The organism is Paenibacillus canaveralius, assembly GCF_047238265.1.
Taxonomy (GTDB): Bacteria; Bacillota; Bacilli; order Paenibacillales; family NBRC-103111; genus Paenibacillus_F.
This window is the reverse complement of record NZ_JBDFMM010000001.1, coordinates 5,596,637-5,711,979: the sequence shown is the minus strand read 5'-3', so window position 1 is coordinate 5,711,979 and position 115,343 is coordinate 5,596,637. Positions and strand designations below refer to the sequence as shown.

The window sequence follows — 115,343 nt, the reverse complement described above, 5'->3', positions numbered from 1 at the left end:
TACCGCGGGAGCTTGTTTTTCGGGCATGGACAACTCCCGAACTGTTAGCCCGGTGGTGGGGACCGAAGGGCTTCACGAATACGTTTCACGAGTGTGACATCAAGCCGGGCGGCACGTGGACGCTCACCATGCACGGACCGGACGGCACGGATTACCCCAACCGCAGCGTCTTTGTCGAGATCGTGGCGCCGGAGCGGGTTGTGCTGGATCATTTATCCGGCCACGAATTCCGGTTAACGGGAACCTTCGAGGATCTGCATGGACGCACCAAGGTTACGTTCCGCCAGCGTTTCCAAGTAAAAGAGGAGTTCGAAGAGGCCAAGCCTTATTGTGCGGAAGCCAATGAACAGAACCTTGACAGGCTGGGTGAGGTGCTGGCGGAATTGGCCGGGTAGTTGTTGTAAAGGCAGTCGGCCTGTATCAAATTACGGAATGGAAACCTATGTGATGAGTTAAAAGTTATCGCCGTTCACGCTCCTGTCGGGCCGTGGCGGCGGTTTTTTTGTATTTACCAGGAGCCGGAGGTGGACGCGATTATAAGAGCACTCAAACCTTAAAAGAGTAAGCTTCGTAGGAACTTTAGGGGGTTTCCGTTTGCCGGTCTGTCCGTTTGGTTTATATAAAAGAGAGACTATGCACTTGGCTGGAGCCTCTCGGCGGGTTCCATTCGTATACCGACAAACACTTGAAGGGGATGTTAGAATGAGCACTTATGAAAAGAATCAGGAAGCTGTCGAGAAGGTCCGGGATCTAATCAAAGACATCGACGTCGCCATGCTCACGACCATAAGCAGCGACGGGCTCGTTTCCCGGCCGATGAGCACTCAGGAAGTGGAGTTCGACGGGGACCTGTGGTTTATGACGATGAAAGATAAGAGCGTCTACCGGGAGCTTCTTGAGAATAAGAGCGTTAACGTCGCTTATGTGGACAAATCGTATGTATCCGTCCGCGGCGAGGCGGAACTGATAGAAGACCGGGCCAAGCTGGAAGAGCTTTGGAGCCCCATTTACGAGAAGTTTTTCGGGGTTTCGAGCGATGATCCGAATCTTGTCCTGATTAAAATCAAAGCGGAAACCGCCGAGTACTGGGAAGCCGGCAACAGAATGAAGCTGGTGAAGAATATGTTCAAGAAACTGACGGGGAAAGAGAATGACGAGTCGGATCTAAATAAAACGGTCGAATTGAATTAGGATAGGCGGCAGATGATTTGTAACGATTATGTTAAATAAAAAAAGGAATATCCTCCATTCAACGCGCGTTTCCCGTATTGGGACACGCGCTTTTTTGTGGTTTAATGGAGGTGACGACCAGGCATTTGCAGAAAAAGGGAGGGATTTTCCCGGATGAATAAAATCATGATCGTCGAAGACGATCCCAAAATAGCGGAATTGTTGAAGTCGCACATTCAAAAGTACGGGGATGAAGCCATCGTGGCGGATGATTTCCAGCGCGTGATGGAATTATTTCAAAGCCAGGTGCCGCAAGTCGTGCTGCTGGACGTCAACCTGCCGAGCTACGACGGCTACTACTGGTGCCGCCAAATCCGGACGGTCTCCACATGTCCGATTATTTTCATTTCCGCCCGCAGCGGGGAAATGGATCAGGTGCTGGCCCTGGAGAGCGGGGCGGACGATTATATCACGAAGCCGTTCCATTACGAGATCGTGATGGCCAAGATCCGCAGCCAAATCAGGCGCGTCTACGGCGATTATGCGACGAAGGAGCGCATCGTGGAGCGGGACGGGCTGCTGCTGTATCCCGAGCGGATGGAGCTGCGGCTGAAGGAGCGGTCCGCGCTTTTGACGCGCAAAGAATCGCTGCTGATGGAGACGCTGATGCATCACAGTCCCCGGATCGCCAGCCGGGAGGCCATTCTCGACAAGCTGTGGGACGATTACAGCTATGTCGATGATAACGCGCTGAGCGTTAACGTTACGCGGCTGCGCAAGAAGCTGGCGGAGCTCGGCATCGACGATGCCATCGAAACGCTGCGCGGCGTCGGGTACCGGCTGCACCTCACATGGAAGGACGAAACCGGACGATGAGGTTGTTTGTACGGGACCATGTGCCGCTTGTCGGGTTCAGCCTGGTACAGATGCTGGTCATCCTGCTGATCTGCTGGCTGGACGGGTACAATCATCTGGGGACCGCTTTGTACGCGCTGTTTCTCGGCCTGTGCGTGCTGTGCGGTTATTTGGTTTACCGCTATGTCCGGCTGCGGGCGTTTTACCGGTACGTCTCCGGCCCGAGCGACGTCCTGCCGCGGGAACTCAAGGTAAACCGTGCGCCTCTTGCAGCGTCTTTAACGAAGATTCTGGATGCCCAGTACCGCAGGAGCAGACAGCGGGAGCATGTGTGGGAGGAAAGACAGCGGCAGCACCTGACATTCATGAATCAATGGGTGCATCAGATGAAAACCCCGCTATCGGTTATCCAGCTCATCACGCAGAACGGGGACGACGAACGGTTTGCCAGTATCGCGGAGGAGTCCGACCGGCTGCGTCACGGGCTCGAAATGGTGCTTTATATGGCACGGCGGGAAACGTTCGCCCAGGACTTCCATATTTACCGGGTGCAGCTGAGAGAGCTGGTCAACGAAGTGATTCAAGATAACCGGCGGTCGTTTATCCGGCATTATGTGCATCCGGAGCTTCTTATCGGCGAGAACGTCACGGTCGAGAGCGACGCCAAATGGCTCCGGTTCATCGTCCAGCAGCTGATTTCGAACGCCATTACTTATTCGGCTGGCAGCCGGACGAAGGTTGTCTTCCAAGCGCATGCGGAGGATAAAGCCGTTATTCTGAGCGTAACGGATTGCGGCGTGGGGATTCCGCCATCCGATTTGAAGCGGGTTTTCGATCCCTTTTTTACCGGCGAAAACGGGCGGAAATTTAAAGAATCGACAGGCATGGGTCTGTATTTGGTGAAGGAAGTGACGGACCGCCTGAATCACCGGGTGGAGATCGAATCGGAGATCGGCCAAGGGACGACCGTCCGCATCATTTTTCCGTACGCGACCGAACGGGGCGAATAGTGAGCGATCACTCTTCGCCTTTTTACATAGACCGGTATGAAAGTTTTCCCGGAGTCTTACAACCCTGTAAGATTGGCGTAATGCAGCGGTATAGGAGCGGCGGATTGCCTGGGGTATGCTAGAAGCAAGAAGGGACGTGACGGGCTTGGACATTTTGAAAGTGACAAACTTGTGCAAGATTTATAACGAAAAAATGCCGTTCGAGGCGTTGTCGGATATTAACCTGACGATTGAGAAGGGAGAATTCGTCGGGATCATGGGTCCTTCGGGAAGCGGCAAAACGACGCTGCTCAATCTGGTATCGACCATCGACGAACCGACGTCGGGCGAAGTTTGCGTGGACGGCAATCATCCGCACCGGATGAACGCGGACGAGCTGGCGCTTTTTCGCAGACGCAGGCTGGGCTTTATTTTTCAATCGTTTAATTTGCTGCCTACGCTGACCGTGAAGGAAAATATTTTACTCCCGCTTACACTCGACGGGGTCGCGCTGGATCAGATGAAAAGCCTGCTGGAGCCGATTGCGGAGCAGCTGGGCATTACGACGGTCCTGGACAAGCGGACCTATGAGATTTCCGGCGGGCAGGCTCAGCGTACGGCTATCGCGCGTGCGTTGATCCATTCGCCGAAGCTGGTGCTCGCCGACGAGCCGACAGGCAATCTCGATTCGAAGTCCGCACGCGACGTCATGGAGCTGCTGACGACGATGAACAAACGCCAGGAAGCGACGATGATGCTCGTCACGCACGATGCGATGGCGGCGAGCTACTGCGACCGTGTGGTGTTTATTAAAGACGGCAAATTTCATAACGAGATCACGCAGGGAGGGAACCGTGAGGTCTTTTACCAGAAAATTATCCATGCCCTCTCGCTGCTAGGAGGCTACAGACATGACTTTCCGGCAGTTCGCGTTTAATAACGTCGTTCGGAACAAACGGATTTACCTGGCGCATTTCTTAAGCAGCTCGTTTTCCGTCCTTGTTTTTTTCGTCTATGCCCTGCTGCTGTTTCATCCCGATCTGCAGGGAGAGCTGAGAACGACGAGCAGAACGATCAGTGCATTGGCAACGAGCGGCATGCGTGTTTCGCAAGTGATTCTCTTCATTTTTTCGTTTTTCTTCTGCCTGTACTCGGCCGGCACTTTCTTGCAAACCCGCAAGCGGGAATTCGGCATTCTGATGATGCACGGCATGTCCCCGCGGCAGCTGCGCCGTCTCGTTTTCATGGAGAACTTGCTTATCGGGGGAGCGTCGATTGCAGCGGGCATCATTGTGGGGCTTGTTTTCACGAAGATGATTCTGCTCGGCATTGCCAAGCTGCTCGTCATCAAGGCAGGCTTGACCTTCTACGTGCCGGTGCTGGCCATTGTCGTAACCGCGGCCGCCTTTGTTCTGCTGTTTGGCCTTGTCGCGCTGTTCACTTCCCGGATAGTGAAGGCCGGCCGCCTGGCGGATTTATTCCGGTCGGATGAAAAACCGAAGCCCGAGCCTAAGCCCTCGCGGCTGCTGTCGGTGCTGGCAATCGTCCTGATCCTGGCCGGATATGCCACGGTGATGATTTACGTGAACGGGTACTTTCACTCGTTCTGGCTGCTTTTCGCCGGTGTGGGCCTCGTCGTCGCCGGCACGTACTTCCTGTTCACGCAGCTCAGCGTGTACGCGCTCCGGAGCTTAAAACGGAAGGACCGTGTGTTCTTCAAAGGAACGAATCTGCTCGTTTTGTCACAGCTGGCGTATCGGATGAAGGATAATGCGACGATGTTTTTCATGATCACGATCGTGTCGGCGATTGCCTTTACCGGAATCGGCACGGTGCTGGCGACGAATCACCCCGGGCTGAAAGAGATGGAGAATCCCTATGCCTTTACTTACAAAACGGATCAAAGCGTTCAAAACGAAGAGGAAGTTATTTCAGAGATTCAAAAGCAACTGGGTGACCACGGTTTCGCTTATGATTTGAACGCGGTCCATGCCAAGCGGCTGTGGGGACGCCTGGTCCTCGTCAAGCAAAGCGAATTTAACGCCCTGGCCAAAACTTTGGGGCTGCGCGATACGGAGGAACTGGCGGACGGGGAAAGCCTGCTTCTGCCGGGGAGCCTCTTTCTGGCTACTCAGATCAAAGAGAAGAAGGAAACCGTGCCTGACTCCGTTGACCTCGCAATAAGTGAAACCTGGCAAAAGAACGTAACGGTAAAGCAGTACGTGCCGACGGTCATTCTGCCGGACGGCCACTATACCGTTGTCGTGTCCGACCGAATGTTTGAAACCGTGCCCGAAATTGAAGGCACGCAGCTCCATTTTAATTTTTTCTATGTGGCCGATTGGGAGAATACCCGGAATGTCGCAAGCGTGTTGGCAGACAAGATCGGCAAGGACGATCGCGACCGCTTCGAATTCAATGCGCTGGTGCTGGATTGGCTGGCCGATAAGCAGACCAACGGACTCTTATTCATTATTAGCGCGATGGTAGGCGTCGTATTTTTCACCTTCGCCGCCAGCCTCCTGTACTTCCGGTTGTATGCCGACATGGAGCGGGATCGGGAACAGTACCGGATGATCGCGAAAATGGGCCTGTTGAACAAGGAGCTGCGGAGGATCGTAACGAGACAGCTGCTGCTCATGTTCTTTCTGCCGATCGTGCTTGCGCTCGTGCACAGCGGTGTAGCGTTCATCGCTCTGCAGCAGCTCGTGGATTTCTCCGTCTGGATGAATTCCGTGCTCATTTTCTTATCCTTCATCGGAATTCAGATCAGTTATTTTTTCCTTATCCGTTGGCGTTATTTGCAGCACATGTATCCGAAGAACGGATGAGAATCAGACGGCTCCGCGTTATGCGGGGCTTTTTTTTGCAGGAAAAAATCCCTCTGAGGATATCGAAAGGGAGAACAGACACCTTTCTCTCCGCTGAATGTATAGACTTTTCCGGCTGCCTGTCCCGAATCTCCCGGACACTCTGCTCAAATTTAGAACCTTTTCAAAGGTAGTTTCATAGAGTAGCACTATCTTAGAGGGAAAGGTGGTGCTGAACATGTTCATGGAAGTCACGCAAATTCTCGGTGTTGACCTTTCGATCGCCACTCAAATCATTGAAGCTCTGATCTCCTCGGGTACTCTTCCTCCGCAGCTGGAACCGGTGCGTCAGCTTCTTCTCACGCTGATCAACCTGGGTCTGATCGACACGGCTATCGCTCTGTAAGTCACCGAAAAAGTGTATCTGCGTGGCAGATACACTTTTTCCCTTAACCGTCAGCCATGCAAGGACATCACGAGGATTGGGGAGATTAAGGGTGAAATCCAAGTTGATCCGGGTTTGGAAACAAGAGAAGAAACGGCTTCTCCTTTCGGGGACGCTTTTATTTGTCGGGCTTATTCTTGGTCTTTCGCTGGGCAGCCAGGTAAACGTTGATCCCGCCACGTACTACCGTCCCGCCGGGGATACCGTGTGGTACGCGCTTGCGGCCAATAATATAGGAACGGCTTTTATCGTTGCGGCCAGCGGAATTCTGCTGTCTATCCCGACGGTTCTGCTGCTCCTGTTCAACGGTCTTATGATCGGCTTTGTCATCGTCTTGTCCACCGCCGTGCATTCTTGGCCGGTTATCTTGGCCGGTCTGCTTCCGCACGCGATTCTGGAGATTCCCGCTCTGCTGCTTGCAGGGGCTATCGGATTGAGACCTTTGGGCCTGTTTGCCCGGGCGGTTCAACTCAAGCTGACGATAAGCTGGAAGAAAGAAGCTTTGGAGAGCGCCAAACTTTTTGCCGTCGCAGCGGTGCTGTTGATTGCGGCCAGCCTGGTTGAAGCGAACGTAACGCCGGCCCTTATGAACTGGATCCGATGAACCTGCGGAACAGCAAGGCAGCCAAACAGAGCTTATGGCTTGGTTTATCAGAGTCATTAAGCTCTCTCTGTCTAAAAAAAATTTGAAATTTTGTTCGGGATAAGAGAATAATGAGGAAAGCCCCTAACGAGCGAACGAGCGAAAGGCGGGTTCAGGGGTACGACACGGATCCGCGTTCATCCCCGTCAGGCATAGAGGTTTACATAGAAGGCTCATTTTCACTGATAGGCGGCTTCGAGTGATTCGTATATGGGAAGGGTAATATAGGTTTATAAAATTTAACGATAACAGAAGGAGACAAGATGACGGATAAAATAGCAGGACCGGAAACCGGTTGGAACTTCGACAATAGTTATGCCCGTCTGCCGGACATCTTTTTCACCAAAACGAATCCGGCACCGGTGGCATCACCGGATATAGTCGTTTTCAACGATGCGCTGGCGTCAGCTTTGGGATTGAACGGCCGCGCGCTGCAAAGCAAGGAGGGGACGGAGGTATTCGCCGGCAACCGGATTCCCGAAGGCGCTGAGCCGCTGGCTCAAGCATACGCCGGGCATCAGTTCGGGCATTTTACGATGCTGGGCGACGGCCGTGCCGTACTGCTCGGAGAGCAGCTCACTCCCGCGGGCGGGCGGCTGGACATCCAGCTCAAGGGGCCGGGCCGGACCCCGTATTCCCGCCGGGGCGACGGCCGGGCGGCTTTAGGGCCGATGCTGCGCGAGTACATCATCAGTGAGGCCATGCACGGGCTCGGCATTCCCACAACGCGCAGCCTGGCCGTAGTGACCACGGGCGAGCCCGTGTACCGCGAAACGGAGCTGCCCGGCGCCGTTCTGACCCGCGTGGCGGCGAGCCATCTGCGCGTCGGAACCTTCCAGTTCGCCGCCAAGTGGGGCTCTGCCGGGGACCTGCAGGCGCTGGCCGACTACACCCTGCAGAGGCACTACCCCGAAGCAGCCGCCGCCGCTGGCGGAAACCGTTATCTCTCGCTGCTTCAGGAAGTGATCAAGCGCCAGGCCACGCTTATTGCCAAGTGGCAGCTTGTCGGTTTTATCCACGGCGTGATGAACACGGACAACATGACCCTCAGCGGAGAGACCATCGACTACGGGCCCTGCGCCTTCATGGACGCTTACGACCCCGAGACGGTGTTCAGCTCCATCGACACGTACGGACGCTACGCCTACGGCAACCAGCCGCACATCGGAGCCTGGAACCTTGCCCGGCTGGCCGAAACCCTTCTGCCGCTGATTCATGCCGATCAGGAGCAGGCCATCAAACTGGCCGAGGAGGAGATCGCGAATTTCGGCGTGTTGTTTAACCGGAGCTACCTGGCCGGCATGAGAGCAAAGCTCGGCCTCTTTAACGAGGAGGAGGGAGACGAGTCCCTCATAGAAGACCTCCTCGGTTTGATGCGGAAGCAGGGGGCTGACTATACCAACACGTTCCTTGCCCTAACTTTCGGCAAACCGGAGGATACGGCCTTGTCCCGGGCTGAGGAGTTTACCCGGTGGCGTGAGCTGTGGCAGGCCAGACGGGGCAGGCAGCCGGAATCCGAAGCCTCCTCGCATGAGCTGATGCGGAGCAGCAATCCTGCCGTAATCCCCCGCAACCACCGGGTGGAAGAGGCGCTGGAAGCCGCGGTGGAAGAGGGAGATTACAGCGTGATGGAAAGGCTGCTCGCTGTTCTGGCGCACCCCTTCGCGCACACTCCCGAACAGGCCGCTTACTCCACGCTGCCGGAGGCTTGCGGCAGTCCGTACCGGACGTTCTGCGGGACGTGACCACAGAAGGGATGGGGTTTATTCCCTTCATCCTTTGCCGAACAATCCGCCCTATGGGGCCGCAAAAAGCACCGTTCATCCGAACGGTGCTTTTTGTATGCCGCCTCACCGGCAGAGGATCGCCGCGTCCCTTAAGACCCGTGCCTGAATCGTCGTAAGCCTAAGAATCTGACTCCGGGGGCTCACGAATTCCCGCGGGACGGGGAATGTAAAGCACCTATCAAAAAGACGCCGGGCCGCCGGCGTCTTTTTCCGGATTCATATTCTCCCAATTTTTATCTGCCGCACTCAATGTGCTTTCTCGGAAGCTTGCTTGGCTTTGCTCTGATCAATCGTGAACTGCGCTTTCCAGCTGCCTTTGGTGGCGCCGATGCGGTCGATATTCACGTCCAGGCGGATAGACTCAGGCAGTTTGGCGTTTGTGACGAAAGCAAGCACGCCCTCCGGCTGATCTTTTTCGGCGATGCCCGTGTTGATTTCTTTTCCGGCCGCGTCCGTCAAGATGAACGGAAGCCGGTCCTTTTTGCCTGAGCCGATAAAGCTGAGGACTGAAAAACCTTCCAATCCTTTCTCCTGATAGGTCGGATTCTCGACCTGCTTGCCGTTCTTCTTACCGTCAGAAAGAACGTTCAGGCCGCGGGTATCGAATTCGTAAGGCACGAGCTTCCCGTCTTTCCCGGTAATCTTATAGTGGACGAGCACTTTGCTATCCTCTACGTATACTTCGGAGAATTGGACGGTAATGCCCTGGTCGGTAATTTTCTCGTTCATCGGAACCGACAAGCCTTCGGAAAGGGCGCGTTTGGTGCCTTCGTTGACCACCTGGTTGATGTTGGCCGAGTCTTTAAAGAAGTAAGATGTTCCGCCCAGGGAAGCGAATACACTCGTAGGAACAAGGATAGCGGCGGCGATACTGAAGGCGACAAGTCTTTTTTTCATGGGTTTGGACTCCTTTTTTTTATGAAATTCGAGGAAGGATTGGCGGACACGCCGGTCCACTTCCTGCGGAATTTCAACGTTTTCGATTTGATCTTTCAGTGTTTCTTTAATGTTTTCCGGAATAGACATTTGGATAAGCCTCCTCGTCCAATTGAGTGTCGAATTTGGTTCGCAGCTGCTTCAAAGCCAGATGAACTCTGGATTTTACCGTGCCGGACGGAATCGCCAGCAATTCGGCAATTTCGTCGTACGTATACTCGTAGAAGTAGCGGTATATAATGACCACCCTGAGTTTATAGGGCAGCCGATTAATGGCATCCCGCACATCCTGCCGGAGTTCGTTGCCGGCCAGAGCTTCATCCGGCGTTTCCACATGCGGCTCTTCGCTCAGACGAGAAGTTTTGTCGGTCAGACGGAATCGCCTCCAGATCTGCCGGCGCCAAGTGCTCACCTGCCGGATGACAATTCCGTTCAGCCAGAAATGGAAAGGACGGCTGCGGTCGTAGCCGGGCAATGAGCGCCACAGCTGGTAATAAATTTCACTCACGATATCGTTGACGTCTTCTTTATTGGTAACGAGCACGGCGACGGTTCCGTAAACTTTGCGCCGGGTCATGCGATAAATTTCTTCCATCGCTTCCTGATCCCCGGCCGCCAGCTGGTCGAGCCAATGTTCGAGCTGTTCATCATTCATTCGAGGGCCCCCTGAACTTGTATACATGAGAGATTGGCTCTCCGGACCGAAAAGGTTCACTGTTTTTCAAAAAAATTTTGCGAAAGGGGTAAAAAAGTCAGGCGGATACGCCTCGCGGCGATTTGCTTCCACGGATAGTAGGACGAACGGGGGCGGAAAAGGTTAGGGGGTAACAAGGGAAGGAAAGAAGCGGCGGCTGCGGTGTATGCCGGGATACGCCAAGGAACGATTGTTTATCTATGCCGGCTCACCGCTTTTTTGCATAGGAGGAGAAACATATGGGATAAATGTGCGAATAAACAATAGATAATTTCATGCGGAGGAGGATAAACCATGAAACAATGGCTTTTGGCAGGCCTTCTGCTGGGTTCGCTTGCCGCTTGTTCCGAAAAGACGATAGAGGACAAAGTTACGGAGGAGTCCATTGCAGAAGTATCTGAGGGAAGCGGCACAATCGTGAACCCGCTGAGTGACGCGATGGACCGCGGTCAGCATGAGCTGGAGAAGAATGTGGCGGTAGATACCGCCTATTATAAAAACCGGGCCGTGGCAAGAGGGGACATCGTATACTATGGAGATCGCAGCGTATCCAGGGTGGTCGCGCTTCCGAATGAGAAAATAAAGATAAAGAACGGACAAATATATATTAACGGGGCCAAGCTTGCTGCATTTTACGGGGCGGCTCATGTCCGGGGCCATGATGATAAAGCGTTTCAAACCAGTGACATGGAAGAGCCGGCCAAACAAAATCTGACCGATGAAATTTTTAAGAAGCAGGTCAACGAGATTACGGTGGGCGGTGACGAAGTGTTCATCATCGGCGATGATTGGTCCAGAAGCGGAGCCTCCACCTTTCGCAGCTTGTCTTTGCAAGATATAAAGGGCAAGGTAATCGGAGTCTGCACCGCATGCGGCAATCCTTGACTGCCGGCCCGTCCGGTATCCTTTTTTGGGTTCCTCGCCGTACATGATGTATTCCCCTGCGCTTTCCAGCCCCGTTCCACCCCATCCCGCACTACCCATGACGCCCGCGGAAAGTTATAATTGCTTTATTGGGGAAAGGCAGGGTGGAAAGGCATGAACATTAAACTGAAGGTGTGGCTGGGAACCGCCGTTTCGATCCTTGTTATAGGCGGCTTAACCGCGATGGCCTGCGTATTTTTAGACGGAGTGTTTTTGACTCTTGCTTTGATTTTAGGAGTATTCGGCCTGACTGCGGGCATTTATCTAATTGTAGGCGTTCACCGGGGAATCGACAAAGGCATGCACCGGGTCTCGCAGATCGTCGGGGACATGGCTCAGGGTACGGTAGATCCTTCGGACCGTTCCGCCGAAGCGGGGGACGAGTTCGGACAACTGGCGCAGTCTTTCCGCTCTCTCGCGGTGGATTTGTACAACAAAACCGAAGAAGAGCGCATCCTGCGCCTCGAAGCGGAGGAGCAGGCGTGGATCAACGTCCATGTCACGGAGATGGCGATCCTGCTGCAAGGGTCCGTTCAAATCGATACGGCTTCGCGGATATTCATCGGCAAGCTGGCTTCGTGCGTACAAGCGGCCTACGGGGCGCTCTATGTACAAAAAGACGGCCTGCTGCATTTCGCGGCCGGCTACGCTTACGATGATACGGCGGCGGAGAGGCGGCAGCCGATCGCTTTGGGCAGCGGCCTTGTCGGCCAGTGCGCCTTGGATAAACAGACGATTGTACTGCAGGACCTTCCGGACGGTTATGTAAAAATTCATTCGGCGCTGGGCGATACGAAGCCTGCGGCGTTAATAATCGTTCCCGTCTGCTATGAAGATGAAGTCGTTGCCGTTATCGAACTGGCTTCTCTGCGCGATTTTACGTCCAAGGAACGCCAGTTGATCGATCAGACCGGCGCGAACATGGGGATTCTGCTTAATACGCTGGCGGATGTGGTACGGATCGGCGAGCTTCTGAAAGAAACCCAGCTGCAGAAGGAAGAGCTGGAGGCTCAAACCGAGGAACTTCAAGCCCAGACGGAAGAACTGCAGGCACAGACCGAAGAATTGCAGATGCAGGCGGAGGAGCTCGAAAGCCAGACGGAAGAGCTGCAGGCGCAGACCGAAGAACTCCAAATGCAGGCGGACAACCTGCACACGTCCAACGAGCGGCTCCAGGAAGAGATGAAACTTACGGAGCTTCAGAAAGAGGAAATCCGTCAGCAGGCGGATGAACTGAGAACACAGGCAGAGGAATTGTTTGAGTCCAACAAACAGCTCCAGGAGCAGATGGAACTGACCGAACTGCAGAAGACCGAGATCGCCGAGCAGGCCGACGAGCTTAAAGAACAGGCGGAAGAGCTGCTTGCCTCCAATGAGAATCTGAAGCAGCAGGTCGAGCTGACCGAACGGCAGAAAGTCGAAATCAAAGAGCAGGCCGATGAAATTTTCATGGCGGCTCAGTATAAATCGGAATTCCTTGCGAACGTTTCGCACGAACTGCGGACACCTCTTAACAGTCTGCTGATTCTCTCTCAAATCCTAGCGGAAAACAAGGAAGGAAATCTCCACTCCAGGCAGCTTGAATACATTCATACCATTTTCTCGGCAGGGAAGGACTTGCTTACGCTGATTGACGAGATTCTGGATCTGGCGAAGCTTGAAGTGGGCAAAATGACGGCGGTCGTCGAACCGACCTACCTGAAAGATGTCAGCAGCCATTTATACCGACATTTCGAACAGCAGGCACGGGAGAAAAATATCCATTTCGACATACACAGCGACAGACGGCTTCCCGAAAGCATCCTGACGGACGGCCACAGACTGCAGCAAATCTTGAACAACCTGCTGTCCAATGCGCTGAAATTTACGGAAAAAGGGGCCGTCACGCTTTCCATTCAAACGGCCACCGCTCCATCCGGCGGCGCGGACGGATCCGCCGCCGAGGAAGTCGTCTTCTCCGTCACCGATACGGGAATCGGCATTCCCGCCTCGAAGCTGGAAAGCATCTTCGAGGCGTTCCAGCAGGCGGACGGCACGACCAGCCGCAAATACGGCGGCACGGGTCTCGGCCTGACGATCTGCCGGGAGCTGGCAGGGCTGCTGGGCGGCCGGATCGAGGTCCGCTCGGAGGAAGGGGAAGGGAGTACCTTCTCCCTTCATCTGCCGGCTTCTCAGCCGGAGACGGCCGGTTCCCAGGCCGCGGCGGCGGCCGACACTACGTCCGCCGCGTCCGAGCAGGCTAAGCGCGGGAGAAGCAGCTTCCAGGAGTCCTTCGTCCCGGATATCTCCATCTCGAATCCGAAGCTGCTCCAGCTCGCGGAGCTGGAAGACGACCGCGACAACTTGCAGCCGGGCGATACGCTGCTGCTGATTATCGAGGAGGACGCGGAATTTGCGTCCACGTTGTTGAACCTGGCGCGGCAGCGAAACTTCAAGGCCATCGTCGCTTCCCAGGGAGACCAGGGGCTGGCCTTGGCTCACGCGTACAAGCCGGATGCGATTCTGCTCGACATCCAGCTTCCCGTGCTGGACGGCTGGTCCATTATCAGCCGCTTGAAAGGACGCCCGGAGCTCAGACATATTCCGATTCATGTCATTTCGACGGCCGAAGAGAATCAGCAGGGACTGGCCATGGGGGCGCTCGCCTTCTGGAAGAAGCCGAACGATGTCCACGAGCTGGAGGCAGCCTTCCTGCAGATCGAATCCTATATCCGCAGGCGTACCAAGAGTCTGCTCATTGTAGAAGACAATCCGGTTCTGCGCAGCAGCTTGGTCGCTTTTATCGCTCATCCGGACGTGAATGTCGTCGCGGTCGCAACGGGCCGGGAGGCGCTAGAGCAGCTGGCCTCCCATCATTTTGACTGCATGGTGCTCGATCTGGGCCTGTCCGATATTTCCGGCTTCGATCTGCTTGAACAAGTCAAGACTAACCGTAAGCTTCAGACGCTGCCGGTTATCATTTATACGGGTAAGGAATTGAGCAAGCAGGACGAACAGCGCCTCCACCATTACGCGGAAAGCATTGTAATCAAGAACGTAAGGTCCATGGAAAGGCTGTATGATGAAACGGCTCTGTACCTCCACCGTAAACATGCCGATCTGCCTGCGGACAAGCAGCAGCTTATTGAGAAGCTTCATAACCCGGAGGCGGCGTTCCAGGACAAGAACATTTTGCTGGTTGATGACGATATGCGAAATATTTTTGCTTTGTCCAGTGTGCTAGAAGGGTATAACATGAATATAAAGTTTGCCCAGAACGGCAAAGAGGCTTTGAGCATTCTCGGGGATCATCCCGAAGTCGATCTGGTTTTCATGGATATCATGATGCCTGAGATGGACGGTTACGAGACCATGAGAGAGATTCGCAAAATGCCGGAGTTCGAGAAGCTCGTTATCATCGCGCTGACCGCAAGGGCTATGGACGAGGACCGGGTCAAATGCCTGCAGGCGGGCGCCTCCGATTATATCTCGAAACCGATAAATACCACACAGTTAGTCAGTATGCTCAAGACCTGGTTGATCACCTAGATCACTTACCGGATCCGTGCGAGCTTGTTACGGGGGATTAGAATGGAGTATCCGATTCGCATTTTATTGGTCGATGACCGGCCGGAAGATTTTCTCACCATACAAGCGCTGCTGGTTGATACGCCTTATCAGTTAATCCGGGCATCCTCCGGGATGGAGGCTTTGAAGTTTCTGCTGGAAAGCGAATATGCCCTCATCATTATGGACGTCCTGATGCCGGACATGAACGGGTTCGAAACGGCGGAACGTATCAAGAGACGCAAAAAGTCGGAGGATATTCCGATTATTTTCCTGACTGCTCTTACCCCGGAAGTCGAAGATTATATGAAAGCTTATACGGCGGGCGGAATCGATTATTTGACGAAGCCTTTCCATTCCGACGTGTTAAGAAGCAAGATCGAAGGTTTTGTACGTTTGTACAAAGCGCGCAAAGAGCTTCAGATCAAAACAAACGAGCTTCAGCGGCAAACCCTGGAGCTGGAAGAAGCCAACCGCGTGCTGACCCAGCTTAAGGAAACGGCCGAGGTCGCCTCGAGGATCAAATCCGGTTTTCTGGCCATGATGAGCCACGAAATCCGCACCCCGCTGAACGGCATCCTTGCCTTATCGGATATATTAAGGGCATCGGATTTAAAGCAGGACGATGCGGAAATGGCCGAGATAATCCATACGAGCGGGCACGCTCTGTTATCCGTCATCAACCATATCCTCGATTTCACCAAGATCGAATCGGGCAAGATGGAGCTGGACTATGAGCCGTTCGATCTGACGATCTGCCTGAAAGAAACGATGGACCTGTTCCGTGCTCTTGCCCGCGAGCGCAACCTCCGTCTGGAGGCGCACATAGAGCCGGGAATTCCCAAGATCCTTATCGGTGATTCCAACCGGCTGAGACAAGTGCTGAACAATCTGATCGGAAATGCGGTCAAGTTTACGGAGACCGGCAGTGTTAAGGTAATGGTGAGTCAAAAAAGGGTCGATGATAATCTGATCACCCTTGAGTTTATCGTGGAGGATACCGGAATAGGCATTCCCGCAGATAAAATGAATCACTTGTTCCAGCCCTTTACGCAGATTGACGCCACCATCAGCCGGAAATTCGGCGGCACGGGCCTCGGCTTGTCGATCTGCAAAACACTGGTCAATTTGATGGGCGGAACCATCTATGCCCGGTCGAACGTGGCAAAAGGAGCGGTCTTCGTATTCACCATCCAGGCCGGCATCCCTGCGGACACGCTAAGCAATCCATCCCGTTGAAAAAGCACCCCTTACATGTTCACGGTTGTCCCGGAGAGGGAACGGTCGTGATCGGGTAAGGGGTGCTTTCTTTTTGCCGGAGTAAGCCGGGTTGATTTAGGGTCGTCCCGCGAAGAGTTACTCCTGCGGAACACATGGGATCGGTATGCAGCGAAAGTTTATTTTATTTAATTCAAATAAATAAGGGTAATTGAATTTAAAATAAACTCTAAATACAGCTAATTTTTATCTACACGCCTAATTTTACAATTTGGTATACTAATTTTAACCAATTTGTGACTATAAAAATTTTAAAGGGACGATGAAACGATGAATTTTCAGGTTAATTTACAAGGTGTCATTGACTTGCTGTCGAATCACCTTTACTCCGATCCGGGGGTCTTTATCAGGGAATTGCTTCAGAACGGCGTAGACGCCGTGACGGCAAGAAAACGACTCGGACAGGAGTTTAAAGGAGAAGTAAAAGTAGAGGTATTTTCTTCAAATACGATTTCTTTCTCCGACAATGGCTGCGGCTTAACGGAAAAGGAGATCGAGCAATTTCTCGCTAAGATCGGGAGCTCCACCAAACGGGTGGATCAGGATCTTGCAGACGACTATATCGGACAATTCGGCGTCGGTCTTCTGTCCTGTTTTGTAGTCAGCGAAGAGATCGTACTGATTACCCGTTCGTCAAATGGCGAGGGGGACTCTTTGGAATGGCGGGGCAAGCCGGACGGCACCTATTCGATCAAAAAATTAGAGCGCCAAGTTCCCGTAGGGACTACGGTATATTTGAAAGCGAAAACGGATTACGAAGAGTATTTCGAGTTTTACCGGTTGAGAGAGTTATTGGAGAAATACGGAGAATTTCTGCCGACACCGATTATATTGTCCGAAGACAGCTACGAAGTGAGCATCAACACGTCCAGCCCGCCGTGGGATATGGACAAACAAGAAGCAATGGATTTTGTAGAGGAAACGGCCTATTCCAGACCCATGGATGTAATTTCGCTCCGTTCAGTCATCGGGGGTGTCAAGGGGATCGCTTCGATCCTGCCTTATGCGGTAAGCCTGCAGGATGAGAAAAAACATCGTGTTTATTTGAAAGGCATGCTTTTGTCCGATAAAATGAGCAATGTTTTGCCGCCTTGGGCTTTTTTTGTGAACGGGATTATTAACACGGAAAATTTACGGCCCACGGCTTCACGGGAGTCTTTCCAGGAAACCGAGCTGTTTTTTAGCGTAAGAGATGAACTTGGAGAGTGCATCAAGAACTACTTGATCGAATTATCCCAGGAGAATCAAGAGCTGTTTAAACGCATCGTACTGGTACACTATGCTTCTATCAAAACGATGGCTGTTGAAGATGAAGAGCTTTACGAGCTTTTTATCCGGCACTTGAGTTTTGAAACTTCGTTCGGCGATCTTAAAATGGCGGAAATTCTTGAAAGACATACCCATCTGTTAGTGGCGCCCACTCTGGATGAATTCCGGCAGGTAGCGCGGGTGGCTAAGGCGCAGGACTTGATGGTTATCAATGGCGGGTTTGTTCATGACTTGGATCTCGTACTGAATCTGCGCAGCGTTGTGGACGATATTTCCGTGGATGTTCTGGATATTTTGGAATTCGCAAACCGGTTTAAAGAGCTGAGCGTCATGGAGAAACAAGAAACCCGGCCTTTTCTTGATTATTCCAATGAAATACTCCGGAATTTCCAGTGCCGTTCCGTAGTCAGATGGTTTGAGCCTGCCGATATTCCGGTTCTCTACAATACGAATCAGGAAGTCAATTTCTTTAAGCTGGCGGAAGAGAGCGAGAAGGAAGCGAACCCTCTATTCGCCGAAGCCGTGCGCGTTGTCAAAAACGAGCTGTATGATCAACCCTTTGCGCGGCTTTGTTATAACTACAACAATCCCATCGTCCGGAAGGCCATGGAGTCTAGCGACTTGGAAGCCCAGAAAGCTTGTATCGAACTGCTTTATACCCAAGCCCTGCTGCTGGGGAACCATCCTTTAAGCCCGGCGGAGCTTTCCATGATGAACCAATCGTTGTTTCATTTCATGAATATGGGTTTGGACCGGATGCCTGAGGTCGGACAATGAAGAACCGTTTCGATGAATTAAGACGCGGAAGCTGGAGCATGCCGGACGGGAAACAAAAGCTGGCGGTTATGGAGGAAATGATTCGTATAGCCGATCTGTACATGACGGAAGAAGACTCTTACCACGTCCGGATGAATTACACGTCGGCTGCCATGGATGCGGGCTTTTCGGAAAAAATGTTAATCTCGTTTGCCTGGTGTGTAGCCAAATTCGATAAAAATCCGGGGAGATATTCGCATTTTGATTTACTCTGGCATTATAAATGGATTCTGGACAGCGTATGGAGAATACCCGAAATTACGTTTGAGCAGATGGAGCGGATGTTCGAGGATTTTAAAGAAAGATGTGTCCGGTACGGGTATAATTTGCGAGCCTACCACCAGAAGAGGGTAAACTTGTTTATCTCGCTTGGGATGCTGCAGGAGGCGGCCGAGTCCTACAAGCTGTGGAGATCGACGCCGAGGGACTCACTGGCGGACTGCCAAGCCTGCGAACAGAACTTATTCGGAGAATTTTCATTTAAAATGAATCATTTAAAAAGAGGCATGCAGGCCGTGAAGCCCATTCTGGAAGGCAGGATGAGGTGCGGATCGGTTCCGCAGAATACGTACAGCCTGATTATTATGCCTTTGCTGAAATTAAAAGAGTATGACAGAGCCGTCTCAATTGCGAAAAAGGCCGTCCGTGAACTCGAAGGCCCGCAATATTTGGAGGAGTACGGGGTTTTCCTGGAGTTCTTCACGATAACGGATATGGCTAGGGCGACAAAACTTTATGAGCAGACGATAAGATACGGCCTCGAGAGCAAAATAGGCTGGTCCCGGCTGCAATATTTTTACTCGGTCCGCTTGTTCCTTAAAGAGTGGGGAAAGACGAAGCGAAGGAAAAGGCTGGCCGAATCAGACCGCGTTACGTTGCCCTGGATCGACCATGAAATCGCAAAGCTGACCGAAGCGTTCAACCGCAGAAACGGAAGCCCTTACGTGAATGAATTTCTTGTGGAAAAGCAAAAACATACCGAGAGGCTCGTTGCGGCTTACCGGAACAACAGCCAGTAAGAAATTCGGGATTCGCATAAAGAAGGTTCAAGCGTCGGGGCCGTCCGGGTCCCCGGCGCTTTTTTGCGCGCGTACATAGCCCGCAACCAACTCTTCAACTGCTTCTCCAAGCTCGTCTTCATGCCCGGGAACGAGCCAATGTCCGGGAACGATCAGGTAGCTGCGGGCGTTTCCCTGCAGAAAGCTGTAAAGGATTTGTGCTTCGTCAATATCGTGCCGGCTGATTTTGGGGCGGGGAGACGGCGGTTCTTCCGGGCGGAAGACAGTCAGAATCGCAGAACGTATCCCCGCGTGGAGTCCGTGCGGCGCTGCCTGTCCGGTCTGGTCCCCGCAGGGAGCCGCGACTTTGGTATCCCGCACAATGCGGTTCCCTTTAACGAGGATAAGCTTAGCCTCCCGTTCGTTAACGGGTTCAAGGATGACGATGTTCCGATCTTCTTCGGCAAACCCGATCACCTTCTCCCCCCGGATCAGGGAACCGACGGTTTTTATCACGTCCCGGTATTTGGCGGCGGCTTCGAAGTTGTGATTTTCGGCCGCTTCCATCATCCGCCGTTCCAGATCCTGCAGAACAACCGGAGAGTTCCCGGCGAGGGAAGAAATGATTTTATCTAGGATGGCGTTATAAGTTCTTACGGCGTCCTCCCTGCCCGTGCACATTCCTATGCATAAGCCGAGAGAGTGATTGAGACAGGGCGAGTGCTTGGCGTAAGGACTGCTGCAGAGTATCCGGTAGCTTTCCCGGAGTCCTTGGACGGCTTTTTCCACCGTACTTCTGCTCGTGTAGGGCCCGAAAAAAAGATCGGTCTCCTGCCCGGCAGGGTCGTTCGTAATGTCGATACGGCGGAGACCCTCCCGGCTGCTCCGGATGACCAGATACGTATAGGCGAGAGGATTTTTCATTTTTTTATTGTATAAAGGCTTCAGTTGTTTGATTAACCGGCACTCCAGCATGAAGGCCTCGAATTCCGTATCCGTCAGACGGATCTCGAAATCGCGGATGTTGCTTATGAGCCGTTTGACTTTGGGAGTATGGGCTTTGGAATGCTGAAAATAGGTTTGGACCCTTTTCTTGAGAGATTTGGCTTTGCCCACATAAATGATATGGCCCAGGCGGTCTTTCATTAAGTAAACGCCGGGTGTTAAGGGGAGGTTTTTTACCTTTTCCGCGAGATTCATAGAAATCCCTCCATTGCTCTTGCTCAGCCCTGTCATTATATCAAATGCCTGATCGGACAGAAAGCGCGGCGGACACGGGAGACCGGGATCCAAGGAAGATAGGGAAATTAATCTGCCCCAAATAAAATGTTAATATTTACCAAACACTTCTTTGCTAGGATGAAGTGATTTCATTCTTGGTTGAAGGGGTGTGTATGATGTACAAATTCAGCAGCAAGTCCAAGTGGCTCGCCGTGCCCATGGCTGTTTTCATGGCGGCGGCCGTCGTTTTACCGGGAGCGGGCGCGGGGGTTCTGGGAAGCTCCGCGGCGGCCGCGGCAGGCACCAAGACTCCGGCGGCTTTGGCGCTGACGTTCAACGGGGATGCCAAAACCTCGCAGGGCTTCGCCTGGTATACCGATCCCGCCGTCACCGGCACGAAGCTGCAGGTGGTGGAATCGTCTCTCGTTACCGGCGGCGTATGGCCGGGTAGCGGCGTCCTCTCCTTCGAGGGAAGCACGGCGCCGATCCAGGTTTATCAGTCGAGCTCGGACAAGAGTGCGGGCAAGAAGACCGCTTACGCCGATCATAAGGTGACGGCTACGGGTTTAAAGCCGGGCACCCAGTACACGTACCGCGCGGGAGACGGTCAGGAGGGCAACTGGAGCGAGACCGGCACGTTCAAGACCGAGGAACAGGGCGGAGGAGCGTTCACGTTCCTCTACACGACGGACCCGCAGGGTACGACCGAGCGGGAATACGCGACCTGGAACCACACGCTGGAGGAAGCGGTCAAGAAGTTTCCCGCGGCCCGTTTTATTACGGTCACGGGGGATCTGGTCGACAACGGGGACATCGAGAATCAATGGTTCTGGCTGCTGGGCAAGCCTCAGGCCATTCTGAAGAAGACACCTCTCGTGCCCGCGCTCGGCAACCATGAGGGCAAATCCAACAACAACTTCTGGTACCACTTTAACCTGCCGAACACCTCTAATACGGGAGCGAAACCGGAAGGATCGGTATACGCCTTCGATTACGGCTCCGCCCGTTTCCTGGTCATCAATACCGAGTACAATGAGGCGAAAGGAACCGACACTGTGTACCGGAAACAGGAAGAGTGGCTGAGAGCGGAAGCGGCCAAGACGGATAAGAAATGGAAGATCGTCTTGTTTCACAAGTCTCCTTATTCCGTGGCGAACCATACCTCTGACAGCGATGTGCTGTTCTTCCGCAAGAAGCTTACGGCTTTATTCGATGAAATCGGAGTCGACGTCGTGCTGAGCGGTCACGATCATACGTATACGCGCACCTATCCGATGTACAATAACGTGCCGCAGAAGGACACGGCGGTGGACAAAGACGGGAACCTGATTAAACCGAAGGGAACCCTCTATCTGGTCAGCAACGCCGCCGGAGACAAAAGGTACACGCCGAAGTCGGGGCCGTTCCCTTTTGCGTTTAAATACGGCCAGCCGGGCAAGGAAATGTTCACGGGCATTACCGTGGCAAACGACAAAATTTCGTTCCAGGTGTATACGACGACGGAAACGGGCGCGACTGCTCTGTACGACCAGTTCGGCATCGTCAAATAAGACTCGAATCCGGTCCGCAAGCCAAGCTTGGCGCAGTACTGCAGCGGAGGCGGTTAGCCCGGCAGGCGCCTGACAACGGCCCGGCCGTAACGCTTTTGGGGAGTTACAGGGTCACGGGAAGTTCCGCCGAATGGGATTCGGGGCGGGGCTTCTTTTTTATCGGGACTTGCCCGCTGATGCTTGCTGTTTGGGTTACGGCTGCCGTTATCCCGGTTCTATTCAGGGAATATGACTGCATGTTATAGGGGAAAGTAAGGAACAGGAAATCTGCTGGGATTACCGTTATTTTGTTTTTCTTCAAAAAGTAGTGAAGACCCGGCTCCGGACGAATCGCTTAAGGCGGGCGAACCGCGGAATGTTTGTCAGGACGAGGAGAGTATGGCAGAATATAAGGATAGAAGGTACTGACCAGCGAATGGAGAACAGAACTTATGTCCAATCTGCCAAACTGTCCGGCATGCAATTCCGAATATACATATGAGGACGGGAACCTTCTGGTTTGTCCGGAATGTGCCCATGAATGGAATTCCGAATCCGAATCCGGGAACGGGGAAGAAGAAAAGGTCGTTAAAGACGCCAACGGCAATGTTTTAAAGGACGGCGATTCCGTCTCCGTCATCAAAGACTTGAAAGTTAAAGGAAGCTCGTCCGTTCTGAAAATAGGCACCAAGGTAAAAAACATCCGTCTCGTGGACGGAGACCATGATATCGATTGTAAAATCGACGGCTTCGGAGCCATGAAATTAAAGTCGGAGTTCGTTAAAAAAATTTAATGCGCAAATAGAGCGCACAAACAAGCCTGTAGCAGGAAGCCCTCTGACTTGGAGGGCTTTATTTTTGCATCACCGCAACCGGGCGGTCCATCGGGACGGACGGACGGGCGTAGTACCTTCAAAAAAATCTTAACTTTAAGATACATGAGACAGCGAAAGGAAGAAGACTTATGAACAGGGAATCGTTTGACGAAGTATTTGAATTAATGGAGGCTTCTTTTCCCGATACGGAAATAAGAACTTATGAAGGGCAGCGGAGGCTGCTTGATCATCCCGCTTACCGGCTTAACGTAAGCCGGAACGAGAACGGCGATATTCTCGCTATTATGGGAGTCTGGGAATTCGAAGCGTTTCGTTTCGTGGAACATATTGCGGTCAACCCGAACATGAGGGGAGGAGGCATAGGCGGAAAAATGATGACAGCCTATACGAGCGGCTCCGAGACCCCCGTTGTACTTGAAGTAGAACCGGCGAACGACACCGATTCCAAACGGAGAATTGAGTTTTACGAGCGCCTCGGCTTTCATTTGAACGCTTTCGATTATTTTCAGCCCCCCCTCAGGGAAGGGCAGCCGGAGCTTGCTCTGCAAATCATGAGTTATCCCGGTCCGTTGAGCGAAGAACAATTTCAGCCGTACAAAAAGGTGCTGATGGCCGAGGTCTACAAACAGCCCGCATCCAGCCGGTAAGCCGACATCGTGGTCGGTCCGGCAGTCGATTTGAGCCTGCACGCTCTCAAAGCTGCGGAAGACGATATCTAAAATCAGGAGGACTGCACAATGGAGATAGGGATAAGCACGTTTGTGGAAACGACGCCGGACGTTCATACCGGCGAGGTAATCAGCCACGCGCAGAGGCTGCGTGAGGTTGTGGAAGAGATCGTACTCGCCGACCGGGTGGGACTGGACGTGTACGGAGTGGGGGAGCATCACCGCAAGGATTATGCGGCTTCTTCCCCTGCCCTCGTACTGGCCGCAGCCGCGCCGCAGACAAAACGGATCCGGCTGACCAGCGCGGTCACGGTGCTCTCTTCGGCGGACCCCGTACGCGTGTTCCAGGATTTCGCCACGCTGGACGGCATATCGGGCGGCCGCGCGGAAATCATGGCGGGCCGGGGCTCTTTCATCGAGTCGTTCCCGCTGTTCGGTTACGATCTGGACCATTATAACGAGCTGTTCGACGAGAAGCTGGAGCTTCTTCTGAAGATCCGGGCATCCGAGAAAGTGACCTGGCAGGGCGGCCACCGGCCCGCGATCGACAATCTGGGCGTATATCCTCGTCCGGTTCAGGACCCTTTGCCGGTATGGATCGGCAGCGGAGGTAACCAGGAGTCCGTAGTCCGCGCCGGACTGCTCGGTCTGCCCCTTGTGCTGGCCATCATCGGAGGCAGCCCCGTGCAGTTTGCGCCCCTCGTGCAGCTCTACAAGAAAGCGGCCGCTCATGCGGGCCACGACGCCTCGAAGCTGCCGGTCGCCTCGCATTCGCACGGCTTTATCGCCGAGACGACGGAGCTGGCGGCCGACAAGTTTTTCCCGTCCACGCAGGCCGTCATGAACGTGCTGGGCCGGGAGCGGGGCTGGGGACCTTACGACCGGTCCAGCTTCGATTCCGCGCGGAGCTTTAACGGAGCGCTGTACGTGGGGGACCCGGAAACTGTCGCACGAAAGATCGTTCATCTCCGCAAGAACGTCGGCATTACCCGGTTCCTGCTGCACGTGCCGGTCGGCACCATGCCTCACGACGAAGTCATGAGAGCCATCGAGCTGCTGGGAACCGAGGTGGCGCCGCGGGTACGCGAGGAAGTTGCCGCGTGGGAAGCGGAAGGCGGCGAGAAAGTCTAGCCGCGGCCGGCAAGAGGCCGTTGAGTGCGGCTAGTCCGGTGTGCGGCGGAGATACCGTATCGCGAAGAAAAGCCCGTTTAGCTTGTTTGTTGAGCTAAACGGGCTTTTTTAGAGGATGGAGAGGTTTTGGGATCATCCTGCGGCTAGGTCGCACACTGTATCGGTTGGTGTCCTGGCGATGGCGTTCTCTGCGGCTAACACGCTCTCGCCAGACTGCCAACTGCCAGGATCCGGCTCCCTCCGCCGAGCGTACGGCCGGTTCCGGTCAGCTATCGTTTCCGTCCCCAACCATGCGGACCTTCGCTGGCCTATCCGTCTCTTCCATGCACGGTTACTCCGGTCTCAGGTGCGCGTCTGCGTTTTCGGCTGCACTCCGGGTGCCGGCTCCGGCTGAATCCGGCGCCGTCTTTCCAGGTAAAAGCTGAGGCCGAGCAGGGCTATGGCGCCCGCGCATAGCCACACGTTGATTTCGAACACCGAACTCAATGCGCCAAGAAGCCTGTCCGGTTCCGAAGAAGCGGACTGAGCCGCCCCTTGCACGACCCCGAGCCCCAAAGCGGCTCCGACGACCATGCCCAGGTTGCGGGTCAACGCGATCATGCCGCCGATAGAGCCAACATGCTCTTTCGGCGCATGATGAAGGATGGTGCTGTTGTTCGGCGAGGTAATCAGGCCCATGCCCAGGCCGACCAGCGCCAGTAGGGCGGTCAATCCCGCCATAGGCAGCCCCCCGAGGCCGAGTGAGAAAACAGCCGCTCCGCCGCCCATGGCAAGCAGTCCGAGAAGGACGAGCAGGCCCGAGCCGAAGCGGTCCGATAAATGACCCGCGAACGGACCGGTGACGGCGAGCAGAATCGGATAAGCCGTCATGACCGCTCCGGCGGCTGACGGGGACATCCCCGATACTCCGGACAAGTAGAACGGGAGGGTGACCAGGAAGCTGTTGGCGAGCACGAATGCCACGCAGCTGATGATCAGCCCGGCGGACAGCGCGGGTATCCGGAAAGCCCGTACGGGAACAAACGGATTCGCCTGCCTCCGCTCCCAGATCAGGAAAACGGCCAGCAGGAGTGCCGCGAAAGCCAGCATGGACACCGATACCGGTGACAGCCATCCCCTGGATGAACTGCCGGATATCGTCCAAATGACGGAGCTGATGATCGCCACGAACATTAAACCACCCGCGGCATCGAAAGGAGCGGACGGGCGCTTTTCCTTGGCGGGAGCGGACGGAATATAGCGGAAAGCCAGCACGGTTGCGATAACCGCGACAGGCACGTGAATGAGGAACAGCCAGTGCCAGTTCAGCCACTCCGCAACCATTCCGCCGGCGATAGGCCCGCTCATGGCGCCGAGAGCGACGGCGGTATTGACCGTGCCAAGCGCGCGTCCCCGGTTTTCTTTGGGGAGATGCAGGGTAATCAGCGCCATATTGGTCGCCTGAAACATGGCCGCACCGACCGCCTGCACGATTCTGAAACCGAGCAGCGCCCCTATACCCGGCGAGAAAGCCACCAGTACGGAGCTGACGCCGAACAGGACGTACCCGAGGTTGTGGATGAGACGGAAGCCCCAGCGGTCTCCCAGCTTACCCATGACAGGCAGCAGGGCAGCGATAACGAGCAGGTATCCGGTCGTAATCCACTGGGCCGTGCCGAGCGTAGTCCCGAAGATGGCGGCAAACTGGGGCAGAGAGACATTCACGATCCCGGCCGTAAAATGCGAAATAAAGGCGCCCAGGCAAATAGCCGTTACCATGAGCGAAGGGCGGAGTTCCTTTGTCCTTATTGCTGCGGATTGCACAATCCGTCACCTCCGATAGTTGGTATAGATACTAAACTAATTAGCCAAAAAAATAATGCTCTGTCGTTCAGGCCCTATGAAGTCTTTATTTTTTTAAAAAAGCGATCAATTTGTCGATACAGGTATCGAACACGTCGATTTCCTGCTCGGTCAACTGCTCCCGGAGCTGTTCGTAGAAAGCACGATGCACTTCTTCGTGGGCCGCATGGGCTTCCTTTCCCTTGACGGTAAGCGACAGGAGCGTTCCCCGGGAATCTTCGGGATGCGGTGAACGCACGACCAGCCCCTTGGACTCCAGGCGCACAATAAGCTGAGTCACCGCTCCCTTGGTGATCTCCAGCCTTCCGGCCAGCTCGCTCATAAGAATGCCGCCCTCGGTTCCGATCGCCTCGATCGTGTGGATTTCGCTGGGAGTGAGCGGTCCCGCGCTTCCGAAAGTCTGGGGCCGCCGTTCAAGCCGGCGGAGCTGCAGGATCAGACGGCCGAGACTGCGGCCGCTGCCGGTATCATCCGTTCTGTTGTCAGTCTGAGAAGTTCTATTCTTTTCCATGTAATTAGTATAGGTTCTAAACTATCTGCTGTCAAAGAAAATCTCCCGGATTAAGCACCTCTATGAAACCGGAAACAGCGGCCGCCTTCCCCATCTCCCGGTCGAAATATCAAGACTTCTTGATTATCTGCTATAATCGAAAGAGAAGAAGCCGGCGCTTCTTCCATTCAACCGGCGAGGAGAACTGCGGACCATGATCATCCAATTCATTCGATATCGTTAATGAAAGGTACAGCTAAGCCAAACTCTTCCGTTTTTTTACGAAATGGATCAGGGTTTGTTTACCTGTGCCTTTTTCATTCAACTATTTCGAATGAACGGGGTGTTTTTGGCATGTCTTTGGGAAAAAACGGGGCCGTCCGGCTTTTGGCGGCCCATGAAACGATATTCGAATGTCCCGTCTGCGGCGGGCACATGACCGTGATAGAGGCAAAAAGCTTGCGCTGCGGCGGAGGTCACAATTTCGATCTCGCTAGAGAAGGATATCTGAATCTGCTGACGCAAGCCGTTAAGAGCAAGTACGGCAAAAACCTTTTCGCCGCGCGCAAAACCATAAACGAAAACGGGCTTTTCGATCCGATACGCGACGAGATCGCCGAACGGATTGCGGGAGGCGTTCCACCGGATAAACGGCGCTCCCGCCTTCGACTACTCGATGCCGGCTGCGGAGAAGGCTCTCTTTTATCGGGTATCAAGAGACAAGTGAGCGGCCGGACCAAAGGGGATTTGCTGGCGGTCGGCATGGACCTCGCGAAGGAAGGGGTCCGGCTGGCGTCCAAAACAGATTCGGAAGCGCTGTGGTGTGCGGCAGACCTTGCGAAAGCGCCTTTCCGGGCAGCCTCGTTCGACGTGATTCTGAACATCCTGTCCCCCTCCAATTACGCGGAATTCGGCAGGCTGTTAAGCGGGGACGGGCTGCTGATCAAGGTTGTCCCCGAGCAAAATTACCTGCGTGAGATCCGCCGCAGGCTGTATGCGGGCACACAGCGGGAAGCATACTCAAGCCGCCAGGCCGTGGAGCGGTTCCGGGAACGCTTCGTGCTCTTGGACAGCCGGCGGCTGAAGTATACCTGGCAGCTCCGGCCGGGTCTGCTGGAGCCTCTGCTGGACATGACGCCTTTAGCCTGGGGGGCCGGAAAAGACCGGCTGCGGGAGGCTTTGGCCATGGAAGCGGATGAAATCACGGTAGACGTTACCGTTCTTTGCGGCAGACCCATACAGCCGTCTTCTGAAGGATTTCGCGGGCCTTTGATTTAAAGAGGCAAAAAGCCAGCGCTGTTGCGGGGGCCACAATTTCGATCCCGCGGGAGAAGGATGTCTTAATCTGAATCCGCTGCCGCAAGCCGTTAAGATCAACTAGGGCAAAAATCTTTTCGTCGCGTACTGCAGCGGGAGCGTTAGCTCCATACAGCTTCGCCCGATTCTTTTAACCAAGCGGCTCTGCCATCCGGCGGGGCTGCTTTTTTTTGCGGAGAAGGGAATAATACGGTCACCCGCTTATATTTCGGCTACCGGAGGTTTTATGAAGATGAGAAAAATGGTGTTGACCTGGCTGCTGTTTACGCTTTTTCTGGCCGCCGAATCCGGGGAACGGGCAAAGAACGCCGGCTTGCCCGGGCAGGACGCCGATAAACCGGATATCCGCTGGAGCAAACAACGCCTTTGTACCCAGTCTCCCCGTCAAGGCAGCGGCTAATTTCCAAAATCTGAAACAGGCACTAAGATCCTACCTCAACCGGCGAAAACTTGATATACTTAAAAGGTTTTTTATCATACTGTGCAAAAAAATAACCGACAAGCGAGGTACTCCATGATTGATTTTTTACAAAGTATGATTAATCTGCTGAACGACCTTCTATGGTCTAAACTGTTGATTGTCCTGTTGATCGCCATCGGTCTTTATTTTACGTACCGGTCGAAATTCATGCAGTTCCGCATGATCCGGGAAATGCTGCGGGTACTGTTCGAGTCCAAGAGCGGCGCCGGCGACAATATCTCGCCTTTCCAGGCATTCTGTATCAGTATGGCGGCCCGTGTGGGAACCGGGAATATTACCGGGGTGGCTATCGCCGTCGCTTTGGGGGGACCCGGCGCCGTATTCTGGATGTGGATTATCGCGCTTATCGGTTCGGCTTCCAGTTTCGTCGAGAGCACGCTGGCGCAGGTTTATAAAATCAAGGATAAGAACGGCTTCCGCGGAGGACCGGCTTATTATATGCAAACGGGTTTGAAGAAACGCTGGATGGGAGCGTTGTTCGCCGTCCTGATTACGATTTCGTTCGGTCTGGTGTTTAATGCGGTACAGTCCAATACGATTACGGTCGCGTTCGAAAATTCATTCGGTACGGATCGTCTGACGGTCGGCATCATCATGACGCTTGTTTTCGGAGCGATTATTTTCGGCGGGGTCAAGCGGATTGCGAAAATGTCCGAGTACATCGTTGTTGTGCTGGCGGTATTGTATATCGGGATCGCCGTGTTCATCGTTCTGATGAACATCACGAAAATGCCCGAGGTCCTGGCTCTGATCGTCAAAAACGCCTTCGGAATCGAGCAGATTGCAGGCGGTTCGCTGGGAGCGGCGCTGCTCCAGGGAGTGAAGCGCGGCCTGTTCTCCAACGAAGCGGGAATGGGGAGCGCGCCGAACGCCGCGGCGACGGCCACGACGTCCCATCCGGCGAAGCAGGGGCTGATCCAGGCTTTCGGCGTGTTGACCGATACGCTGGTCATTTGTACGAGCACGGCCTTTATCGTGCTGCTCTCCGGCGCGTACACCGATCCGAGCCTTAACGGCATCGAGCTTACGCAGGCTGCCTTGAGCGTTCATATCGGGTCGTGGGCGTCCGGTTTCCTCGCGATTATGGTGTTTCTTTTCGCGTTCAGTACGCTGCTGGGCAACTACTACTATGGGGAAACGAACATCGAATTCCTCCATTCCAATAAAGCTTGGGTCCGGCTTTACCGGGTGGCGGTGCTGGCCATGGTTATTTTCGGCTCCGTCGCCAAGGTCCAGGTCGTCTGGGATCTGGCCGACTTGTTTATGGGCTTGATGGTAGTGGTCAACCTGATTGCGATCACCTGGTTATCCAAAATCGCTTTTGCGGTATTGAACGACTATATGAAACAGAAAAAAGCGGGCAAGGACCCCGTTTTCACGAGAAACAGTGTACCGGGACTGCAAGACCTTGAGTGCTGGGAGGACCCGGCTGCGGACGGAACGGATAAATCCCGTACGTAAACCTGCCCGGAAGACCTCAATCCTTTAACCGAAAGATTTTGATCACCCCAGTAAGGCGTCCGGCATTTATGCCGGACGTCTTTTTTTGCGTCATTATGGTTTGCCGCCCCGTGTAGGTTTGGTTTGCCCGTCCCTTTAACGTGATACTATTTACTATTAAATTATTAGATGTTAAAATATATGCAAGGGAGATGAATATTATCATGTCTGAAAAATTACAAGGCAAAGTCGCCATAATAACAGGCGGAGCTTCCGGTATCGGCAAAGGCATGGCTATGGCCTTCGTCAAAGAAGGGGCGACCGTCGTCATCATCGATTTGAACGAGGAGGTCGGCAGACAGTCGGTTCAGGAGCTGCAGCAGTACCGGCCCGATTCCATGTTTATTCAGGCCGATCTGGCCGAGCATGACAAGCTGGAAGGGCTCGTGAAGCAGGTTGCCGAGAAGTACGGCCGGCTGGATATTCTGGTCAATAATGCCCATGCGTCCAAGAACATGCCGTTCGAGCAGATTACGCAAGAAGTGCTCGACTTGTCCTTCGACACAGGCTTTTATCCGACCTTTTATCTGATGCAGGCGGCACTGCCTTATTTAAAAGAATCCCAAGGTAAAATCATTAACTTCGCTTCCGGAGCGGGCATTAACGGTGACGTTAACCAAGCCTCTTACGCGGCTGCGAAAGAAGCGATCCGGGCTATTTCCCGTGTGGCCGCCAATGAATTCGGACCGTTCGGCATCAATGTCAATATCATTTCGCCGATCGCGAACTCTCCGGGCATACAGAAATGGGCTAAAGAGCAGCCGGAATATTATGAGGCGATGCTGTCCAAAATTCCGCTGAGAAGACTCGGTGAGCTTGAAAGCGACATCGGCCGTGTAGCCGTATTCCTGGCGAGCGAGGATTCCGATTACATTACGGGACAAACCATTATGGTTGACGGTGGAGCGACGAAGCTGAGATAATCGGCGAAAGCTGCCTAACCTGATCCGATCAAGCAGCCCTACTTGTATGACTTTTCTGTCAAGGAGGCTACTTTGGAAAAAACCGATGTTTTCAAACTGATCCATGCCGTAGAACTGTTCACGAACGAAGCGATTATCCGCTGGACGAAATCTTTTCAGCCTAATATAGGGATTTCTCCGATTATCGCTCTGGCCGAACTCAACCAGCACGGTCCTCAGAAGCAGAGCGTGCTGGCCGCCAAACTCGGCTACACGCCGGGGGCTATGACGAATATAGCGGGCAGGCTGACGAAGCTGGGGCTTGCGGAGCGCAGATATAACGAGAGCGATCGCCGGAACGTGTTTCTGGCGATTACGGATAAGGGAATTACCGTCCTGCGTGAAGCCCAGAAGAAAGGCCAGGAACTGCGCATTGAGATGTTCCAGGTGCTGAACGAGGAAGAGATCCAACAATTTCTGTCCATTTACGAGAAGCTGCTTAAAAACTTCAAGGATAAGGATTAAGCAAGCATACAGGGGGTTATTATGATGGGAAGAGTACAAGGTAAAGTAGCTTTAGTAACAGGCGGGGCGTCCGGCATCGGGTTGTCCGCGGCAGCACTGCTTGCGAAAGAAGGGGCTAAAGTCGTAATCGGCGATTTTAACGTCGAAGGCGCGAAAGAAGCGGCTGAAAGAATCAAGAGCGCAGGCGGAGAAGCGACAGCCACCTTCCTGGATGCTTCTAATGAACAATCGATCCGCGAGGCCGTTGATTTTACCGTGGAACAATACGGCACTTTGAACGTTCTCTTTAACAATGTGGGTCTGACCAATTTGAAGAAAGACGTCGACGTCGTGAACATGGATCTCGAAGAATGGGACCGTCTCATGAACGTCAATCTGAAAAGCGTGCTGCTCGGCAGCCGGTTCGCGATTCCGCATATGATCAAAGCCGGAGGCGGCTCGATCATCAATACGGCATCGATGGCCGGTTTCGCCTCGGATGCGACACGCTCCGCGTATGGTGCGTCCAAGGCGGCCGTCGTGAACCTGACCCGGTATATCGCGACTCAGTACGGCAAGGACAACATCCGCTGCAACGGTGTCGCACCGGGTCTGATCCTGACCCCTGCGGCGAAGAACAACATGCCGCAGCCGGTGCTGGATATTTTCGCGAAGTATAACGCTCTGCCATATCACGGCGAAGCGGACGATATCGGCTACACCGTGCTGTTCCTGGCATCGGACGAATCGAAGTTTATTACCGGCCAGACGATTCAGGTCGAAGGCGGGCACTACTTGGCTAATCCGACCGTTCCGGATTTTAAAGCGTTCATGGCCCAGGCTCAAGGGACACAGGGCTAAGCCAAGCGTCTTCGGGAGGCATCGTGCCGGGGCCATGCGGCCGGTGCTGACATGAGGGGCTTGGCCCGATCCCGCGCGGCTGTCAGCCGTGCAGGCGGGGACTAAAACAAACAAACAAGCTGACACTGCTGGATGAGCGGTGTCAGCTTGTTTGTTGTGGGGAGCCGGACATGCGGCGGGGAAACGGCGGTGAGTTCGGGAGGTTAAGCCAGGACGCCGAGATGCTGCTTCGCGTCGTACTCCTCCAGCGCTTCACCGTTCTTCAAACGGTGAATAAAGTCCGGATTCGGAATAAGCGGACGGCCGAAAGCGGCCAGATCAATCGTTCCCTCGGCTAAAGCCTGCTCCGCGGTTTGGGGGTCCAGCGTTCCGACGCCGACGATAACGCCGTCCCAGTATTTGCGCACGAGCTCATGCATCGTTTTTCCGTCGGCAAGCACCCGGGTGAACTGCATGGTGGAAGGATGGATCATGGTCGCGCCCGCTTCCCGGAACGCCTCCGTGAAGGTACGGATGGCGCTGTCCGGATCCGCCCACATATAAGCCGGGTCATCGACTTTGTGGGCGGAGAAACGGATCAGCGTTCTCTCCGGCCCGATCGCATCGATAACCGCCTTCAGCACTTCTTTCGTCAGCGTTAACCGCTGCGCAAGGTCGCCGCCGTATCGATCTGTCCGACGGTTGCTTGCCTCCGAATTGAACTGGTCGATCAGATAGCCGTGCGCCCCGTGGATTTCGACGCCGTCGAAGCCGGCTTCAATCGCGTTGCGGGCCGCCTGGGCGAATTGGCCGACCAGCTCCTGAATGTCCGTGAGGGTCATCTCTTCGGGAGTGTCATAAGGCTTGCGCAACCGCGCCACATTCCCTTCCGCCCGGATGGCCGATGGGGCTTGCGGCGGCAAACCGCCGGCAATCTCATGGTGAGACAAGCGGCCCACATGCCAGATCTGCGCGATAATCGTGCCGCCCTCCGCATGTACGCCTTCGGTTACCTTTTTCCACCCGTCGATCTGCTCCCGGGTGTAGAGGCCGGGAACCCCCGGATTCCCTTTGCCGCGGGGACTGACCACAATGCCTTCGGAAATGATCAGGCCGATTCCGTCCGCGGCCCGCTTCCGGTAATATTCGGCTACGTCATCACCGACGACGCCTGTCTTGTCATCCGCGAAACAGCGGGTCATCGGGGCCATGGCCGTACGGGTTTGAAGGCTCCAGGCTCCGATTTTCACCGGTTCGAACAGCTTGCTTTCCGGCCCGTCCTGCAATTTCCCCCAAGTGCTTATGCCGGTTGCTTCAAAGACTCCTTTGTCCTCAGCCATCGTAACTCTCCTCCGTTATTTGTTAATTTTATATTTCTGCAAATACCGAAATAACAAGTGTGCGGGTTACTCTCCAAGCAGATAAGGCGCGTATTGTTCCAGAACATGCCGTTGTATGCGGTAGTAACGGAACGTTCCTTCCTTACGGACGGCAATCACTCCGCATTCGAGAAGCGGCTTCAAGTGATGCGTCAAAGTGGAGGCGGCCGTGTTATTCAACAATCCGGCCATCTCCAGGCAGGCCAGTTCCCGCCGTTTGACCAGCATCCGGACGATCTGCAAACGCGTGCTTTCGCCGAGAGCTTTGTAGACTTTAACCGCGCAATCATCGGTCACTGCGAAAACCCGCTTTCAAGAATTGCTGGTATTTTTGTGTTTCTGGAAATATCGTAATTCAACAGGGAATTATTGTCAATGGTTCTAAAGGTATGCTAGTGAGCAGGAGAATGCTTTGCAAAGAGGATAGGCGGCCCGGAGAACGGCAGCAGAAAAGGGGCGTATTCCGCGTCTCTCTAAGTTCCGGAAGCTAAAAAACCTCCGGTTTGCACCGGAGGTTCGCCGTAAACATTTTATTTTACACCCTTCATGTAGCCCTGAATTTTCGGAGACAGCACGTAGAGCACCAGGCTGAGCACGATGGCGGCTCCGCCAATAACGCCGAAATAAACCATCTCCGTCTCAGGCGTGTAGAACTTGACGATCTGCGCGTTGATCGCCTGCGCCGCCGCGTTGGACAAGAACCACAGGCTCATCGTCTGGGCCGTGAAGGCCGCGGGCGCAAGCTTCGTCGTAGCGGATAGGCCGACGGGCGACAAGCACAATTCGCCGACTACGACGATAAAGTAGCTGAGCACCAGCCACAGCGGATTCACCAGGGCGTCTCCGCCGAAGTAGGCCGGCAGCAGGATGACGAGGAAGGACAAGCCGGCGAACAGCAGGCCGAGCGAGAACTTCTTCGGAATCGTCGGCTGGCGGTCGCCGAGCCGCATCCACAGCCACGCGAAGACGGGCGCGAAAACGATAATGAACAGCGGATTGAGCGACTGGAACCAGGCGGGCGAAATGTTCAGGCCCATGAAGTCCAGCTGGGTCCGTTTATCCGCGTAGTTGGCCAGAATCGTGGAGCCCTGCTCCTGAATGGCCCAGAACATGATCGACGCGATAAACAGCGGGATATAAGCCACGAGGCGCGAGCGTTCTACCGCCGTGGTTTTGGGGCTTCTGTACATAACGATGAAGTAAATCGTCGGAATCAGAAGACCGAGCACCCCGATGAGCTTGATAAACGTGGAGAAGGTCAGCAGGCCCGCCGGGATGGCGATGGCAACCAGGACGGCCACTACGACAATCCCTATTCCCATAATCGTGAAAACTTTCTTCTTCTCGGCAGGGGACATGGGGTTAGCGACGACAGTTCCGGCAAGCCCGAGGTTCTTCTTCTTGGTCAGAACGAACAGAACCAGTCCGAGGAACATCCCGATAGCCGCAAGGCCGAAGCCGAGGTGAAAGTTTTTCATTCCCACCGTTCCCACGATAAGCGGAGAGAGGAAACCGCCCAGGTTAATTCCCATATAGAAAATACTGAAGCCGGAATCGCGGCGGGTATCCTGTTCGCTGTAAATTTCACCTACGATACTGGATACGTTGGGCTTAAGCAGCCCGGTACCGAGCACGATCAGCACCATCGAGACGAAGAAGAGAGCGACATTCCCCGGCACGGCGAGCACGAGATGCCCGAACATGATCAGAATTCCGCCGTAGAACACGGCTCGTGAAGTACCGAGCAGCCGGTCGGCGAGCCAACCTCCGATGATCCCCGACATATACACGAGGGAACCGTAAATGGACACAATGGCCAATGCGGTTCCTTCCGGGAAGCCGAGACCGCCGCGGGTCACTTCGTAATACATGTAAAAAACAAGGATAGCTTTCATTCCGTAATAGGAAAATCGCTCCCAAAACTCTGTAAAAAATAAGGTGAACAGCCCCTTGGGATGTCCGAAAAACCCCTTTTGGGGTACACTTTCTACGATTTTCTGTTTGTCGATAGCCGGCATAAACCAATCTCCCCTGTTTAAACGATTCTATTTCTGGGCGGAGCCAAGTAAGTTTTTCCCATAAGATATAATACCCAGGTGTCATAAGTTACAATCTCGCAGGGCAAAGAATGCTTATAATGACGTGAGGGGTGCAAGAAGCCACTTTATCAGATTACTAGAAAAATGCTATTAAAGTCAAAAATGTAAATTATGGAAGTCAAAATAAGACCCATACAAGTAAAAAAGTTGCACGTTGAAGACGATATAATCCCGTATGATGGAAAAGATAGCGCTTTCATAGTACTCTTAATAAAATGGAGGAGGTATGCCCATGTACCGTCTGACAAAAACATCTTATCTTGCCGTGATCCTCTGTTTTTCCCTTGTCTTTACCTTGTTCGGTGCGGGAACGCGGCCGGTCCGGGCGGAGGATGCTTATGACGGCATGCGTTTAAAGCTGCTTCATTTGATTTTGGGAGACGATCAATACTCCCTTCCTGTTTCCGACCCTCTTCTGCAAGACAAGCTTGCCAAAATGGACAGCGCCGTTTCTTCCTGTGCGGCAGCCTCGGCCCCCTGCTCAAGCGGCAAAGGAATGTGGGATATCCTGAACCGCGGAGCGGACCGGACTTATTTGTGGATCGACCTCCCTTTTACAAGCACGGACAGCTATACAAAATCGGGGGATATCACCAATTCGTATAACCGCCTGCTATCGATGATTACGGCATACTATACGCCGGGCTCCTCCTTTTACGGAAATGCGGCTCTGAAAAATGACGTGCTGAGCGCCCTCGACTGGCTTTATACGCAGAAGTACAACACAAGCGTGACTCCTTACGGCAACTGGTATCACTGGCAGATCGGCGTGCCTCAGGCGCTGACCAAGATCGGCATTCTGATGCGGGATGATTTAAGCGCCGTCCGGCTAACGAATTATATGAATGCGGTGAACCGGTTTATTCCGGATTCGGCGGCAAGAACAGTGAGCGGAAGCCCGGTTATGACCGGAGCCAATCTGCTCGATCAGGCCGTTTCGGTCGCCTACCGGGGCATTCTGGTGAAAGATGCCGCCAAAATAACGAACGCGAGGGACGCGCTCGGCAGCGTTTTTGCGTACGTGAATCCGGCTTCGGCTCCGAATACGCCGGCCCGCGACGGCTTTTATCAGGACGGTTCCTTTATCCAGCACGCGGCGATGCCCTATATCGGGGGCTACGGAACCACTCTGCTGAACGATATCGGAATCCTGCTATACACGCTGCAGGGTACCCAGTGGGACGTGACCGATGCGGGCAAATGGAACGTTTATAAGTGGGTGTTCGATTCCGTAGAGCCGTTTATATACGACGGCAATGTAATGGACATGGTAAGAGGCAGAAACATTGCCTACGGACCGGCGCTGGGAAATACGGACAGCGGACCGGTTCTGACCGGCAAAGGGCTCATCGCCTCCATCGGTTACCTCCTGCTTACGGCTCCGTCCACGAATGAACAGATGGGGGAGAAGTACCCGGACAACCCGAAGCAGGCCATTCAGGGCATGCTGAAATACTGGTTAAGCAAGGATACCACCAATCAGATTCTGGATTCCTCTTCGATGTACCAGTATTTTCAGCTCAAACAGATCGCAAATTCGCCGGTTCCGTCCAGAGGGGAGAAGACGGGAACCTCGATCTACGCGAACCAGGACCGTGCCGTGCACCTGCGCCCGGGCTTCGGTTTCGGGCTCAGCCTGTCGTCCAACCGGGTCGATAAATACGAATCGGGCAATAAAAACAACGTACAGGGCTGGTATACCGGGGACGGGATGACTTACCTGTACAACGCGGACAGCGGCCAGTACGACAACTTCTGGCCGACGGTAAACCGGTACCGGCTCCCGGGCACAACCGTCGATACGCAGACCCGTACGAACAGCAGCAACTGGACAAGCTATCTGAGCCCGAACCGGTGGGCGGGCGGCGCGGAGCTGCTGGGAACTTACGGCGCCGCCGGCATGGACCTGAAGTCGCCCGGCGATATCGGCAGCGGAGGGGCCATTCTGACTCCCTCCAATCTGACGGCGAAGAAGTCGTGGTTCATGTTCGATGACGAGATCGTATCGCTCGGAGCGGGTATCACGAATTCCGGCCAGACCGGCAGCGGATGGGACAGTTCTCCCCGCAAGGTGGAGACTATCGTGGAGAACCGCAAGATTGCCGGAGGCAACGAGTTCGCCGTGAACGGAACGGCCCAGCCTGCGGCTTCCGGCTGGTCGTCGGCTCTGCCCGGAACGAACTGGGCGTACCTGCAGGGCAATACGGGCGGGGAATCGTCCAGTACAGGGTACTATTTCCCGGGTTCGGCCGCTTTGAAGGCGTCCCGTGAAACAAGAACCGGCTCCTGGAACGAAATCAACGAGGCGACGCCCGGCGTGTATAACGTAATGGGAACGGAAGATTCTTATGTTCGTTCCAATGAAGGAAACCATGGCGCGGAGCCGACGGTGGTTGTCAAAAACGACGCCAACGGCTACGCCAGAGAAACGTATCTGAAGTTCGACTTGACGAATTTCGTGCCCGGGCAAGTCAAGTTCGACAGCGCTAAAGTCACGCTCGTCCCGACTGCGATCGGACCTACGGCTAAAGCGGTCCAGCATACGGCGGAATGGGTTCCGGACAACTCCTGGACGGAAACCGGCCTGCTCTGGACGAACAAACCGGTCTCGAGTCCGCTTAGTCCGGTCCAGCAGTGGTCGGGCATGCAGGCGGGAACCCCCGTCACGATCGACGTGTCCCAGGCGCTGCAGAACGCCTTGGCGAACAACCGGAAGGTGTTCTCCCTGCGCATCTATGCTTCGTCGCCTGCGGACCCGGACGGAACGGTCGCTTACGCAAGCCGCGAGAATCCGAATGCAAGCTACCGTCCCAAGCTGGTGTTGAGCGGCTACAAGGAAATGAAAAGCGCCGACTATTTGACTCTCTGGATGGATCACGGCGTGAATCCTTCGAACGCTTCCTACAGCTATGTCACGCTGCCGAACCGCAGCCGGGCGCAGGTGCAGGGCTATGCCGCCAATCCGGATATCGCCATTCTGGAAAACACGACGGCGGTCCAGGCCGTCAAAGAGAAAACCTTGAACCTGACCGCCGCAAATTTCTGGCAGGACGGTATCAAGACGGTCAAAGCGGACGGCACGGATTTCCTGACCGTGGATAAAAAAGCCTCCGTTCTGGTCAAAGAAAGCGCGGACGGACTGGACGTTTCCGTCTCCGATCCGACCCAGCAGAACAGCGGCACGATTCAGGTCGAAATCAACCGCAGCTACAGCGGCGCCGTTTTCCTGGAACCGGGGATTGGGGTTATTCAGTCGAGCCCGACGCTGAAGCTCTCGGTGGACGTAAACGGTTCTTACGGCAGGACGTTCCGCGCGAAGTTCTCGAACGCTGCCGCCGTCACGCTTCCCGCCAAGGGCGACGCGACTGTAAGGGACGGCAGCTATGCGGGCACGAACTACGGAACCGCGGGCTTCATGGAAGTGAAGAACGAGGCGGTGAGCTACAACCGGAGCGCCCTCGTTCAGTTCGACCTATCGTCGTATACGGGCGCAGCCGGCCGGGCTGCGATTGTCCTGATGCCGATTGATTCTCCGGCCAAGGCCGTCACCCATCAGGCCAGGCTCGTTTCCGCGCAGTGGGACGAGAAATCGCTGACCTGGAGCACCAAACCTGTGCCGGGCCTGCCTCTGGCCGAGTGGAAAGTGCCTGCCGCCGGCAGTCCTGTCATGATCGACGTTTCGGAGGCGGTACAGCGGGCCCTGGCTTCCGGGGATAAGAGGATAGCCGTTGAGATCCGCTCCCTCACTAACGGCTCGGATACGTACGCCAGCTATGCGAGCAAGGAAAATGCCGCAGCCGCAAGCCGGCCTGTTCTGAAAATTACGGCTCCATAGAAAACGGACGTATATATTCGTTTCGGGTTTCATCTATATAAAGGCTGTCCCGCGGTCTCCGGACCTGACGGGGCAGCTTTTTTCATTCGTGGGAGCGGCTCCCGTACCGGAATGTTTTAATGCCGCATTGAAAACATTTTCTTTTAACCTAATCAATTATTTGAATACGGTTGCGAGAAGGACAATCCGTCGGTCTGTAGAACGTAGTATCTGGGTGAAAAAAACGGTTACACGCATCCGTTCGGCAAGGACCCGGACTTTTTGAGGAGAGTTTCTGCGGGAGGGAAATTACCCTGTCCGTGCGGAGACAGGCTTATTCGGAGTTTATTGAAGCTTTTGACTCGATGAAACGGTGTAAAGAGCTTTCAGTCATCGTGAGATTCGGTCTTTATGCCCATACAAAAAGAGACCGGCGAAGCCGGGAACAGGAAAACAATCGGGGAGGAAACCGCTAATGAAATTGCGTTTCGAAGGAGATTTGACAGGTCTGCAGCCGGGTCTTCAGGTATTGCTGCAGGAGCTTTCCGTCACGGAGGGCGAAGACGGATTGAAAGTTGCCGTGGAGCCGTCTTCCGGCGATTTGGAAGTGGGCCTGGAGCAGGGATCGGCTTACATCCGTTACGGACAAAAGCACCAGTTTTACCGCGCGCTCGGCCTTCTTGTGCAGCACGGACGCGGGGGAGAGGCGTTCAGCATCCGGGAGAAGCAGCATCTGGACGTAGTCGGGCCGATGTTCGACTTGTCCCGCAACGGTGTGCTGACGATTGAAAGCTTTAAATTCATGATCCGCAAAATGGCACTGATGGGCATGAATACGGTCATGCTGTATCTTGAGGATACGTATGAGATCGAAGGACAGCCGTATTTCGGCTATATGCGCGGGCGCTACACGCAAGCGGAATTGAAAGAGATCGACGATTATGCGGATCAGTTCGGTATCGAAGCGTTTCCTAGCATCCAGACGCTTGCCCACCTGGAAGAATTCCTGAAATGGGAGCCCGTCAAGGAATACAAAGACACGAAGGGCGCTCTTCTGGTCGGCTACGACAAAACGGACGAGCTCGTCGAGAAGATGATCGATGCGGCCAGCGCTCCGTTCCGCAGCCGTAAAATCCACATCGGCATGGACGAGGCGGAAGAATTGGGCCGCGGCAAATATTTGGACAAGAACGGGTTTACGAGCCGTTTTGACATTATGATTTCCCACCTGGATAAGGTGCTGGACATGACGCGCCGCCGCGGACTGAAAGCGATGATGTGGAGCGATATGTTCCTCAAGCTGGCTTCCGGCACGGGCAGCGAGCATTACAACAAGGATACGCAAATTCCGGCTGAAATGGCCGCCCGTATTCCCAAAGACGTCGACCTGGTGTATTGGGATTACGTCCATACCGAAGAAGAAGACTACGAAAGCCAGATTGCCCAGCACGCTCCGCTCGGCTGCAATCTCGTCTACGCCGGCGGCGTCTGGGTGTTCAACACGTTCGGCGTGAACTACGGCTTGTCGCTGAAAGCGACCGACGCCGCGCTGCGCGTGAACAAGAAGCACGGCATCCGTGAAGCCTATGCCACCATGTGGGGCGACGACGGGATGGAGAGCAACCCGTACATCGCGCTGCTCGGCCTGCAGTTCTACGCGGAGCACGCGTATACGGAGGGTTCCCCGGACTGGGCAGTGCTCGCCGAGCGTGTGAAGTTCTGTACCGGCCTAGAGGCGGAAGCCTATCTCCAGATGAAATATCTGGACGAGACGCCGGGCTCGGAGCCCGACAACCGCAAGCAGAGCAACCCGTCGAAGTTCCTGCTGTATCAGGATGTGCTGCTCGGCTTGTTCGACAAGCAGATTGAGGGTCTGGAGATGTCCGCCCACTACGCGAAAGTGGAGCAGGACATCCGCAGCAGGCGCAACCCGGCCGAGGCGCTCGATTATATCTTCGACGTGCCGGAGAAACTGGCCGGCGTGCTGAAGCGCAAGAGCGAGATCGGCATCGAACTCAAGCGCGCGTACGATACGGGCGACAAGGATACGCTGAAGCGTATCGCGGAAGATGTGCTTCCGGAGATCGCGGAAGCGGTGCGTGCCCTGCGTGCCGCTCACAGAACCCAGTGGCTGAGCATGTTCAAGCCTTTCGGATGGGAAATCATCGACATCCGGTACGGCGGCGTGTTGAGCCGTCTGGACACGGCTTCCGTCCGGCTTCTGGACTATGCCGAAGGCCGGATCGGCCGGATCGAGGAGCTGGAGCAGGAACGCCTGCTGTACAGCACGTCTAACCGGTTCACGAACAAAGGCGTCGGCTGGTGCAGCTTCTACTACCGGATGGCGTCGCCAAACGTCTTTTTCCACGTCATGAATCCGTTCTAAACCGGACGCCGGAATCGGCAGCCCGCAAGGATCGGCCGGAAGACCCTTCCCCTTTCAGGGAGGGTCTTCTTTTTTACGGGAAACCGGGCGGACAGGTACATTCCTGTCTCATGGTTGGCCACCGTCATGTGACGCCGGGCACCTTGCGCCGGAAGTTACGAGCGGTGCGGGTTATGCTTCTTTTTAAAGGAGTCGGCTGCCGCGTTATAGAAAGCGTTTCGGACGAAAGCCGTGCATGACGGGAAACCGTGATTGCGGCTTTTCTTAATGTCGCCTTATGTCAAATTTAATAGAAGGGGCATTGCTTTGATTTGTGACTTTGTGGCAGTATTAAGAAGTAGAATATTTTGGCAAGAAAAGCGGATTTTAAGCGTGAACATAGATAACGGCGATTTAGAAGAATACCTACATTAAGGAAGTGAAGGCTTGAAGAAAGGAACTTTGATCATGCTCGGTGTCATTTTGTGTCTGATTTTGTTCCTGACGTTCAACCGGAAGACGGATGAAGCTTCCCCGATGCCGGTCCCTTCGGGAGAACCGGCCGGGCAGAATGGAAAAATCATCAACGTGCAGAATGAACGCGAGGCGTTGTATGCTTTTATAAAGACCCGCATGACGGGTCCATTCGGCGTGTTTACGAACTTCAAAGAAACGGATGAAGCCGGGGAAGCGGCCACGGGCCGTGAAGTGCTGAGCGAATCCGCTTCGCTCCAAATGAGGGAAGACGCGCGGTCCGGCCGGAAAGAACAATTTGCGCAGCATTGGGCGCTGGCCAAGCAGACGTTTGATCTGAAGCAGGGCTTCAGCTACCGGTACAGCCCCAAGCGGCAGAAGAAATATCCGCTCAACGCGGCCGTGGACGACCTGCGGATCATCCGGGCTCTGGCCGAGGCGGCCAAAGCCTTCGACGAACCGGATTACGCCAAGGAAGCGGAGAAATACGGCAAGCGGTTTTACGAGACGAACGTGAAGGACGGCAAACTTTACGATTTTTACGATGAAACGTACGGGATTACGAACAAGTTCGTAACGCTCTGCTATATCGATCTGCGGACGCTCGGCATGCTGCCTGTGCCGGATGCTTCAAGACAAACGCTCCTGGATCATATGAAAGGTCTTATCTCAAAAGGGTATTTGTCCGATGCGTTTCCTTTTTACGAAACACGGTTCGATTACGAGAAGAACGCCTATGTCTCTGAGGAGATCAATATGGTGGAATCTCTGCTGACGGTGCTGCATTTGGCGGAAGCCGGTGAACCGAATCCGGCTTCCATCCGTTACATCAAGGAGCACGTACAAGCGGGAACCCTGTACGGCCGTTATACGAAAGACGGCAAGCCCGCGAACCAGGTGCAGTCTACGGCGATTTACGCGATCACGGCGATGATCGGCTCGGAGATCGGCGATGCCCCGCTTTATCGGGACAGCATTCAGAGAATGAACGCCTATCAGGTGAAAGACGAAGGCAGCCCGCTTAACGGAGGATTCGGCGATACCGCATCCGGTCAGGCTTACTCCTTCGATAATCTGATGGCTTTGCTCGCTTATACTTACTAACACGAAAGAAGGTGATCCGGATGACGACGGAAAAATCCATCAAAGAGCGTATTCTGCAAGGATTTATGCTGGCGGGACGCTATGTTTCCCCGGCTCTGCTGGCCGCTTTGGGTGTTCTGCTGATCACCGGCTTCGCCTTATTTGTTCCTCCGTATATCGGAGTAGCCGATAACGGGGACTTTTTCCGCAGCATTTACAGCGAGGGCCTTTATTTCAATCTGCCGGATTACGACAGCCAGCGCTTCGGCTATTTCGTCAAGCAGTACGGCATTTACCAGTACTTTAACGAAAACGGCACGACCATCGTGTCATCCCAGTCGCTCTTCATTAAGGCGGCGCTTCTGTTAAACCAGCTTCTGTTCAGCTCGGTTGTATTCGACATCCGTTTTCAGGCGCTGCTCTTTACGCTGCTGCTGACGGCCGCCGTGTATTTGCTGGTGGAAGCTCTGACCTGGAAAATAGCCAGGAAACACGGCTACCTCATTGCTCTCCTGGCTATTTTTATGTTCGGTGACACGGGCTACACCGCCTATTTCAATTCCTTCTTCGGCGAAAGCATCGTGTACGTGATGATGCTGTTCGTCTTTGCGTCCTGGCTGCTTTTGTACCGCAAAAGATACAACGATTACGCGCTGCTGGCCCTGTTCGTAATCAGCACGCTTATCCTGACGACGTCCAAGCAGCAGAACGCCCCCGTCGGCCTTATCGTCGCCTGCATGGCGGTGGTTCTCCTGTGGATCCGCAAAGAGAAGCTTTTCCGGCTGTTGACGGCGGCCTCGCTGGTTTTGCTGTTCTTAGCCGGGGTGGCGACTTACGCCATGATTTCCAAGGAGTTCGTGAATATCAACCAGTATCACGCCATGACACGCGGAGTTCTGATGCAGTCTGAAAATCCCGAAGACACGCTGAAGTCGTTCGAGATCGACAAGCAGTACGCGATCCTGAAAGGGAGCATTTTTTACGAGCCCTACGCTACCGTAGACGTGAATTCACCCATGCTGGAAAAAGATTTCTACAGCCGCTACGGGTTCGTTTCCATTCTGGCCTATTATGTCACTCATCCGGATAAGCTGCATTCCATCTTGAATGTGGCGGCCAAGGATGCTTTTACGATCCGGCCTACGGCAATGGGCAACTACGAAGCCTCCGCCGGAAAACCGTTCGGGACGCACGCGGATTTCTTCTCCGGCTATAGTGTGATGAAGAAAGGCTTGTCGCCCAAAACGTACGGTTTCATCGTGATCTGGATCGTAGTCATCGTCGGCCTGTACATGCCTTCGTTTGTCGCCGCTTTCCGGGCCCGCGACCCCCGGCTTGCCCAGCGTCTCCTACTGATCGTCACGATGATTTTTATCGGTTTGGCGGGCATTCTGGTCTCGATCATCGGGGCGGGGGACGCGGACCTCGCGAAGCACGAATTTCTGTTCACGGTCGCGTTCGACCTCGTCACGTTTATGGCGGTTGCGGACGGATTAAGCCGCCGCCTGATGCGCAATCACGACTATGCGGACGGAGCGGACGAAATCCGCACCTCAGCCGGGAAAGGTGGGAACGCGCTTGCGCAGCATCCAAGCCTATAAAATCAGCCTGCCGGTCCTGCTCCTGCTCGTCCTCGCGCTGCTCCCTCTGCCGCCCGTGTCCGCTGCCGGCTCCCAGCCCGTCAAGGTGCTGCTGCTCTACGACAGCCTGGCCAAAGGGACGCCGCGCGAAGGCAATGTGACCGTGCTCCGGCAGCTTCTGGCCTCTTATCATGCGGAGGTGACCGTATCGAGTATCGACCGGTACAAGCAGGGAACGATGCAGGCGTACACCAACGTCGTTACCGTCGTCAACGACGGGGATATCCGGATAAGCAGCCGGGCGTATCTGGACGACTTGGCCGTTTATCCGGGCGCTTACCTCCATGCGGGCTATCAGCTGCCTCCGGCGGTCCGCGACAAACTCTCCGCCGCAACGGAGGAAGTCAGCCGCGACACCGCCGAGATTGCCGCGGACAAGCGGACGCAGCCGAACGTCCCCGTCCGGGATATCGAGGTGCTGACGCAGACGGGCGGAAACACGTACGGCTCGATTACGCTCAGCGGAAGCGGACGCAAGACGCCTTTCAGCGCCGAGGCGGGCGGAACGGCGTACGTCCCTTATTTCCAGAAAGGCAATTTGAGCGAGCTCGCCATGGCTTCCGTGCTGAAGAAATGGCTTCGCATAGAAGAGGACGGCCAAGCCTATGTGGTTCTCAAAGAGATCTATCCCTTCTCCGACTTGGATCTGCTTGAAGAGACGGCGGATCGGCTGTACGGAGCGGGAATTCCTTTTGTAATCAGCATCCGGCCCGTATTCAACAACACCGACTTCCCGGCCATGCAGCGGTATGCGGAAGCGCTGAAATATGTGCAGACCCGCAACGGAAGCATTCTGGTCAACGCTCCGGTCGTGCTGGACGGAGTAAGCCGGGAGGGCGGCGACTTGCGGCAGAAGATGAGCTGGTTTATTTCCGTCCTCGTGAAATACGGAGTGGCTCCGCTCGGAGTCGGCACGGAGATGTACTGGGCGTATGACAAGGAATACGCGAAGTCCGGTCTCGGCTTCTTCGATTCCGCGGTACTTTTTCCGGATGTAAAGACGCTGTACATCGATCCGTCCGATACGTCGAAGCCTTTCACGTCCGCCCCGTACAGTATGCCGATGGGCTTTCTCCGGCAGTTCGGCGCCGCGGACCGGTCGGTACCCGCCTTCCCGATGGATACCGCCGTCGTTTATGACTTTTTCGGGAGCAAGCAAGAGATGGAAGAAGCTGTCGGAACGCTGGGCTCCTCCGGAATCCCGTTCGCGGATTATAAAGCCGGAAGCCATGAGGTGAAAGCGGGAGACATCGTCGTCGCATCCTCACGGGGAGCCGTCACGATCAACGGCAGTCCGGTCAATACGGAATATACGCCCCAAAAAATCAGCGCCGATTATGAATACGAGAAGAAACAGCAGCAGAGCCTGGCAGGGGCAATCAGCGTCCAAAACCGGATTTTTATCATCATTATTATGGTGTCCCTGGTTGTCTTCGGAGGTTTGATCGTGGTCGGATATCGTCTGTACCGCAAAAAATATTTGAAATAAGGAGCTCTCCATGACTATCTCAGACTACCTGATGGTGATAGCGGTCTTGTGCATCTGGTCCCTTCTTCTTGTTAACGTTCTGCTTATTGTCGCGGGCTACTTTTATTACGTGCAAACCGAAAGAGAGCCTATACCGGACATTCCGGCGGGAGAAGAACCTTTCGTCACGATTATGGTCCCGGCTCACAACGAAGGCAAAGTGATCAGCCAGACGGTGGAAGCGCTGCTGGCCTTCGATTACCCGCACGACCGGTATGAAATTATCGTCATCAACGATAATTCTTCGGATAACAGCGCGGAGCTGCTGGCCGGCATCCAGACGAGGAACCCCGGACGCAACCTCATTATCATCAATACCGACTCCGTAACGGGAGGCAAGGGGAAATCCAACGCGCTCAATCTGGGTTTCGCGCAGAGCAAGGGCGAGCTGATCGCCATCTACGATGCCGACAACACGCCGGAGAGAAAAGCGCTGCGGTACCTGGTGGCGGAAATCACGAACGACGCTTCGCTCGGAGCCGTTATCGGCAAGTTCCGCACCCGCAACCGGGACGTGAATCTGCTTACGCGCTTCATCAACATCGAGACGCTGTCGTTCCAGTGGATGGCTCAAGCCGGCAGGTGGAAGCTGTTCAAGCTGTGCACTATTCCGGGCACCAACTTCATTATGCGGCGGCATATCGTGGAGAGCATCGGGGGCTGGGACGTGAAGGCGATCGCCGAGGATACCGAAATCAGCTTCCGGATCTACATGATGGGCTACCGCATCAAATTCCAGCCGAAGGCCGTCACGTGGGAACAGGAACCGCAGACCGTCAAAGTGTGGTTCAAACAGCGGACCCGCTGGGCCAAGGGCAACATTTACGTGATCGTAAAGAATTGCAAGCTGCTCTTTCATCCCGAAGCGAAGAGAATCCGGTTCGATATCCTCTATCTGCTGTCGATCTACTTCCTTCTGGTGACGGCGCTATTGACCTCCGATGTTCTGCTTGTGCTCAATGCACTGGGTTATGTACATACGACTATCGCAAGCTTCAGTACGTTTTTGTGGCTGCTGGCGGTCACCCTCTTTGTAGTAGGCACTTATGTTACGTTAACCACCGAAAAAGGTGAGATGAACCTCTCCAATGTCTGGATCATCATGCTCATGTACGTATCCTATTGCCAGATGTGGATGGCGGTCGCCGCTTACGGCCTTTATCACTATTTCAAAGATCAACTTTTCGGCCGGGAAGTAAAATGGTATAAAACCGAACGCTATTAAGGCGCTTAGGAAGTTTTTAACGAAAAATCGAGTACAGGAGAATTCCATGATGACTATGAAAAAATGGCTGCTGTTCATCTGCCTCTTATCGATATTCGCGGCCCAGTTCGGTCAGGGCGCCTCGGCTGCTCCCGCGAACGGGGAAGCGCGTACGTATCAGACTCCGTTCACCGAAAGCGAAGCATCGTTATCTGGTGCCGTAAGTTCCAGGCAGAAATATTTCGAGCTGATGGACTATTGGAACGTCGAGACTGTCAAAATCAATCTGGACTATCAGGCCACGCAGCTGGCGAAAGAACTGATATCCAGTGTCACTTTATCCGTAAACGGCCATGCGTTTCATTCGTTCCGCCCTGTGGCCGCCGATAACGGGCGCCAGCGTCTTTCGGTGTCCGTGCCGAAGGAATGGCTGAAGAAGGGCAGCAACATGCTGGAGATCGCCGGATACATCCGCACGGTCGATAACGAAGTGTGCGCGCCGGACGATGCGCCCGATCACTGGCTCAGCCTGTTCACGACATCGAGTATCGATGTGGCTTACACGAACGCGGGAGCTGAAAGCGGCCATCAACGACTTCAGCCACCGTTTCGCGGGGCTGGATACGGTCGGCGCCGGGCAGAGCGTCCTGGCGGTACCGGACAACGGCGATCCCGCCGAGCTGGAGACGGCCGTATACGCGCTCTCCGGATTCGCCAAGGCCAAGAAAAACGCGGACAAGGATATCCCGCTGCTGCCTTACCGGGCCGATGTGCTTAAGGACAAGCAGGCGGTTGTCCTCGTCGGGCTCTACGACCGGCTTCCGGAAGGAATCAAGGGACTGCTGAGCAAGCAGGATTACAACACGAAGGCCGTCGTCCAACTGGTGAACAAGGATACGCAGCCGACGCTGGTCGTGACCTCCCAGAATCCGAAGCTGCTCGTTCAGGCCGGCCGTTTCGTCGCCAATCCGTCCCTGATGGAACAGACGGACAGCGACCTCAAGATCGTCGAGGAGAGCACCGATGTGGCGACGCCTCCCGTTTCTTACAGCACCCAGGTGACGTTCACCGAAACCGGTGACGAGTTGAGAGGGCCGGGCCATCAGGAGAAGAGCTATTTCGTGTCTCTGCCGACGAACCGGTCCATTGCGGATGCCGGTCAGATTACTCTCGACTTCCGGTATGCCCAGAATCTTGATTTCAACCGCTCCCTCGTAACGGTCTCCATTAACGGCATCCCGATCGGCAGCAAAAAACTGACGAAGGAAATGGCTAACGGAGACAAGGCTGTTTTCGCTATTCCGTCCAACGCCGCGGTATCCGGCAACTTCTCCGTGACGGCCGCTTTTGACCTGCAGATGGTCAGTGCCGCCTGTACGCAGAACGGAAATCAGACGCCTTGGGCCTACCTTACGAAGGATTCCATGATCAATTTCAAAACGAAGGACCGGACGGATATGCTGTTCAACAACTATCCGTATCCGTTCCTGCGTGACGGAGTGTACAACCGCGTGGCGGTCGTGCTTCCCGAAGCGAAGGATGACTACACGTACCGTTCCGTTTCGAATGTGTTCAATCTGCTGGGCCAATATGCCGCCGGCAACACCGGAGACGTCCGTTTTTACAAGGATACGGCAGGCTCGGACGAGCTGAAAGATTCCAATATTATTGCCATCGGCACGTTTATCGACAACAAGCTTATCCAGGAAAACAACAAAAATCTGTACTTCAAGTACGACCCTAAGGGCGAAGGCATTCTGTCCAACGAAAAAATAAGCATAGAAACCGAGTACGGAAAACGGCTGGGGACGCTTCAGCTTCTCGCGTCGCCTTTCCATGCGGGCAACGGTTTTCTGGCCGTAACGGGAGCCCGTGCCGAAAACTATTATCTGGCCTCCAAGCTTATCGCTAACGAGAACGCCAAGTGGAAAGTATACGGAGACGGCGTCATGACCGATAAGGACGGCAGTGTCGGCGCCTACCGGTTCAAGAAAGAAGCGGGCGAGGGAGATCAATCTCTGGTGAAAGACGTGCTGCAGCGCGGCGACGTTCTCGGTTTCCTTGTCGCTTTCGTGCTGGTCGCCGCTCTTGCGATTCTCTCGCTCATCCTGCTGATCCGCAAACATTTGAAGAAGAGAGGTGGCCGCGATGAAAGTTAATCGTAGTTCGCTTCTGTCCGACATCGCTTTCCTGGTGCTGCTGGTGCTGTGCAACGTCTGCGTCGCTTTTACCGCCGGGGACCCGAACAGGTATGTGGAAAATCTCATTTTCCTCAACCTTGCTTTCTTCTTTGTAGTCGTCACTTATTTCACGACGGTCACGGCAGGGCTTATTCTGAACATCGTGTTCATTTTCGGGTACGGGACCTACATTCTGTACGAGACGGTAACCCGCGGGGAGACCATCGGCGTATCGACTTACTTCTGGCTGATCATGACGCCGGTGCTGACCGTGGTCATCTGGCTCTTTACGACCGCGACGAGGCAGCTCCAGGCCGAGAACGACGATCTGCAGAAGCAGAAGGCCCGGCTGGCGACGCTGGACGAGCGTACGGACCTGAAGAACAGCATCGCGTTCAGAAAGGATGCGAGTGTGTTCGCGGGGATTTCGACCCGGTATAACATTCCGCTGACGCTGCTCGTCATCAAGGTGAAGTACTGGAACGAAATCCGCCCGCTCATCGGCGACGAACAGCTTGCGGAAGCCATTATCGACGTCTCCAAAATCAGCCAGGCCAGCATCCGCACCAATGATGCCCTGTATTTGCTGGACAAGGAAGACGCCACATGGGGGCTGCTGCTGTTCACCGACCGTGACGGAGTCAAAGTCGTGATGGAACGGATCAAGCAAAGCCTGGAGGAGTTCAATACCCGGGATTTTGCCCAGAAATACAAGGTTGACCTCAGTTTGAAAATGGGCGCGGTCCAGTATCAGGCGGACACGATCCATTCACCGATCGACTTTATCGTCCAGGCGAAGAAACAACTGGAGTATGACGTGTAGGAAAATGAATAAAAGCGGCACGCCGGGTTGTTCAGCGTGCCGCTTTTTTTGTATAGAGGCCGGTCTTCGGGGAGAGATTGATTCTTACCGCCGGCAGCCCGGAGTGAACGAGGTACAAGCGGCTGGAAATATACAGAGTGGCGGATCAGACGGCTTGTCAGTTCGGTTAATTCAAGACCTTATCCCGAGAAGACGTTCTGCCTTCAAGGAGCAGGCTCCAGCCGGTCAAAACAACGGCGGCCGTGACCATGATGCCGCCTACCCAAGTGGTATGGATCAAGCCCATCCGTTCGGTGACGACACCGCCCAGGTAAGCGCCGATGGCGATCCCGGCATTGAACGCCGCGATATTGATCGCGGATGCGACATCAACCGCCGCGGGAACGTAGCGTTTGGCGAGCGTCAGCACGAAAACTTGAAGCCCGGCCACGTTCATAAAGGCGAACAGCCCCATCAGAAGAACGGTAATCAGTCCGGCTGCCTTGTACGGGGCCGTAAAAGCAAGCGCGAACAGGACGACCGCCTGCAGAAGAAACATGACCAGCAGGGCGGGCAGGGGCTTGCGGTTCGCGGCTTTACCGCCGATTACGTTGCCTGCGGCGATTGCGATTCCGTAAACGAGAAGAAGCAGGGTGACGGTATTCTCCGCGAAACCGGTAACGTTATGCAGCAGCGGAGACAGGAACGTGAACACGACGAAGGTGCCGCCGTAGCCGAGCGCAGTGATGATGAACATCAGAAGCAGCCTGCCGTTCGTCACGAGCTTCAGTTGATCGCGGAATGTGGTGCGGACACCCTTCGGTAGTGTGGAAGGGATGAGCATGCTGTTCGCGATGAAGGCGACGACGCCCACAAGGACGATGGCCGCAAAAGCGAGCCGCCATCCCCACTGCTGGCCGATGAAGGTACCGATCGGCACGCCGGTAATGGTTGCCACGGTCAAGCCCGTGAACATGATGGAGATCGCGCTGGCGCGGCGGTGTTCGGGCACGAGATCGGCCGCGATGGTCGAGCCGATGGACATGAAGACCCCGTGGGCCAGCGAGGAGACGATACGGGCGGCAAGCAGGACGCCTATGGTCGTCGCTCCGGCCGCCAGGCTGTTGCCGATGATGAAGACGACCATAATCCACAAGAGCAGCGTTTTCCGCGACATGGTGGACGTCAGGGACGTCAAGATCGGGGCGCCGAGCGTAATTCCCAGCGCATACATGGAGACTGTAAGCCCCGCAGTCGTCAAAGATGTCTGCAAATCCTCCGCAATCAGAGGCAGCAGCCCGACGCTGATAAACTCGGTGGTACCTATGGCAAATGCGCTAATGGCCAGCGCCAGTAAAGCGAGCGTGCTTTTTTGTGAATCGGCAGTCATGAATCTCTCTCCTATCGGTTCAGAATTCCGGGTATAATTGGAAGTCTGTTATTTGTACCAGCGGTATGGTGTATTCTATCCGGTGAGTGCTATTATGGGGGATAGAGTCCCGTGTGAAAAGAACGTACTTTTAAGTATCATAGGTACCTGCGGGTACCGTAGTATCTTTGGGGTAACCTATAAAGGGAGGCCGAAACATGACGACAAAAAAGAAATACAACATACCGGTTGAAGCTACACTGGAGATTATCGGGGGAAAATGGAAGTGTGTAATTCTTTGCCATCTGACGCACGGAAAAAAGCGCACCAGCGAGCTTAAGCGTCTTATGCCGTCGATTACGCAGAAAATGCTCACCCAGCAGCTGCGCGAATTGGAGGAAGACGGAGTAATCAAAAGAACGATCTATCAGGAAATCCCGCCCCGTGTGGATTATGAGCTCAGCGAATACGGGTGGGGGCTGCAAAAAATTCTCGATTCTCTATGCGCTTGGGGAGAGAAACATATTGTTAAAGTATACGGAGACAAGTCGGCTGTTCTGGAAGACAGCTTTTTAAACGACAAAAGCTTCGAAGAGGCGGAAGAGGCGATGAAGTTGACATAACATAGGAGAGAGGACTAAAATAGTTTTATGACTATCGAACAATTAACTGTGGAAGACGAGCAGCGGGTCAAGATTTTTAAGGCGCTGGCCGAAGTGAAGCGAATCGAAATGATCCGGTATCTTCATCGTCATGAACGCAGCAATACATGCGGCGAAATCGGCGAATCCGTAGGCATGGATAAATCGAACGTATCGTATCATTTGAAAATTTTGTATGAAGCCGGCCTTATAAAAGTGATCCGCAACGGCCAGAATAAAACGAGCGAACTGCGGAGAGACATGTTTCATCAGTTTTTGCCGGGTTTCTTGGACAGTTTGTAAAATTGCCGGGAAACCTGAGTTTTTCGGCCCAATAGTTGTATAGTTTTAAAACTATCAAAATCGGGTAAAAAATAGGTCATGTCCGCTTTTCTCTGGTGCAGCTAGTTTGTGCGATAGTTTTATTATTTATTAACCATAGTTCAATAAAATTACCGAGAAATGAGTGAATTTATATGCCGATGAATAAACAAATCGTACTCCGTTCACGTCCCGAGGGGATGCCGACCGTTGATAATTTCGAATTCCGGGAAGTTCCCGTATCCGATCCTGCCGAGGGCCAAGTTGTCGTTCGCTCGCTGTATCTGTCCGTTGATCCATATATGAGAGGCAGAATGAACGACACTAAATCTTATGTGCCGCCTTACAAGCTGGACGAGCCGGTCAGCGGCGGGATTGTCGGGGAGGTCGTGTCCTCCCATTCGGAGCAATTTCAAGCCGGGGACAAAGTGCTGGGTATGCTCGGCTGGCAGCTGTACAACACGGTAGACGCTTCCTCCGTCCGCAAAGTGGACGAAAACCTGGCCCCGCTTTCCGCGTATTTGAGTGTCCTCGGACTGACGGGAATGACGGCCTATTTCGGTCTGCTGGATATCGGCAAGCCGAAAGAAGGCGAAACCGTCGTCGTGTCGGGTGCGGCCGGAGCGGTAGGCATGATGGTGGGACAGATCGCGAAGCTGAAAGGAGCACGCGTCGTCGGTATTGCGGGCTCGGACGAGAAAATCTCCTACTTGGAGAAAGAGCTGGGTTTCGATGCCGCGGTTAACTATAAAACGGCGGAGAACCTGGATGAAGCGATAGCAAAAGCTTGCCCGGGCGGAGTCGACGTATACTTTGACAACGTGGGCGGACAAATTTCGGATGCCGTGATGAAGCAGCTGAACGATCATGCGCGCATTCCGCTTTGCGGCGCCATCTCCTCCTACAACAGCACGGACGGCGACCTCGGTCCCCGGATTCAGCCTCAGCTCATCAAGACCCGGTCTCTGATCCGGGGCTTCGTTCTGAGCGATTATTCTTCCCGTTTTCCGGAAGCCGGAGCGGATTTGGGCAAGTGGCTGTCGGAAGGCAAGCTGAAGTACGAGGAAACGATCGTGGAAGGCTTTGATAACGTCCCCAAAGCGTTCTTGGAGCTTTTTAAAGGAACCAATCTCGGTAAAATGCTTGTAAAAGTAAGCGGGACGGACGGAGAATAACGGAAAACGGCAGCCGTTCAGCGAGGATGGAAGCGGAGGCGGCCATCAAACCGCATGAAAAAAAGAAGTAACGAATGGCGGGGGACTATGTGTCCTCCTCCTCTCGTTAGACGGGAATATAGAAAAGGAAGTGTTGGAGATGGCAGAATACAAGGCATTGGTTGCACGACAGCGGACATTTTTTCTTACCGGACAAACGAAAGAGATGGAGTTTCGTATCCAGGGGCTGAACAAACTCCAAGACGCCATTGGGAAGCATGAGAAAGATTTGCTTGCCGCCTTGAGGAAAGACTTGAACAAGTCGGAAGCGGAGGCTTATTCCTCCGAGATTAGAATCGTCCTGGAAGAAATCCGGTTCACGCTGGAAAATCTTTCGTCGTGGATGTCACCGAAACAGGTAGATACGCCGTCTTTCCTGGGCGATGCGACCAGTGTCATTTACCCGGAGCCGTACGGGGTGGCGCTTATCATATCGCCGTGGAACTATCCGTTCCAGCTTGCCGTTGCGCCTCTGGTAGGGGCGATGGCTGCGGGCAACTGTGCCGTCCTTAAACCTTCGGAGTTTACTCCGGAGACATCACGCATGCTTGCCAAGCTGGTTCGGGAAAACTTCCCGGAAGAGTACGTTACCGTAGTCGAAGGGGAAGTGGAAGCGAGCACGGCGCTGCTGAAAGAAAAGTTCGACACGATCTTCTTCACGGGCAGCACACCGGTCGGCAAGGTCGTCATGGAAGCCGCGGCCAAACATCTGACTCCGGTTACCCTGGAGCTTGGAGGCAAAAGCCCCTGTATCGTCCACGGGGATGCCGATCTGGAATCGGCCGCCAAACGCATCGCGAGGGGCAAATTCCTGAATGCGGGGCAAACCTGCGTGGCACCGGACTATCTCCTTATTCAGCGGGAGGTAAAAGATGCCTTCCTGGGCGAACTGAAGACCGCCATTCATGCCCTGTATGGCGAGGACATTACGCGGAATCCGGACTTCCCCCGCATTGTGACCGAAAAGCATTTCAATCGTCTGAGCGCCTTTCTCAGCGACGGGGAGCTTGTTTTCGGCGGAAGAACGGATGTCTCCCGGCTGTTTATCGAGCCGACGATCCTGGACTCCGTTACGTGGGAAGATCCGGTGATGCGCGATGAAATCTTCGGTCCGATTCTTCCGGTCCTGGTTTATGACGACCTTTCCGAGGCGCTGGACAAAATCACGAGACGTCCGAAGCCTCTTGCGCTCTATGTTTTCTCCGAGAACACCGAAGTGCAGGACCGGATTCTCGGCAGTGTTTCGTTCGGCGGAGGCTGCGTCAACGAAACGCTGGCGCATCTCACATCGCCTTTCCTTCCGTTCGGCGGTGTTGGCGAGAGCGGAATGGGTTCGTACCACGGCCAGGGCAGCTTCGATACGTTTTCACACAAGAAAAGTATTTTGAAGCGCAGAGCGTAGCGCAAAACGATAAAGAAAAACCCTCCGGTTCCGCATTTGCGGGTCCGGAGGGTTTTTGCGTTGGTGGCTTGCTTCTAGTAGGTGAAGAAGGACAAGGTATAAGGAGCACCTCCGTATTGGGAGGAGTCGTGCCCATAAACTTTAAAATAGACGGTGTCGCCAGGATAAATGGGGCTGAAGCTGACACTATCTTCTATCCCGTTACCGTGGTCACTGGCTGTTGTCGTAACTTCGTAGTTGTTACTTTGAGACAAAATTTGTATAACTTGCAGATCATAATTATTGTTCGAAGGGCTGTAAAGATGAACGGAAGCGCTGCTTATCCTACTTCCCGTGTTGTTGGTCCATGCAAAATAATCAACATCCGTACTGTCGGAAATAGTCTGCACGGCGGCTGAATTGGGAGAAATAGCGATTGCGGTTCCGCGGGAGTCTCCCACTCCGTCACTTGCAAAAGCCGATTGAGATCCTACCAGTAATGCTGAAGCAATAACACCTAAGGATAACAGATTTTTTGCGTATCTTTTTAGCATATGATCTCCTCCAACCCTTATTTTAGGAACTTTAAGCTCCATAGTTATAGACAGGTTGAAGAGTAAGAAAGTTACAATATTTGTTAAAAATATTATTTTATTCAAGTTTCCTGTTGGCAAAGGCCTGTTAGTTAGGCCCGGATATACAGCGTAAACTCCTGGCCGTCTCTGACCGGCTCCTGGGCCATCGTATAACCGTGCTTCACCACTTCTTCCGGCACGTTGCGGAAGGCGGCCGGGCAGTCTGCAATCACCTGCAGAAGCTGCCCTTTTTTCATGTCGCGAAGGGTTTCCAGTGTATAAATGACGGGATAAGGGCAGGATTCGCCTCTGATATCGAGTGTGTAATCAACGGACATGGGTAGTGTCCCCTTTCTTGAATCCGGTTCCGAACCGGTAGTTTTTCTGCCAGTAAGCGGCCACGGCGAATCCGGCGGCAAGCAGCGCGAGCGTGGCGAACAGGGCGCCGTAAGGGCCCATGAGCGGGATCAGGTTAATCTTCGAGCCGCTCTTGGCGAACAGGTTGAAGACGCCGAGATGGTCCCAGGCGTAAGCGAGAGCGGTCGCTCCGATAATGTTGCCGATAAATACCGGCAGAAAGACGACCTGGCCTTCCATCAGCCGGTACATCATGCCGGTCTCGCAGCCCCCTGCAAGCACGATGCCGAGGCCGAACAAGATTCCGCCGACAAGTGTGCTGGGCGCGGCGATTTTGGTGATGGGCTCCAGCCCGTAGACGAGAATGATGACCAGCGTGGCCACGGAGCTTATCGCCATCCCTGCGGTAATGGCTTTGGTCATGGTGGCGCGGCCGCTGATCCAGAGATCCCGGAAAGCCGAGGTGAAGCAGATCTGCCCGCGTTCGATCAGAATACCGAAGGCTGCGCCGAAAATCGCCGCTGTGCCCAGCATGCCCTTGCCCGAGGCGAAGAAATAAACGATGAGCGCCGCGTAAGCGAGTGCAATCCCCGCCCCCACGTAGGGCTGTACGATCCGTTTCTTCTCGGCTGAAGGAGAAGCGGCCGTATTGCCCTTGCTCAGCACGGGCTTGCCTTTCCACCAGGCCGTGTTCACGACCTTCACGCCGAGATAAGTGCCGATCGCGGTAGCCGCGATGAAGATCCAGGAGTGCAGCGAGAACTGCGGCACCCCTGTGAAGAAGGCGGCCAGATTGCACCCGAGGGCCAGCCTTGCGCCGAAGCCGGCGATAATTCCTCCGGCAAACCCCTGCACCAGGCGGCGTTTTTGCTTCGGAATGCGGATTTTAAAATTGTTGCTGAACAGAATCATAACGAGAGCGCCGATAAACATTCCCCAGACGATCCAGCCATCGGTACGGCTCAGCGTAGTCCCGTTCATGCCGACCAGCTTGAAATAAGCCCAATCCGACACATCCACGCCGAAAAGCTGAAGAATGTGTCCTCCCAGACGCGTGAATTCTCCGGTTACTGCCCAGACGGTTTTCGTAATGCCGAAGTACAGAGCGCTTAACACACCGGCCAGACCCATGGCGATATAAGGACTCCAGTAATGAGTGAAAATCTTTTTGATGGTCCCCTGCATACTTCTTCTAGCCCCTAACTCTAAGTAGTCAATCTTATTCCTTGCTCATTTGCTACCATCCATTTTACTACACCCTCCCGGATAATGGGGCAATCCCCTTCTATAAAATGCCGTGAAACACAAAAAACCAGGGCAAAAGTTACTTTTGCACCTGATCCGATTTGTGACTTTATCCGTTTCATAAAAGAAATCCGTTACCGGCTGTCGTTTTTGACGAAATCAAGCAGCTTAACCAGCCACTCCGACTCCAGCTTCATCCGGTTATGAACATAATCCTGAATGAGATGAACGCTCGGCGGCGTTTTGTCCTTAAAGGCTTCCCAATCCTGATTCTGCTGCTCGCTCCGGTTCCTCATCTTGTCTATAACTTCCTCGATCAGAAAAATAAGCTTGTTCTTGTCGGCATGCTGCAGAAACAAGGTAGACGAGTAGAGCGATTCAACTCCGGTGAAATTCCGGAAACTCGCGTAGATTTCCTGCTCCAGAAACTCGCGGCCTTTCGGAGTAATTCCGTACGTCGTTTTTTCGGGGCGGTTGTCCTCGCGGATGACTTCCCGTTTTTCGATATAGCCCTTTTTCAAGAGGACGTCAAAATTGTAATAAAGAGTTCCGTCGTTGATCTTGTGAACGTCCTCTATGTTGTTCTTCTTGAACATTTTCTTTATATCGTAAGGGTGGTGATTGCCTTCGCATAAGATTCCCAGAATAAAAATCTGCAGTGACATCGGAAAGTCTCCCCTTTGAACCATCATGTTGACAAACCGGGGGTTCAAGGGAACCCCCAAGCCTTACTATTGTACACGAAGAGGGCTCAAGAAGCATCCGTCAGTGCTTTTTTCTTGAATCCGGGAGATACGAACAGATAAGCCAGCTGTCCGATCACAAGCGACGCAATGGCCATACCGGCGAGTCCGAGAAGATTTTCCCCGACCCTGCCTCCGCCGAAGAGCAGGCTGAAATCCGTTTGTACGGTGTAGTACATGATGGAGATGTGGCTTACCCATCTGAACAGAGCCGGCATCATATCCTGGGTCATGACGGCGCCGCTGCTGATGGTCTGGAAGAGCATAAGCGTCAGGTTCGCGAAAATAGCGTAGTCTTTGAGCAGGTAGCAGAAAATAGACATAAACTCGATTGCCGCGAACAGCTCCAGCGCATGAACGAGCCATACTTGAAGGAAGACGCCGGCTTCGTAACCGCCTTGGACAAGGAAGTAGATCGTAAGTCCGATCAGCGGGGAGAAGAAGGCGACAAGCGCGTTTACTCCCTGTGCGTACCAGAAAGCCTTGGCGCGGCCGAGAATAGGGGTGTAGGCCCGGGTTGCGCCCGTCACCATCATGGAGAACACCATGGCTCCCACGTAACTAACCATCGCCAGGAAGAAAGGCGCCATCTGATTATGCATGCCCGCAGGCACTTTATTGATATTGATCATGTTGGGCGCAAGCTTGGCCGGGATTTCGGCCGCAAGCTGTTTGGCCTGCTCTTCGGGCATGTTCAGATTTTGCAGAATGCCCTGCGCGTTTTGTACGGCGAACTGCTGGTTCAGACTGCCGGTAATTTGCGTAACGACCGACTGCATCGTGCTGGTGACCGTCGCCGGGTTAGACTGGTTGATCATAAAATCCAGCGGAGCTTTCTGGTTCTGCTGGGAAAGCTTCTCCGTAAAGTCAGCCGGGATGTGGATCACCATATGAACATCGCGATCGTTCAGCTCTTCCCGGGCCTGCTCCAGCGAAGCGCCCGTAGTGACGCGGAAGGGCAGCTCTTTCTGCAAGCTGGCGGCGATTTCCTTGCCGGCCTGCGTGTCTTCGTTGACGATCGCGACTTTAAGCTCGTCGATATTCTTGGGAATCGCGCTGTATCCGGACATAAAAATGGCGATAAACGCGACCTGGTAAAACAGGATCATCGTTAACCCGCCGATCACGGCTTTGCTTTTCATAAAGTTTAAGAATCCGTTCACGTGCTCTCACTCCTAGAAAAATATATTCTAATCAAAGTACTCTAATTAGAGTAATTTATTTTTGTAATTCTACGCTTGGCAGAAGGAGTTGTCAAATGAATAAATTATGAACGGGTTCAAAATGTGAAACTAAGCCGTAAGACTCAAAATTTACGAAAATTTTATCGAAAACAGTCGAAATAGCCATGTTTTAAAATCCCGATTTCAGGTTTAATAGGAGTTAAGACCTAAAATTACATAAAAAAAGAGGAACCTTATGAAGTTCAAACAGAAGCTTGCGCTCAGTTTCGCAGCGGTATTGCTGCTGACTCTCACGGTCGGGGCTATCGGGCTCTACCAGCTTACCTCGGTAAATAACGCATATCAGAGCCTGATTACCGACCGGGTAGAAAAAATTCTGCTTATCAAGGACTTGGGAACAACCGCGTCCGAAGAAGCGAAAAACGTGCGGGGATACCTCCTGACGGGCAATGAAGAGCATTTTAAAAGCTACGAGCAGGACAGACAGACGTTCAAAGCGGAAATGAGCAAGCTGCAGGCTAATATACATCAGGACAAATCCAAAGAACTGGCTGCCCGGTTAAGCAGTCTGGAAGAGCAGTATGCGGGTGTTGTAGCTGAGATAGCGGCTTACAAAAAAGTGGAAGATGTACGGAACTACACCAGGCTGGTAGAAGAAAAATGCGTGCCGATGGCCCGCCAGTTGACGCAAACGGCTTCGGAGCTGGAAGACTATCAGCAGTCCTTGCTGGACCGGTCCGTTCAGGAGACTTCGCATCAGGTCGGCGACATCAAGACGCTTCTGCGGATCACGCTTCTTGTGGCGCTTGTCGCGGGCGTCGTGCTCGCTTATCTGATCACCCGGATGATCGCGCGCCCCGTAACGCTGGTGGCCCAGGCGGCCAAGCGGATCGCGGAGGGCGACTTGACGGGCGACGATGTGCGGCTTAAGCAGAAAGACGAAATCGGCCAAATGGCGGGGGCTTTTAATGAAATGAAAGCGAACCTGAAGACGCTGCTCGCCAAAATCAACCGGAATGCCGTCGAAGTGGCCGCCGCTTCCAGAGAGCTGTCCGACGGCTCCGAACAGGCCGTCACGGGTTCGCAGCAGGTAGCCGAATCGATGCAGGATATTTCGGGCACCGCCGACCGGCAGGTGAACCAGCTGCGCGAAAACAAGCAGGCCATCGAAGAAAGCGCCCAGAGTATCCAGCGTATTGCCGAGTCGGCTTCCATTACGGTGGAGTCATCGGAGCAGGCGGCGCTGCAGGCGGAAGAGGGGAGAAAGCTGCTCGGAGAAACCGTGGTACAGATGCGGCAAATCCGGAGCACGATAGAGGAATCCGCCGCGGTTATTCATGACTTGGGCGAGCAGTCCCGAAACATTGAGAAGATCACGGTCTTCATCAAGGATATCGCCCAGCAGACAAACCTCCTGTCGCTCAATGCGAGCATCGAGGCGGCGAGGGCCGGAGAGCACGGCAAAGGGTTTGCCGTCGTGGCGGGAGAAGTGAAGAAGCTGGCGGAGCAGACGGGAGAAGCCTCGGAGCAGATCGCCAAAGGCATTCAGAGGATGGTTCAGACGGTAGCCCAATCGGTGACCGCCATGAACCGTGGCTCTGCCGAGGTGGAGGCCGGAACACGCGTTATGGACCGTACCGGAGAAGCGTTCAACGGCATTTACCGGGCGATCGGGACCGTAACCGGCCAGGTGCAGGAAGTCTCGGCCGCGACCGAAGAGCTGTCGGCCGCTACGGAGCAGCTGCTGAAGGCGGAGGAACAGCTTTCGGGCTTGTCCGCGGATATTTCCGGCCATTCCCAGAGCGTGGCGGCGGTCTGCGAGGAGCAGCTTGCCTCCATGGAGGAAATCTCCGCATCTTCCGAGGCGCTCAGCCGCATGGCCAAAGAGCTGCAGGACGAAATTCAGAAGTTCAAATTCGAGAGTGACGAACCGGAGGCCGCAAGCCTGCCCGGCGTTCATTACCGGGAACACGGGGAGCTGGCGGCAGCCGCTTCCTAGGCTCTCCGGTCAGCATGCAGCAAGAAGCCGCCTGCCGTGGAGTAAGATCCGCGGCAGGCGGCTTTTTTTGTGGAAGGACAGATGCCGGGGGGAAGCCGGCATTCCGGCCGTGTGCCCTCAGGTTAGCGCAGGATGTACCCGCCGTCGGGGAACAGGGTGCTTCCGGTCGTGTAGCTGTTCGTCATCAAGTACACGACCGTGTGCGCCACTTCGTCGGCGTTTCCGGTCCGGCCGAGCAGGCACATATCGTTGTACGCGTTGTATGATTCCTCCCGTTTCTCCCGCGAAGCACCTTCCCAATTGAAATTAGTCACAATTGTTCCGGGGGAAACCACGTTGACGCGTACGGGAGCCAGCTCGACCGCAAGCGCTTTGCCGAGGCTTTCAATGGCTCCGTTGCAGGCGGCATAGGAGGCCCCGTCACCGAGCGGGCGCTGGCTAAAAGCTCCCGACATCAGCACGACGGAGCCATTGCGGGAAAGATACGGCACCGCGTATTTGACGGCATTATACTGCGGCCAGAACTTTCCCTCGAAGCAGCTGTGCGCCGTTTCCGAGTCCGAGGTAACGGGTCCCCGCACATAAGACGCGCCCGGGGTGAACAGATGATCGAAAGCCCCGACCTCGGCGAAGAACATACGCAGCTCGTCTTCGTTCCGGTTATCCAGCCGGAAGGTCCGCACCCGCACCCGTCCGGCCGGGTGAATAGTTTCCCCCTGCATACCGGACGAGGCGAGCTGGAGCGCTTCTTCCGCCTGTTTCAGCTTTTCCGCGGAACGTCCCGCGATAATGACTTCCGCTCCCTGGTAGACCGCCTGCCGTGCCGTGGCCAGCCCGATTCCGGAGCTTCCTCCGATAATAACGACACGCCGGTCTTTTAACGTTGACATCGCAGCCATCTCCTCGTTTCGTAGTTAAAGCTGAGGGCATAGGCGTTTGATTTTCCGGGATTGTCCGTAACGGATCGCCAGATCGAGCCGGAACCGGATATCGGGATCATGGATATCCGCCTGCAGCAGCTCACGGATTCTTTCCAGCCGGTACAAGACGGAATTGCGGTGGATGAACAGCTCTTCGGCCACCTGTTTCGTGCTGCCCGACTTCAAGTAAGCCTTGAGCGTCGGCAGCAGCTCCGTTCCGGCTTCCGCGTCGTAATCCAGCAGCGGCTGGAGCAGTTCCCCGTGAAGCTGTTCCAGGAGCGGATGGCCGGCAACGTCCATGAGCAGATGCTCCACCAGCCTGTCACGGAAATGAAGCACTTCCGGCTGTGCCGCCTCCTGCTCCCCGAAGGCCAGCGCCTGACGGGCCTCCAGGCAGCTCGCGTGAAGGTCCGCGTACTGCCCGCGGACAGCGCCGATGCCGCAGCGGACGGTCACGGAAGCTCCGGTGATCCGGGAAGCTCTTCCCTCCAGCTCCGCCTTGTACTTGCGGGCCGTATCGATCTGCTTCCCGGTATCCTGCCGGTCGGCCGCGCAGACCAGGAGCAGGCGGTCATTGATCTCGACGGCGAGCCGCCTTTGCCCGCCGCTGTCGCGGTTCATTTCCTCGGCTAGACGGGAGTGGAGAGTCTTGACCGTCCCGGTGTCCGCATCCGCGGAGCAAGAGGCCCGGAGCGCCATGACATACACCCAGTCGCCGAAGGGGATGCCAAGGTGCCTGGCCCTGTGGCGGAGCAGGTCTTCCTGGCGGGAAACCCCGCCCGAGAGAAGCTCGGCCGCGAAGAGCTCCTGCTCCCGCGCCCGGTGAAGCTGCTGGGCCTGCCGGATCGTGAATTCGATGGCGAGCGCCATCACGGCATGATCCAGGCACATTTTCGCGAAATGGTCCCCGTCTTCCAGCTTACGCGTAAGCGACAGCGTACCGAATACCCGGTTCCCCGTAAAAACGGGGCGGTTTTCCACGCCGGCTTCCGCCGTATACTCGGCTGTGCCGCTTTCCACTTCGCCGTCCCGGTTCAGAATGGCCACTTCGCAGCGCAGCAGCTTCCCGATAAGAATCACGAGCTCCGAAAATTTCCGGTTCAGGACCATGCCGGTGAACTGCTGGTTCACTTCCTGGACTTCTTTGAGCAGATACGCCTGCCGCTGCAAAATCTGGTCCATAATGGAGCGCGTCATATCCATGAAAGGCACATCCAGCGGGATATCGAACAAGGGGATGCCGTAGCGGTTGCTCAGCTCGATCGCTTCGGGATGCACTTCCTGCAAGTACCGTTTCGTTTTGATGCCGACGGCAGAACCTCCGACCCGGTGCATTTCGTCGAGAAGCCTGCACAGCATGGACGGCTCGAACCGGAAAGAGTAGCCCGTTGTCAGAATCAGCTCATTGGGCCTCAGCCAGCCTGTGAGATCCGGCGTCTCCATGCAGTCTACATAAAAGATTTCGTTGGACAGCCCTTGTGCCCCCGCCAAAACCTCGGCTCCCTGGAAGAGCGGCATATCCAGCAGATTTTTAACCGTAAAAGACGTCGTCATCGACTCACCTCGCAGATAGATCATGGCTTGATCGTACCACAATCCCCCGGAATGCAGGCAAGAAGCCCGCCCTCTTGCGGTTAACTATAGCAAAAGTGCTTTGCGCTTCGTATGGGCCGCCATCTAAAATAAATCGGAAGTATTTGGGCCGCTGCACAAAGGAAAAACGTCTTTCTTATGACCCAAGATTGTACCGGCAAAACATTCGCTTCATCGCCCCATTTTGCTGCGCAAAACATAGAGTCCGCAAGCTTGGGAGGCGGGCACTTTTTCCCGGCGCCGTAAACGACGCTCCTTCAAAAAAGATATTTCCGATTTCGGAAGAAAAAGCATTGACGCCATATATTTATCGTTATAATATTTATCATAATAAATAAATGCAGGAAAGGAATGCCATGAAACTTACCGATTATTGCGTCCAGGTTGGCGAACTGCTGCGGGTGATCGATACGAAACACGCCAAAATCGTCAACCAGCACTATTCTCCGCATAATCTTACGGCTCCGTCGATCAACATTTTGCTTCTTCTCGATAAGGAAGGGGCGATGAGGGTCAGCGATATCGGGGCGGCGCTCAATATGGTCGACAGCAACGTTTCGGCCATTTGTTCCCGGCTGGAAAACATGGAATTGGTCGAGCGCTTCAGGACGAAGGAAGACCAGCGCGTGGTGAAGATTCAACTGTCTCCGGCAGCGGAGGACAAAATGAAGGATATTATCGCCAATGTGCAGGATTTTCAGGCACTTTTCGTTAAAAACTCTTCGCGGGAGGAGCTTCAAGAAATCGTCCGGGGACTTTCCCTGCTGGAGCGGCTGCTGGACAACGTTTTGAAAGAGAAGATGAAGTAAACCGCAGTGCGGCCCGGGTTAAAAGAATCAGCGGCACTCATGCGGATAAACGATCAAGCGGCCGGCAGGGTTGACCCCGTGAGCCTTGACTCTGAGTCCCCGAAGACGCCCGAAGTCCAGGGGCGCTTTATGGACGTTGCCGAAGCCTACCGCATCATTTCCCCGTACTTCAGCTTGCTGAAACGGCAGCGTCAATCGACAGACGGAGGAACGGGCGCGGTATGCGCCGTAACGGCCGGGAAGTTATCTGAAACGGCGCGGACCGGCCATAAGCGGCCTATGCCGGGTGTTCTGCTACCATTTATCCGACTAAACAGATGGGTTTAGATGTAAACGAAGAGGTTTGACGAAGTTCCTTTATTTTAATTTTTATCTGGAGGGGTTTTTATGAAAAGGTCCAAAAGCTTGGCCGTTGTCCTCATGTCCGTCATTCTTCTCTTGGTAAGCGCCTGCAGCGGGACGGGGAGCCCCGAAGGGGCCGAAAGCCCTTCCGCTCCGAAAACGGGCGGCAGCCTCATCGTGGCCATCAAGGATGACCCGAAAACGTTCAACCCCCTGTACGCCGGGGACCGCATGTCCCTGACGATCGGCAAGTCGCTGTTTTCGCCGCTTTTCAGCATCAACGACGGCAAGAAAACATTCGTGCTGGCCGAGAGTCTGACGCCTTCCGCGGACCTCAAGTCGTATGTGCTGAAGCTGCGCAGCGGCTTGACGTGGCATGACGGGCAGAAGCTGACGGCCGACGATGTCGTGTTCTCCTTCGAGCAGGTGCTGGACGAGAAGCAGCACAGCTATTTCCGCAGCCTGTTCGTGCTGGACGGCAAGCCGATTCAGGCGAAGAAAGTCGACGACCTGACGGTGGAGTTCCTCCTTCCGCAGACAACGGCGGCATTCGAGGGGGCGCTGGTCCAGCTCATTCCGATTCCGAAGCATATTTTTGCCGGTGAAAGCGATTTGGAGAAAAGCGCCAAGAATAATCAGCCGGTAGGCTCGGGGCCTTTTAAATTCAAAGAGTACCGTCCGGGAGAATATGTGACGCTGGAAAGGTCCGACTCTTATTTTGCCGGCAAAGCGAAGCTCGACAGTATCACTTACCGCGTGGCCAAGGACAGCAGCGCGGCCGTGCTTGCCTTCCAGAACGGAGAGATCAACATGATGCTGATCGAGCCCCAAGACTACAACAAAGTGAAGGGCGCCGGTCAGGCGAACGTCATCACATTCCCGTCTGGAGGCGTCACGACACTGGTATTCAACACGAACATCGAGATCATGAACAAGAAAGAAGTGCGTCAGGCGATCGTGCATGGGCTCGATAAGAAGGAACTGATTACGACAGGCTTTTCGTCGCAGGAGTTCGCGGAACCGGCTTCTTCCATTTTTTCGCCGGATACCTTATACCAGCAGAAAGATTTGAAGGGATATGACTATAACCCGGAAAAAGCGAAGGAACTGCTTAAAGCGGCCGGCGCCGAAGGGCTGAAGATCCGCTTCGCGTACTATAACGCCAGCAAGGCGGAGGAAAACATGTCGCTTTACTTGCAGCAAAAGCTGAAAGCCATTGGTGTGACCGTAGAGCTGATTCCGCTGGACGGGGCGGCACTGGGCAAGAAAGCTTTGAACAAAGACAACAAGGAATACGACATGTCCTTCGGCGGCTATAGCATGGGCTTCGAACCCGATGCCTACAAACCGCTCTATCTCAGCAGCGGATCGTACAACTATTCGCATTACAAAAACAGCGACTTCGACGCGCTCTGGACAAAAGCGGCCGTGGAGACGGATTCCGCCAAACGCGCGAAGCTCTACCAGTCGATCCAGGAGATTTCCGCCGAGGAAGTCACCACGTACCCGATCGCTTACGGCAAATCTATCGTGGCGGTAGACGCGAGATTCGGGGGTCTCGAAGAGGCGGTGCCGAAACAGGTGGTGCTGTTTGACGATTACTCGAAAATCTACATGAAATGATGCCGGTAGCCGGGACGGAACCGAAGACAACCAGGCGTCATTGACGGAGGAATTTCATTTGGGAAAATACGTGCTGCACCGCATCCTGCAGTTGATACCTATCCTGCTTTTTATTTCGATCGTTTCGTTCGCGCTGATCCGGCTGGCGCCGGGAGATCCCGTTCTTTCTTTCGTAACGCCGAATATGAGTCCGGAAGATGTGGAACGGATCCGACGGAACATGGGGCTTGATCAGCCTCTTTATACGCAGTACTTGCTCTGGCTGAAAAATGTGCTGACGGGCAATTTCGGGTACTCGCTCAACAATCACAGGCCCGTGCTGACCCTGATCGTGGAGCGCCTTCCCGCCACCATCGGGTTGATGGGTTCGGCTTTCCTGTTATCTCTGCTGATCGCGGTTGTGCTGGGACTGATTTCGGCCGTGTACAAAAACAAGCTGGCGGACCGTGTGCTCAGCCTTCTGTCGTATATCGGCATATCCCTGCCGGGCCTGTGGTTCGCGCTGATTCTGATCTATATCTTCACCGTCAAGCTGCACTGGCTTCCGAGCATGGGAATGCGGACGATCGGAGTCCATTCCGCCTGGGATGTCATCAAGCACGGTATCATGCCTTGCCTGGTGCTGTGCATCACGCATGTGTCGGTGTTCATGCGCTACATCCGCTCAAGTACGATCAGTCAACTGGAGGAGGATTATGTCCAAATTCAGTACGCTTACGGCTCGACCCGGCGCACGGTGCTTTTCCGCCATATTCTGAGGAATGTGCTCCTGCCTGTGATCACACTGTTCGGCTTGTCTTTTGCGGAGATCATCACGGGCGCTTTTATTGTAGAAAGTATTTTTTCGTGGCCCGGCATGGGCTCGCTCGGCATTAACGCCGTCTTCGGTCTGGATTATCCGCTCATTATGGGCATGACGATGATGTCGTCCTTTCTGCTCATTTTCGGTAATTTGCTGGCCGACGTGCTGTACGGCCTGGCTGATCCCCGAATAAAAACGATGAGGTGAGGACGAATGAACACCATGAGATGGCGCCTGCTCAAGGCGCAGCTGCTCCGGCAAAAGTCGGGCCTCGCGGCGCTGATCCTGCTGGCTCTGTATGCGCTGGCGGCGGTATTCGCTTTCGCCGTCCCGTACGATCCGAATGCCATTCAACTGACGGAGCGGTTGCAGCCTCCGAGTGCCGGGCACTGGTTCGGGACGGACGACAACGGCCGCGATTATTTCGCGCGGGCCTTATACGGAGGCCGCGTTTCGCTCAGCGTAGGCTTCCTGTCGATGATCCTGTCCGTCTTTATCGGGACGGCCGTAGGCACGGTCAGCGGCTATTTCGGCGGCAAAACGGACAGCTTTCTTATGCGCGGCGTTGATATTCTGCTGTCCATTCCGTCTTTTTTCCTGATGCTTATTCTAAACGCTTATTTAAAGCCGAGTATTTCGACTATCATTCTCATTATCGGTCTGCTCAGCTGGATGTATATCTCGCGGATCGTGCGGGCGGAAACCATTTCCGTTAAAGAAAGAGAGTACGTGCTGTATGCCCGGGTCTCCGGGCAGAGCACCTTCCGGATTATCGCCCGGCACATTATTCCGAGCATTGTCCCGACGATTATCGTAGCCGCCACCATTTCGATAGCGGGCACGATTATGATGGAGTCCGCGCTAAGCTTTCTCGGACTCGGCGTAAGACCGCCGTATGCCTCCTGGGGAAGCATGCTGAACAACGCCAAAGGCTATCTGGGCGAAAGCCCTCATTTGGCCTTGTTTCCGGGCCTGTTCATTCTGACGACAGTTCTTAGTTTCAACTATCTGGGTGATGTGTTCCGTTCGGCGTTCGAACCGAAGGTGAACCGGCGCTAACTTTTTCAGCAACGGAGTGGAGATGAATGGCTTCCTTATTATCGGTTCGTGATTTAAAAACCTCGTTCTTCACCCGGGAAGGCGAGGTGCAGTCCGTCCGGGGCGTAAGCTTCACGGTCGAGGCGGGCGAGATGGTCGGGATCGTGGGCGAATCGGGCAGCGGCAAAAGCGTGGCGGCCAAATCCCTGATCCGGCTGATTCAGCCTCCCGGAAAAATCGTCGGCGGCGAGGTGATGCTCCGGGGGACGGATACGCTGCGGCTGCCGGAAGAAGAGCTGCGGAAGCTCCGCGGCAACCGGGTGGCGATGATTTTCCAGGATCCGATGACCTCGCTTAATCCCGTTGTCAAAGTCGGGACTCAGCTCACCGAAGTGATCCGCCGCCATCAGAAGCTAGGCCGCAAGGCGGCCCGCCAGCGGGCCGTAGAGCTGCTCCGGGAGGTCGGCATTCCGTCGCCGGAGAAGAGAATCGACCAGTATCCGCATGAATTCAGCGGGGGCATGCGGCAGCGGGTGATGATCGCGATGGCGATTTCCTGCCGCCCCGAACTGCTGATCGCGGATGAGCCGACCACCGCGCTTGACGTTACGATCCAGGCTCAGATTCTGGATTTGATGAAAAATCTGTGCGACACGACGGGGACGTCGGTTCTGCTCATTACGCACGATTTGGGCGTGGTTGCGCAGGTTTGCAACCGGGTCGTGGTCATGTACGGCGGACTGGTGATGGAAGAGGGGCCAGTGGAGGCCATTTTCGAGGCACCGCGGCATCCGTACACGCAGGGATTGCTGCGGTCCATTCCGAAGGCGGGGGGCGCTTCCCGGGAGAAGCTCGTGCCTATCGAGGGCACGCCGCCGAATCTGCTTGATCCGCCCCCGGGCTGTCCGTTCATGGAGCGCTGTCCCCATGGGATGGAGAAGTGCCTGGAGCTTCCGTCGTATTACGAAGCTCAGCCTGGACACCGCTCGCTGTGCTGGCTGGCGGAGGAGGCGGGAGAAGGCGCGCCTGCGGCTCCCGTAGAGGCGGATACCGCTGCTGCAGGAGCCGGAGCCCGTTCCCGCTTAGCGGCGGAAAGAAGCGGACCGCCGGAGGCGAAGCGGGTCCTGCCGCCGGAGAGAGACGTACGGATCGCCGGCATGCGGGCGGGAGATAGCGGCGTCTCCGATAGCGGGAGCATGCCGCAAGCGGCGGATACGAAGCGAAAGGAGGGAGACGCGTGAGCGGAAAGCACGGTACGACAGTTTCAAATGCCAGCCTTGCTGCGCCGAAGGGCACGGATTTCAGTGCGGAGGGGCCGTCCGTGCTGATCGACGTCCGGGGGCTTAAAAAATATTTCCCGGCGTCCCGATCTTTGTTCGGGCGTGTCACCCGGGAGCTGAAAGCGGTCGACGACGTCAGCTTCCGCATCCACCGCGGCGAAACATTCGGGCTTGTCGGGGAATCCGGCTGCGGCAAGTCGACGACGGGCCGCTGCATCATCCGGCTGCACGACGTCACTTCCGGAGAGATCTCCTATGACGGCCGCAACATGGCCGCCATGGCCGAGAAGGAGCTAAGGCCTTACCGGAAGCGGATGCAGGCCATTTTCCAGGACCCGTATTCCTCGCTGAATCCGGGGATGAACGTCCTCCAGCTGATCTCCGAGCCTATGGAGATTCACAGCCCCTATTCACGCGCGGAGCGGCATGAGCGCGTGCTGGAGCTGCTCGCGAAGGTCGGCTTGAAGAGCGAACATGCCGAGCGCTATCCCCACGAATTCAGCGGAGGCCAGCGGCAGCGGATCAGCATCGCCAGATCGCTGGCGGCGGGCCCGGAATTTGTGCTGTGCGACGAGCCGATTTCGGCGCTGGACGTGTCGGTGCAGGCACAGGTGGTCAATATGCTGGAAGAACTCCAGGATGAACTCGGGCTGACCTACTTGTTCATCGCCCATGACTTGTCCATGGTGCGCCATATTTCTACCCGCATCGGCGTGATGTATCTCGGTAAGCTGGTGGAGGTCGCCCCGAGCGAGGAGCTGTACACGAATCCGGCTCATCCTTATACGGAGGCGCTCCTATCCGCGATACCGGTTCCCGACCCTAAGGCGGCTGCGGCAGGCGGCCGCATTCTGCAAGGAGATCTGCCAAGTCCGCTGGAAACGATAACGGGATGCAAATTCCGCTCCCGCTGTCCGTTTGCGATAGGCCGCTGCGCGGTACAGGAGCCGGAGCTGCGGGAAATTGCACCGGGGCATTATGCGGCGTGCCACTTGCATGATTAGCGGGTTTTTCTATAAACTGGACTAAAAATAAACCAAGATGCCGCGGGCACCAACAGGCGGCATACGAATAGAGGTGTTTCTATGGAGACGCAGGCAAGATTTTCGCAAAAAACGGCCATACTGCTGGAACGGGTGCGCCGGTCGGGACTTTCCGACGAAGTGCTGCTGGCCAGCGCGGCGTCCGGAGATGTAAAGCCTCTGCAGGAAGCTGCCGGCAGCGATTCGGACTACGAAGATTTTTTCGTTTACGGCGAGACGCACGGCGAACAAATTGCCGAAGGTATCCGAAACGGCTACCGGATGAAGTTTAATACGATCGGCGGGCTCCAGGCGTGGCTCAAAGAACGGCTCGGCCGGGAAGCCGGGACGGATTTCACCGCGTCCGTAGGCCGGATCGACGGGCTTACGCTGACCGTGGACGAGGCGGAGCTGCTCGGCGGTTCGCTGGCGTCAAACTGGCTCCTGCGGGAGTCACCTTCGGAAGCGGAAGGGCGGGCGAATCAGGCATCCGTGGATGAGAATTCCCCCGCACGCTCGTTCTCGGGACAAACCGGCACTTATTCGCTTCTTCTTAAATTTTTGCCCGAGAGAGATTGACACACAAGCAAAGGCTGGAACCGTGCGTTATGCGGGGTTCCGGCCTTTTATTGATGCAAGCGGACCATGACATTCGATTTACCCCCACTCAGAAAGGAGATCAGCCTGACATGCTGCCGACAAGCGAGTTCCAAACGTACAAGCCCGCTATTCTTTCCCTGCCGGCGGACCGCCCGCTTACAAAAGAAGACCTGCTCACCGACGACTTTCTGATGAAGCGGAGCGGCCGTCTGGCCATGTATTACGCGCCTCACAACGAATTTGTCCGTCCGGCCGCCCGGGTGGTAATCGTCGGGATTACGCCGGGCTGGACCCAGATGAAAACGGCCTTCGAAACGGCAAGGGCCGGTTTGCTTCAAGGACTTCCTGACGACGAGATCGTCCGAAAGGCGAAGGAAGCGGCAAGGTTTTCGGGAAGCATGCGCCGCAATCTCATTTCAATGCTGGACGAGCTTGAACTGTACCGCTATCTGGGACTGGCTTCAAGTGAGGAGCTGTTCACGCAGGGCACCGGAACTGTGCTGCACACGACTTCTCTGCTGAGGTACCCCGTTTTCGTACAGGGAAAAAACTACACGGGAGCCCAGCCTCCCCTCTTATCCAACGGATTTTTGCGGGAAACGGCCGTCGCCTTTACGAAGGAAGAGCTGGACAGGCAGCCCCGGGCGCTTATTATTCCGCTTGGCAAAACGGTGGAGGGCCTGCTGCATCTGATGGAAGAGGAAGGGTTCCTCGGACAGTGCGGCATTCTGCACGGGTTCCCGCATCCTTCGGGGGCCAACGGACATCGGCATAAGCAGTTCGCCGATCACCGGGGCGCCATGAAGCGGCGGCTGGAAGAGACGCTCGGACAGGCAAGGTGATTCAGGTGCTGGTTACCAGTTCCGGTAAGCGTCGATAAACGCCTGGGACGCCCTCGAAAGCCACCCGTCCTTGAGACCGACAAGAGCGGATTGGGCCGGAAGGATATCCCCTTCGATAGGGATATACCGCAGGAGCGGGCCGGGGTGCAGCTTTGGCACGGTTTCCGGCACGATGCCGGCTCCGAGACCCGAAGAAACGAGCTGGAGCAGAGTGGACATGTCGGAGCATTCGCACACAATGTCCGGCGTGAGCCGCCTTTTCGCGAATTCTTCATGAATCATGTGATGAAGCCCCAGCCCCTCCGTGCTCGGAATAATGAGCGGGTACTCGCGGATCCGCTCGAACGTGATAGGGTTCTGGGCTTCCGTGTCACCGGCGGCCGTAACGAAGAAGTAACGCTCCGAACGCAAATAATGTACCGTAAAATCCTGCAAGGGCAGGGGAAGCGGCATGCGTACAATCGCCAGGTCGATGGCCTGATCTTTAAGCAGCCGGCAGAGGAGCGACGATTCGTTCTGATGAATTTTGAACGTGAACCGGGGATAGTTCTGCCTGAATTCGCCCAAGATACGGGGAAGCAGGTCGTCGGACAGCGTATTGACTCCGATGTAGAGCCTGCCCGACCAGCCGCTGCGCACGGCGTGAATCTCTTCCTGCGCTTCTTCCATGGAAGCGATGATTTTGACCGCATGTTTGTAAAGGGTCCGCCCTTCTTCGGTGAGCAGCATTTTGCGTCCCTCTCTGCGGAACAAAGGGGCGCCGAGCGTTTCCTCCATCGCTTTCAACTGCTGGCTGAGCGGCGGCTGGGCGATATGCAGTTTTTTGGCGGCGGCCGTAATCTGGCCTTCTTCCGCAATGGCTTTAAAATAATGCAGTTGTTTCAGATCCAACGCTATCGTCTCCTTTCATCCATACGAAAATCATATAGGAAACAAATTTTATTGATATTATTTATATACTTCCCATCATGATAACATGGAACTGGCGCATTTAAACCGAATCGTGGAAAGAGGGAAGTTATCCGATGAATTCAACCGATGTTTTTATAAAACGGGCCGTAGAGCTTGCATGCACGAATACGCGTGACAAAAAAGGCAAACCGTTCGGGGCCGTGATTGTAAAAGACGGCCGGATTATCGCGGAAGGCGTTAACGACGTGCTGGAGACGCACGATCCTACCGCTCATGCCGAAATCCAGGCCATACGGGAAGCGAGCCGGGTTCTGGGGCAGCCGGATTTATCCGATTGCGAGCTGTATGCCAGCGGCGAGCCCTGTCCGATGTGCCTGGCCGCCGTCTATTGGGCCAAATTCAAGGCCGTATATTATGCGTACACGGAAGAGGAAGCCTCGCGAATCGGCATGAGTACGAAATTCGTTTACGACCAACTGGCGCTTTCTCCCGATAAAAGAGTCGTTCAGCTCGTCCGCGTAGAGCCGGATTCTCCGGAACACCCTTACGCGGTATGGAAAGAAAGCCAGGCTTGAGCATGCGCACGATGTTAACGCCCAAGATGTCCCTGGCCGGCCTTCAATGGATGTTCTTCATTCTGACGAACACGATTGTGGTGCCGCTCACGCTGGGGCACGTCTTCCAGCTGCCGCCGGGTCAGATCGCCTTTTCCCTGCAGATATCCTTCGCGCTGACCGGCGCCGCCTGTATGCTTCAGGCATATTGGGGCCACAGGTTCGCCCTGATGGACGGTCCGGCAGGCGTCTGGTGGGGCTTCACCCTCAGCATTGCCGCATCGGCCGCCGCAAGCGGCGCGGATATGAAGGCGGTCGGCGGTTCTCTTGCCGCCGGGTATCTCCTGTCCGGCCTGATGATGGTCGTCCTAGGGCTGCTCGGCTTCGCACGTATTTTGCGCAAGCTGTTTAACCCGGTCGTCATCAGCGTTTCCCTGTTTCTTCTGTCCGCCCAGCTTATGGCGAATTTCTTCACAGGTATGCTCGGCATCGGGGAGGACGGGCGGATGAATCCATCCATAGCCCTTCTGTCGGTGCTGATCGCGCTGTTCGTCGCGGCGGTTTATTTGAAGGGGCGAGGCTGGGTGAGCAACTTTGCCATGCTCTTCGGCATTTTACTGGGCTGGGCCGCATACGCCTTCACCTTCCCGGCACCCGGCGGTATGCCGGAACAAACGGCGGCCGTACGGGAGCTTTTTCCGTGGGGAAGCCTCCGGTTTGATACCGGGATAATGGCCGCTTCTTTCGTCGTCGGCTTCATCAACATGTCCAACACGGTGACTTCTCTGAAAGCCGCCGAGAGACTGTACGGAGAAGCCGCGACGGAGAGCCAGTACCGCCGGTCGTTTACGATCACCGGTCTCATGACTCTGCTGACGCCGGTATTCGGTCTGATTCCGTTCGGCACGTTCGCCTCTTCTATGGGGCTGCTGGAAAGCATGAAGATTCTGCACCGCCAGGCTCTCGCCATCGGCGGCGGCCTTTTTCTCATGCTGGGACTGATCCCGGCTCTCGGGGGATGGTTTGCCGGTCTGCCGGTCAGTGTCGGGAGCGCCGTTCTTTTCGTCGCTTATCTGCAAATGTTCGGTACGGCCGTCCGTTCGGTGAAGGGTATTACATTCGATTCCAAAACCATATACCGTCTGGCCCTGCCCATTCTGCTCGGCATCAGCATCATGAACACGCCCTCCGTCGTATTCTCGGCTTTGCCCGTTTATATCCGGCCCCTTGCGGGCAACGGCCTGGTAATGGGGATCCTGATGTCTCTGATCCTGGAAACCTGCGTAAACTGGACAAAGCTGGATATCGCCAAAGAAAAGGGGTACGATTAAAAGAAGCCGCATAAGCCGGAAATCAGACAGCCGAAACCGGGGAATAGCCGGGAAACCGCCGCCGGTGAGGCCTTTTTCCACGGTCCGGCGGTGTATTCGCTTAAGCGGATGAGCTTAACGGCTCAGGCCTTATAAGATTCAGCCGTCTTATCGTAGAAAGACGCGGCAGGGGAGTGAGACAATGGTTCAATTCGATTACTTGTTGAGGGTGCTTGTCGCAGGTATATGCGGTGCACTTATCGGATACGAGCGGAAAAGCCGCTCCAAGGAAGCGGGGATCCGTACTCATTTTGTTGTGGCCGTGGGTGCGGCGCTTATGATGACGATTTCCAAATACGGCTTCCAGGATCAGCTGGACTGGCCCAATCTCGGTCTAGACCCATCCCGTGTGGCTGCGCAGGTCGTCAGCGGTGTAGGCTTCCTGGGCGCCGGCATGATCTTCATGCAGAAGCAGACGGTGAAGGGGTTGACGACCGCGGCCGGCATCTGGGCAACGGCCGGGGTGGGGATGGCCGTCGGTTCGGGCATGTATTGGCTCGGCATCGGCGTCACGCTCCTGATTTTGGCTGCGCAGAAGGTGCTGCACGGCCGGTTTAATTGGCTCGCGGCTCCGAAAAGCGAGCATTTGTTCATACGTCTGGCTAACGAGCCGGACGCTCTGGAGACTGTCCTGGCGGCCGTCCGGGACCGGGGCATCAAGGTGCTCAGCTTCACGATGGACAATGCGGCCAAGGAAACCGATGAAATCGTGCTGGAGATTACCGTAAGGCTGCCCGAATCGTACCGGCTGGAGGAGCTTCTGAGTCTGACTCGCGAAGTCCCGGCCCTGCTAGCCATCGAGGTTCAGTAAACCTGTTGTGACAATACCGTCCCCCGTCCCGGAGGGCGGTATTTGTTTTGAACGCGAAAAGCCCGCGCTGCATATACTGCATAACCGGAGCAGGAACACCGAAAATTCTTGCAACCGTTCGCAGAACGGATATCCAAACTTTTTAGCCGAGGTGAGGCTGGTGGGAACCCGATTATTAGCCGAGCAGTTGATTCAGCGGCGCTATCCTCATTTGAGATATGTCCGTGTTCATACGGACGGTAAAAATACGGCGGTCATCTACGCGTGGAACGAAGAACTTCTTCTAACCGCGGAAGACATTGCCCATTTGAAAGAGTTCGCTTTGAGCTATTTGCTGCCTCATGTCTGCTTTAAAGTAAAACCTTACGACCAGATCAAGGCTGACGGCATTCCGCAGGCCCGCGTCCAGGAGCTGCCGGAGACGATCTGGAAAGCGGCGGTAGCCCGGGAATCCAGTCAATACCGCATTGCGGCGGCGCTGAACGAGATGTTCACGTCGAGCATCCGCTTTACCTTCAGCCGGTACGATTCGGTTACGGGTACCGTCCATTTCGTGGCCCGGGCTTCGGTTCCCGTCACCGATGCGGTCAAGGAGAGAGTTCAGCGCTACCTTTATGAAATGCTTCCGCTGGGAGCCCGGAGCGAGGTCACGTACTATTGAGAGACCTCCCGTAAAAAAAGATCACCCCTGCGTGAAGCGGATGCGCTTCGCTGCAGGGGTGGTTTGTTTTCCGGCCGCCGTTTTTGGGGCGGCCGGCTTTATTTAGTCCCGGCGGTATCCCGCTGGGGTTTAGTCCAGAGCAAGTGCGGAGGACCTGCGGGCTTTATCCGGCTGGATGAGGCATAGGATCCGCTCAGTTGTCCGGCTCCAGCTTGAATCGCCGGGTCTCGCCGATCAGATGCTGGGCCGTCGCTTTAAGCTGGTCGGACATGTCGGTCAGGGCGACGACGGCCGTCCGCTGCTCTTCCATCGTTGCGGCGACCTCCTCGGTTCCGGCCGCGGTCTGCTGGCTGATCGCGGACAAGTTCGAGATGGAATTCAGCATGCCGTCTTTTATCGCGGTAATCTTCTCGATACTCTCGGACATGACTTGAATGCGGGAAGTGGTTCTTTCAACCGCGTCCGAGATGCCTGTAAAAGCAACCTTCGTGTACTCCAGGGACTGGTTCTGCTGGCTCATCAGCTCGTTATACTCGGTGAAAGACGAAAGCGTACTGCCGATTTCCTGCTGAATGTCCATGACGATGGAGTTGATAATGTCCGCGGACTGTTCCGACTGCTGGGCCAGTTTCTTCACCTCATGGGCGACGACGGCAAAGCCGGAGCCATGTTCGCCGGCTCTGGCGGCCTCGATGGAGGCATTCAGCGCAAGCAGGTTGGTTTGCGAGGCGATTTCCCGGATAATCCGGATGATATGGCCGATTTCTTCGGACTTCGTTTTGAGCGCGTGAACGATGGCATGGGTGTGCTCGTTCTTCCGGGTTCCTTCCGCCGCAAGATCCTGCAGGGAATTCAACTGCTGGAGTCCGGCCGCGCTCAGCCCTTCCGTATCCCGCGCGATGGCTACCGTCTCTCCGGTATCTTCCCGGAGACGGAGCATCAGCGAGTCGATGTCGTTCACCATCTGGCTGTTCTGCTCGGCTACGGCCGCCTGTTCGCCCGCCCCGGTGGCGATTTCCTCGACGGACCGGGTGACCTCCAGCGAAGAGCCGGAGAACGACTTCGTCTGCTGGAACACTTCGCCGGCCACTTCCGTCACGGTATGCGCCGAAACCGACACCTGGCGGATCAGCCCGGCCAGCGAGAGGGCCATGTCGTTGAAGCTTCTGGCGAGATCGGCGATCTCGTCTTGTCCTTTCAGCTTCACCTTATGCGTGAAGTCGCCCTCTTCAAGTTTGTGCATCCCGCTGCGCAGCGCCTTAATCCGGGCGGCAAACTGGCGTACGAACAGATAGAGACCGGTCATGCCGATGACAAAGGTAATACCGAGAATCCAGACGGTCTGGATCTTAATGTTGTCGCGCATCACGCCGGCCATGGCGTTCAAGCCGAAATCAAGCCCGATGACGCCGATGACGGTGCCGCTGGCATCCTTGACGGCTTTGGACAACGTCATGGTCGAGATGCTGGTGTTCACGGCGTCCAGGTACGGATCGGACCAGTTTACTTTATCCGGGTTGGCGATGGCCGCTTTGTACCAGCCGCGTTCCCGCGAATCGAAATTCGTGAGATCGACTTCAAGGGGGACCTTGGGGTAAATGTAGGACTGGCCTTTGACCGTCGAGTAGAACATGCTCAAATAATAGTTCTGATCGAGCAGAGTAGGGAAAAAGTTTACATAAAAATCGTTTTGACGGACATCGTTCACTTTCTGCATATTCTGGTAGTCAGTCCGCTTGGGTTCAGGGAAGGCGTATTTATCAAGCTGCATTTCGGGTTTGGCGGCTGCTTCCAGAACGAGCTTCTCCGCTTCGGAGAACATTTCGGCGAAGCGGGGAGACAGCTTTTCCAGCTCTTCTTTTTTGCCGGTTACTGCCGTGTAGTTGACGAATTCGGTCTGTTTGTAAGTGAGATAACCGAGCAGAGATGCGGGCAGCAGCAGCGCGACGGCTATAATGATAAACAATTTTCCCTGGACGCTGCGCAGCCGGTTTAAACCCTTCATAGATGATCCTCCCTAAACAATATCCATTTAAATTTCCCTGTATAGTCTGAAATAAAGCGGCACGCAGGCACTGTCCGGCTGGAAACCCTGAATTTAGGCTTCCGCAGGTGCTGAATGGCAGTTAATTTAAGTAAGTTTCCATCGAGATACCTGTCTTACTTTTGTAAGCGTGTTCAATAATGCTGTATCGTGCTGTTTAATAAGAGCATAACCCGACCTTTAAAGCGGGTGTGTAACTTGCAGACCTGGGGCGGTCATGCCGGCGCTTCTCATCTTAAGTTAAATGAATTGGCCCGGCAGTATCGGATATAGTCCTGCTTACATCGCTCCTTCCAATAAACTCATGTATGGCCTTACATGAAATGTAATCTTTTGCAATGCAGTTTTACATTTTAATTTCGTATTTCGACAAAAAAATACACCATCCTCTCCATTTCGATATGAACACAAGGTATTCTAAAAAAATTCAGCCTTCGAAACGGATCATCAAGTTTGCAAGGAATTAGAGGCGAAATAAACACCTGTGGTATCCGGTCAAAAGTTTGCAAGAGGCCGGGAACAGCGGAAAGTGGCCGAACTGAGAACCGTGTGGGTTACAAGTAGAACAAATGGAGGCGTCCTATGGTATACTATTGTTAAATTATGTCTGCCAGATCTGGACGAGGAGATTTACCATGAGCAATAAGCCAGACCGTATTACGTTTCAAACCCGGTTCGAGGAGATGGTCGGAACCCTCCGCAAAGAGATTTTATCTTCTATCCGGTCCGCGGGCGATTACCTGCCTTCCGAGCTGGCTTTGGCGGATCAATATCTGCTGAGCAAAAAGTCCGTCCGCAAGGCGCTGGATATCCTGGTGTCCGAAGGACTGATCGAGAAGGTTCCCCGGGTGGGAAACCGGATTATAAAGCCGGACGCGGAGCACGCCGTCACCGTAAGGATCGGCTGCTACCCTTCGCTGGATAGCGAAAGCGGACTGCAGGAGCTGTTGCGGCAGTTTCGGCTTCAACACCCGCATATTCAGGTGGAGACGGCGGCGCTGCCTTATACGAATTATCCCGATTCGGTGCGGGGTTATTTGAGAAGCGGCTGGATCGACGTCATGTCCCTCAACAATTGGAACTTTCTTGAGATGGCGGACCGTGACGCGCTCGACCTGTTCGAGCCCCGCCCGCCGAATCCGGCTCCTTATTCCTTCCTGCCAGGCGTGTTCGCCCATGGCGGAAAGCAGATGGCCCAGCCTATGCTGTTCTCGCCGGTCATTCTCTGCTATAACAAAACGCTGTTCCGGCAGCTCCAGCTCCACGAGCCGGACAGCAACTGGTCCTGGGACCGGCTTTCGGAAGTCGCTCTGCGGATCAGGAAGGAGCGGGGCATTTCCGGCTTCTATGCGCATATCGCGTCGACCAACCGTTTTCCGGTGTTCCTGCTGCAGAACGGATTTAAGTTCAATCGCACGGAAGACGGCTGCCGGTTTGACGATCCGCTGCTGTGGGAGAGTCTGGGGGCTTTCCGCGACCTGATCCATACCCAGGGTCCGGTTCCCTCTTTTTTGTCCGAAGGGGACGCTGACGCGGAGAAGCTGTTTGCCCAGCAGAAAACGGCGATGATCATGACGACCTACTACGGCTTGAAATATTTAAAAGATCTGCCGTTCGAGTACGATCTCGCCCCACTGCCCTACACGGGCAGGGCCAGGACGCTGCTGCTTGTGACGGGGCTTGCCGTTAACCGGACGTCCAGGCACAAAGAAGCGGCGGGCATGCTGGTCGATTTCCTCTGTTCGGAAGCCGCGCAGTTGTCTTTGCGGCGCGAGACGCTCAGCATTCCGGCCTCCAAATCTGCGGCGGAATGGGAAGGGGCGGATACGATGTACAGGCCCTCGCGTTACTATATGTACCGCGAAATCATTCCGACGTTCGGCGGCTATGAGGAGCTGAACATCACGATTGAGGAACTGGACAGGCTGCGCAGTGAATTGAAGCTGTTCTGGTCCAATCTGGAACAGTCCGAGTCGGTAATCGAGCGTCTCGCCAGATAGCCCGGACGATTCCATTGGGTTACCCCGCATACCGCCGGGTATTTCGTTTCCTCACAGGCTTGAAAGTAGTAGTAGAATAAATGTGCCGCATCACTTTCCACAAGATAGTGAAACCGCTTATTCAGGCAGGGGGGATTTCGATGCCTTCGCCTGCAAGAACGGTTTCTTTTTTGCATAACGGCCGGACCGATTTTATCCAACAGGAGAATCCCCATGACGATACTTGAAACGGAAACATGTCAATATAACGGCAGGTCGGCTTGACCCGTGCCAAAGAAACGAGGATCGGCAAGCGAAGCGGTTCGGAGTAGGCGGCTTCATTTCGAATGCTGTCCGGCCACCGACCTGGATCTGTTCATCTTCGAGGACTCAGTTCGGATCGGAAAAGGTAGAGAGTGAGCCGGAGGAGAGCGGCCATCTCTCGCAGAGCCCGCAGGAGGCAGTCAGTGCCGCCGAAACGAACGGATAGACCAGAATGGCCATCCGGGGTTTCCCGTGTCTCAGGAGTCCCCTGGAGCGTCTCTGACGGCGGACTCAAGCTCTCCGGGGGCGGCTGAGGCGAGGCTGTGCCGGACGGCAGAGGAGCTTCCTTCGCCGCGGAGGCATCGGCCGAGGCCGGAATGCCCGCTGCGGAGGCTGCCCCGGCCCGGCTCTGGCGTCCGCCGCAGGCGCTGTCCGCACTGCCGGCCATGCTCCGGCTTGCAGAGACTGCCGGCGCCCCGGGTATGCAATCGCCGGAGCGGACGCCGATGTCTAAAGCTCTCCGAAAAGAGAGCGCCGACCCGGCATTTCCCGGAAGCGATGGTGAAGCTGATCAAAGGAGGGAGCCTCGGCTCTATCCGGCTGCCTGTGCTCAATGATATGGGCCGCGGGATTTATCACACTCAGGCTGATCGTTTACAACCAACCGCAAGCGTTTTGATAAGTAACACATACACAATCAGGGGAGGAAATACGGATGAAAAAGATGCTGAAGAACATGCTGACGACGGTGGTTATATTTGCGGTAACGGCGGGAGTTGTTTGGCTGCTGAAGAAGTAGCTCTCCGCTCCCATACCGGTTTGGGACCCCAAGCAGCCGATACGGCGGAATTCGATTGTTCCGCCTTAGGTGATCAAAAAAAGCCTCGACCGGCCTTAAAAAAGGCGGTGAGGCTTTTCATGTATATGTCCGGGCAGAAGTCAGATTAAATGATGCCTTGGGCGATCATGGCGTCGGCCACTTTCTTAAAGCCCGCGATGTTCGCGCCTACGACCAGGTTGTCCGCGTGATCGTACTCGGCGGCAGCCTCAATCGAAGCCTGGTAAATGTTCTTCATAATCTGGTGGAGCTTCGCATCCACCTCTTCGAACGTCCAGGATTGGCGCATGCTGTTCTGCGACATTTCCAGCGCGGATACCGCCACGCCTCCGGCGTTGGCTGCTTTGGCCGGGCCGAAAAGAACGCCTGCCTCCAGGAACGCGTCGATGGCGTCAAGCGTCGTCGGCATATTCGCGCCTTCTCCGACTGCTTTTACACCGTTGCCGATGAGCGTCTTGGCGGACGTGATGTCGATTTCGTTCTGCGTCGCGCACGGGAGGGCGATATCGCAAGGAATCGTCCAGATCTTCTCGCAGCCTTCATGGTAGAAGGAACCGGGATGGAGGAGCGTATACTCGCTGATCCGTTTTCTCTCGACTTCCTTCAGCTGACGGACCGTCTCCACATTGATGCCGTTCGGATCGTAGATATAGCCGCCGGAATCGCTGCAGGCCACTACTCTCGCGCCGAACTGCTGGGCTTTCTGCATGGCGTAGATCGCCACGTTGCCGGAGCCGGATACGACGACGGTGCTTCCGTCGAAGCTCAGTCCTTTGGCATGAAGCATTTCGTGCACGAAATAAACGGTGCCGTAGCCGGTCGCTTCCGGACGGGCCAAGCTGCCTCCGTAAACAACGCCTTTACCGGTCAGGACGCCCGCTTCGAAACCGCCGCGGATCCGTTTGTACTGTCCGAACATGTAGCCGATTTCACGGGCTCCTACACCGATATCTCCGGCAGGAACGTCCGTATCTTGGCCGATATATTTACAAAGCTCCGTCATGAAGCTTTGCGTGAAGCGCATGACTTCCCCGTCGGATTTGCCCTTGGGATCGAAGTCCGATCCGCCTTTACCGCCGCCGATCGGCAGACCGGTCAGGGAATTTTTGAAAATTTGCTCGAAGCCGAGAAATTTGATGATGCTCTCGTTAACGGAAGGATGGAACCGGAGTCCGCCTTTGTAAGGCCCGATGGCGCTGTTGAACTGAACGCGGAAACCGCGGTTTACCCTAACATTGCCTTGGTCGTCCACCCAGGGAACACGGAATGAAACGAGCCTCTCCGGCTCGACTAGTCTTTCGAGAATACCGGCTTTCATGTAATGCGGGTTTTTGGCGAAAACGGGAACGAGGGATTCCACGATTTCCTTAACGGCTTGCTGGAATTCATATTGATTCGAATTACGCTGTAAAACAGTCTGATAAACTTCTTCAATATACTTTCTTGCCGCCACTTCGTTTACGGCCTTGCCTCCTAGCGATACTCCCATTCACTTCACCAGCCTTGTTCGGTTTAATTTTCTAATACTATTACATGTTTTTAATGGGAGAGCAACCATATTTCCATAAAAAATGCTTTATAGGGCGATAAAAAAGGTCGATAGCAAAATCCGAATTTTATTTGACCACTGGATGATTAATGTACGATTTTAGCGTCAGATATGCTCTCGCGGGGGCTTCGGAAGGGCTAAAACAGGGGCCGTATCCTGCGCGGACCGAGCTTTTGCGGCCTGTTCTTTCTGGACAAGCGAGCGTCCTTTTCCAGTCAGTGCCTTACCGGTTGAAGCCAGCAGCATGACGATGCCGAGCACCAGCAAAAATGTGAACAAATTTTGATAAGCGCCGAGAAGCGCCGTTTTTTTTACCTCTATGAGAAGCGTGGAAGCCGCCGTCTTTTTCGCTTCCGCGGCGGAAAGACCCCCGGCTGTCAGACGGCCTGCCAGCTCGGATATTTTGGCGTTCAGGGCCGGATTGGTCACGTTCATCTGGTTGCGGAGCGTTTCATAGTGCACGGCGCTGTGACGGAACAGAAACCGGCCGACGAACGGAGCGGCTACGGCGCCCGCGAGATTGCGCATGAAGTGCAGGGATACCGAGCGCAGAGCCGCGTGGTGCAGGTTGCCCGCCATGGCCGTGCCGAGCGCGCCCGAGATCAGCGTCATGGAGATGCCGCCGCCCAGACAGGCGATCTGCATATACATGGTGGACAAAGGAACCTCCGCGTCCAGATGCAGCCATTGAAGGCTGACCGCGATGACTGCGAGAGAGCCGATGAATCCGAGAATTCCCGGACCCAGGCGATCGTACAAAACCGTGCAGAGCAGAGCGGACGCCATGATGCCTATGAAAAACCAGAGATAAAAGTACGTGAGGTTCATAAAAGGAATCTCCCGCACGCTTCGCAGCACTCCGTTGGTGCCGGCCAGAACAATAATCAGTGAGATGTGGCTGGCTATGCTCATCACAGTGCCGAACACAGGCTTGGAGAACAGGAGTGCTCTCCATGGCAGCAGCGGGTTCTCCTTACCGTAATCAAGCGTCAGGAAGAGGATGAGCAGCAGCAGACAGATAACGAAGAACGGCCAGACATAGAGCGAACCCGGCCCTTTTTCCTGCAAATAGTAGAGCGGAACCGTCAGCACCGACATGAAGAGAGTCAGCGCAGCGATGCCGCTTTTGTCCGGCGCGGGCCTTGAGGCCGGCGATGAAGGTTCCGCCGGAAGAGCGGAAGGCCCGACCAGCAGGCACAGGATGGACGTTACGGCGCTTAAGGCAAACAGCCAGCGCCACGTATCCGACGTCAGGGACAGGGAACCGAGCAGGGCCCCGACGGCGGACGAGCCGAACAAGCCTCCGACGGCGAGCAGCAGGAACCGGTTGCGCACCCGGTTAGGGAAGGAGCGGAGACTCACGGGCAGAATCGTAAGGAATAGCGAGCCTGATCCGAGGCCCTGCAAAATTCTTCCCAGCAGAAGAAGCCCCATGTTGGGGGACAGCAGGTTGAGCAGCGACCCCAGAAGAAATACGAGCATAAATGCGGAATAGCTTCTGCGTATGCCATAGCGCCTGGTAACCGCAGGTCCGATCGGGACGCAGAGAGCGAAGGCCAGATTGGACACGATGGACAGCAGCAGCAGGCCCTTCGAGCTCGAGGTCAGCGTACTTTGAATCAGGGTCTGATTGAGAATGAACGAGACGTTCAGAAAATATTGGGGACCGATCGTCAAAATCGTCAGGACGGAAATAATCAGATGGGATGGAATCCTTCTGATTCGCGTACCTGCGGCGGAGCCGGTCCCAGGTGCAGTAAGCTGGGTCATAAAAAAGACCTCCCGGAAGCATAGGATTTTATATATTTCATTATACAAGTTGTATGATACAAATTGCAGTATACACCAAAACGCGGATAAATCAACCGGCAATAACCGGGTTTTCTTCTGTGAAGGGATCGTTAAGAGGGTCCCGCCTGATTTTATATGGAACCGAGATTGCATAATACAAGCGTCCGAATGTATCCTAAAAGTAATCAATTGAGAGCCTGCGGAAGCGCGGGAAGGAGCCGACATGAAGGATATTTTGGAGAAGATCGAATACGAAATCGCCCTGCTCGTGCGCCTGACGACGGCCATCAGCCCCAAGCTCGGCGAACTGGACCGTTCCGGCTATATCCTGCTGAGCAAACTTGAGGAGAGCGAGCCCGTGGCCATCCATGCGATCGCCGACGAACTCCGGCTTAACGTATCGACGGCGAGCAGACAAATCGCGGCACTGGAAGCGAAGCAGTTTATCAGACGCTCTCCCGACCAGAGAAACGGCCGGACAAGCCTGATTGAAATAACTCCCCGTGGCAGAGAGGTGTTCGGCAATGTCCGCAGAGCGCGCATCGGAGCGTATTCGGAGATTTTGGGAAGCTGGCCTGAAGCGGAGCTTTCCCGGCTGGAGGAAACCTTGGAAAAGCTGAATCTTTCTCTCGCCGATTGGGAGAAAAAGTGATTTAAAAGCTCTTCCTATCCGCAAAACCTGCTATAATTGAGCCGGAAGAAACCGCCAACCGCGGGCAAGCGGAGAAGCCGGATAACCGAATAGATCCGATAAGTCCCTTCTTAGACAGGATGTTGACCGGAAGGTTGCATGCGTGCCGTCAGAAGGGATTTTTTTGTGCTGCATTCATCGGTTTGAACCCGGAACCGTCCGCTTACGACTATAGTATAGTGCGCTTATTACGACGGAGTATGAGAGGTTAGCATAGGAATGAAAAACATAGTTTTGGCGGCCTGCGGCATCGTCTTGGGGATTCTTCTGATTCTTGCGGTGGGATGGGACCGGAATGGAAGGGGCAAGGGGGCAGGTCCGGTCTATTACGAGAATAAAGCCATCGTCCTGCTGTACCATGATATCCGGAAGACGGCCGGCAACCGCAAGGATCTTCCATCAACCGTGACTCCCGGGCAATTTGAGGAGCATTTGGAGATGCTGAAGGAGCGGGGGTTTCGAATCGTCCCGATGGAACAGTTTGTGCAGTTTATGCGGGAAGGCGGGAAATTGCCGCCCAATGCCGTTGTTTTGACCTTTGACGACGGGTACGAAACCTTTTATACCGAGGCCCTGCCGATTTTGAAAAACCACGGCGTGACGGCTTCCAACTTTATCGTCGGCATTTCATCGGACCAGTTCAATCGGGACGCCGAGCCCCATTTGAACTGGAATCAGATCCGCGAGCTGAGGGATGCGGGCATGGGCATTTATAACCACACTTACAATCTGCACCGGCAAATCCCCGAAGGCGGGACGGAGACGATGACCCCGGCGCTAATCACCCGGATGTTTCTGGAGCAGAAGAAGCGGGGCGAAATCGACGGGGAGTACCGGACACGGATCCGCAGCGACATCGCTTTTCTGGAAAAGAGGCTGGATGAAGAAACGGGCAAGCACCGCCGTCTGCTGGCTTTTCCCTATGGGGCTTATACGGACGCTGTCGCGGTAGAAGGCCGACGGGCGGGGATCGAGCTCTTTTTCTCGATTGAAGACGGGATTAACCGGCCGGGGAGCGAAATCGTCCGCCGAATAAATGCCGGAGAACCTTATATAACGGCAGACGTTTTGTGGAGCATGCTCAAAAAAGTTTTTTAACTTTTTGAACCGGTGCCGGCACCTGCGGCGAAGCGAAGCCTCCATGGGAGAGGAGAAACCGGACGAAGAGCTTAGGAGGAACCGTAAGCTTCTCCGCGGTTGTCTACGGCACTTTAAGCCCGAGCCGGGGTGCAGGCAGATGAGCCGCTTTTCGGCATTTAGGCGGCGGGATTACAAAAGAAAGCCTTCGGAACCGCTTGTAAGAGCGGCTTCGAAGGCTTTTTTGGCGTGACAAGTTATAAAGCGGCATATTTGGCGATACCGCCGATAATGGCGGGCCATTCGGCCCGCGGCAGCTCGTGCCCGGTACCCTCAAGCGTTAACAGCTCAGCACCCCGAATCGAGTCGCGCAGCGCTTCCCCGTGTCCGTAAGGGATGATGGGATCTTCCGTGCCGTGAATCACAAGGGCAGGCGCTTGAATCTCGCCGCTCCGGCCCAGGTAGGCTTCTCCGCCTGTCACAAAACTGTGGTTGAAAGAGCTCGCGTAGTTAAGGGCCCTCGCAATGTCTTTTTCGGCCAGGGCGGTTACTCTTTCTTCGTCAAACGAATGCTTGGACCCCGTAAGGATGCGCCATTTGTCAACGGCGTTCCGAAGGAGCGCTTGCGGATCGGACCAGTCCATCTCTCCCATGGAATTAAAGAAAGCTTCGACCTTCGCTTCCATCGGGGGCAGCTCTTCCCATCCGGGACCGAAATACATCGTGCTCAGAAGCGAGATGCCCTGCACGCGATGCGGATGCCTGAGGGCGATGATCTGAATGAGCATGCCTCCCATGGACATTCCCGCGAAATGGGCTTTTTCTACCCCGTAGGCGTCCAGAACGGCGATGGCATCGTCCGCCATGTCCTCGAACGTATACCCGGGACGACCCGGTTCAGAGGTTGCGGAGCGACCGGTGTCGCGGTTATCGTAGCGGATCACGAAGAAGCCTTTCGAGGCCAGCAGCCTGCAAAAATCTTCTTCCCACCACAGCATGGAAGCCGTTGCCCCCATAATGAGCAGGACAGCCGGATGTGCGGGATTCCCGAAACTTTCCGTGCAGAGTTCAATATCCTTAACGCGTATCATTCGTTCACTCATGTTTATATACCCTCCGATTCTTAGAAAAAAATAAAAAACACAGGCGCTGCCTGTGTCGGGTGACCGGAAAGGAACGCGAGTGCCCCGAAGTCTCTTACGCGTGTGTGTTCCCCTGGCTGCTCGGCAGCCTGGACCTCAGCGTACACCGCCGCGGCATCCGTCCGGGGGAAAGCCGATGCCCGAAGCGGGCAGCGGCTCTTGCCCCGAAAGAGTCCGGCCACACGGTGAGGCGGCACGGAACACGCGGCTGATCAACATTTCCGTTACCGGAGCACCGAAGGGATGCCGGAGGGCGGCCGCGACGAAGGGCTTGCTTACGGCGGCAGAGGGCATAGAAAAAGAGGACGGAGAAGTCCCGCCCTCTTAAGCCTATGGCTAATTTGGGTTATGAAGCAGGCAGACCAATCCCGATCACCCTGCACAGGGCAGGGCCTTTAAGCGCTATTTAGTTAGCTGCGTAAAGTCGATCGAAATTAACTGTTCCCACACATAACCCTCCGTTCATTATAAGATAAGCACATTTTACCATTTCACCCCAGTGAAGGCAAGAAGGGAAATAAAGCGGATGGGCAAATCGTGCACCCGGCAGGAAGCCGAACTCTGCATTTCTTGCAGAAGCCGGTCTTAAGATGTGCCTTTTTCGGGTTCTCTGGACGGCGGTCCCTCATCCGCATGATTTCGGCCCGATAGGCGGCCTGCCCGGCGCCCCACATGCAGGAGGGTTCAGGCTCCACTCCTCCAAGCGGCTTACTCTTCGACAGTAACCGGCAGCGAAGTCAGGTTGTGGCTGTTCGGAGCCAGGTGATCCTGCGGCCGGAAGTCGTCCGGGATCGAGTAATCCGAGAAGCGGTCCACGAACGTTTCCAGCGCCTTCACCGCTTCCATTCTGGCGAGCGGAGCCCCCAGGCAGAAATGCTGGCCGCTGCCGAACGTCAGGTGCTTGATGTCCTTGCGCTGCACGTCGAACGATTCACCGTCCGGAAACTGGTTTTCATCCCGGTTGGCGGACGAAACCCACGCGATGATCAACTGGTCTTTTTTCATCCTCGGGCCGAATACGTCCGTGTCTTCCCCGATTCTCCGGTCCAGAGAAGCCGCAAACCGGTAGCGCAGCGTTTCTTCAACCGCCTGCGGCACCAGACTCCGGTCTCCGCGCAGCTGACGGTAGGCACCGGGCTGATCCTTGATCAGGCTGTAGAACATGTTCGTCAGCAGCGTGGTCGTGGTTTCGTTCCCGGCGCCGAGCAGACCCATAGCGGTCTGGGCGACCTCGGCATCCGTGAAAAAGGCCCCTTCATATTCCGCGAGAATGAGATCGGAGATGATGTCGTCCCGGAGCTGCGTCCGCTTCTGCCCGACAATCGGGAGCAAATATTCGATAAACTCTTTACTGGCCCGGCCTTTAGCGGCCTGCATCTCTTCGATATGCTGAAAATCGTGGGGCATGAACAAAATATCCGACCAGTCTTTAATCTGTTCCCAATCTTTCGAAGGCACTCCCAGCAGATCGGCGATGACCGTGACGGGCAGAGGAATGGCCAGTTCTTTTACGAGATCGACGGATTTTTTTTCCGCTACGCTGGCCACAAGCTCGTCCACGATATGTTGAATGCGTGGTTTCCAGTCTTCCAGGCTGCGGGGAGTGAAAGCCTTGGCCAGCAGTCCTCTGCGTTTGCGGTGATCGGGCGGATCGGAGAAAATCAGGTTCACTTTATTGTCGCTGAGGGGAACCGGAATCAGGCTCCGCTCTCTTTTGCTGGGAAAAAGTTTGTAGTCGCTCAGAACTTGCTTGGCATGGTCATAAAGAAACACATTCCACGTATCCTGCCGCTCATCATAGAAAACCGGCGATTCTTCGCGCATTTTTTGGTACCAGGGGTAGGGATTCCAGAACTCGTCCTTCGTTTTGAAGCCGGTAATTTCGTGAATGAACAACTGCTCTTTAACCGCCATAATAAAGCCTCCCTCTTAAGAAAGAATAGATTGGTGTACAGGCCATCTTAATTTTTACCCTTTTTTGGTTAAAAGGAAACAAATGTTAATTATTATGAGCGGATGGATTATTTTATCCATGTTCCACGTGAAAAAACCGCCTGCCCGGAAAGGCAAAGCGGTTTGGAGAAAAATGCCGGTTAAAGCCGCAAGCGGCAGGTCAGTGCCATCGCAGGCTGAGAGCCGGGCGGGCGCGTAACAAGCGGGTGTGTAAAATGATACCGCTGAGGCGCTCAAGTGAGAAAAAATCCGGGAACGGATTATCCCCTTCGAATAAAAGAACCGCCGGACAGTCCGCCAGTTTTATTGCTCCCGGGCGGCTTCCGCCAGAAGCTCATAGGAACGCAGCCGTGCCGCGTGATCGTAGATCTGAGAGGTGATGATGAGCTCGTCCGCCTGCGTCTCCGCCAGCAGGTAGTCGAGCCTCTCCCGCACGGTCTCTTTCGTTCCGGCCGCCGTGATGCTGAGCTGCTTCCGGACGACGGCTTTCTCGTGCGGACTCCACAGCTCATCCATGTTGTCCACCGGCGGGTTGAGCAGACCGGTCTGTCCGCGGATGAGCTTCAGGAACTGCTGCTCGTGGGAGGTCGCCAGCCTGCGCGCCTCCTCCTCGGTATCGGCGGCGAAGACATTGACGCCGATCATGGCGTAAGGCTCCTTCAGCGCCCCGGACGGGCGGAAGGAGCTGCGGTACAGCTCCAGCGCCGCGATCAGGTAATCCGGCGCGAAGTGGCTGGCGAAGGCGAACGGGAGGCCGAGCTGGCCGGCCAGCTGCGCACTGAAGCCGCTGGAACCGAGCAGCCAGACCGGAATGTTCAGCCCTTCGCCGGGCACGGCTCTTACACGGCCCGCGGAAGCGACGGGTCCGGGGGTTAAATAGCCCCGCAGTTCTTCGAGCTGCTGCGGGAAGTGCTGGCCGTCGCTCTCGGGACCGCGGCGGAGAGCCCGGGCCGTCAGCTGGTCGGAGCCGGGCGCCCGTCCGAGGCCCATGTCGATGCGGCCCGGATAGAGCGACTCCAGTGTGCCGAACTGCTCGGCGATGACGAGCGGCGCGTGGTTCGGCAGCATGATGCCGCCTGAGCCGACGCGGATTTTCTTCGTGCCGCCGGCGACGTGGCCGATCACGATCGAGGTCGCCGAGCTTGCGATGCCCGGCATATTGTGATGCTCGGCCAGCCAGTAGCGGTGATATCCCCACTGTTCGGCGTGCTGAGCGAGATCGAGTGTATTTTTTAACGAATCCGCGGGTGTGGCTCCGAGGACGACCGGAGCCAGATCCAGAATGGAGAGCGGGATACGGGTGATGCTTTTTGCCGGTTGGTTGGTGTCAGCCATCGGAATCAGCCTCCTGAATTAAAATGCCGGACCGGATATCGTACCGTCCGTGCCGGATAAGGAAACCCCTGCCTTCGGATACAGGTAGGGGTTCATGTTCGTGTTTTTGACAACATGCCTTAAGCTTGTGCCGCCTCTTTTTCGGATCGGAAAACGGGGATTTTGACAAAGCGCGTATCTTGTTTTATAGAATCCTCTATTTGAGGGAGGAACATTCAGCCTGCGTTAATTACTGTTATTATGAAAGAGTGCATTTTTGAATGCAAGTACCTACTTTTAAGTAATATAGATACCTAAAGGATACTAAAGGAGCGTAGTCATGGAGCCGGAATCTTATAAACAATCCGTAGAGCTGACCCTCAAGGTAGTCGGAGGCAAGTGGAAGCCGGTTATTTTATGCCATCTGACGGAAGGCACCCGCCGTTTCGGCGAACTCAAGCATAGTATGCCGGAGATTACCCAAAAAATGCTGACGCAGCAGCTGCGTGAACTGGAGCAGGACGAAATCGTTCACCGGGAAGTATACAAACAAGTTCCTCCCAAGGTGGAGTATTCTTTGACGCCTTACGGCCGCACTATCAAGGAAGTGCTGAACGTCATGTCGGAATGGGGTGTCAGGCACAGGCATAGAATCGGGCCCGGACAGAAGCCGGACACGGAAGAGGTGTCCGCACCGAATAATGAGGAATTATGAATTCCGGAAAGGATGACGGCAGTGAAGATAGACCGACTGCTTGCGATGACGGTGCTCATGCTCAACCGGGGGCGGATAAGCGCCAAGGAGCTCGCCGAACGGTTCGAGGTGACGACGAAAACCGTCTACCGCGACATGGAGACGCTCAGCCGGGCGGGAATTCCGGTTGTCGCCCATCAGGGCGTATCCGGCGGATTCGAGATTATGGAGCCGTATACGCTGGCCAGACAGCTTGTCTCGCTGAAAGAGATTTCATCGCTGCTTGCAGCCGTTAAAGGCGTAAGCAGGGCCCTCGACGATCAGACTTACGCTAATCTGGCGGAAAAGGTGCAGGGGCTTCTATTGCGGACGGATACCGCGGATTGGGAGCGCCGCAAGGACGAGCTCGTTTTTGATTTCCACCCGTGGGGGCAGGGAGAGGCGGCGAAAAACAAAGTTTCTCTCTTAAAAGGGGCGATTGAAGAAGGCCGGCGGGCCGCTGTCACTTACGTGAACACGAACGGGACGGAGACCGAAAGAATCGTTGAACCGGCGGCCCTTATCCTAAAGGGCTCCGTCTGGTATCTGCACGCGTACTGCATGATGAGAAAAGAATTCCGTATATTCCGTCTCTCCCGGATTGCGGATTTGTCCGTTCTTTCCCAGGCTTCGGAGCCGCGTGAAGTTCCTTCACTTGAGGGATACAGCTGGAACTCGGAGTGGCTTGCCCACAAGGAAGTGGAGATGACGCTCCATTTCCGGCCGGAAGTGCGGCACCGCGTGGGAGACGCTTTCCCGCCCGGTCTGGTGAGTGTGCTGCCGGACGGAAACTTGTGCGTCCAAGGGGTTTTTGCGCTGGACGAATGGTTTTACGGGATGCTGCTCAGCTTCGGCGACAGCCTTAAGATCGAGCATCCGCCCAGCCTGGCCGGAGAAATCCGGGAGCGGGCCCGCAAAATTTTGCTTCGTTACGAAAACTAGGACATACAGGTGTCCACTTTTCCCGGCTACACTACTTTTAAACAGGGAAAAGAGGAGAATGAATCTATGAAAATGAAATCTGTTTTGGAAAATAAACCATCCTTCAGACTGGCGGGCGTGAGTGTCCGAACCACGAACGCCGCGGAGGCGGGACCGGAAGGAAAGCTTTCACAGCTTTGGCAGCAGTTTTTCGGCAGCGATCTTGCATCCAGGCCGGGCGTTGTGAACCCTCATCTGATTTACGGCCTTTATACGGATTATGAGAGTGACGCGTCGGGAGAATATACGGCGCTGCTGGGCCACGAAATCAGCGGAGATGCCTCCGCGTCCACGGCCGGGTCTTCCGGTCTTCAGCTTGCGGAAGTACCCGCGGCCAAATACATGGTTTTCGAAACCCGGCAAGGCCCGGTAAAAGAAGTTGTGCCGCAGCTGTGGCAGGAAATCTGGACCTATTTCCAAAACGCGGAGGAACAGCGCACGTACACGGGAGATTTCGAGGTGTACGACGGCCGCGGCTTTGATCCCGAGAACAGTATCGTGCAGATTTATATCGCTATCCGATAAAGTGAAGACGCCGGCATACCCAGCCGGCGTTTTTCTTGTCTTGACATGCAACCTTAAGGTTTCCTATAATCAAATACGAAACCAAAACGTTTCCTAAAATTACGGAGGAATGGCACCATGTCAGAAGTATTGCTCAAAAAACTTCGTTATAAAGAAGGACGGGCTCTCGTCCTTAACGCGCCTGAAGGATACCGCCTCGGCATAGAAGCGGAAAGCGGAGGCTCGCCCGAAGATAAGGCCGGTTTCGTCCAGTTGTTTGTAAACGACGGACAGGAGGCCGATGAGTGGGTGCCGAAGGTAATCCCTATGCTTGAAGAGGACGCCGTTTTCTGGATTACGTATCCCAAGCAGAGTTCCAAAGTCAAAACGGACATTAACCGGGATACTTTAGCTGCAAAGGTACAAAATAACACGGAATACCGGCCCGTCAGCAATGTGGCCGTCGACGACAAGTGGTCTGCTTTGCGTTTTCGCCGTTCGGACCTGGTAAAATCCAAGAAATAAATACCTGCTTACAGGAGGAATTATAGATGACCGACACACCGAACCGTCTGCCGGATATCCGACAGACTCAGCTTTTTAACGCCCCGATCGAGAAGGTATGGAACACGGTGGCCACATCCGAAGGAATCGCCGCATGGTTTATGCCCAATGATTTTCAGCCCGAACTCGGCTATGAATTCCATCTTGAAGCGGGGCCTTTCGGGAAATCTCCCTGCAAAGTGACCGAGCTTGATCCGCCGAACCGGCTTTCTTTCCGGTGGGGCAAAGACTGGACGCTGACCTTCGAGCTGGCCGACCTGGACGGCAAAACCGAATTCACCCTGATCCACGCGGGATGGGATCCGGAGAAGGTGACCGAATTCGGCCAATCCCATGCGGAGGTGCGCGAGCGTATGTCCGGCGGCTGGACAGGTCTGGTCGAGGCACTGCGCAAGCACGTCGAGGCCTGATATGGGCGCGGCCGAACCGAACCAGGACGTATTTCAGGCCATTGCGGACCCGACCCGCCGCAAGGTCCTGAATCTGCTTGCCGGGCAGGAGATGCCCGTCAACGCGATCAGCGGCCACTTTCCGATGAGCCGGACGGCCGTTTCGAAGCATCTGCGCATTCTCGCCGATGCCGGCCTTGTCCAGGAGCGGAAGGTCGGCCGCGAGAAGCGGTACCGGCTTCAGCCAGAGCCTTTGCAGGAGCTGAAGCGGTGGCTCGCGTACTACGAGCGGTTCTGGGAGAACCGGCTCTCCGTGCTTAAGCAGCTCGTGGAGGCGGACGAACCCGGCGAAGGCGGCGGAGGCAGTCCGGCTTCCGGGCTCAAGGCCGTGGAGCCGGGAAGCAGGCAGTAGCCCGCCCGGCTCCTGCCGCCCGCGCAGACTTCAGGCGCGGTGCTGCGCCGTAGACGGAGCGCATCCGTGTATACAGGCGCGAGCCGGCCGCGGACGGCGGAAGCCCGGAAGCCCGAACCCCCGAACCCCCGAACCCCGGAATCCCGGAACCCCGGAACCCCGGAACCCCGGAACCCCGGAACCCTCTTCTTACCGAGGGGCCGGGCTACCGGGAAGCTTTGCAGGTCCACCCGTCAAATCACGGGAAGCTTTGAAGGCGTGCCAGTAAATGTTTCACGGGGAACAATGTTGACCACTGTCATGTGACGTCGAGCACCATGCGCTGAAAGCTTCGCGTGGTGCGGAACAATAGGGTAGAACTCTTATTAAACAGGCGACAGACTGTGGCGGGCGGTTAATTCGTATCGGGAAAGTAAATCCGGCACCTTGCAGAATTTAGTTTGGCTGCGTACAACCACGTCTAAACCAGCTGCTGCGCCGCGTCTTGGCCGGTTGCTACGGCCTTTAAGCCGGCCGGCCGGCGGCTTGGCATTTCCCGTAAAAAGCAAAAAGCGGGGGCTCCTTGCAAGGAGCCCCCGCTTTTTTTGCCGTTTTTACCGGGAAGAGGGAAGAGCATGGCCGGCCGCACCGGATGCCCCGCGCGCCTGCCCGCCCGGCTTCGGCTTCACTGGCGCATGCGTGCCGTAAACCCTCGCATCAGCCCTCATCCGGCTGCGCCCAGACGGACACGCTTCCCCCGTTCACCGGGAAGGCGGCAAAACCGTCTTCGCCGATGGTGATCTCTTCTTCCCGCGTGCCGGTCATATCAAGCCACACCTGTCCGGCACGCTCTTCGCCGACGAACATGCGCTTCTCGCCGTCGTCGCCGTTGGAGATGACGACCGCGCAGCCGGAGCGCTCGATTTCCGCGATTCCCCGGCGGACCCAGCCGATCGTGTTCGGGTGATCGAAGTAGTCCTCCTGCTCGCCGTAGGCTTTATGCTGGCGGGCATAGAGCAGCGGATCGATGGCCGCCGCCTTCCCTTCTGCGGGAGCCTCGCCGCCTATGCCGAAGTAATCTCCGTAGAAGACGCACGGATAACCGTCCTTACGGAGCAGGACCAGGGCATACGCGCTCTGCTTGAACCAGTCTTCGATCCACGATTCCAGCGATTCGTTCGGCTGGGAGTCGTGATTGTCCACAAAGGTGACGGCGTGCAGCGGATGGGTTTGAACGAGCGTGTCCTCAAACACGGTCGTGAGGTCAAAATCTTTGCCGGCCTGCGAGGCGGCGTGGAGCTTGTAATGGAGAGCGACGTCGAACAGATCGATTTTATAATCGACGTTATCGAGAAATTCACGGCAGGCCGCTACCTCGGGATTCCAGAATTCGCCCACGATATAGAAGTTTTCTCCGCGTTTCTTGATCATTTCGCTTGCGAATTCCCGGATGAAATCGTGGTTGATATGCTTGATGGCATCCAGCCGGTATCCGTCGCACTGCAAAGTGTCGACGAGCCATTTGCCCCAGGTGATCATCTCTTTTCTCACGCCTGGATGACTGTAATCGATGTTGGCGAACATGAGATAGTCGTAGTTGCCGAATTCGTCGTCCACGTTGTCGTTCCAGCTCTTATTCTCTCCGAGGATGCGGAAAATGCCGGTTTTATCTTCCTTGGCGTCGTAATCGGTGCCGTTAAAATGCCCGAAATCCCATTTGAAAGCCGAGTATTTGTCGCCGCGCCCCGGAAAAGTGAATTTCGTCCAGCCTTCGATATCGAAAGGCTCGGAAATCACCTCGTTGCGGTTCTGGTCGTTCACTTGAACCACCTTGAACAGCTCTTTCTCATCCGCGCCCGCTTTATGATTCATCACAAGATCCACGTAAACGCAAATCTCGTTGTCCTGGCACGCTTTGATGGCTTCCAGCAGTTCCTCTTTCGTTCCGTATTTGGTCCGGACCGTCCCTTTCTGGTCGAATTCCCCCAGATCGTACAGGTCATACACGCCGTAGCCCGTATCCTGGTCGGACTGGCCCTTCGTAACCGGGGGAATCCAGACGGAGTCGAACCCCTTCTTTTTCAGTCTCGGGAGCCAGCTCCTTAAGCCGTTTCCAGTGGGAGCCGTCCGCGGGGACGTGCCACTCGAAAAACTGCATCATCGTATGATTCCTTGTCATTCCTTTTCCTCCTAATCGACTATGGGCCTTTTGTAGCAAAGGGTCGCTCATCTCTTTTGGTCTAAGGAATGGTTACCCAAGTGGACGTCCTGTCTAAACCCGCGTGGTTTAAATGGGCTGTCTCCGGGATTGACCGGTGGTTAAATACGGGACTTAAGAATCATTTTAAGCGTTTTCATCAAAATTATTAAATATTTTACACACGGTTAATTCCGAACCTGCTAAAATCGGTAAGTAACTATTTTCAGGAAGGTGGAATTCTCGCAATGGGATCCAGGAAGTTCAGAAGAATGAAGAAGCTCGCGACCGCTTCCCTCGCATTCGGCATCATTTCATCCCAGTCTCTAGGAGGCATTGTGCAAGCGCAAACATCCGCTTCCCCGACCGTTAATCTTCGTATCATGGAAACGACGGATTTGCATACGAATCTTGTAGACTATGATTATTATAAGGACGCTGCGGCGGCAAGCGTAGGTTTGGCCAAAACCGCCACGCTGATCAAGGAAGCGCGTAAGGAAAACCCCAACACGTTCCTTGTCGACAACGGAGACTTGATCCAGGGGACTCCGCTTGGAACCTACATGGCCCAGATTAACCAGCTCAAAGACCCCGGCGCCATTCATCCTGTCTACAAAGCTATGAATCTATTGGATTACGATGCGGCTACCTTCGGCAATCATGAATTCAACTATGGCCTTGATTTTCTCGACAAATCGATCAAAGGGGCCAAATTCCCATACATTAACGCTAACGTGTACATAGATGACAAAGATAACAACCCGGATAACGACGTCAACAAGTTCACGCCTTATCTGATTATGGACAAGACGTTCAAAGACGAGAACGGCAACGATCAGAAAATCAAAATCGGCGTCATCGGACTCGTGACTCCGCAAATCATGGAGTGGGACAAAGTTAACCTTACCGGCAAAGTCGTGGCCAGGGACATCGTCGCGACGGCCAAGAAATTCGTGCCTGAAATGAGAGCCAAAGGTGCGGATATCGTGATCGCGATGGCGCACTCCGGTTTTGACGGTACGGCTGCGGCGAATGACCAGCTCGCCGAGAACGCGGTTCTGCCTCTCAGCAAGGTGCCCGGCATCGACGCGATTACGTTCTCGCACTCTCATAAGGTGTTCCCTACGCCTGACGTGAAGAAGCTCGACGCGCTTTTTAAAGACGCGAACGGCAACCCGGTTGCCGGCGTAGACAACGCCAAGGGCACAATCAACGGCGTTGCGGCCGTACAGTCCGGCTACGGCGGCTCGAACCTCGGTCTTATCGACTTGAAGCTCGTGCAGGAGAGCGGCAAGTGGAAGGTTTCGAATTCCCAGTCCTCGACCCGTTATATCTATGACAGCACGGCCAAAAAAGCGCTTGTGGATACCGATCCGGCTATCGTACAAGCGGTTTCGGCCGAGCACGAGGGCACGAAGAAATACGCGAACCAGCCGATCGGCGAAACGACGGCTCCGATTCACAGCTATTTCGCGCTTGTGCAGGACGACCCTTCGGTCCAGATCGTCACGAACGCTCAGAAGGAATATGTGAGCAAGTACATTTCGACGACTCTGCCGCAATATAAAGACCTTCCGATTCTCTCCGTAGGCGCTCCGTTCAAAGCCGGACGCAACGGCCCGTCGGAGTACACGGATATCGCCAAAGGCCCGATCGCGATCAAGAGCGCGAGCGACCTTTATCTGTACGACAACACGCTGAAAGCCGTCAAAATCAAAGGCTCCGGCGTGAAAGAATGGCTGGAAATGTCGGCGGGCATGTTCAATCAGATCGACCCGGCCAAAACGGATGAGCAGCAGCTTCTGAACGCCTCCTTCCAGGTGTTTAACTTCGACGTGATCGACGGAGTGACTTACCAGGTGGACGTAACGAAACCGGCGAAATACAAAGTGGACGGAGCCGTTAACGACGCTTCTTCCAGCCGGATTGTGAATCTCCAGTTCAACGGCAAGCCGATCGACCCTAACCAGGAGTTCATCGTGGTGACGAACAACTACCGCGCAAGCGGGGGCGGGAACTTCCCGGGTCTCAAGAACGCGGAGCTGATCGTGGATTCCGCGGACGAAAACCGTCAGGCGCTGATGGATTATATTTCCGAACAGAAAACGATCAACCCGGCCGCGGACAAAAACTGGTCCATCGCACCGGTTACCGGCAATGTGAAAGTCACGTTCACAAGCTCTCCGAGTGCCGTTACGTATCTGCCGGAGAACCCGCATATCAAGAGCACGGGGGCCGCGACGGACAAAGGCTTCAGCGTCTATTCCATCGACCTGAGCGGAAAAGGCCAGCCTCAACCGGACAACAAGAACGTCAAAGTCCAGCTCCTCGGCATTAACGATTTCCACGGTCAGCTCGATACGACGACGGAAACCGCGACCGGCAAAGTGGGCAGCGCCCCTTACCTGGCGACTTACTTGAAAGAAAGAAAGAAAACGAACCCGAACACACTGCTCGTTCATGCAGGTGATTCCGTAGGCGCGACCGCACCGGTCTCCTCGATGGAGCGCGACAAGCCGACCCTGGAATTCATGAACATGCTGAAATTCGACGTAGGCACGCTGGGCAACCACGAGTTTGACCAGGGCGTAGGCGCTATGCTCGCTCAAATCAAGGGCGGCACCGATACGAAGAACAAAGACGTGACCTTCGATAAATTGAACTTCCCGTACGTGAACGCTAACGTGGTGGACGAGAAGACGGGCGAGAACATTCTGCCTTCTTACGTAATCAAAGAGGTGGGCGGCCAAAAAGTCGGATTTATCGGCGTGGCGACCAACTCCACTCCGTCCAAAGTATCTCCGGACGGCCTGAAAGGCGTTAAGTTCGTTGAACAGGCTCCCGTTGTAAACAAAGCCGTACAAGAACTGAAAGCCAAAGGCGTAAAAGCGATCGTCGTTCTGGCGCACGATCCGGCAAGCGTGAAAGACAACGTGGCTTCCGGCGAGGCGGTTGATCTGGCTAACGCGATCGACGATGAAGTCGACGTAATTTTCGCCGGTGACAATCATGCCAAAGTTAATACGGTCGTAGACAACAAGCTGATCGTTCAAGCGTATTCCTACGGCACGGCGTTTGCCGACGTCGACCTCGAAATCGATCCGGCTACGGGCGATATCGTGAAGAAAACGGCGGAAATCGTTGATGTGAAGCAGGAAGGCGTAACACCTGATGCGGATACGGTCGCTCTGATCAACAAATACCTGGACAAATATCCGGTTCTGAAGCAGCCTGTCGGTACGACGGATTCCGTGATTTCCAGAAACAACGCCTACAACGAAGAAGCTCCGCTGGGTAACCTGATTGCGGACGCTATGCGTGACGGCATGAACACGGACTTCGCTTTCATGAACCCGGGCGGTATCCGTGCCGATCTGCCTAAAGGAGACATCAAGTTCTCCGATCTCGCGAAAATTCAGCCGTTTGGCAACACGCTCGTTAAAATGACGCTGACAGGCTCCCAGATCAAAACGCTTCTGCAGCAGCAGTGGGGCAAGAAATCGGACGGATCCGCAGATACCAAAACGCTGCAAATTTCCGGTCTGAAGTATACGGCCGACTTTAGCAAGCCGGCAGCCGAGCGTATCGTGAAGCTGACGAAAGCGGACGGCACTCCGATTGAGGATGCCGCCGAGTATACCGTAACCGTGAATAACTTCATGGCTGCGGGCGGTGACAACTATAAAGTGCTGGTGGAAGGCAAAAACTCTCAAGCCGGCCTGATCGATCTCGATGTGTTCTACAACTACATCACGAAAACGTTCAAAGGCGGCAAAATCACGGCGGCTCTCGACGGCCGTATCGTGAACCTGAAGTCGTTCGCGGACGTTCCGCAGACACACTGGGCTTATAAAGTCATTCAGGAGCTTTCCGGCAAGCAGATCATCGACGGCGTAGCCGACAACCGTTTCGAGCCGGAGCAGGATGTGACCCGCGCCCAGTTCGTGAACATGATCGTGAAACAGATGAAGCTCGTCTCTTCCAAGCCGTCCGCGTTTAAAGACGTGCCGGCCGGAAACTGGTATGCGGAAGCCGTAGCGGCCGCATCCGAGAAGGGCATCGTGGAAGGCAATTCCGCAGATACCTTCGCGCCGGACCAGAAGATTACGCGTGAAGAGATGGCGGTCATGATTACACGCATGTACGCGCAGCTTCAAGGAACGACAGGTACGCCTAAAGCTGTCTTTACGGATGGCGGGGAAATCAGCGCCTGGGCCAAAACGGCTGTGGAAACAGCCGCCGAGAAGGGCCTGATGACCGGACGTGCCGATGGCGTGTTCGCACCTCGTGCGAAAGCCACACGTGCGGAAGCGGCGCAAGTCATTTATAACGGCATTACGAAGTAACCGGATCGCGTTTGCGGCATGGCGCCGAGCCATCCGGAAAAGCCGCCGGGGGATACAATTCCCCGGCGGTTTTTTTGTATTAATTTTCGCGTCATAAATGGGCTTTTTATTATCGTTAATAAGTATAAAAAATCCGTGAATTTAATAGCCTGATAGAGAATTATCCCCTTCCAGTGGATAAAAACATCCCTGTTAACCTTTTGTAAAACCATTATAATTATTAGTAACCGGCATAATAACTTCCGCAAATTTATCCTCAGTTTTTCCCCACTTTCGGCTTGTCGTCATTCATAATTAATCAATAATTTTATTGTAAAATTCATTCACTTCAGTCTTTCTGTGAGCAGCGCACGTTTGCCCTTTCAACCGCATTATGTAACCGTTTACCAAGTTTTCGGATGAGCATTATCCATATTTATGAGTTTGTTTTAAGTTCATGCCAAGCGGCTGAATTTAGAAGCAGTGCCTGCGAAGAGAATGCAATGGAGGTGAGAAGGATTCCTCTTTGGAATGGCATTGTATAAATTTGATGAAATTGGGGTGTAGTATGAAAGCGCTTAAGCAATCATTTGTTTGGAGATGGCTTGTTTTACTTATATGTACAAGCATGGTCTTTTCAACTTATCTGACTGTTGTTTCGGGACAAGAAAGCGCCCGGCCGGCCGATATCAAGGGGCATTGGGCAGAGAAAGAGCTTGGCGAATGGCAGGATAAAGGGCTGATCGAAGGCTATTCGGACGGCTCTCTTAAGCCGGATAATGCCATTACGCGCGCAGAGCTTATGGCGCTTATTAACCGGTACTATAAATTAACGGCTTCCGCTTCGATCCAGTTTACGGACGTTACGGCGGAGCAGTGGCAGTACGAACAAATCAGCAAAGCGGTTGCGGCCGGTTATGTGGACGGCTACAGCGACGGCAGCATCCGTCCGGATCAGCCGGTCAGCAGACAGGAGTCCGCGGTCATGCTCTCCAAGCTGCTCAAGCTGGATGCGGCTTCCGAAGACGCGCTGAAGAGCATCAAAGACGCGGCGTCGATTGCCGACTGGAGCAAAGGCGCGGTAAGCGCCATGGTAGCCAAAGGAGTCATCGAAGGTTACGAAGACGGCACCTTCCGTCCCGAAGGCAAGCTGACCCGCGCAGAGACGGTAGTCCTGCTGGGCCGCGCTCCATCGCTACAAACCGTTACCTACGACAAGGCCGGCACGTTCGGGCCTGCTTCGGGAACCGAAACGGTTAACGGGAACGTTGCCGTTAATGTATCGGGCGTTACCCTGCAAAACACGGTCATTCAAGGCAACCTCCTTCTCGGTAAAGGCATCGAAAACGGGGATGTCACCTTGAAGAACGTGAAAGTATCGGGAACCGTTACGGTCAACGGCGGCGGAGAAAACTCCATCCATCTCGTAGACACGGTTCTGATCAAGGTTGTTGTCGATAAGGAAACCGGCGTGGTCCGTCTCGTGGCCCAAGGGAATTCCTCCGTCCAGCAAACCTATGTCCAGTCTTCCGTTAAGTTAGAGGAAAGTTCTTTGACGGGAGCCGGTTTTATCGATGTGATCCTTCCGAAAGAACTGCCTGCCGGATCTACGGTTCAACTGATCGGAGCATTTAACTCCCTTAACGTGCTCGCTTCCGGCATCAAAATCGATATTTCCAAAGGTTCCATCTCCAAAGTGACCGTGGACGGAAAGGACACGACACTGGCCGTGGGCAACGACGCCAGCATCGCTTCTCTCGTGCTGAACGCCTTGGCCAAAATTACCGGCTACGGCTCCGTTGAAAACGCGACGGTCAACGAAGGCGGTAAAGGCTCTTCCTTCGAGAAAGCTCCTGTCAAGGTAGACGGCCCGCAGAAAGACTCCATCACGACAGGATCGCCGATCGGCGGCGGCGGTGGCTGGGTCGGTGGCGGCGGCTCCGGAGGCGGAGGTTCCACGGATACGGCCAAGAAGGTCATCGCGTATGTGCCGGGCTGGAAAAACTGGTCGGCCTCCAACCCGATCGACGCAGCCAAACTGACGCATATCAACTATGCGTTCACCCATGTAAAAGACAATAAAATCGTCGCTCTTCCGGGACAAAACGACGATGCGAACTATGCTTATCTGCAAAGTTTGAAGAAGGACAATCCGAAGCTGAAAATCCTTCCTTCCGTCGGCGGATGGGGAGCGGACGGCTTCTCCGATGCGGCGCTGACCGATAGTTCCCGTAATACGTTTGCGGACAGCATCATCGAGTATGTCAAGAAATACAAGCTGGACGGTGTCGACCTGGATTGGGAGTATCCGACGCAAAGCGCAGATGGTCTTATGAAGGCGCGGCCGGAGGATAAGCAGAATTTCACGCTGATGCTTCAAACGATTCGTGAGAAGCTGAACGCTCTGGGAAGCCAGGACGGCAAATATTACGAGCTGACGATCGCTGTCGGCGCTACGCAAAAATACCTCAACGGGGTTGAAATCGAGAAAATCACCCCGCTGCTCGACAATATTAATCTGATGACTTATGACTTTGCCGGTCAATGGGTCCAAAAAACGGAGCACCATACGAATTTGTATGCCGGTAATCTGAGCGTAGATTCATCCGTTAAGCTGTATCTGGCCAATAAAGTGCCGGCAAGCAAAATCGTAATCGGCGGTGCCTTTTATGGCCACCTGTGGACGGATGTAGAAGCGGCAGGCGGTAAAATTGTGGGTCAAAAGGCAGTCGGTAACGGCGCGACACCGACTTATAATGAAATCATTTCGAATTATAATGAAGCTAAAGGCTACAAGCGCTACTGGGATAGCGAGGCCAAAGCACCTTACTTGTATAGCGAACAAACAAAAGTATTCCTTTCTTATGACGACCCGCAATCCCTTCATGAAAAGGGAAGCTATGTGCTGAGCCAGAAACTAGGCGGAGCTATGTTCTGGGAATACAGCCAGGATCAGACGGGAGCTTTGCTGGACGCGCTGGTTAAAGGCGTTAAGGGCCAAGCTCTGAACCCTGACAATACAACCGTGCCTGCCGCGCCTGTAGTTACGGGTGTAAGCGAAGGGCAGACTTACAAGACGGGCGTACTGCCTAACTGGAAAGACGCAGCGGGTACCGCAAGCGGCGCCACGCTGAACGGAGCCCCTTACACCAAGGGTACCGGCATTATCGAAGCCGGTGAATACACGCTCGTCGTTACCTCAGCTCACGGCAAAAGCGGCAAAACGGCTTCCACGACCGTGAAGTTTAAAGTCGAGCCACAAACGAAAGTAATCGGTTACGTGGCCGGCTGGAAGAACTGGTCCGAAGCAAAGCCTGTCGACGCGGCTAAACTGACGCACATCAACTATGCGTTTACGCATATCAAAGACAACAAGATCGTCCCGATCGAAGGACAGAATGACGATGCCAATTATGCATATCTGCACAGCCTCAAAACTCAAAATCCCGACCTCAAAACCTTAATTTCTGTAGGAGGTTGGGCAGCGGACGGCTTCTCGGACGCGGCATTAACGGAAGCTTCCCGTCAAACGTTTACCGACAGCATCATCGAGTATGTGAAAAAATATAACCTGGACGGCGTTGATCTGGACTGGGAGTATCCGACGCAAACAGCCGGTGGGATTGTCATAGGTAGAGGAGTAGACAAGCAGAACTTTACTTCCCTGCTTCAATTAATGAGGGACAAGCTTAACGCGCTGGGACTGGAAACTAACCGCTATTATGAACTTACAATTGCGGCGGGAGCGGGAAGCGGATATCTGGATGGCGTTGAAATCGACAAGATTACTCCGCTTCTGGATAACATCAACCTGATGACATATGATTTCGCCGGCGCTTGGGTTCCAAAGACGGAGCATCATACGAATCTTTATGGAACGGGCGACAACAGCATTGACCAATCCGTGAAACTGTATAAGAAAAATGGAGTCCCTGCACATAAAATCGTAATCGGTGCAGCCTTCTACAGCCATTTGTGGACCGGCGTGGCCAATAACGGACTGGGACAAGGAGCTACCGGAACTCAGCTTACCCCAACTTACAGCGTAACTCTCGCGACTTACAGCGAAGCCAACGGATACACTCGTTATTGGGATCAAGACGCCAAAGCTCCATATCTGTATAATGCCCAAGCAGGAGTTTTCATCTCGTACGATGATCCTCAGTCCATGGCCGAGAAAGCGGCTTATACGCTGAAGGAAAAGCTCGGCGGAGCCATGTTCTGGGAATACAGTCAGGACGAGACGGGTGCTCTTCTCGATGCTCTGGTGGACGGGCTGAAAGGCAATCCTTATACGCCTGATACCACTTCTGTGCCTGCGAAACCGCAAATCGCCAACGTCAAGGAAGGGGAGACTTACACGACAGGTGTGCTACCTAACTGGGATGATGCACCGGGTACGGTTGGTGTCGCTACGCTGAACGGAGAGGAATACACTAAAGGAACCGGCATTACCGAAGCCGGCGACTACACCTTGGTTGTAACGGCCGTTCACGGTAAAAGCGGCAAAACGGCTTCTACAACCGTTAAGTTTAAAGTAGACCCTAGAAAGAAAGTCATCGCTTACATCGCCGGCTGGGAAGACTGGTCCGTCACGAATTCGGTTTACGCCAACAAACTGACGCACCTGAACTATTCCTTTACGCTGGTAAAAGACAACAAAATCATTACGCGTCCGGAACAAAAGGACGATCAGAACTACCAATACATTCACAGCCTGAAAGCACAGAATCCTAACCTTAAAGTGCTGTTTGCCGTAGGCGGTTGGGGAGCGGACGGCTTCTCCGATGCGGTTTTGACTAACGAAGCCCGCGACACCTTCTCGAATAGCATCATCCACTATATCAAGAAGTACAATCTGGACGGCGTGGATATCGACTGGGAGTATCCGACTATTGACGCCACTGGTGATATGACAGCAAGAAAGGAAGACAAGCACAACTATACGTTGTTCCTTCAAATGCTGCGGGATAAGCTGAATCAGCTGGGACTTGCCGACAATAAATATTATGAAATTTCAATGGCGGCAGGGGCCGGTTCTGATAAATTAGATGGTTTGGAAGCTGAAAAGATATCCAACTACCTAGATAATTTCAATATCATGACCTACGATTACTCAGGCGCCTGGGTTGAAAATACGGAGCATCACACGAACGCCTACGGACCGGGATTCAGTATGGACAACGTAGTAAAAATGTATAAAAACGCTAAAGTTCCCGCCAACAAAATCGTCATCGGCATCGCTTTCTACAGCCACATCTGGTTGGATGTGGAGTCGACAGACAATAACGGTTTAGGGCAAAAGGGTAAAGGCCAGCAGTATACTCCGACTTATAGCGAAATTTTGGAGAAATACAACGCGGCCAACGGCTATACCCGTTATTGGGACGATGCAGCCAAGGCACCGTATCTCTTTGACGGCAGCACGTGGCTGTCCTACGACGATCCCGAATCCATAAAGGCGAAAGCCCAGTATGTACAGGATCAGGGATTGGGCGGTGCGATGTTCTGGGAATACAGCATGGACAAATCGGGAGCTCTTCTCGATGCTTTGGTCCAGGTAATCCCCGTTAAGTAATCGCGGCTCGCAAAGATGCGGAATGAACGGATAGGCGTATAAAAAAAGAAACCGGCGGAAGGCTCAGCCTTTCCGCCGGTTTTTCTTGTTCCCAGACCGTTATTTATAATCCCTTGCTTGTGCCAGACTTGCGCAAGGGGGAAGATCTTTCGACTTTTTTGCCCTCGCGGCTAGTAATGAACGGCGGGGCATATTGACGAGCACGATGCTGACCACGATGAGGACGAGTCCCGCCAGCAGGTTGATCGTAATCGCTTCGTTCATGAAAATGGCGCTGGCGGTGATCGAGATCAGCGGAATGAGGAAGGTGAACGAGGCGACTTTACTCGCTTCGCCCGAGCCGACCAGCGTGAAGAATGTCAGCCAGCCCAGTGCAATGACGAAAACCGAAATGAACAGCAGGCTGAAGATGAAAGGGCCGGTCCAGGCGATGTCCGAGACGCTTTCCGTTGAAAGTCCGGTGCCTGTCAGAACGACTCCGCCCATCAGCAGCTGCATCGTGACCATCCAGATGGAGTCGACGCGTTCGCCTGTTTTTTTCATATAGACGGTACCGAAAGCCCAGCTTACCGCGGAACCGAGCGCCAGCAGAATGCCGGTTATGGAGATATGCCCGCTAAGCCCGGCGGATGTAATGGTCGCCACACCGGCGAAGCCGAGGAGCAAACCGAACATTTTGAGCCCGTACATGGACTCTCCCAACCACAGCCAGGACAGAATCCCAAGCAGCACCGGCTGGAAAAACACGATAGCGGAGAAGAGCCCCGAGGGCAGGTAACCGAGACCGACGGTCTGCAGGCCGTAGAACAACATGATGTTCAGCACGGCGGAAATCAGATAAATGTGCCATGTCCGCTTGAAGTTGAGCTTTTTGTATCGCGGGATGGCGACGAGCAGCATCAGGAAGCCGCCGATCAGCGTACGAATGCCCGCGAATAGCAGGGGCGGTGTATAAATGAGCGCGTGTTTGGTCAGAGGCCAGTTGATCCCCCACATCAAGACCAGAAACGCGAGCAGGAAAACCGTTCGTTTACGGGAAGAACGTTCCATCTGAATCACTCCTTGGTTAGAACTGCTTTCTTATGATACGATGGGCTATAAGATAAATAAAATGAATAATTTTTATGAGGAGCATAAGTGAAAGGTTATGACCATTACTCAATTTCAGGTTTTTGTGAAAATAGCGGAGACCGGAAGCTTCACCAAAGCGGGCCTGGAGCTCAACATGACGCAGCCTGCGGTGAGCCATGCCATCTCAAGTCTTGAGGCCGATCTCGGCATTCATTTAATGATCCGGGACCGGAAGAACGGCATTACCCTAACCCATATCGGCAAAAGAGTGCTTATCCAGATGCGCGAAATTTTGCAGCGTGTCGAGAACATCGAACAGGAAATCGCAGCGGAGAAGGGGCTGGAGGTCGGAACTGTACGTATCGGTGCTTTTCCTACGGCCGCGGCTCATTTTTTACCGAAAATCATGAGCATGTTCAAGCGGAAATATCCGAATCTCCAGCTGGTGCTCCATGAAGGCACGATTGCCGAAGTGAAGGAGTGGCTTTCGACGAGGTTTATCGATGTGGGACTCGTTATTTTTCCCGATGCGGATATGGAGATCGTTCCTCTTTTTAGAGACAAAATGGTAGCCGTTCTTCCCGAGACTCATCCGCTGGGCGGCAGAGGATCTCTTACGATGTCCGATTTGAGCGGGGAGCCGATGATTTTGTGCAGAGGTGGGTATGAAGCGCCGATTATCGATTTGTTTCAAAAATCGGGTGCGGACCTCCAGCTCGCTTTCGCGGCATCCAATGTCGCAACGGTGCTGAATATGATCCGGGAAGGGCTGGGGCTCGCCATCTTGTCCCGTTTGTCCTTATCCGCCCTGCCTCAGGGCCTTGTTACGCTCGATTTGGAGCCTCGCGTCTGCCGGGATATATCCGTAGCCGTGCCTTCATTAAAAGAAGCCTCGCTGGCGGTCCATTTGTTTATTCAAACGGCCAGAGAGCTTTTTCCGCGGGAATGACGAGGGCGGACAACGGCAGAGGTTTTTAGGACGGAAAAGAAGCAGAACCGGTATTTTCGGGTAAGGAGCAAGTAACAGATCATTCGAGCGAAAGGGGAACAACATGAAGAAAATACGCGTGATAGGGATCGCCCTGCTCCTCCTATTTCTTACCTGTACGGCCGTATTTGCCGCAGCCGTGCCCCGGAAAGACGGAATCGTGACCGATCCCGTCGGACTGCTTACGCAATCCGAGATCCGTCAGGTGGAAAGCGGACTGAAGAACAGAGATTACGAAGTGTTTGTGCTTACCGCTAAGGGTTTGTCCGAGAGTGAAGGAGAACGGCTCGCGAATGAAGCTTACGATCAATGGGGGCTGAACCGGAATCAGCTGATGCTGGTCATTACGACTCAGCCGAACTATGTCCATCTGGTCTATGAGAACGAGCAGCTGGCCGCGGCCGTTGCGCGGAGCAAAGCAAAGAATGCCAAGGGGATCGTGGATCTTAAGTTCGTGCCGGCCGCGGGAGAAGGCAGAATTGGAGGAGGTATCCTGGCGGTCAGCGGCTACGTGAACTCGATTGCCGGAGCGGGGTCCTCTTCCGGGAACGCCGGCGATTCGGGCGCAGCGGGTTCCCGTGGCGCGGGCATGGCGTCGGTTCTCCCCGTTGTGCTGGGACTGGCCGTGATCGGAGCGGGAATTTGGGCTTTCTGGCAGTACAAAAGAAGGGCCGCGGCCCGGAAACGGCTGGGGGAAGCGAAGCAACTGCTGGACGGAACGCAGCCGGTGCTGAACGGGATGCTGTTTTCGGAAGTTTTTCAGGACCTGGAGAAACAGTTTTTGCAGGGAGAAACGAAAGAAAAAGCCGCCGAGCTGGAAAATGCGGTAGTGCGGCTGCAAGAGGAATCCGAAAAGCTGGGCGGACGACTGGCGGCACAGAAGATTCCCTTCCTCATCAACGCCAAAGCGGAGGCCGAGACAAGAAAGCTTCTTCAAGCCGTACAGGAGTTTGTCCAAAAGATAGGGCCGTACGGGACGCAGCTTGCGGAGATCGAAAAGCAGTCCACGGAAGTCAGAAAATCCGTGGACCGGGCAAAGAACGGCATCGCCGAGGCGGAGGAAGCTGTCGAAGCGCTCGCCCGCCGGACGGGTTATCCGCTGACCGTACTGAGGAAACATGCGGAGCAGGCCAAGACGGCTTATGCCAAGGCCGACGAGCTGGATGAATTCGACTTCATGCAGGCGGAAGCGTCCGTCCGGACCGCGCTCGGGGAGCTGGATTTCATCCGGAAAGCGATTGGGGAGTTCGACGCGCTGTCGGCACGGCAGCCCGGAATTTTGCCTGCGATTGAAGCACTGGAAAAAGAGCTCCGGGAACAAGCCCGGCGGGAGAGCCTTCTGCTCACCGATGGCGACCCTTACGCCCTGCTTCAGCAGGCAAGGGAGGAAACCGCCCGCCTGGGGACTCTGCTGGAAGCGGGAGACACCGAAGAGGGCGGCCGCAGCGCGATTGCCATAGACGAGAGGATGAAGGCCGCCCGCAGCCTCGTGGAGACGATGATCGCCGACCGGGAGTCCGCGCGGAAGACGGCCGGGGAGATCGGGGAGCTGACGGACGATCTCGGCGGTTTCGACCGCGCTTACCCGGAGGAGGTCCTTAAAGTCGCCCGCGGTTACGCGGAGGTGCACCGGCAGGAGCTGCAGGCCGACTACGACCGCCTGATGCGGGCACGCGAAGAGCTCGGCCGGCGGCTGACGGAGATCCGGTCCGGGCTCGCCCCGGACGTCCAGAAATACCGCTCGGCCCGCGAGGCCGGCACGGAAGCTCAAGCGCTGATGACCGAGATCCGGGAGCTTCGCACGCGGATTCTCGGGTATCACGACAGCTTGAACTCGCGGGCACGGGCCGTGAAGCTTGCGCTGGACGAGGAACGCGGGCGGCTGCGGCAGGCGGCTTCCGCCTTCGGGGAGCTCCAGGTGGAATCACCGGAGCTGTCCGCGATGATCGGCGACGGCGAAAGCAGGCTGGCCCGGCTGGAGCAGCTCGCGCAAGCGCCGGTGCTGGACGTGGGCCTGCTGGAAGAGCGCCAGCGGGGGCTCGCCGTCCAGGCCGGGCAGGCCGCGGAGCGGGTGCAGCAGCTGCTGCGGGAGAAAGAAGAGACGCTGCGCTCGGTCAGGCAGCTCGAAGGGGAATACCGGAGCCGGCATTCCCGGTACGGCGGCAGCATAAGCCTGTCACCCTATTCCTCCGGCTACGAGACGCTGATGGAGGAGAGCAGGGGGCTTATCGCCCGGGGACTTTTCGCGGAAGCGATGCAGCGCATCTCGTCCGGCCAGCAGTTGCTGGAGCAGATGGACCGGGACTATCAGCGCCGGATGTACGAGGAGCAGCTCCGCCGCAGAGGCCCCGGCGGTCCCGGGGGAGGAGGCTACTCCTCGGGCAGTTCCGGCTGGGGCGGCGGAGGAGGACGTTCCTCAGGCAGCTCGGGCTGGGGCGGCGGCTCTTCCGGAGGGCGATCCTCGGGATCGTCCAAATGGTAGGGTGCCGCGCGGCATGAGAAGCGCGGACAAGTCGCGGGGATGAACCGAATGTGGTTGACCACTGGCATGGGACGCCGAGCACCGCGCGCCGAGAGCTTCGCGCGGTGCGGAAGAAAGAAGGAGGAACTCCTCAGTCCTCCTTCTTTTTTGTCTGTTAACCAACGTGAGAATTCGCCGCTGCCTTTGCCCTTTTAACTTCCCGGGGCTCGGCCGTCCGCCGCGCAGCGTCGCAACGATAAAAGCTGCCCAAAGGCGATTTTCTCCCGGATCTGAAACGCTTTCGCTGTCCCGCCGTATAGTACACCCAAAAGGAGGTATGGCCATGCTAAAAAAATTGCTGACTAAACTTCTTGGTGCCGACAAGCACAAAGGCTCCCACTACCGTCCCCACAGCAGCAGCGACAATTTCCGCAGACATTCCCACAAGAATTACAACGGCCACAATAACTACGGCCACAGTCACTACAAGAAAAAACGTTCTTCCAGTTCCTACAGCAGTTAATCCTCATCCTTCAAGTTTCGTCAAAATTCCATCGATATCGCTTTGTATTTCATCCGCACGTTCATAAGGCTGTTCCGCCAAAAGCAACCGGCGGAGCAGTTTTTTCGTTCCGGGATGAAGCGGAAGCTCCTTTTCCCAGCTTAGTCCGGCGTCTTTTGCCGTGTTATCGTCTTCCGGGGAATAGGTGCTGTACAGCAAAAATAAAAGCAGATGGCCGGCGGCGTAAAAATCGCTGGTCACATGAACGGCCCGCCGGTATTTTTTCTCGGACGGATCGTCGTCGTCCACATCCGCATCCCATCTGGACAAATGATTTCCGTGAAGGCTGTCCGGAGCGGAACCGCCGGAATCCCCGGAATCGACCGCACGAGCGAGCCCGAAGTCGATCAGCTTCACCCGGTCTCCATCCAGCAGCACGTTGGCGATCGAAAAGTCCCGGTGAACGATTCCCCGGTTGTGCAGCATCCCGGCAAGCTCCAGCAGCTGCCGGAGAAGCAGCAAAGCTTCCTTCTCGGAGAAAACCCTGTCCTCGCGGAACAGCAGGACATCCAGCGAGCTCCCCCATACGTACTCCATCGTAAAGCAGAACTCGCCCCGCCAGCGGAAAGCCTCATAGAATGCCGGGATATCCGGATGATGAAGCCGCCGGAGCATGGCGGTTTCCTGCGCGAAGATGTCCTCCGCCCGCTTTTTGCCGCCTCTTACGGGCGATACCCTTTTCAGCACCACCTGCTGTCCGTTAACCGTATTCAGGGCCAGATAGGCGACGCCGAAGCTGCCGGCCCCGAGTTTTTCCGCGATTTTGTAGGTGCCTGCAACTACAGTGCCTTTTCGGAAAGGCAACCCGCGTATAGACCGGAGGCTTTTGCCGAAGCATTTATGAAGATAGGTACACAGGTGCTTGAAGCGTTGGGACATCCTCATGGCAAGTTCTCCTTTTCCGGCCGGTATTACGGCTTCCGGTCACAATCATGACGGGCAGAATAGCGTTCCTCAGACGGGATGCGTCATTTTTTATCGTCAGTGCCGCTGCCGCGTATTCATAAGCATGTTATACGTAAAAACGCCGTCCGAAGTAGCAGCCCCTTTTGACAATCCCGCGGGTGTCTTTGTAAAGTAACGGTAGCGAGACCGGAAGGAGTTAGAAGCATGGCCGTTAAACAAATTTTGTACATTGAGGACGATCCCGAAATCGGAAAATGGGTAAACAGCCATTTGAGCGAGCGGGGCTATGAGGTGAACTGGCTGAAATCCGGAGAGAAGGCGGCGGAATACTGGGAGCAAAGCGACCTGGTTATTCTGGATGTGATGCTTCCGGGACTTGACGGCTTTTCGGTCGGACAGCGGATGAAAAAGAATTACCCGGATACGCCCGTTCTGATGCTGTCCGCCCGGACCTCCATCGACGATAAATTGCAGGGTCTTCAGTTTGCGGACGATTACGTGACGAAGCCGTTTCATCCGGATGAGCTGGCGGCCCGTGTCGAAGTGCTGCTGCGGCGTACGGGCAAACCGGCGCAGGCGGAGATCACGCTGCATCATTTGCAGGTAAATATGGAGGAGAACCGGATCGTGGATACGCGGACCGGGGAAGAAATTATTTTGACAGGAAAACAGTTTCAGATTTTCATGTATTTTCTGCGCCATCCGAATCAGATTCTTACAAAAGAGCAGTTGTATGAAGGGGTTTGGGGAGACTCTTACATCGACGGAGACAAAACGCTGATGGTTCATATCCGCTATCTCCGCGAAAAAATCGAACGGGATCCCAGCCAGCCCGAGATCGTGGAAACGATCCGCGGCATCGGTTACCGGGTGAGAGCATGAAGTGGCGCCACTCGCTGCTGGTCAAATATTTGTGCATCGTGGTGTTCGCGATGCTGATTTGGCCGGTTGTTTTCCCGATGGCCGCCGTTCTGTATTATTTGCCGCATTCGTTTAAAACCCAGGAAGAGAACCGGAAAGCCAACCCTTATGCGAGGGGAAATGACATCGAGAAGTTCTGGCACGGGGAAGCCAAGAAGCTGCTGGGCGCCGGAGACGAGGGAATCGACAAGCGGATGCGGGAGCTGAAAGAGGAGTATCCGAAGGCGGACCTGTTCTGGGTCGACGGCAGCGGCAAAACACGCTTAACCCTGCCGGAAAGGCAGGACCTTCCCTCCGTCTGGGAAGCGGCCGATACGATCTCTTTTATGAAAAAGAGCTACAACGGCGATCCTTTTACAACGGTCGCTTTCGTGGGGGAAGACGCGGCGCAGGGCTTTATGGTGATGCAGATTCCGCGGGCGCTGATGAAGGAAGAACGGCCAATCTACAGCGACAGGTATGTCATCGGCCTCGTCCTGCTGGCCTTCGGCTTATTCCTGTTCATGTCGTGGCTGTTTTTCTACCGCATCCGCAAGCGGCTCGTTCACCTGGAGGAGGCGATGGCGCTGCCGGAGGGCCGGGATATTCCCCATCCGATAGCCGTCAGCAAGAAGGACGAAATCGGACAGCTGGAGCTGGCCTTCAACCGGATGATCGAGGAGCTGACGACGAGCCGCCGGCGGGAGCGGAAAGAGGAAGGCCTGCGCAAGCAGCTCATCGCGAATTTGTCCCATGATCTGCGCACGCCGCTGACGATTATCCGCAGCCATGCTTACTCGTTGCGGAAGGAGCCGATCTCCGCGTCAGGCAAATCTTCGCTGACGCTGATCGAGGCGAAGTCCGACGATCTGAACCGTCTTATCGACAACCTGTTGTCGTATACGCTGCTTTCCGCCGGGAAGTACCCGCTCCAGTTGGCCGAGATCGACGTGG

At 54.9% G+C, this 115,343-nt stretch carries 92 protein-coding genes and 2 pseudogenes (2 of these 94 running past the window's edge); 68 read left to right on the top strand and 26 right to left on the bottom strand.

Annotated elements, in window-relative coordinates:
- From ABC395_RS25785 to ABC395_RS25745, 9 genes are all read left to right on the top strand, one after another.
- Positions 1-395, top strand: the 3' portion of a protein-coding gene (locus ABC395_RS25785) for an SRPBCC family protein (RefSeq protein WP_413006559.1). It extends 46 nt beyond the left edge of the window; the window shows 395 of its 441 coding nt (coding positions 47-441); the start codon falls outside the window, past its left edge; its stop codon occupies positions 393-395.
- A gap of 307 nt (positions 396-702) precedes the next feature.
- Positions 703-1,191: a pyridoxamine 5'-phosphate oxidase family protein gene (locus tag ABC395_RS25780; RefSeq protein ID WP_413006558.1), complete on the top strand. Its 489-nt coding sequence runs from the start codon at positions 703-705 to the stop codon at positions 1,189-1,191.
- Between the two features lie 153 nt (positions 1,192-1,344).
- Complete coding sequence (locus ABC395_RS25775) at positions 1,345-2,046, top strand: response regulator transcription factor (protein ID WP_413006557.1); 702 nt, start codon at positions 1,345-1,347, stop codon at positions 2,044-2,046.
- The gene (locus tag ABC395_RS25770; protein WP_413006556.1) at positions 2,043-3,035 is read left to right on the top strand and encodes a HAMP domain-containing histidine kinase; all 993 of its coding nucleotides are present in this window, start codon (positions 2,043-2,045) and stop codon (positions 3,033-3,035) included. Before ABC395_RS25775 ends, ABC395_RS25770 begins: the two co-directional genes overlap by 4 nt.
- A gap of 145 nt (positions 3,036-3,180) precedes the next feature.
- Positions 3,181-3,951 carry an ABC transporter ATP-binding protein gene (locus ABC395_RS25765; RefSeq protein WP_413006806.1) on the top strand — a complete coding sequence of 257 codons (771 nt, stop codon included), beginning with the start codon at positions 3,181-3,183 and terminating at the stop codon, positions 3,949-3,951.
- On the top strand, positions 3,926-5,845 hold the full coding sequence (locus ABC395_RS25760) for an FtsX-like permease family protein (RefSeq protein WP_413006555.1): 1,920 nt from the start codon (positions 3,926-3,928) through the stop codon (positions 5,843-5,845). The genes ABC395_RS25765 and ABC395_RS25760 overlap by 26 nt, the downstream gene beginning before the upstream one ends.
- 217 nt (positions 5,846-6,062) lie before the next feature.
- Positions 6,063-6,230 carry a hypothetical protein gene (locus tag ABC395_RS25755; RefSeq protein ID WP_413006554.1) on the top strand — a complete coding sequence of 56 codons (168 nt, stop codon included), beginning with the start codon at positions 6,063-6,065 and terminating at the stop codon, positions 6,228-6,230.
- A 91-nt stretch (positions 6,231-6,321) separates the two neighbouring features.
- Positions 6,322-6,873 carry a stage II sporulation protein M gene (locus ABC395_RS25750; protein ID WP_413006553.1) on the top strand — a complete coding sequence of 184 codons (552 nt, stop codon included), beginning with the start codon at positions 6,322-6,324 and terminating at the stop codon, positions 6,871-6,873.
- A 302-nt stretch (positions 6,874-7,175) separates the two neighbouring features.
- On the top strand, positions 7,176-8,657 hold the full coding sequence (locus tag ABC395_RS25745; RefSeq protein ID WP_413006552.1) for a protein adenylyltransferase SelO: 1,482 nt from the start codon (positions 7,176-7,178) through the stop codon (positions 8,655-8,657).
- Between the two features lie 288 nt (positions 8,658-8,945).
- Here ABC395_RS25745 and ABC395_RS25740 read toward each other — a convergent pair whose 3' ends face one another.
- Together ABC395_RS25740 and ABC395_RS25735 are read right to left on the bottom strand one after the other, a co-directional pair.
- On the bottom strand, positions 8,946-9,725 hold the full coding sequence (locus ABC395_RS25740; RefSeq protein ID WP_413006551.1) for a DUF4179 domain-containing protein: 780 nt from the start codon (positions 9,723-9,725) through the stop codon (positions 8,946-8,948).
- Positions 9,703-10,290 carry a sigma-70 family RNA polymerase sigma factor gene (locus ABC395_RS25735; protein ID WP_413006550.1) on the bottom strand — a complete coding sequence of 196 codons (588 nt, stop codon included), beginning with the start codon at positions 10,288-10,290 and terminating at the stop codon, positions 9,703-9,705. Before ABC395_RS25735 ends, ABC395_RS25740 begins: the two co-directional genes overlap by 23 nt.
- A 333-nt stretch (positions 10,291-10,623) precedes the next feature.
- On the opposite strand from ABC395_RS25735, the gene lepB reads away from it, so the two are divergent.
- The 5 genes from lepB (at position 10,624) to ABC395_RS25710 (ending at position 19,181) form a co-directional block, all read left to right on the top strand.
- Positions 10,624-11,214, top strand: coding sequence for a signal peptidase I (gene lepB / locus ABC395_RS25730; RefSeq protein WP_413006549.1), 591 nt, complete (start codon positions 10,624-10,626; stop codon positions 11,212-11,214).
- 153 nt (positions 11,215-11,367) lie between these two features.
- Complete coding sequence (locus ABC395_RS25725) at positions 11,368-14,781, top strand: response regulator (RefSeq protein ID WP_413006548.1); 3,414 nt, start codon at positions 11,368-11,370, stop codon at positions 14,779-14,781.
- 42 nt (positions 14,782-14,823) lie between these two features.
- On the top strand, positions 14,824-16,038 hold the full coding sequence (locus ABC395_RS25720; protein WP_413006547.1) for an ATP-binding response regulator: 1,215 nt from the start codon (positions 14,824-14,826) through the stop codon (positions 16,036-16,038).
- Between the two features lie 309 nt (positions 16,039-16,347).
- On the top strand, positions 16,348-18,123 hold the full coding sequence (locus tag ABC395_RS25715) for an HSP90 family protein (RefSeq protein WP_413006546.1): 1,776 nt from the start codon (positions 16,348-16,350) through the stop codon (positions 18,121-18,123).
- Positions 18,120-19,181 (top strand): hypothetical protein, encoded by a 1,062-nt coding sequence (locus tag ABC395_RS25710; protein WP_413006545.1) that lies wholly within the window; start codon positions 18,120-18,122, stop codon positions 19,179-19,181. Before ABC395_RS25715 ends, ABC395_RS25710 begins: the two co-directional genes overlap by 4 nt.
- A gap of 27 nt (positions 19,182-19,208) precedes the next feature.
- Here the strand turns inward: ABC395_RS25710 and ABC395_RS25705 are convergent, their stop codons facing one another.
- The gene (locus ABC395_RS25705; protein WP_413006544.1) at positions 19,209-20,360 is read right to left on the bottom strand and encodes a GIY-YIG nuclease family protein; all 1,152 of its coding nucleotides are present in this window, start codon (positions 20,358-20,360) and stop codon (positions 19,209-19,211) included.
- Positions 20,361-20,554: 194 nt separating this feature from the next.
- On the opposite strand from ABC395_RS25705, the gene ABC395_RS25700 reads away from it, so the two are divergent.
- The 4 genes from ABC395_RS25700 to ABC395_RS25685 all read left to right on the top strand — a co-directional run bounded on the left by ABC395_RS25700 (position 20,555) and on the right by ABC395_RS25685 (position 24,545).
- On the top strand, positions 20,555-21,931 hold the full coding sequence (locus ABC395_RS25700; protein WP_413006543.1) for a metallophosphoesterase: 1,377 nt from the start codon (positions 20,555-20,557) through the stop codon (positions 21,929-21,931).
- Between the two features lie 431 nt (positions 21,932-22,362).
- Positions 22,363-22,704 (top strand): zinc ribbon domain-containing protein YjdM, encoded by a 342-nt coding sequence (locus ABC395_RS25695; RefSeq protein WP_413006542.1) that lies wholly within the window; start codon positions 22,363-22,365, stop codon positions 22,702-22,704.
- A 170-nt stretch (positions 22,705-22,874) separates the two neighbouring features.
- Positions 22,875-23,393 (top strand): GNAT family N-acetyltransferase, encoded by a 519-nt coding sequence (locus ABC395_RS25690; protein ID WP_413006541.1) that lies wholly within the window; start codon positions 22,875-22,877, stop codon positions 23,391-23,393.
- 90 nt (positions 23,394-23,483) lie between these two features.
- Entirely contained in the window at positions 23,484-24,545 is a 1,062-nt protein-coding gene (locus ABC395_RS25685; RefSeq protein ID WP_413006540.1) for an LLM class flavin-dependent oxidoreductase, read from the top strand.
- Between the two features lie 342 nt (positions 24,546-24,887).
- Here ABC395_RS25685 and ABC395_RS25680 read toward each other — a convergent pair whose 3' ends face one another.
- Complete coding sequence (locus ABC395_RS25680; RefSeq protein WP_413006539.1) at positions 24,888-26,348, bottom strand: MFS transporter; 1,461 nt, start codon at positions 26,346-26,348, stop codon at positions 24,888-24,890.
- Positions 26,349-26,433: 85 nt separating this feature from the next.
- On the bottom strand, positions 26,434-26,898 hold the full coding sequence (locus ABC395_RS25675; RefSeq protein WP_413006538.1) for a MarR family winged helix-turn-helix transcriptional regulator: 465 nt from the start codon (positions 26,896-26,898) through the stop codon (positions 26,434-26,436).
- A 333-nt stretch (positions 26,899-27,231) separates the two neighbouring features.
- On the opposite strand from ABC395_RS25675, the gene ABC395_RS25670 reads away from it, so the two are divergent.
- The 6 genes from ABC395_RS25670 (at position 27,232) to ABC395_RS25645 (ending at position 32,442) form a co-directional block, all read left to right on the top strand.
- On the top strand, positions 27,232-28,155 hold the full coding sequence (locus ABC395_RS25670) for a putative RNA methyltransferase (protein WP_413006537.1): 924 nt from the start codon (positions 27,232-27,234) through the stop codon (positions 28,153-28,155).
- A 271-nt stretch (positions 28,156-28,426) separates the two neighbouring features.
- Positions 28,427-28,594, top strand: a complete 168-nt coding sequence (locus ABC395_RS25665; RefSeq protein WP_413006536.1) for a hypothetical protein — start codon at positions 28,427-28,429, stop codon at positions 28,592-28,594.
- A 114-nt stretch (positions 28,595-28,708) separates the two neighbouring features.
- On the top strand, positions 28,709-30,136 hold the full coding sequence (locus tag ABC395_RS25660) for an alanine/glycine:cation symporter family protein (RefSeq protein WP_413006535.1): 1,428 nt from the start codon (positions 28,709-28,711) through the stop codon (positions 30,134-30,136).
- A gap of 203 nt (positions 30,137-30,339) precedes the next feature.
- A complete protein-coding gene (locus tag ABC395_RS25655) occupies positions 30,340-31,098 on the top strand; it encodes an SDR family NAD(P)-dependent oxidoreductase (RefSeq protein WP_413006534.1) in 759 nt (252 codons plus the stop codon).
- Positions 31,099-31,170: 72 nt separating this feature from the next.
- Entirely contained in the window at positions 31,171-31,602 is a 432-nt protein-coding gene (locus tag ABC395_RS25650; protein WP_413006533.1) for a MarR family winged helix-turn-helix transcriptional regulator, read from the top strand.
- 24 nt (positions 31,603-31,626) lie between these two features.
- Positions 31,627-32,442: an SDR family NAD(P)-dependent oxidoreductase gene (locus tag ABC395_RS25645; protein WP_413006805.1), complete on the top strand. Its 816-nt coding sequence runs from the start codon at positions 31,627-31,629 to the stop codon at positions 32,440-32,442.
- Positions 32,443-32,645: 203 nt separating this feature from the next.
- On the opposite strand, the gene ABC395_RS25640 is transcribed toward ABC395_RS25645, so the two are convergent.
- The 3 genes from ABC395_RS25640 to ABC395_RS25630 form a co-directional block, all read right to left on the bottom strand.
- Positions 32,646-33,761: an alkene reductase gene (locus ABC395_RS25640; RefSeq protein ID WP_413006532.1), complete on the bottom strand. Its 1,116-nt coding sequence runs from the start codon at positions 33,759-33,761 to the stop codon at positions 32,646-32,648.
- Positions 33,762-33,827: 66 nt separating this feature from the next.
- Positions 33,828-34,097, bottom strand: a complete 270-nt coding sequence (locus ABC395_RS25635) for an ArsR/SmtB family transcription factor (protein ID WP_413006531.1) — start codon at positions 34,095-34,097, stop codon at positions 33,828-33,830.
- Between the two features lie 233 nt (positions 34,098-34,330).
- Complete coding sequence (locus ABC395_RS25630) at positions 34,331-35,818, bottom strand: peptide MFS transporter (RefSeq protein WP_413006530.1); 1,488 nt, start codon at positions 35,816-35,818, stop codon at positions 34,331-34,333.
- Positions 35,819-36,131: 313 nt separating this feature from the next.
- On the opposite strand from ABC395_RS25630, the gene ABC395_RS25625 reads away from it, so the two are divergent.
- From ABC395_RS25625 to ABC395_RS25585, 9 genes are all read left to right on the top strand, one after another.
- Complete coding sequence (locus ABC395_RS25625; RefSeq protein WP_413006529.1) at positions 36,132-39,734, top strand: polysaccharide lyase family 8 super-sandwich domain-containing protein; 3,603 nt, start codon at positions 36,132-36,134, stop codon at positions 39,732-39,734.
- 454 nt (positions 39,735-40,188) lie between these two features.
- Positions 40,189-42,099 (top strand): family 20 glycosylhydrolase, encoded by a 1,911-nt coding sequence (locus tag ABC395_RS25620; protein WP_413006528.1) that lies wholly within the window; start codon positions 40,189-40,191, stop codon positions 42,097-42,099.
- Positions 42,100-42,525: 426 nt separating this feature from the next.
- The gene (locus ABC395_RS25615; protein ID WP_413006527.1) at positions 42,526-43,656 is read left to right on the top strand and encodes a hypothetical protein; all 1,131 of its coding nucleotides are present in this window, start codon (positions 42,526-42,528) and stop codon (positions 43,654-43,656) included.
- A 20-nt stretch (positions 43,657-43,676) separates the two neighbouring features.
- The gene (gene wsfD / locus ABC395_RS25610) at positions 43,677-45,236 is read left to right on the top strand and encodes a glycan biosynthesis hexose transferase WsfD (RefSeq protein WP_413006526.1); all 1,560 of its coding nucleotides are present in this window, start codon (positions 43,677-43,679) and stop codon (positions 45,234-45,236) included.
- On the top strand, positions 45,214-46,764 hold the full coding sequence (locus tag ABC395_RS25605; RefSeq protein WP_413006525.1) for a hypothetical protein: 1,551 nt from the start codon (positions 45,214-45,216) through the stop codon (positions 46,762-46,764). The genes wsfD and ABC395_RS25605 overlap by 23 nt, the downstream gene beginning before the upstream one ends.
- 10 nt (positions 46,765-46,774) lie before the next feature.
- The gene (locus tag ABC395_RS25600) at positions 46,775-48,028 is read left to right on the top strand and encodes a glycosyltransferase family 2 protein (RefSeq protein WP_413006524.1); all 1,254 of its coding nucleotides are present in this window, start codon (positions 46,775-46,777) and stop codon (positions 48,026-48,028) included.
- Positions 48,029-48,074: 46 nt separating this feature from the next.
- On the top strand, positions 48,075-48,785 hold the full coding sequence (locus ABC395_RS25595; protein WP_413006523.1) for a cellulose biosynthesis cyclic di-GMP-binding regulatory protein BcsB: 711 nt from the start codon (positions 48,075-48,077) through the stop codon (positions 48,783-48,785).
- Positions 48,688-50,166, top strand: coding sequence for a cellulose biosynthesis cyclic di-GMP-binding regulatory protein BcsB (locus ABC395_RS25590; protein ID WP_413006804.1), 1,479 nt, complete (start codon positions 48,688-48,690; stop codon positions 50,164-50,166). Before ABC395_RS25595 ends, ABC395_RS25590 begins: the two co-directional genes overlap by 98 nt.
- Positions 50,156-51,010, top strand: coding sequence for a diguanylate cyclase domain-containing protein (locus ABC395_RS25585; protein WP_103995497.1), 855 nt, complete (start codon positions 50,156-50,158; stop codon positions 51,008-51,010). Before ABC395_RS25590 ends, ABC395_RS25585 begins: the two co-directional genes overlap by 11 nt.
- Positions 51,011-51,176: 166 nt before the next feature.
- Here ABC395_RS25585 and ABC395_RS25580 read toward each other — a convergent pair whose 3' ends face one another.
- Positions 51,177-52,379 carry an MFS transporter gene (locus tag ABC395_RS25580; protein ID WP_413006522.1) on the bottom strand — a complete coding sequence of 401 codons (1,203 nt, stop codon included), beginning with the start codon at positions 52,377-52,379 and terminating at the stop codon, positions 51,177-51,179.
- 197 nt (positions 52,380-52,576) lie between these two features.
- Here ABC395_RS25580 and ABC395_RS25575 point away from each other — a divergent pair, with 197 nt between their 5' ends.
- The 4 genes from ABC395_RS25575 to ABC395_RS25560 all read left to right on the top strand — a co-directional run bounded on the left by ABC395_RS25575 (position 52,577) and on the right by ABC395_RS25560 (position 55,936).
- Complete coding sequence (locus tag ABC395_RS25575) at positions 52,577-52,981, top strand: winged helix-turn-helix transcriptional regulator (RefSeq protein ID WP_413006521.1); 405 nt, start codon at positions 52,577-52,579, stop codon at positions 52,979-52,981.
- A gap of 27 nt (positions 52,982-53,008) precedes the next feature.
- Positions 53,009-53,302 carry an ArsR/SmtB family transcription factor gene (locus ABC395_RS25570; RefSeq protein WP_413006520.1) on the top strand — a complete coding sequence of 98 codons (294 nt, stop codon included), beginning with the start codon at positions 53,009-53,011 and terminating at the stop codon, positions 53,300-53,302.
- 173 nt (positions 53,303-53,475) lie between these two features.
- The gene (locus ABC395_RS25565) at positions 53,476-54,495 is read left to right on the top strand and encodes an NADP-dependent oxidoreductase (protein ID WP_413006519.1); all 1,020 of its coding nucleotides are present in this window, start codon (positions 53,476-53,478) and stop codon (positions 54,493-54,495) included.
- A gap of 139 nt (positions 54,496-54,634) precedes the next feature.
- On the top strand, positions 54,635-55,936 hold the full coding sequence (locus tag ABC395_RS25560; protein ID WP_413006518.1) for an aldehyde dehydrogenase: 1,302 nt from the start codon (positions 54,635-54,637) through the stop codon (positions 55,934-55,936).
- A gap of 74 nt (positions 55,937-56,010) precedes the next feature.
- Here ABC395_RS25560 and ABC395_RS25555 read toward each other — a convergent pair whose 3' ends face one another.
- From ABC395_RS25555 to ABC395_RS25535, 5 genes are all read right to left on the bottom strand, one after another.
- On the bottom strand, positions 56,011-56,469 hold the full coding sequence (locus ABC395_RS25555; protein ID WP_413006517.1) for a hypothetical protein: 459 nt from the start codon (positions 56,467-56,469) through the stop codon (positions 56,011-56,013).
- A 131-nt stretch (positions 56,470-56,600) separates the two neighbouring features.
- Positions 56,601-56,828, bottom strand: a complete 228-nt coding sequence (gene yedF, locus ABC395_RS25550) for a sulfurtransferase-like selenium metabolism protein YedF (protein WP_009675875.1) — start codon at positions 56,826-56,828, stop codon at positions 56,601-56,603.
- Entirely contained in the window at positions 56,818-58,032 is a 1,215-nt protein-coding gene (yedE, locus tag ABC395_RS25545) for a selenium metabolism membrane protein YedE/FdhT (protein ID WP_413006516.1), read from the bottom strand. Before yedE ends, yedF begins: the two co-directional genes overlap by 11 nt.
- A 194-nt stretch (positions 58,033-58,226) precedes the next feature.
- Positions 58,227-58,757, bottom strand: coding sequence for a PadR family transcriptional regulator (locus ABC395_RS25540; protein WP_413006515.1), 531 nt, complete (start codon positions 58,755-58,757; stop codon positions 58,227-58,229).
- 86 nt (positions 58,758-58,843) lie between these two features.
- Positions 58,844-59,998 carry a YhgE/Pip domain-containing protein gene (locus ABC395_RS25535; RefSeq protein ID WP_413006514.1) on the bottom strand — a complete coding sequence of 385 codons (1,155 nt, stop codon included), beginning with the start codon at positions 59,996-59,998 and terminating at the stop codon, positions 58,844-58,846.
- 256 nt (positions 59,999-60,254) lie between these two features.
- On the opposite strand from ABC395_RS25535, the gene ABC395_RS25530 reads away from it, so the two are divergent.
- Complete coding sequence (locus tag ABC395_RS25530; protein WP_413006513.1) at positions 60,255-62,018, top strand: methyl-accepting chemotaxis protein; 1,764 nt, start codon at positions 60,255-60,257, stop codon at positions 62,016-62,018.
- Between the two features lie 122 nt (positions 62,019-62,140).
- Here ABC395_RS25530 and ABC395_RS25525 read toward each other — a convergent pair whose 3' ends face one another.
- Positions 62,141-62,917, bottom strand: a complete 777-nt coding sequence (locus tag ABC395_RS25525; protein ID WP_413006512.1) for an SDR family oxidoreductase — start codon at positions 62,915-62,917, stop codon at positions 62,141-62,143.
- Between the two features lie 15 nt (positions 62,918-62,932).
- Complete coding sequence (locus tag ABC395_RS25520) at positions 62,933-64,492, bottom strand: PucR family transcriptional regulator (RefSeq protein ID WP_413006511.1); 1,560 nt, start codon at positions 64,490-64,492, stop codon at positions 62,933-62,935.
- A 395-nt stretch (positions 64,493-64,887) separates the two neighbouring features.
- Here ABC395_RS25520 and ABC395_RS25515 point away from each other — a divergent pair, with 395 nt between their 5' ends.
- From ABC395_RS25515 to ABC395_RS25475, 9 genes and pseudogenes are all read left to right on the top strand, one after another.
- Positions 64,888-65,340 (top strand): MarR family winged helix-turn-helix transcriptional regulator, encoded by a 453-nt coding sequence (locus ABC395_RS25515; protein WP_413006510.1) that lies wholly within the window; start codon positions 64,888-64,890, stop codon positions 65,338-65,340.
- Positions 65,341-65,418: 78 nt separating this feature from the next.
- Complete coding sequence (locus tag ABC395_RS25510; protein ID WP_413006509.1) at positions 65,419-65,667, top strand: hypothetical protein; 249 nt, start codon at positions 65,419-65,421, stop codon at positions 65,665-65,667.
- A 60-nt stretch (positions 65,668-65,727) separates the two neighbouring features.
- Complete coding sequence (locus ABC395_RS25505; protein WP_413006508.1) at positions 65,728-67,305, top strand: ABC transporter substrate-binding protein; 1,578 nt, start codon at positions 65,728-65,730, stop codon at positions 67,303-67,305.
- A 58-nt stretch (positions 67,306-67,363) separates the two neighbouring features.
- Positions 67,364-68,314 carry an ABC transporter permease gene (locus ABC395_RS25500; RefSeq protein ID WP_413006507.1) on the top strand — a complete coding sequence of 317 codons (951 nt, stop codon included), beginning with the start codon at positions 67,364-67,366 and terminating at the stop codon, positions 68,312-68,314.
- 6 nt (positions 68,315-68,320) lie between these two features.
- Positions 68,321-69,166, top strand: coding sequence for an ABC transporter permease (locus tag ABC395_RS25495; protein WP_413006506.1), 846 nt, complete (start codon positions 68,321-68,323; stop codon positions 69,164-69,166).
- 26 nt (positions 69,167-69,192) lie between these two features.
- A pseudogene (locus tag ABC395_RS25490) lies at positions 69,193-70,164 on the top strand (ABC transporter ATP-binding protein); the annotation flags it as partial.
- A 302-nt stretch (positions 70,165-70,466) separates the two neighbouring features.
- Entirely contained in the window at positions 70,467-71,429 is a 963-nt protein-coding gene (locus ABC395_RS25485; protein ID WP_413006803.1) for an ABC transporter ATP-binding protein, read from the top strand.
- Between the two features lie 81 nt (positions 71,430-71,510).
- On the top strand, positions 71,511-72,026 hold the full coding sequence (locus ABC395_RS25480; RefSeq protein ID WP_413006505.1) for a hypothetical protein: 516 nt from the start codon (positions 71,511-71,513) through the stop codon (positions 72,024-72,026).
- Between the two features lie 110 nt (positions 72,027-72,136).
- Entirely contained in the window at positions 72,137-72,889 is a 753-nt protein-coding gene (locus ABC395_RS25475) for a hypothetical protein (protein ID WP_413006504.1), read from the top strand.
- Positions 72,890-72,901: 12 nt separating this feature from the next.
- Here the strand turns inward: ABC395_RS25475 and ABC395_RS25470 are convergent, their stop codons facing one another.
- Complete coding sequence (locus ABC395_RS25470) at positions 72,902-73,780, bottom strand: LysR family transcriptional regulator (protein ID WP_413006503.1); 879 nt, start codon at positions 73,778-73,780, stop codon at positions 72,902-72,904.
- Between the two features lie 134 nt (positions 73,781-73,914).
- On the opposite strand from ABC395_RS25470, the gene ABC395_RS25465 reads away from it, so the two are divergent.
- From ABC395_RS25465 to ABC395_RS25450, 4 genes are all read left to right on the top strand, one after another.
- Positions 73,915-74,376, top strand: a complete 462-nt coding sequence (locus ABC395_RS25465) for a nucleoside deaminase (protein ID WP_413006502.1) — start codon at positions 73,915-73,917, stop codon at positions 74,374-74,376.
- Between the two features lie 2 nt (positions 74,377-74,378).
- Entirely contained in the window at positions 74,379-75,686 is a 1,308-nt protein-coding gene (locus ABC395_RS25460) for a uracil/xanthine transporter (protein WP_413006501.1), read from the top strand.
- Between the two features lie 181 nt (positions 75,687-75,867).
- A complete protein-coding gene (locus tag ABC395_RS25455; RefSeq protein WP_413006500.1) occupies positions 75,868-76,536 on the top strand; it encodes an MgtC/SapB family protein in 669 nt (222 codons plus the stop codon).
- Positions 76,537-76,696: 160 nt separating this feature from the next.
- Positions 76,697-77,197 (top strand): hypothetical protein, encoded by a 501-nt coding sequence (locus ABC395_RS25450; protein WP_413006499.1) that lies wholly within the window; start codon positions 76,697-76,699, stop codon positions 77,195-77,197.
- Positions 77,198-77,390: 193 nt separating this feature from the next.
- On the opposite strand, the gene ABC395_RS25445 is transcribed toward ABC395_RS25450, so the two are convergent.
- Positions 77,391-79,202: a methyl-accepting chemotaxis protein gene (locus tag ABC395_RS25445; RefSeq protein ID WP_413006498.1), complete on the bottom strand. Its 1,812-nt coding sequence runs from the start codon at positions 79,200-79,202 to the stop codon at positions 77,391-77,393.
- Between the two features lie 674 nt (positions 79,203-79,876).
- Here ABC395_RS25445 and ABC395_RS25440 point away from each other — a divergent pair.
- Together ABC395_RS25440 and ABC395_RS25435 are read left to right on the top strand one after the other, a co-directional pair.
- Entirely contained in the window at positions 79,877-81,241 is a 1,365-nt protein-coding gene (locus tag ABC395_RS25440; RefSeq protein ID WP_413006497.1) for an extracellular solute-binding protein, read from the top strand.
- Positions 81,242-82,042: 801 nt separating this feature from the next.
- A complete protein-coding gene (locus ABC395_RS25435) occupies positions 82,043-82,432 on the top strand; it encodes a hypothetical protein (RefSeq protein WP_413006496.1) in 390 nt (129 codons plus the stop codon).
- On the opposite strand, the gene gdhA is transcribed toward ABC395_RS25435, so the two are convergent.
- Together gdhA and ABC395_RS25425 are read right to left on the bottom strand one after the other, a co-directional pair.
- A complete protein-coding gene (gene gdhA / locus ABC395_RS25430; protein WP_413006495.1) occupies positions 82,429-83,811 on the bottom strand; it encodes an NADP-specific glutamate dehydrogenase in 1,383 nt (460 codons plus the stop codon). The two genes, ABC395_RS25435 and gdhA, sit on opposite strands and share 4 nt — an antisense overlap.
- A 165-nt stretch (positions 83,812-83,976) precedes the next feature.
- Positions 83,977-85,641 (bottom strand): MFS transporter, encoded by a 1,665-nt coding sequence (locus ABC395_RS25425; protein WP_413006494.1) that lies wholly within the window; start codon positions 85,639-85,641, stop codon positions 83,977-83,979.
- A gap of 244 nt (positions 85,642-85,885) precedes the next feature.
- Between ABC395_RS25425 and ABC395_RS25420 the strand changes: the two genes are divergently transcribed.
- The gene (locus ABC395_RS25420; RefSeq protein WP_413006493.1) at positions 85,886-86,314 is read left to right on the top strand and encodes a MarR family winged helix-turn-helix transcriptional regulator; all 429 of its coding nucleotides are present in this window, start codon (positions 85,886-85,888) and stop codon (positions 86,312-86,314) included.
- 258 nt (positions 86,315-86,572) lie between these two features.
- Positions 86,573-87,451 carry a polysaccharide deacetylase family protein gene (locus ABC395_RS25415; RefSeq protein ID WP_413006492.1) on the top strand — a complete coding sequence of 293 codons (879 nt, stop codon included), beginning with the start codon at positions 86,573-86,575 and terminating at the stop codon, positions 87,449-87,451.
- Between the two features lie 236 nt (positions 87,452-87,687).
- Here ABC395_RS25415 and ABC395_RS25410 read toward each other — a convergent pair whose 3' ends face one another.
- The 3 genes from ABC395_RS25410 to ABC395_RS25400 all read right to left on the bottom strand — a co-directional run bounded on the left by ABC395_RS25410 (position 87,688) and on the right by ABC395_RS25400 (position 91,860).
- Complete coding sequence (locus ABC395_RS25410) at positions 87,688-88,533, bottom strand: alpha/beta fold hydrolase (RefSeq protein WP_413006491.1); 846 nt, start codon at positions 88,531-88,533, stop codon at positions 87,688-87,690.
- Between the two features lie 747 nt (positions 88,534-89,280).
- Positions 89,281-90,486, bottom strand: a complete 1,206-nt coding sequence (locus tag ABC395_RS25405; RefSeq protein WP_413006490.1) for a cytochrome P450 — start codon at positions 90,484-90,486, stop codon at positions 89,281-89,283.
- Between the two features lie 342 nt (positions 90,487-90,828).
- On the bottom strand, positions 90,829-91,860 hold the full coding sequence (locus tag ABC395_RS25400; protein WP_413006489.1) for an LLM class flavin-dependent oxidoreductase: 1,032 nt from the start codon (positions 91,858-91,860) through the stop codon (positions 90,829-90,831).
- 319 nt (positions 91,861-92,179) lie between these two features.
- On the opposite strand from ABC395_RS25400, the gene ABC395_RS25395 reads away from it, so the two are divergent.
- The 6 genes from ABC395_RS25395 to ABC395_RS25370 all read left to right on the top strand — a co-directional run bounded on the left by ABC395_RS25395 (position 92,180) and on the right by ABC395_RS25370 (position 95,422).
- Entirely contained in the window at positions 92,180-92,554 is a 375-nt protein-coding gene (locus tag ABC395_RS25395; protein ID WP_413006488.1) for a winged helix-turn-helix transcriptional regulator, read from the top strand.
- A gap of 21 nt (positions 92,555-92,575) precedes the next feature.
- Entirely contained in the window at positions 92,576-93,514 is a 939-nt protein-coding gene (locus ABC395_RS25390) for a helix-turn-helix transcriptional regulator (RefSeq protein WP_413006487.1), read from the top strand.
- Between the two features lie 66 nt (positions 93,515-93,580).
- Complete coding sequence (locus ABC395_RS25385; protein WP_413006486.1) at positions 93,581-94,078, top strand: GyrI-like domain-containing protein; 498 nt, start codon at positions 93,581-93,583, stop codon at positions 94,076-94,078.
- 117 nt (positions 94,079-94,195) lie between these two features.
- On the top strand, positions 94,196-94,582 hold the full coding sequence (locus tag ABC395_RS25380; protein ID WP_413006485.1) for a hypothetical protein: 387 nt from the start codon (positions 94,196-94,198) through the stop codon (positions 94,580-94,582).
- Positions 94,583-94,608: 26 nt separating this feature from the next.
- Complete coding sequence (locus tag ABC395_RS25375; protein WP_413006484.1) at positions 94,609-95,031, top strand: SRPBCC family protein; 423 nt, start codon at positions 94,609-94,611, stop codon at positions 95,029-95,031.
- 1 nt (position 95,032) lies between these two features.
- Complete coding sequence (locus ABC395_RS25370; RefSeq protein WP_413006483.1) at positions 95,033-95,422, top strand: ArsR/SmtB family transcription factor; 390 nt, start codon at positions 95,033-95,035, stop codon at positions 95,420-95,422.
- Positions 95,423-96,118: 696 nt separating this feature from the next.
- Here ABC395_RS25370 and ABC395_RS25365 read toward each other — a convergent pair.
- Positions 96,119-97,580: pseudogene (locus tag ABC395_RS25365) on the bottom strand (alpha-amylase).
- A 290-nt stretch (positions 97,581-97,870) separates the two neighbouring features.
- Here ABC395_RS25365 and ABC395_RS25360 point away from each other — a divergent pair.
- Both ABC395_RS25360 and ABC395_RS25355 read left to right on the top strand, forming a co-directional pair.
- Positions 97,871-101,944, top strand: a complete 4,074-nt coding sequence (locus ABC395_RS25360) for a bifunctional 2',3'-cyclic-nucleotide 2'-phosphodiesterase/3'-nucleotidase (protein WP_459564683.1) — start codon at positions 97,871-97,873, stop codon at positions 101,942-101,944.
- A gap of 547 nt (positions 101,945-102,491) precedes the next feature.
- Positions 102,492-107,501 carry a glycosyl hydrolase family 18 protein gene (locus tag ABC395_RS25355; protein ID WP_413006481.1) on the top strand — a complete coding sequence of 1,670 codons (5,010 nt, stop codon included), beginning with the start codon at positions 102,492-102,494 and terminating at the stop codon, positions 107,499-107,501.
- Between the two features lie 99 nt (positions 107,502-107,600).
- On the opposite strand, the gene ABC395_RS25350 is transcribed toward ABC395_RS25355, so the two are convergent.
- On the bottom strand, positions 107,601-108,551 hold the full coding sequence (locus ABC395_RS25350) for a DMT family transporter (protein ID WP_413006480.1): 951 nt from the start codon (positions 108,549-108,551) through the stop codon (positions 107,601-107,603).
- A gap of 97 nt (positions 108,552-108,648) precedes the next feature.
- On the opposite strand from ABC395_RS25350, the gene ABC395_RS25345 reads away from it, so the two are divergent.
- From ABC395_RS25345 to ABC395_RS25335, 3 genes are all read left to right on the top strand, one after another.
- On the top strand, positions 108,649-109,521 hold the full coding sequence (locus ABC395_RS25345; protein ID WP_413006479.1) for a LysR family transcriptional regulator: 873 nt from the start codon (positions 108,649-108,651) through the stop codon (positions 109,519-109,521).
- A gap of 103 nt (positions 109,522-109,624) precedes the next feature.
- A complete protein-coding gene (locus ABC395_RS25340; protein ID WP_413006478.1) occupies positions 109,625-112,042 on the top strand; it encodes a TPM domain-containing protein in 2,418 nt (805 codons plus the stop codon).
- Positions 112,043-112,364: 322 nt separating this feature from the next.
- Entirely contained in the window at positions 112,365-112,544 is a 180-nt protein-coding gene (locus tag ABC395_RS25335; protein ID WP_413006477.1) for a hypothetical protein, read from the top strand.
- 3 nt (positions 112,545-112,547) lie between these two features.
- On the opposite strand, the gene ABC395_RS25330 is transcribed toward ABC395_RS25335, so the two are convergent.
- Positions 112,548-113,468, bottom strand: a complete 921-nt coding sequence (locus tag ABC395_RS25330) for a serine/threonine protein kinase (RefSeq protein WP_413006476.1) — start codon at positions 113,466-113,468, stop codon at positions 112,548-112,550.
- A 225-nt stretch (positions 113,469-113,693) separates the two neighbouring features.
- Between ABC395_RS25330 and ABC395_RS25325 the strand changes: the two genes are divergently transcribed.
- Both ABC395_RS25325 and ABC395_RS25320 read left to right on the top strand, forming a co-directional pair.
- Positions 113,694-114,371 (top strand): response regulator transcription factor, encoded by a 678-nt coding sequence (locus ABC395_RS25325; protein WP_413006475.1) that lies wholly within the window; start codon positions 113,694-113,696, stop codon positions 114,369-114,371.
- On the top strand, positions 114,368-115,343 hold the 5' portion of the coding sequence (locus ABC395_RS25320) for a sensor histidine kinase (RefSeq protein ID WP_413006474.1). It continues 386 nt past the right edge of the window; 976 of the gene's 1,362 nt are visible here — the first part of the coding sequence; it begins with the start codon at positions 114,368-114,370; its stop codon lies beyond the right edge, outside the window. The genes ABC395_RS25325 and ABC395_RS25320 overlap by 4 nt, the downstream gene beginning before the upstream one ends.

What these genes read in the sequence shown, in the direction of transcription:
- ABC395_RS25780 (WP_413006558.1), top strand. Translation starts at nt 703, where the DNA reads ATGAGCACTTATGAAAAGAATCAGGAAGCTGTCGAGAAGGTCCGGGAT.
- ABC395_RS25775 (WP_413006557.1), top strand. Translation starts at nt 1,345, where the DNA reads ATGAATAAAATCATGATCGTCGAAGACGATCCCAAAATAGCGGAATTG.
- ABC395_RS25770 (WP_413006556.1), top strand. Translation starts at nt 2,043, where the DNA reads ATGAGGTTGTTTGTACGGGACCATGTGCCGCTTGTCGGGTTCAGCCTG.
- ABC395_RS25760 (WP_413006555.1), top strand. Translation starts at nt 3,926, where the DNA reads ATGACTTTCCGGCAGTTCGCGTTTAATAACGTCGTTCGGAACAAACGG.
- ABC395_RS25755 (WP_413006554.1), top strand. Translation starts at nt 6,063, where the DNA reads ATGTTCATGGAAGTCACGCAAATTCTCGGTGTTGACCTTTCGATCGCC.
- ABC395_RS25745 (WP_413006552.1), top strand. Translation starts at nt 7,176, where the DNA reads ATGACGGATAAAATAGCAGGACCGGAAACCGGTTGGAACTTCGACAAT.
- ABC395_RS25740 (WP_413006551.1), bottom strand. Translation starts at nt 9,725, where the DNA reads ATGTCTATTCCGGAAAACATTAAAGAAACACTGAAAGATCAAATCGAA.
- ABC395_RS25735 (WP_413006550.1), bottom strand. Translation starts at nt 10,290, where the DNA reads ATGAATGATGAACAGCTCGAACATTGGCTCGACCAGCTGGCGGCCGGG.
- lepB (WP_413006549.1), top strand. Translation starts at nt 10,624, where the DNA reads ATGAAACAATGGCTTTTGGCAGGCCTTCTGCTGGGTTCGCTTGCCGCT.
- ABC395_RS25725 (WP_413006548.1), top strand. Translation starts at nt 11,368, where the DNA reads ATGAACATTAAACTGAAGGTGTGGCTGGGAACCGCCGTTTCGATCCTT.
- ABC395_RS25720 (WP_413006547.1), top strand. Translation starts at nt 14,824, where the DNA reads ATGGAGTATCCGATTCGCATTTTATTGGTCGATGACCGGCCGGAAGAT.
- ABC395_RS25715 (WP_413006546.1), top strand. Translation starts at nt 16,348, where the DNA reads ATGAATTTTCAGGTTAATTTACAAGGTGTCATTGACTTGCTGTCGAAT.
- ABC395_RS25710 (WP_413006545.1), top strand. Translation starts at nt 18,120, where the DNA reads ATGAAGAACCGTTTCGATGAATTAAGACGCGGAAGCTGGAGCATGCCG.
- ABC395_RS25705 (WP_413006544.1), bottom strand. Translation starts at nt 20,360, where the DNA reads ATGAATCTCGCGGAAAAGGTAAAAAACCTCCCCTTAACACCCGGCGTT.
- ABC395_RS25700 (WP_413006543.1), top strand. Translation starts at nt 20,555, where the DNA reads ATGATGTACAAATTCAGCAGCAAGTCCAAGTGGCTCGCCGTGCCCATG.
- ABC395_RS25695 (WP_413006542.1), top strand. Translation starts at nt 22,363, where the DNA reads ATGTCCAATCTGCCAAACTGTCCGGCATGCAATTCCGAATATACATAT.
- ABC395_RS25690 (WP_413006541.1), top strand. Translation starts at nt 22,875, where the DNA reads ATGAACAGGGAATCGTTTGACGAAGTATTTGAATTAATGGAGGCTTCT.
- ABC395_RS25685 (WP_413006540.1), top strand. Translation starts at nt 23,484, where the DNA reads ATGGAGATAGGGATAAGCACGTTTGTGGAAACGACGCCGGACGTTCAT.
- ABC395_RS25675 (WP_413006538.1), bottom strand. Translation starts at nt 26,898, where the DNA reads ATGGAAAAGAATAGAACTTCTCAGACTGACAACAGAACGGATGATACC.
- ABC395_RS25670 (WP_413006537.1), top strand. Translation starts at nt 27,232, where the DNA reads ATGTCTTTGGGAAAAAACGGGGCCGTCCGGCTTTTGGCGGCCCATGAA.
- ABC395_RS25665 (WP_413006536.1), top strand. Translation starts at nt 28,427, where the DNA reads ATGAGAAAAATGGTGTTGACCTGGCTGCTGTTTACGCTTTTTCTGGCC.
- ABC395_RS25660 (WP_413006535.1), top strand. Translation starts at nt 28,709, where the DNA reads ATGATTGATTTTTTACAAAGTATGATTAATCTGCTGAACGACCTTCTA.
- ABC395_RS25655 (WP_413006534.1), top strand. Translation starts at nt 30,340, where the DNA reads ATGTCTGAAAAATTACAAGGCAAAGTCGCCATAATAACAGGCGGAGCT.
- ABC395_RS25645 (WP_413006805.1), top strand. Translation starts at nt 31,627, where the DNA reads ATGGGAAGAGTACAAGGTAAAGTAGCTTTAGTAACAGGCGGGGCGTCC.
- ABC395_RS25640 (WP_413006532.1), bottom strand. Translation starts at nt 33,761, where the DNA reads ATGGCTGAGGACAAAGGAGTCTTTGAAGCAACCGGCATAAGCACTTGG.
- ABC395_RS25630 (WP_413006530.1), bottom strand. Translation starts at nt 35,818, where the DNA reads ATGCCGGCTATCGACAAACAGAAAATCGTAGAAAGTGTACCCCAAAAG.
- ABC395_RS25625 (WP_413006529.1), top strand. Translation starts at nt 36,132, where the DNA reads ATGTACCGTCTGACAAAAACATCTTATCTTGCCGTGATCCTCTGTTTT.
- ABC395_RS25620 (WP_413006528.1), top strand. Translation starts at nt 40,189, where the DNA reads ATGAAATTGCGTTTCGAAGGAGATTTGACAGGTCTGCAGCCGGGTCTT.
- wsfD (WP_413006526.1), top strand. Translation starts at nt 43,677, where the DNA reads ATGACGACGGAAAAATCCATCAAAGAGCGTATTCTGCAAGGATTTATG.
- ABC395_RS25600 (WP_413006524.1), top strand. Translation starts at nt 46,775, where the DNA reads ATGACTATCTCAGACTACCTGATGGTGATAGCGGTCTTGTGCATCTGG.
- ABC395_RS25595 (WP_413006523.1), top strand. Translation starts at nt 48,075, where the DNA reads ATGATGACTATGAAAAAATGGCTGCTGTTCATCTGCCTCTTATCGATA.
- ABC395_RS25585 (WP_103995497.1), top strand. Translation starts at nt 50,156, where the DNA reads ATGAAAGTTAATCGTAGTTCGCTTCTGTCCGACATCGCTTTCCTGGTG.
- ABC395_RS25580 (WP_413006522.1), bottom strand. Translation starts at nt 52,379, where the DNA reads ATGACTGCCGATTCACAAAAAAGCACGCTCGCTTTACTGGCGCTGGCC.
- ABC395_RS25575 (WP_413006521.1), top strand. Translation starts at nt 52,577, where the DNA reads ATGACGACAAAAAAGAAATACAACATACCGGTTGAAGCTACACTGGAG.
- ABC395_RS25570 (WP_413006520.1), top strand. Translation starts at nt 53,009, where the DNA reads ATGACTATCGAACAATTAACTGTGGAAGACGAGCAGCGGGTCAAGATT.
- ABC395_RS25565 (WP_413006519.1), top strand. Translation starts at nt 53,476, where the DNA reads ATGCCGATGAATAAACAAATCGTACTCCGTTCACGTCCCGAGGGGATG.
- ABC395_RS25560 (WP_413006518.1), top strand. Translation starts at nt 54,635, where the DNA reads ATGGCAGAATACAAGGCATTGGTTGCACGACAGCGGACATTTTTTCTT.
- ABC395_RS25555 (WP_413006517.1), bottom strand. Translation starts at nt 56,469, where the DNA reads ATGCTAAAAAGATACGCAAAAAATCTGTTATCCTTAGGTGTTATTGCT.
- yedF (WP_009675875.1), bottom strand. Translation starts at nt 56,828, where the DNA reads ATGTCCGTTGATTACACACTCGATATCAGAGGCGAATCCTGCCCTTAT.
- yedE (WP_413006516.1), bottom strand. Translation starts at nt 58,032, where the DNA reads ATGCAGGGGACCATCAAAAAGATTTTCACTCATTACTGGAGTCCTTAT.
- ABC395_RS25540 (WP_413006515.1), bottom strand. Translation starts at nt 58,757, where the DNA reads ATGTCACTGCAGATTTTTATTCTGGGAATCTTATGCGAAGGCAATCAC.
- ABC395_RS25530 (WP_413006513.1), top strand. Translation starts at nt 60,255, where the DNA reads ATGAAGTTCAAACAGAAGCTTGCGCTCAGTTTCGCAGCGGTATTGCTG.
- ABC395_RS25525 (WP_413006512.1), bottom strand. Translation starts at nt 62,917, where the DNA reads ATGGCTGCGATGTCAACGTTAAAAGACCGGCGTGTCGTTATTATCGGA.
- ABC395_RS25520 (WP_413006511.1), bottom strand. Translation starts at nt 64,492, where the DNA reads ATGACGACGTCTTTTACGGTTAAAAATCTGCTGGATATGCCGCTCTTC.
- ABC395_RS25515 (WP_413006510.1), top strand. Translation starts at nt 64,888, where the DNA reads ATGAAACTTACCGATTATTGCGTCCAGGTTGGCGAACTGCTGCGGGTG.
- ABC395_RS25505 (WP_413006508.1), top strand. Translation starts at nt 65,728, where the DNA reads ATGAAAAGGTCCAAAAGCTTGGCCGTTGTCCTCATGTCCGTCATTCTT.
- ABC395_RS25495 (WP_413006506.1), top strand. Translation starts at nt 68,321, where the DNA reads ATGAACACCATGAGATGGCGCCTGCTCAAGGCGCAGCTGCTCCGGCAA.
- ABC395_RS25480 (WP_413006505.1), top strand. Translation starts at nt 71,511, where the DNA reads ATGGAGACGCAGGCAAGATTTTCGCAAAAAACGGCCATACTGCTGGAA.
- ABC395_RS25475 (WP_413006504.1), top strand. Translation starts at nt 72,137, where the DNA reads ATGCTGCCGACAAGCGAGTTCCAAACGTACAAGCCCGCTATTCTTTCC.
- ABC395_RS25465 (WP_413006502.1), top strand. Translation starts at nt 73,915, where the DNA reads ATGAATTCAACCGATGTTTTTATAAAACGGGCCGTAGAGCTTGCATGC.
- ABC395_RS25460 (WP_413006501.1), top strand. Translation starts at nt 74,379, where the DNA reads ATGCGCACGATGTTAACGCCCAAGATGTCCCTGGCCGGCCTTCAATGG.
- ABC395_RS25455 (WP_413006500.1), top strand. Translation starts at nt 75,868, where the DNA reads ATGGTTCAATTCGATTACTTGTTGAGGGTGCTTGTCGCAGGTATATGC.
- ABC395_RS25445 (WP_413006498.1), bottom strand. Translation starts at nt 79,202, where the DNA reads ATGAAGGGTTTAAACCGGCTGCGCAGCGTCCAGGGAAAATTGTTTATC.
- ABC395_RS25440 (WP_413006497.1), top strand. Translation starts at nt 79,877, where the DNA reads ATGAGCAATAAGCCAGACCGTATTACGTTTCAAACCCGGTTCGAGGAG.
- ABC395_RS25435 (WP_413006496.1), top strand. Translation starts at nt 82,043, where the DNA reads ATGGTGAAGCTGATCAAAGGAGGGAGCCTCGGCTCTATCCGGCTGCCT.
- gdhA (WP_413006495.1), bottom strand. Translation starts at nt 83,811, where the DNA reads ATGGGAGTATCGCTAGGAGGCAAGGCCGTAAACGAAGTGGCGGCAAGA.
- ABC395_RS25425 (WP_413006494.1), bottom strand. Translation starts at nt 85,641, where the DNA reads ATGACCCAGCTTACTGCACCTGGGACCGGCTCCGCCGCAGGTACGCGA.
- ABC395_RS25420 (WP_413006493.1), top strand. Translation starts at nt 85,886, where the DNA reads ATGAAGGATATTTTGGAGAAGATCGAATACGAAATCGCCCTGCTCGTG.
- ABC395_RS25415 (WP_413006492.1), top strand. Translation starts at nt 86,573, where the DNA reads ATGAAAAACATAGTTTTGGCGGCCTGCGGCATCGTCTTGGGGATTCTT.
- ABC395_RS25410 (WP_413006491.1), bottom strand. Translation starts at nt 88,533, where the DNA reads ATGAGTGAACGAATGATACGCGTTAAGGATATTGAACTCTGCACGGAA.
- ABC395_RS25405 (WP_413006490.1), bottom strand. Translation starts at nt 90,486, where the DNA reads ATGGCGGTTAAAGAGCAGTTGTTCATTCACGAAATTACCGGCTTCAAA.
- ABC395_RS25400 (WP_413006489.1), bottom strand. Translation starts at nt 91,860, where the DNA reads ATGGCTGACACCAACCAACCGGCAAAAAGCATCACCCGTATCCCGCTC.
- ABC395_RS25395 (WP_413006488.1), top strand. Translation starts at nt 92,180, where the DNA reads ATGGAGCCGGAATCTTATAAACAATCCGTAGAGCTGACCCTCAAGGTA.
- ABC395_RS25385 (WP_413006486.1), top strand. Translation starts at nt 93,581, where the DNA reads ATGAAAATGAAATCTGTTTTGGAAAATAAACCATCCTTCAGACTGGCG.
- ABC395_RS25380 (WP_413006485.1), top strand. Translation starts at nt 94,196, where the DNA reads ATGTCAGAAGTATTGCTCAAAAAACTTCGTTATAAAGAAGGACGGGCT.
- ABC395_RS25375 (WP_413006484.1), top strand. Translation starts at nt 94,609, where the DNA reads ATGACCGACACACCGAACCGTCTGCCGGATATCCGACAGACTCAGCTT.
- ABC395_RS25370 (WP_413006483.1), top strand. Translation starts at nt 95,033, where the DNA reads ATGGGCGCGGCCGAACCGAACCAGGACGTATTTCAGGCCATTGCGGAC.
- ABC395_RS25360 (WP_459564683.1), top strand. Translation starts at nt 97,871, where the DNA reads ATGAAGAAGCTCGCGACCGCTTCCCTCGCATTCGGCATCATTTCATCC.
- ABC395_RS25355 (WP_413006481.1), top strand. Translation starts at nt 102,492, where the DNA reads ATGAAAGCGCTTAAGCAATCATTTGTTTGGAGATGGCTTGTTTTACTT.
- ABC395_RS25350 (WP_413006480.1), bottom strand. Translation starts at nt 108,551, where the DNA reads ATGGAACGTTCTTCCCGTAAACGAACGGTTTTCCTGCTCGCGTTTCTG.
- ABC395_RS25345 (WP_413006479.1), top strand. Translation starts at nt 108,649, where the DNA reads ATGACCATTACTCAATTTCAGGTTTTTGTGAAAATAGCGGAGACCGGA.
- ABC395_RS25340 (WP_413006478.1), top strand. Translation starts at nt 109,625, where the DNA reads ATGAAGAAAATACGCGTGATAGGGATCGCCCTGCTCCTCCTATTTCTT.
- ABC395_RS25335 (WP_413006477.1), top strand. Translation starts at nt 112,365, where the DNA reads ATGCTAAAAAAATTGCTGACTAAACTTCTTGGTGCCGACAAGCACAAA.
- ABC395_RS25330 (WP_413006476.1), bottom strand. Translation starts at nt 113,468, where the DNA reads ATGAGGATGTCCCAACGCTTCAAGCACCTGTGTACCTATCTTCATAAA.
- ABC395_RS25325 (WP_413006475.1), top strand. Translation starts at nt 113,694, where the DNA reads ATGGCCGTTAAACAAATTTTGTACATTGAGGACGATCCCGAAATCGGA.